The organism is Caulobacter sp. FG7, from assembly GCF_057808875.1.
On record NZ_JBMDIW010000006.1, the window covers coordinates 113,139 to 207,054 of the forward strand.

Below are 93,916 nucleotides of genomic sequence, written 5' to 3' on the forward strand. Positions count from 1 at the left end.
ACCCCGCTGTCTCGCCTGGAGGGGGTGGCGGTCGACGCCGAGGTGGTGGCCGGTCCCCGCCGCAGCGAGATCGGCGTGGGGCAGGGGCTGCTGGGTCGCGTGCTCGACGCCCATGGCGAACCGCTTGACGGCCTTGGCCCCATCAACGGACCGCTGCGGCCGTTCCCCGTCTATGGCGAGGCTCCCAATCCGCTGGCCCGCCCGCCGATCGCCCAGCCGTTCGCCACCGGGGTGCGCTGCGTCGACGCCCTGCTGACCACGGGCGAGGGCCAGCGCGTGGGCTTGTTCGCCATGGCCGGCGGCGGCAAGTCGACCCTGCTGGGCATGTTCGCCCGCCACGCCCGCAGCGACGTCAATGTCATCGCCCTGATCGGCGAGCGCGGCCGCGAGGTGCGCGAGTTCCTCGACGACTGCCTGGGGCCCGAGGGCCTGGCCCGCTCGGTGGTCATCGTCTCGACCTCCGACCGCCCGGCCATGGAGCGCGTGCGCGCCGCCCACGTCGCCACCGCCATCGCCGAGGGGTTCCGGGCCGAGGGCCGCCGCGTGATGCTGCAGATGGACAGCGTCACCCGCTTCGCCCGCGCCCTGCGCGAGATCGGCCTGTCGGTGGGCGAGCCGGCCGTGCGCCGGGGTTTTCCGCCGTCGGTCTTCGCCGAACTGCCGCGGCTCTTTGAGAGGGCGGGTTCGATCGAGGGCGGGGCGATCACCGCCTTCTACACCGTGCTGATCGAGGACGAGGAGGGCGGCGATCCGGTCGGCGAGGAGGTCCGCTCGATCCTCGACGGCCACATCTACCTGTCCCGAAAGCTCGGCCAGGCCGGGCACTATCCGGCCATCGACGTCGCCGCCAGCCTCAGCCGGGTCTATCCCCGCGTTGCTTCGCCCGAGCAGCAGGCGGCCGCCATGAAGGTGCGCGGCTGGATGGCCAAGTACGCCGAGATCGAGTTCCTGCTGCAGATCGGCGAATACAAGTCCGGCGGCGACTTGCTGGCCGACGAGGCCATCGCCCGCCGACCGCGCATCACCGATCTGCTGCGCCAGGGCGCGCACGACGCCGTCGCCTTCGGCGAGGCCCTGGCGGCGCTGGCGGAGGTCGCCGCATGACCGCCCGCGCCCAGGTCCAGGCCCTTGTTCCGGTGGTGAAGCTGCGCGAACGCCGCGTCGAAAAGGCCATGCGCGAGGCCGCCGATGCCCGCCGCGCGGTCGCTCTCGCGGTGGAGGCGCTGGAGGCTCGCGACCGGCTGATCGCCGTCCACGATGTGGCCAAGGCCCGGCTGGACGACTGGTTCGCCGGCGGCCTGTCGGGGGCTGCCCATCTGGTCGAGGTCGCCCTGGCCCGGCGCGAGGCGATCACCGTGGCCCGCGACGCCGATCAGCGCCTGCGCGACCAGGAGGCCGTGGCGCTGGACCTGGCCCGCGAGGACCTGGCCGCCGCCATCCAGGCCCTCGCCCGCGCCCAGGGCCGCTTCGACGCCATGAACGGTCGTCTCGACCACGCCCGCGCCCTGGTCGCCGCCGACCGCGAGGCCCGCGAGCAGCTCGAGATCGAGGACGCCGGCGCCTTCAGGAGTTTCCGATGACTACCATTCGCGACAACGCCGCCGCCGAGCGTCCGAACACCTCCACGCCGCGTGGCGCGAGCGAGCCGCCCACGCCCTGGCGCGGGTCCGAGTTCCAGGCCCTGTTGCAGCAGGCCGCCGAGCGCCGCGAGCCGCTCTGCCGCCAGACCGGCCGCGCCGAACGCGACAAGGAGACCGAGCGCGACGAGGATGACGGCAAGGTCGACCTCTCGGCCCTGCTGGGCCCGGCCCGCGACTTCCAGGACGTCACCGGTGACCAGGAAACGGCGGGCGTCGACGCCCTGTCGGCCCTCGCCAAGTCCGGCGGCGGGGCGGTCGAAACCCCCGTGTCGGCGCCCGGCGCGACCGCAGCCGACATCGAGGCCTTCACCGCCGCCATGGACAAGGCCTGGCTGGCGTCCGGAGGCGACCGCAAGGCCATCGCGCTTGGCCTGGCCGACAAGGCCTCGCTGCTGACCGGCCTTGGCCTGTCGCGCGCCCCCGACGGTTCGCTGTCGCTGACCCTGGCGGCGCGTCCCGACGCCACGCCCGAACTGACCAAGGCCCTGGAGGCCCTGCGCAAGCGCCTGGAAGTACGCGGCCTGGCGCTGGCGGATCTCTTCGTCGAGGCCGACGACGGCCTGGATCCGGAAAGCCTGATCCGGAGGGTGCGTTGAGCATACACTCCGTTCGACTTGGCGCGTGGACCTCGCCCTTCGACAAGTTCAGGGTGAGGTCCATTGCTGGCGTCGCAATAGAAAACCTCTTCCTGAGCTTGTCGAAGGACGAGGCTTTCGGCCCAAGGCTCTCACCGCAGCGGCAGCCCGAACCGTCCCACGCCCCGATCGGCCTCCGCCGCCCGAGCCACGGCGCGGGCGACCTCGGCGGGGGGATCGCCGGCCGCCCAGCGCTCGGCCAGCACCTCGATCAGCCGGCGGCTCTGGGCGTTGTGCAGGCCCTCGGTCGGGTCGTTGGCGTCGGCGCGCAGCTTGTCGACATAGAGCGCCGTCGCCTTGGGCGAAGCGCTGACCAGGTCCAGCAGGTAGGTCGCCGCCGTCTCGAAGGTCTGGGCGTCCAGCGGCGCGTCGGCGATGTCGCGCACCAGCCAGACGCACAGGAACTCCAGCGGCCCGACCTTGCGGCTGTTGCTGAGCAAGGGTCCGCTGCCCAGTCCGGAGAAGCCGCCCGCGCCCCAGGCCGGCACCCGTGCGGCGGGAAGGCGGGCGGTCAGCAGGGCCTGGGCCAGGGCCTCGGCGACCAGCGCCTTGACTTCCGGCTCGCCGAAATGGGCGACAGCCGCCAGCAGCTTGGCGAAGCCGGGATAGAGCGCATCGCCCAGGTCGGTGCAGACGCGCTCCAGCACGTCGACGCGGCGATCCAGCGTCGGCTGGCCCTGCAGGCCCTCGACCAGCGCCTGGGCGGCGCCGAACCAGTCGGGCTCGGATTTGAGGATGCGATCGGCGTTCACGCCGCGACGCTAACCCTAGATGAAGTTGTTGTCGCGGGTGTCGGTCAGGCGATCGGCCACGGCGCGGGACGCATCGTCCAGGTCGCGGGCGGCGCCCGAAAGGCCGATGCGGCCGTCATGGCGCGAGAAGCCGGAGAAGTCGCCGAAGGCCTGGGCGCGCGAGGGCTCGCCGGCCGGGGAAATCCCGGAAAGACCGTGGCTCCAGACGCCGGAGACGGACGGGGCGTCGATACGGCTGGTGGACATGGCGAGCTCCTTCAGTCTCTCGATACGAAAGACAACGCGCGCCCGCCAGTCGGGTTTTCCCTAGCCGGCCCGTTTTGCCCAGCCGGCCAGTGTGTCGCATGACGGGCCTGGCCGCGCTCCTGTCGCAATCGCCGGAGGCCGAGGCGCTGGAAGTCCTGGGTCTGGCCGTCGCCGCCTTCGAGGACGCCGGCGCGCCGCGCCTGGCCTGGTGCTCGCCCGCCTTCGCGCGGCTGACCCCCGACCTCCGGCCCGGCCTGACCCCGGAGGGCGGCCTGCTGGCGGCGGTCGAGGCGGCGCGGCGCGGGGAGGGCGGGCTCTTTCCGCTGGATCTCGACGGCCAGGCCTTCGAGGCCCGGGCCGCCCACGGCGACGGCCGTATCTGCCTGATCCTGTCCAGCGCCGCCGAGCGCCAGGAGGCGGAAGGCCGCCGCCTGGCCGACCGCGAACGCCTGCTACTGACATCGCGCGTCATGTCGGTGGGCGAGATGGCGACGATGATCGCCCACGAACTGAACCAGCCGATCGGCTCCATCGCCAATATCGCTCGCGGCCTGAAGGCCCGGCTGTCGCGCGGGGCGCTGTCGACGGAGGAGGGCGTCGAGGCCCTCGACCGCGCCGCCGAGCAGGCGCTTTACGCCTCGGGCGTCATCCAGCGGATGCGCTCCTTCGTCGAGCAGCGCCAGCCCCAGGTCGAGCCGCTGGACCTGCCCCGCCTGGTGCGCGCCACGCTCGACCTGCTCGACTGGGAGATCGCCCGCGACAAGGTTGTCGCCCGCAGCAACTTCGCCGCCCTGCCGCCGGTGCTGGGCGACGCGGTGATGATCCAGCAGGTGCTGGTGAACCTCGCCCGCAACGGCCTTGACGCCATGCGCGGCCGGCCCGGTCCCCGTCGCCTGACCATCGCCGCCGCGCCCATGGAGGGCAGCGATCGAATGGTCGAGCTGACCGTCGCCGACAGCGGTCCGGGCGTCGAGGCGGGGGCGGAAGGGCGGATGTTCTCGCCGTTCTTCTCGACCAAGCCAGGCGGCATGGGCGTGGGCCTTGGGATCTGCCGGTCCATCGTCGAACTGCATCGCGGGCGTCTCTGGCACGCCCCGGATCCCGAGGGGGGGACCGTATTCCACATCGCGCTGCCCGCGGCGCGCCAGGAGGAGCCATGACCACCCCCTCTATCCCGACACCAGAGCCCAGCGTGCTGGGCGCGGTCTGCCTGGTCGACGACCACGGCGAGTTTCGCCAGTCCGCCGCCTGGTGGCTGGAAAGCCTGGGCTACGCCGTCTCCACCTTCGACGGGGCCCGGGCCTTCCTCGACGCCGGCGATCCGCCGCCCGACGCCTGCCTGCTGCTCGACGTGCGCATGCCAGACATGTCGGGGCTGGAGCTGCTCGATGCGCTCAAGGCCCGGGGCTGCGAGCGGCCGGTGATCTTCATGACCGGCCACGGCGACGTGCCCTTGGCGGTCGAGGCCATGCAGAAGGGGGCGATCACCTTCCTGGAAAAGCCGTTCCAGGAAGCGGCGCTCGAAGCCGCCCTTGAGCGCGCCTTCGCCCAGGCCCGGCCGGCCCTGACCCCCGGCCAGGAGGCCTATGCCCGCCGCTTGGCCGGCCTGACCGAGCGCGAGCGCGAGGTCATGGCCCTGGTCGTGGCCGGCAAGGTCAACAAGGTCATCGCCTACGACCTGGGCATCAGTCCCAAGACCGTCGAGCTGCACCGCTCTCGGATCATGACCAAGATGGAGGCGACCAGCCTGACCCGGCTGGTGCGCATGGCCGTCACCGGCAGCGTGGACGACGACGCATGACCGCCTCCCTCGACCTCCAGGCCGGGGAGGGCGCCTCGCCCGCCGCCGCCGAGCTTTCCGATCTCGTCGCCCGGAACCACGCCCTGGCGGTGCTGGCCGCCCTGCGTGCGCCCGGCCTCGTCACCCGCGTCGCCCTCGACGCCGAGGCCGGTGTGGGTCCATGGATCCTGTTTGGCGACGATGCGCCGAACCTGCGCCTGGCGATCCGCGCGCTTTCCGGCGCGGCCTTCGTCCCGGCCGACGACGCCGAGCTGCTGATCGCTCTCGACCGGGTCGAGCCGGTCCTGGCCGCCGTCGAGGCCGCCACCACCGAGAGCCTGTCGCCCCTGGGCGTCGAGACCGAGGCTCCGGACGGTCTGCTGGCCCTGTCGATCGTCGTCGAGGCCCAGGACGGCGCGCCTTTCGCCCGCCTCGTGCTGGCCGTCGATCCCGAGGTCGCCCACGCTTGGCCGCAGCCGATCTTCGACCCCTGGGCCCCTGGCGCGCACCTGGCCGTGCCCGCCGCCGGGCCGCTGGTGCTCGACGGCCCGGAGCTGCCGGCCCAGGCCGCCGCGACCCTGCGGCCGGGCGACATCGTGCTGACCCCGCTGTCGGCCGGCCGCCCCGGCCTGGCCGCCCTGACCCTGTTCGACCGCCGCCTCGTCGGCCGGTTCGAGCTTTCTCATCGTCGCTTCACGCTCAACGCCATCGAGGAGAGCGCCATGACCCCGCCGCTCGACATCGCCGTCGCCCCGACAGAGGCCGCCCCCGACGCGGCGCCTGTCGCCCCCGCCGATCTGCCCGTGCCGCTGAAGGTGCTGCTGGGCGAGGCCAGTCTGCCGTTGTCGGAGCTGGCGGGCCTGCGTCCCGGCTCCACCGTTGTTCTGGCTGGCCCGCGCGAGGACGCCCCCGCCGTGCTGCTGGCCGGCGATCGCGCCATCGCCCGCGGCCGCCTCGTCCCCGTCGGCGAGGCCTGGGGCGTGCTGGTCGAGACCATAGGCGGCGAGGGCTGAACCCCGATGGACCTGACCCAATTCTCGCCGGGCTCGGCCCTCATCACCGTCATTCTGCTGGCGCTGGCGCCGTTCGTGGCGGTGATGGTCACCTCGTTCACCAAGATCGTCGTCACGCTCAGCCTGCTGCGCAATGCGCTGGGCCTGCAGCAGGTGCCGCCCAACATCGTGCTCAACGGCCTGGCTTTGATCCTGACCCTCTACGTCATGTATCCGGTCGGCCAGCAGATGGCGGCCGCCAACCAGGACGTGAAGCCGATCGCCGCCGTCAGCAGCGACACCCAGGCCCTGTTCACCTACGCCGACAAGGCCAAGGAGCCGCTGCGCGAGTTCCTGATCAAGCATTCGACGCCCCGCGAGCGCGCCTTCTTCCTCAAGACCGCCCAGCGCATCAACGGCCCGGAAAAGGCCCGCGCCCTGACCCAGCGCGACTTCATCGTCGTCGTCCCGGCCTTCACCGTGTCGGAGCTGGCCGCGGCCTTCCAGATCGGCTTTTTGATCTTCCTGCCGTTCCTGATCATCGACCTGGTGGTCTCCAACATCCTGCTGGCCATGGGCATGATGATGCTGTCGCCGACGACGGTGTCGCTGCCGTTCAAGCTCCTGCTGTTCGTGCTGATCGACGGCTGGGTGAAGCTCTCGCACGGCCTCGTGCTGTCCTACACGTGACGGGAGCCGCGCCATGCTGAACGCCCAGGCCATCGAGCTCGTCAACCAGGCCCTGTGGCTGGTGCTGATCCTGTCGGCCCCGCCGATCGTCGCCGCCTCGCTGGTGGGCCTCTTCGTGGCGGTCATCCAGTCGGCCACCCAGCTGCAGGAGCAGACCCTGCAATACGCGGCCAAGTTCTTCGCCATCGTGCTGACGATCTTCGTCACCGCCAGCCTGCTGGGCGGCACGCTCTATCGCTTCGGCGACCGGGTGTTCACCGAGTTCCCGGCCATGGTCCGCCGATGACGAGGGGCGCATGATCGGAGCCCCCGACTGGCTCGGGGCGATCTTCGAGAACACCCTGATCCTGGCCGTCGGCGCCACCCGGGTGGCGGCGGCCTTCATGCTGCTGCCGCTGTTGTCGCCCGAGACCGTGCCGGCCCTGGTGCGCAACTCGATCTTCCTGGCCTTCGGGATCATCGTCATCACCCTGCAGCCCCAGCTGGCCCAGATGGAGCTGCCGACGGTCCAGTGGATCATGATCTTCGCCAAGGAGGCCCTGGTGGGCCTGGTCATCGGCTTCTTCTTCGGGACCATGCTGTGGGCCCTGGAGGCGGCCGGCCAGATCATCGACGCCAAGGTCGGCGCCACCATCGCCCAGGTGGTCGACCCCTTGAGCGGCCACCAGACCTCGCTGACCGGCGAGTTCCTCAGCCGCCTGGCCAACTTCGTCTTCATGTTCTCGGGCGGCCTCCTGCTGATGGTCGGGGTGATCCTCGACAGCTACGCGGTTTGGCCGATCGGCAGCCTGACCCCGGTCCTTTCCTTACGCAGCCTGTCGCTGTTCGAGGGCGAGTTCTCGCGGCTGATGGTGATGGCGGTGATGCTGGCGACCCCGGCGCTGATCGTGCTCTATCTCGTCGATGGCGGCCTTGGCCTGATCAACCGCTACGCCCCGCAGCTGAACGTCTTCTCCCTGGGCCTGGCCATCAAGTCGTGGATCGCCACGGCCGTGGTCCTGGCCATGCTGACGGGCCTCGTCCAGCTGCTGCTCAACGAGATCGGCGCCCGGCCGACGGTGATCCTGCAGGTGCTGCGAGGGCTGGACGGGAAGGGTTGACCCCCTCAGCCGCTTCGCGACAGCTCCCCCAGAGGGGGAGCATCTAGAGCGCCAGGATCCTCCCCCTCTGGGGGAGGTGGCCCGAAGGGCCGGAGGGGGCGCGCGTAGCGCGACCTAGGGTTTTCCCTGATGGGATACGCCCCAGCTATCTGGACCGCCCCGCTTGGCGCCACCTTTCGTCGCAGGCCGCACCCGGCGGCCATCCGATCGAGCAGGGGTAGGAGCGATGACCACCATCAACAGCGCCGTCAGCACGGCGCTCAACGCGGCGATCCTCACCGGCGTGGGGGCGGGCCTGGGCCAATCGCTGAAGACCTTCAGCGCCATGCAGTTCACTCTGGGCGCGATGGTCGCCGGGCTGTTCCAGCCCGCCCCGGCCCAGCCGTCCTTCACCGCCAGCATGCCCGAGGCCGGCAAGGCCGAGATCGACATCGGCGACGGCTACACACTGTCGATCAACGAGGCCAGCTCCGAGGTCATCGTGCGCGACGCCGATGGCAACACGACCCGCATCTGGGGGGATCCCCACGTCGACTACAACGGCAAGCACATCGGCGACTTCTGGGGCACCACGACCTTTCAGCTCGAGAACGGCACGAAGATCACGATCAACACCACCACGACGCCCGGCGGCGCCATGACCTACGCAGAGCAACTGGTCATCACCCGCGGCGACCAGGCTCTGGTGGTCGACGGCGTCAGCGAGCTGACCAAGGGCGACCTGTCGGTGTCGCTCAGCACCGACGGCCGGGCGCTCGACGCCGCCCACGACGACGGCTTCGTCATCCACGAGGCCGACGGCGCTTCGTCGGGGTGGACCAGCAGCATCACGGGCGCCGCCGTCGGCCAGGCCGACTTCAACCTGACCAAGCCGGGCATGGAGCCTGTGCGCGAGGCGCTGGAAGCCTTCAACTCCAGCCTGGGCCTGATGCTGACCGGCTGGCTGCTGGGCGTCGGCGTCGCCGCCCTGGCCGAGGGCGGGACGGAAAGCTCGACCACCAACGCCAAGGCGGCCGAGCGCTTCCCGCTGCTCAGCCTCTGATCCTGACGTCGTCTTCCGGTCCTTTTCGCCGCCCGCGATTTGCCAAACGCCGCAAATCATCGTCGGTAGGCCAGAAAGGATCTGGGGGCGGACGATGCGCGCGCGAACGAAATGGCTGGCGAGCGGAATAGCGATCGCAGGCGGGCTGTTGACCCTCTTGCCTGCCCACGCGGCTCCGTCGCCGTCCGAGGCGCGCGCATCGGCCGCCTTCGACGCCGCGGCCGGCGACAAGGCCAGGCTGCGGCTCTTCCTGCAGGCCATGCCGAAGGGCGGCGACCTGCACAACCACCTGTGGGGCGCGCCCTATGCCGAGGACTTCATCGCCTGGGCGGGCGAGGGCGGCCTCTGCGTCTCCACCGCCACGCCGCCGGCCCTGACGTCCGCGCCCTGCAAGGAAGATGGGGGTGACGGCAAGGCGACCGTCCCCGCCGCCGGCCTCGCCCGCCGCGATCCGGCCCTCTACAACCGGGTGATCGACAGCCTGTCGGTGCGCAACTACGACCGCGGGGCCGACTATGCCGCCGCCTCGGGCCACGACCAGTTCTTCTCGACCTTCGAGCGTTTCGCCGCCGCCGCCGTGCCCAATATCGGGCCGATGGTCGCCGTCACCCGCGAATATGCCGCCCAGGACCGCGTCTCCTATGTCGAGAGCTCGGCCAATCCTAACGCCATGCGCGCCTTCGCCGAACGCGAGGCCGGCCGCTGGACCGGCGACTTCGCCAAGACCTACGCCGCCTTCGCGCCCGGCCTGCCGGCCATGGTCGAGGCCTCGCGCAAGGAGATGGACGCGGCCCTCGCCGAAGCCGACAAGCGCCTGGACTGCGCGCAGAACAGTGGAACCGCCGGTCCCTGCGCCGTCGAGGTGCGTTTCCAGCCCTTCGTCGAGCGCGCCCAGCCGGCCGGCTTCGTCTTCGCCCAGATGGCCGCCGCCTTCGCCCTGGTCGACGCCGACCCGCGCTTCGTCGGGGTCAACATCGTCAATCCCGAGGACCACCCGGTCTCGCTTGGCGACTACGCCCTGCACATGAAGATGATGAAGTACCTGTCGGGCCGTTACCCCAGGGTCCCGATGGCCCTGCACGCCGGCGAGCTGACCCTGGGCCTCACGCCGCCGCGCGACCTGACCTTCCACATCAATCAGGCCGTGATGGTGGCGGGCGCCAGGCGCATCGGCCATGGCGTCGACATCGCCTACGAGCACGACGCGCCGGGCCTGCTCAAGCAGATGGCCAGGGACAAGGTCGCCGTCGAGATCAACCTGACCAGCAACGACGTCATCCTGGGCGTCAAGGGCGCCGACCACCCGCTGTCGCTCTACCGCCAGGCCGGCGTGCCGGTGGTGCTGTCCACCGACGACGAGGGCGTCTCGCGCATCGACCTGACCAACGAATATGTCCGCGCCGCCACCGAGCACGGCCTGCGCTATGCCGACCTCAAGACCATCGCCCGCGACAGCCTGGAATACGCCTTCCTGCCGGGCAAGAGCCTGCGCGGCGCGGCCGAATGCGCCAAGCCCGGCACGGCTTGCGACGTGTTCCTCAGCAAGAACCTGAAGGCCGCGATGCAATGGCGGCTTGAGAAGGACTTCGAAGCCTTCGAGGCGGCGTTCTGATCCCTCTCCCATAGGGAGAAGGATCAAGGTGCGCACGCTCCCGCCGGCCGCAGAACCAGCGCGTCGAGCACCACGCCCGGATCCACCGAGGTCACCCGCATCGCGTGCTCGCCGCCGCACAGCGTAATGCCCGCGCCCACCCGCAGGCGACCATCGGTCACGCCCTGCGCCCAGGCCTTGTCGCCCACCTTGCGCGGCGCGACCACCATCGCCGGTGCGCCGCCGTCGGCGCTGACCGCCAGCCGCAGCGCCGTCTGGCCGTTCAGGGGGAAGGTCGGCAGCAGGTCGAGCTCCAGCGCCCAGGCGCCGGCCGGCAGCTTCACCGCATAGTCCAGCGTCGCACCGTCGGTGGAGGCCTCGCGCACGTCGCCGGCCGCCATCGACGCCCCGCCGCGCCCCAGCCCGTCGATCCGCCGCCAGCCCTGGCCGCGGGCCGTCTCGGCCTCGATCACGATCAGGCCTTCGTCCTCGGCAGGCGAGGGCGCCAGGCGCGGCGCGGTCGCATCCGTCGCCGGGGCCGCGAACGGTCGCTGGCGGAACGAGGTCCACGAGCCGTCGGCAGGCTCCACAGACATGATCCCGCGCCACTTGCCGCTGGCGATCTCGTCGTTGAAACGGCGGGTGAGGGCGGTGATCTGCGCATCGGCCTCCCGGGCCTTGGCCGCGCGGGCGCGGGCCTCGTCCGGCCGCTCGCCGATCAGCCGGTCGAAAGCCTCGGCGTCAAAGAAGCGGTGGTTGGCCAGGGCCGCAGCCCGCACCGGATAGTCCACCAGTTCGAACCAGGCGTCGCGCTGCTGCGCCGGAATCTTCGCGGCCTGCGCGTCCAGCTTGGCCACCAGGGCGTCGAACCGCGCCAGCCGCGCATTCGCCTGCGCGACCGACAGCGGGCTGGAGCGCGGCGTCGAGCCCTTGCCCCAGAACCATTGCAGGTGCTCGGGCTTGCGCTCGAAGTTCAGCTGGTGGTGATCGGCCAGGATCTGCGCGATCGCCTTGGCTTGCGCGGGCCCGAAGGTCTCGCGGGCGAAGGCCTGCTCATAGCCATGGGCGCCCAGAGCCCGCACGCGGTCGATGTCCCAGGCCATGTCGAGGAACAGCTGCGTGCCCAGCTCCGCCGGCTTGATGTCGCCGACGTTCACGACCCACAGCTGGCGGGCGTCGAGGTCGTAGGCCCGGCCCATCTCCTCGATCACCAGGGCCGGCGGCACGGTCGACAGCCACAGGTGCGACAGCGGCGCGCCCAGATAGGACAGGTGATAATAGACGCCCGACCCGCCGGGCCGCTTGCGCTCCTGCGCGTTCGGCAGCTGGCGGATGTAGCCGAAATTGTCGTCCGGCCAGACCAGGGTGACGTCGCCGGGGACCTTCAGGCCCGAGCGATAGATGTCGAGCACCTCCTTGTAGGCGGTGAACACCTGGGGGACGGTATCGACCTTCGGGGCGACATGCTGGCCGATCAAGCCGCGCTGGTCGGTGATGATCTTCTCCAGCAGCGCCCGCTGGCCGTCGATGTCGCCGCCGCCGACCATGCCGGAGTCGTGGATGCCCCGCATGCCCAGGGTGTAGATGCTCTCGTACTTGCCGTTCGATCTGGCCCGCTCGCGCCAGTAGTCCAGCACGCCGTCCGGATTGGCCGCGTAGTTGAACGCCTCGGCTCCGGCCTTCCACTCGCCGACATTGTTGCGCAGCATCGGTTCGGCGTGGGACGAGCCCATGACGATCGCCCAGCGGTCGGCCAGGACAGCGTTGGCCGGGTCGGCGTTGAAGGGCCTCGTCACCTCGTGCATGGCCGGCCACAGGGTGTTGGCCTTCAGCCGCAGCAGCAACTGGAACACCTTCTCATAGGTCTTGGGCCCGATGTCGCCATAGGCCGGGTCGAAGGTCTTGGCCGCCCAGGGCTGAAGACCCCAGTCCTCGTCATTGATGAAGATCCCGCGGTACTTCACCGATGGCGGGCCGAAGCGGCGGGCATCAGCGGCGACGTACAGCGCCTTCTTCCGCTGGGGTTTCACGTCCGCCCACCAGGTCCAGGGCGAGACCCCGGCCGCACGGCTCAGTTCATAGGCGCCGAAGGCCGCGCCTCGCCGGTCGCTGCCGGCGATGACCAGGGCCTTGTCGAGGCCGGGCGCGGGCTTGTCGACCACGGCGATGACGAAGCTTTCCCAGGCGCCGGAAAGGTCGCCGACGTCCAGTTTGCCGTCGCGCACCAGGTCGTCGATCAGCGGGTTCCTGCCCAGCGTCCCGACGATGATCGCGGTCCGGCCGCTCGGCTTGCCGGTGGACAGGGAAGGGGACTTGCCGAGGACCGCGCCCAGGTCGTCCCGCAGGTCGCTGGCGGCCAGGCCGACGACGGGAAAGTCGCCTTCGGCATAAAGGATCTCGGCGCCGGCGATGGGGAGGGCGCCCGGCGAGCGCTTGTCGCTGACCCAGGCGTCCTGCGCCCAAGCGGTTGTAGCCAAGACGGCGGCCGCCAGGCCGGCCAGCAGCGACGTCAGCCGCATGGGTTTCCTCCAGATCGCGAAGCTGTCAGGCAGCTTGGTCGAATTGGTCAGACCATAGAGCGATCTGGAGGATTATCCATTCATTTTGTGAGCATTGATCCCACAAAATGAAACTACTATTCGAGGTAGCGGGCCCGCAAGCTGGCCAGGTCCTTGGCGTCGACGCCCAGCACCTTGTCGAGATAGGCCTCGACCGAGCCGTACTTCTCGGTGACCGCGTCCAGCGCCGCTTCCACATAGGCCGGTTCGGTGCGCATCAGCACGCGGGTGATCTCCGGCGGCAGCTTGGCGAACATGGCGGCGTTCGGATCATCCGACTTGGCGCCGGCGGCCATGGCCCGGCGGCTGCTCTCGGTGTCGAGCAGAGTCTCGCTCATGGCGTAGTCGGCGGTCACCTGGGCGCGCGGCACGCCCAGCGCAGTGAGGATCAGGGCCGAGGCCACGCCCGTGCGGTCCTTGCCTGCCGAGCAGTGCACCAGCATCGGCGCGTCGCCCGCCAGCAGCTTCTCGAACATCGCTTTGTATTCGCCGGCATAGGCTTCCGGCATCAGCTTGTAGAAGCCGATGAAGTTGGCGCGGACGGCCTCGGCGCTGGGCGGGCCGTTGCCGAACAGCGCCCTCATGTCCATGTCCAGGCCCGCCTTGGGCGAGTTCAGGAACACCGGCACGGCCTTGCCGCCGCGCCAGACGGTGGGTTGGGTCTTGCGCTCCTGGTCGGTGCGCAGGTCGCAGACCAGCCTCACGTCCAGGTCGCCGACGGTTTTGTAGTCGGCGTCGGTCAGGGTCGACAGGCCGTTGGAGCGGAACACCTGGCCCCAGCGCACGTGCTTGCCGCCCGCCGCCGAATAGCCGCCCAGGTCACGGAAGTTGGCCGCGCCCTGCAACGGCACCACGCGGGTGGCCGTGCGGAGGCCGGTCTTCTCGCCATCGGCGACGACGTAGAAATAGGGGCGGTTCGCGCCGGCCTCGGCGGCCGTGACGCTGGCCGCGCCGTCCTTGTCGTTGTCGGCCAGCTTGCGCATGGCCTTCAGCGGCGCGCCGGGCGAGCCGGCGACATAGAGGTCGACCGGCGCGCCGGGGCGGCTGGTCTTCCAGGCCACCTGGTAGGTTCCGTCCTTCAGCACGACCGAGGCCTCTGTGACTGAAGCGGAAGCCGGGCGGGCCTGGACGGCCGGGGCGGCGAGGACGGCCGCCGCGCAGGCGGCCGTCAGCATGTTGCGGATCAGCATTTTTCTGTGTCCCGATTTTAGAAGTTGAACCGCACGCCGCCCATGAACCGGCGGCCCACGCCCTCGGCTTCGATCGGGCGGTTGGCGTGGCCCTGGTAGCGCATGCCCGTTTCGTCGGTGAGATTGCTGGCGTCGAAATAGACGGTGACGCCGTCGCGCAGCTGGTAGCGCAGCGACAGGTCAAGCTGCTCGGTGGCGGCCCAGTAGGTGTGGTCGGTGGCGTCGGCGCTCGGCTCGTCCAGCCAATCGTTGCGCCACTGGTACGACAGGCGCGCCGACAGGCCGTACTTTTCGTAGAAGATCGAGGCGTTGACGAGGGTGTCCGACAGGCCCGGGAAGGCGCTCTTGACGCCTTCGGGCGTCTTGAACTCACCGTCCAGGAAGGTGACGTTGCCCTGGAAGCCGAAGCCGCTCAGCGCGCCCGGCAGGAACCGCCACTGCTGCATGTAGGCCAGCTCCAGGCCGGCCATCTTACCGTCCGAACCGTTCAGCGTGGTGACGTAGGTGTAGTCCCTGCGGGCTGCTCCGTAGCGATCGTCGCCGACCATTCGGTGGCTGTCGAAGAGCACGTCGTCGATCCGGCGGTAGAAGGCCGAGGCCGACAGCAGGCCCGCGCCGGGCAGGTACCATTCCAGCGCCGTGTCGAAGCCGAAGGCCCGCTCGGGCTTCAGGTCCGGATTGCCGCCGCTGACCGTCTCGGCGATGTCGTCGACCGACACGCTGGTGCGGACCTCGCCGAACGAGGGGCGGGCCACGCCGCTGATCAAGGCAAAGCGCGCCTTGACGTCGTCGGTGACCTCGTAGTTGACGTGCAGGCTGGGGAACAGGTCGGTGTAGCTCTGCTTGGCCGTCATCGGCGTCTGGACGCCGCTGGCGACCGCCACGCCCCGGCTTTCCAGGTCGACGCTTTCGACACGCAGGCCGGCCAGCACCTCCCACTTGCCCAGCCGCCACTTGTTCTGGGCGTAGGCCGACAGGATGTTCTCGTCGACCGCGAAGCGGTCCTGCGGCAGGACGTTCCCCGCGGCGTTGTAGAGGCCGGCGCTTGAGGCCTTGGCCAGCAGGGCGTCCAGGTCCTGGCGCAGGCCGATGTTGTCGACATAGTTGACGCCCCAGCCCCGCGCGAAGTCGCTAGTCCACTGGGCGTTGGTGATCCGGGGGGTGACGCTCCAGGTCCCGCCGGTCTGGCCCGCCAGCTGCTGCAGGATCGGCGTCGAGCCCGGCATGCCCGAGAAGGTGTTCCCGGTCGCCTTGCGCATGTCGTACTTCACGCCGGCCTTGAAGGTGGAGCTGACGCCGAACGGGGTCCAGTCACGGGCGATGTCCACCTGGCCCGTCCAGGCGTCGGTGTCGGTGGTGTAGACGATCGGGATCAGCACGTCGGCCTGCGAGCCGGTCTGCGGCAGGGCCGACAGCGCCGTTCCCCGGCTGTAGGTCGCGCCCGAAAGGTTGGTCGTGTAGAGGTCGAGGTCCGGAATGCCCGAGGTCGCGCCGCTGTAGACGAGCGACAGGCGGCCGAAGTTCTGCCGGATCAGCGGCAGATAGGCGCCGGCGTCGGTATGGGTGTAGTTCAGCCGCCACTTGATCGAGGTGTCGGCCCAGTCATGGTCGCCGCCCAGGGTGTTGGCGAAGGTGTCGCTGTAATAGCGGCCATACTGCCAGCTGGCGGTGTAGGCCGCGCCGTCGGCGAAGCCGCTGTCGGGGCCGCGATTGGCCGCCGTCTGGGTGCGGGCGTTCCACAGCGAGAAGTCGTACTGGTTGCGCTGCTCGCGGTCGATGAATTCCGAATACAGGCTGTTGAAGAAGATCCGGCCGCCGCCGTCCGGCCGGTACTCCAGCCCCAGCTGTCCGGCGTTGTTCTCGCGCTCCAGGCGGTAGGAGCGGAAGCTGAAGGTGTCGACGGTGTCGAGGTTCTGGTCGTTGTTCCAGCCGATCTCGCGGTTGTCGGTGGTCTGGTTGCGGCGGTAGTGGGCGAGGGCGGCGACGACGCCGAACTTGTCGTTCGACCACGACCCGCGGATCGAGCCCTGGCGCTGGGGGCCATCGCCCAGTTCCATCTCGCCGTAGCCGATATCGCCCGACACGTGGAAGCCGCGGCGGTCGAAGGGTGATGCGGTGACGATGTTGATGCGGCCGGCCAGCGCCTCGGCCGGCTGGTCGGGCGTCAGGGTCTTGTTGACCTCCATGGTCTGGATGACCACGGCCGGCACGGAGTCGAAGCGGAACACCCGTTCCTCGGCGCCCAGCACGTTCATCCCGTCGACCGACACCACGGTCCAGCGCTCGGGCGCGCCGCGCAGCTGGACATAGCGCTCCTGGCCCTGGTCGCGTTCGATGGCGACGCCGGGAATGCGCGACAGGGCCGAGGCGGCCGACTGGTCGGGGAAGCGGCCGATGGCGTCGGCGGCGATCACGTTCATGATGTTGTCGGCGGCGCGCTGCTGGGCGATGGCCGCGGCCTGCGAGCCCAGGATCGGGCCGGCGGTCACGACCACGGCCTCCATCTCGGCGCTGTCGGCGTAGCTGACGGTGATCGGCGCGGCGCCGGCGCTGGCCTCGACCGAGCGGTCGGGCAGGCCAGGATAGCGCACCAGCAGGGTCTGCGCGCCGGCCGGCAGAGCCAGGCTGAAGCGGCCCTCGCGGTCGGTAGTGGTGCGCAGGCCCAGTTTCGGCGCCGACACTTCGGCGGCGACCAGATAGGCCCCGTCCGTGCCGATCACCCGGCCGGTGGCCATGGCGGCGGTCGCGACCGCGGCGGGTTGAGCCGCGTCTGCGGCGTGGGCGGCGATCGGCAGGGCGAGCGCGGCGGTGGTGAGCAGCAGGGCCTTGGCGGCGCTCCGGCGGGCGCGGATCATGATGGCTTCCCCTCGATGAAGACGAGGGGCGGATAGCAATTCGAACGAATGTACCGTGTGAAACTGTCGTGAAATTTAGGCGACGGATTGATGTATTGCGGAAATTAATGTTGAAATTATTGAAGAAAATATCCGAAGTGTGGTGGTGCCCTCGCCTGGGCTGGTTCGCAACTTGAACGCTTGTCCAGACTTGCGTTCGAACGGCTGTCCAGCCACACACGGGGCATGGCTTTCGCAGACCTGGATCCCGCCGACCAACTGGCGCAGGCGGGCTACCGCATCGCCCTGGACGAAGGGCTGGGGGCCGTCAGCGCACGCACGGCGGCGGCGCGCGCAGGCGCGGCCGCCTCGGCCGTGAACTATCATTTCGGCGATCGCGCCGGCTTCCTGCGGCGGATCCAGGCCCTGGCCCTGGAAGAGGCGGCGCGCCAGCGGGCCGCGCTGGCGGATGGCCTGTCGCGCGGACCGCGCTGGAACAGCCTGGCCGACCGCCTGACCCTGCTGGTCGCCGAACGGCTGGATGCCGGCCGCCTGGGCTTCGTGCTGCTGGGCGAGTTCGAGATCGAGGCCGAGGTCGGCGGCGACCTCGAACTGCAGGCTGCGGCCGGGCAGGGCGGCCAGGCCGAGTTCGCCTTCTGGCGCGAGACGGCGCTGGACTTGGGCGCATCCGAGATCGAGGCCGACGGCTGGGCCGGTCTCGCGGTCGGCCTCTGCACCCTGCTGCATGTCGAGCCCGACGCTGGCGAGCGCCTCCTGTGGCTGGTCCCGGCCTTCCGGCGCCTGGGCGCGCGGCTGGCCAAGGCGCCGATCGAACCCGTACCGCCCGGTCCCGCGCCCGACGAGGTCCTGCCCGAGCGCGAGCACGCCAACGACACCGCCCGCCGTATCGTCGAGGCGGCCATAGCCGGCATCGCCGATCGCGGCGTATCCCGCCTGACCCAGCGCGACGTCGCCGCCCGGGCCGGGGTGTCGCTGGCCGCCACCACCTATTTCTTCCGCACCAAGGCCGATCTCGTGGAGGCGGCGATGGTCGAGCTTCACCGCCAGGTCCGCGCCGAGGTTCTGGCCAGCGCCGACGACACCGGCGTCGCCACCGTGATGGCGCCCACAGGCGGCTTTTCGGCCCGGGTGCGGGCGCTGGGCGCCCTGCAACTGGCCGCCGCCCGCGAGCCGGCCCTGCAGCCGCTGGCCGCCGCCGTCCGCGCCACCCGCGGCGCCACCTCGATGCGGATGCTGCGCCGCCAGGGCGTCAACGACGCCGACGGTCTGGACGCCATGGTCTGGTCCACCCTGATGGGCGGCCTGATCGGCAAGCTCCGCTTCGCCGCCCCCGCCGACCGCGAAGCCGCGTTCGGCGCCATGCGGGATGCGCTGCAGGCCAGGCTGTTCGGCGCGCTCTAGAGATCCTCCCCCTCTGGGGGAGGTGTCGCCAGAGGCGACGGAGAGGGGCGTTCTCAGCTGCCGCAACGCCTGAAAGTCATGCCCCCACCGATCGCTGCCGCGATCACCCCCGCAGGGGGGAGGTTCGCCTACTTCAGCCCCAGCGCCCCGGCGATCGCCGACCACGGCACGAGCTTGAAGTTCTGGTGCTGCGGCGGGAAGACGTTGCGGCCGTCCTGAGCCACGAAGGCGCCGTCTTCCAGGCCCGCGCCCAGCGAGGCGCTGGTCACGTCCAGGCCGTCGGTCTCGGAGATGCCGTCGATGCCCTTGGCCCCGTCGGCCGTGACCGAGAAGCTGCCGACATAGGCGTTGTCGCCCTCGCGGCGATAGACGGCGTAGCTGTTGTTGCCCTGGCTGGAGACGACCAGATAGCCCTTGCCGCCCGCCTGCCGGTAAAGCCCCACGCCTTCCAGGTCGTCCTTGAGGGCCGGATTGGAAGCGACGCGGTCGATCGCCCTGGGTTCCTTGCGGTCGGTCGGCTCGGCGCCCAGCCTCCACAGGGCGACGTCTTCCTCGGCCACGTAGAGGGCGCCGGTCTCGTCGTCGGCGACGCAGCCCTCGGTCTGGGTGTCGAACTTGACGTCGCGCACCGGTACGGCGCGGACCTTGCCATTGGCCTGGGCGACCAGCTTCCATTGGCGCACCAGTCCGTCGGGATCGCCGACGAACACGTAGGTCTGCCCCTTGCGGCCGCGATACATGCAAAGGCCGTAAGGGTCCGAAAGCCCCGTGGCCTGCACGCCGTCGGCCACCGAGGTCAGCTGCCGCGTCGCCGGATCCAGCGTGTAGAGGGCGATCGACTTGTGGGTGCGGTCGCTGGCGGCGACCAGGATCGTCTCGCGGCCGGCCAGCTTGAAGCCGGCCCGCAGGTCGACATTGTTCATCTTGCCGTCGGCCAGATACTGCAGAGGCTGGCCCGACAGGTCGTAGACCAGGAGGCCGCCCTTCTTGTCGGTGGCGATGATGGCGCTCTTGGCCGGATCGGCCGGGTTGGCCCAGATCGCCGGATCGTCGGCGGCGTCGCCGTCGTGGTCGACGGGCCGGGTCTCCATGGTCGGATGGACAGTGGCGAAGCCCTTGGCCGGCTTGGAGCCGGCGGCGTCGCCGGTCGCCAGCTTCAGGCCGGCGGCGATGTCGGCCCACGAGACGACCTTCATGTTCGCATCGGCCTTGCGGTCGTCGGCCACCAGCAGGGCTCCGGCCGGCAGGCGCTCGCCGAGGGGGCCGCGCAGGGCGAACAGGCCCGAGGGGTTCTCGACCGCGTTCTGGTCGCCCGTTCCGATACGGAAGGTCCCGGCGAAGGCGTCGTCCTGGGCGCGGTCATAGACGTTGTAGCCGCCGGCGGTCGCGTTGGCGGCCACCAGGAAACGGGCGCTCGGCCCGCCGTCGACCAGGGCCAGGCCCGCGACCTCGCCGGCGATATGGCCCAGGCGGTTGGCGTCGACCAGGGTCGGCACGGCCTCGGCTTCGGGATCGGCGTCGTAGCGCCAGATCCCGACCGCCTCCTGGGCGACGTAGAGCGCGCCGCTGGCGTCGTCGCTGACGCAATACTTGGCCTCGGACGACAGGTGCAGGCGGCGCACGATGCGCCCGTCCAGCTTGCCGTCGGCGGTGGGGAACAGCAGCCACTGGTCCATCTGGCCGGCCACGCCCAGGGTAAAGGCGTAGAGCGAGCCGTCGTGGGCGCCGCGATACAGGCAGACGCCTTCGCCGGCGTAGTCCAGCGTCAACGGCTTGGCGTCGAGGCCGGCGGCCGCTCCGGTGGCGAAATCGTAGGCGGCCAGGCGCAGGCGGCCGCCCTTGCGGTCAAGCAGCGCCAGCAGCGGCTTGCCGTCCTGCTCGCGCACGTCGACGCCATAGACTTCGCCGCCGGGAATGGTGCCGACCCGCTGGCCGTCCAGGCTGTAGAGCTCCAGCCCGCCGCCTTCGCCGGTGGCGGCGATCAGGCTCTTTTCCGGCGCGGCGGGGTTGCGCAGCAGCGCCACGCCGTTGGCGCCGCCCTCGACGGTGGGGGCGGTCGAGACGACGGGCGCGACCGCCGAGCCCTGGGCAAGGGCCGATCCGGCGCCCAGCAGGAAGGCGAGCACGCCGATGGCGGCGCTGGCGCGAAGATGGGTCATGCGGCTAGTCCCCCGGAAACCTGCGCGCGAGCCCGCGACCCGCGCGCGAGGGCTTATGCGACGATTGCAAAACGGATTGATGACAGGCGAGCCTTTTCCACCGGAGGGCCGTTCCCTTGCGCCGGCGCGGCGATAGGCTGCGCCGACTCTCATCCGTCCGGAGCCCCGATGTTCGACGCCGCCCTCGAGACCGCCCCCGCGCCTGAAGCTCCGGTCTCGGAAGTCGTCGTCACCGGCGCGCGCCTGCCGCCGTCGGCCGGGGAGGGCGCCTTCGCCATCACCCGCCTGGCCGACCCGGTCTGGGCGCGCTCGACGCGGCTCGACGAGCAGCTGGCGCGGGCGCCGGGCGTCTCGCTGTTTCGCCGCACCTCCAGCCTGGCGGCCAATCCGACCACGCAAGGGTTGTCGCTGCGGGCCATCGCCCCGTCCGGGGCCGGGCGGGCGCTGGTCACGCTGGACGGCGTGCCGCAGAACGACCCGTTCGGCGGCTGGGTGATCTGGAGCGGCCTGCCGTCCGAGACCGTCCAGGATGTCCGCATCGTCCGCGGCGCCGGAGCCCAGGCCTATGGCGCAGGCGCCCTGACCGGCGTCGTCGCCCTGACCGGCCGCGACGGCGGCGCGCCGGTGCTGGAGGCCGGCGCCGAGGGCGGCGGCCAGGGTTATCGCCGTGCGGCGGTCAACGCCGGCAGCGGCGGCCTGCTGGCCAGCGTGACAGCCGAGCGCTCGGACGGCTGGACGCCGGTGCGCGCGGGGCGGGGCGCGGCCGACGAGCCCCTGGCGCTCGACGCCTGGTCGGCGGCCCTGCGCTACGACGCCCGGCTGTCGAGCGGTCCGGCCATGGCCGCCCGGCTGGCCGTCTATGACGAGAACCGCCGCTCGGGCCTGGTCGGCGCCGACTCCCGCTCGCGCGGCGCGCAAGCCAGTCTGACTCTCGCCCAGGCTCCCGCCGAGGGGCGCAACGGCTGGCGCCTGCAGGCCTGGACCCTGGTCAGCGACCTGCAGAACCGCTCGGTCGCCGTCGGCGCTGGGCGGGCCTTCACCACGCCGGCCAACGACCAGTTCGAGACGCCGGCCTACGGCTACGGCTTCAACGCCGCCCTGCGCGGCGTGCGCGGACCGCTGGAATGGGAGATCGGCGCCGACCTGCGCGCCGCCGAGGGCGAGACCCACGAGCGCTTCCGCTACATGGGCGGCCAGTTCACCCGCCTGCGCGAGGCCGGCGGCCAGACCACGACCCTGGGCGCTTATGCCGACGCCAGCTGGACCGCCGGCCCTTGGCTGGTTACCGGCGACCTGCGCCTCGACCACTGGCGGGCCTTCGACGCCCGCCGTCGCGAGTACGACGCCCAGACCGGCGCGGCGACCCTCGACGAGACGCCGGCCGGCCGCTCGGCCACCACGCCCACCGGCCGCATCGGCCTGCGCCGCGATCTTGGCCCCGGCTTCGTGCGCACCGCCGCCTATGCCGGCTTTCGTCCGCCCAGCCTCAACGAACTGCACCGGCCGTTCCGGGTCGGCAACGACGTCACCGAGGCCAATGCGGCCCTCAAGCCCGAGCGCCTCTACGGCGTCGAGGCCGGGGCGGGGCTGGAAGGGCAGGGGGCGAGCCTGACCGCCACCCTGTTCCTCAACCGGCTGGAGGATCCGGTGGCCAATGTCACGATCGGCCAGGGCCCGGCGACCTTCCCGACGGCCGGTTTCATTCCGGCCGGCGGCGTGCTGCGCCAGCGCCAGAACGTCGGCCGCATCGACGCCGTCGGCATCGAAGTGGAAGGCCGCGCCAGTCTCGGCGAGCGCCTGGTGCTGACCGGCGCGGTGATGGCCACGGACGCCGAGGTCGACGGCGGCGCGCAGGCCCCGCAACTGACCGGCAAGCGTCCGGCCCAGGCCCCGCGCGTCGCCGCTTCGGCCGGTCTGGAATGGCGCGCCAGCCAGCGCCTGGACCTGTTCCTCGCCGCCCGCCGCGAGGGCGCGCGCTTCGACGACGACCTCAACACCCGCCGGCTGCAAGCGGCCACGACCGTCAATCTCTCGGCGCGCTATGCGCTCAACGCCTCCACACGCCTGGAGCTCGACCTGCGCAATGCCCTGGACGCGGAGGTCGCCACCGGCCGCACCGGCGACGGGATCGCCAGCTACGACGCGCCGCGCAGCCTGAGGATGGGTGTCACCTACGTCCGCTGACGTAACGGCAAAAAGAAAAACAAATTTATTTATTCTATTGACGGCAACCGGGGCCCCATGGTCACCTCCATTTCAAGCCAACCGCCCGCGCCACCAAGGACGCGGCGCAGGACTTGGGGAGGCAAACATGACTTTCGGGCCCGGCCCCGACGCGCTTTCGCGTCCACCAACCGCTTTTCTCCCCGCCTGATCGACTGAGGCCCTCGTCGCCTCGCGGTCCGCTGGTTCACCCGCGCCTTTCCCAAGATTCCTGCAAGCGGGAGCCAAGGGACCGGCGGACCGTCCTTCTCTTCACCCCACATCCAGCGTGAACCCATGAAGCGCCTCGTCTCGACCCTGGCGGCCGCGTCCCTGCTGGCGGCCGCCGTTCCGGCCCTGGCCGACGATCCGCCGCCGCCTTTGCCCGACAACGGCCTGGCCCGCACGCCGCCGATGGGCTGGAACAGCTGGAACAAGTTCGCCTGCAACGTCGACGAGACCCTGATCAAGCGCATGGCCGACGCCATGGTCAGCTCGGGCATGAAGGACGCTGGCTACGAGTACGTCGTCATCGACGACTGCTGGCACGGCGAGCGTGACGCTCGCGGCGACATCCAGCCCGATCCCAAGCGCTTTCCCAGCGGCATGAAGGCTCTGGGCGACTACATCCATTCCAAGGGCCTGAAGTTCGGCATCTATTCCGACGCCGGCCTGAAGACCTGCGCCGGTCGTCCGGGCAGCCGCGTCTACGAATACCAGGACGCCCGGCAGTACGCCGCCTGGGGCGTCGACTACCTGAAATACGACTGGTGCATGGCCGGCACGCAGGACGCGCCGTCGTCCTACTACATCATGTCAGCCGCCCTGCAGGCCTCGGGCCGGGACATCGTCTTCTCGATCTGCGAGTGGGGCAATTCCAAGCCCTGGACCTGGGGCGCGTCGGTCGGAAACCTCTGGCGCACCACCGGCGACATCTACGACGCCTGGGAGGGCGTGAAGGGCTACAGCCTGGGCGTCATGAACATCCTCGACAGGCAGGTCGAGCTCCATCCGTTCGCCAGGCCCGGCCACTGGAACGATCCGGACATGCTGGAGGTCGGCAACGGCGGCATGACCACCGAGGAGTACCGCGCGCACTTCAGCCTATGGGCCATGCTGGCCGCGCCGCTGATCGCGGGTAACGACATCGGCCACATGGACGCCGACACCAAGGCGATCCTCACCAACGAGGAAGTCATCGCTATCGACCAGGATCCGCTCGGCGCCCAAGCCAGGCGGGTGTCCAAGCAGGGCGACCTGGAGGTCTGGGCGCGTCCCCTGAAAGGCGGCGGTCGCGCCGTCGTGCTGCTGAACCGCGGCCAGGCGCCGGCGGCGATCCGGGTGGACTGGGCGATGCTGGACTATCCCGAAACCTTGCCGGCCAAGGTCCGCGACCTGTGGGCGGGCAAGAACCTGGGCGTTCGCAGGGGCGGCCATGAGGCCCAGGTCGCACCGCATGGTGTGGTCATGCTGAAGGTCACGCCCTGACTTGTAGTATGAATAAATAAAAAGTCTTTTTTTATTCTGGCGCGGCTGGCGGACGCAGGGTAAGCCTCTGGCCGCTGGAGGTTGCGGCGTCCGGTAGGGATGCGTGCGGCGAGGGAGTTTCGGGTGATCCAGATCGGGGTCGATTTCGGCGGAACCAAGATCGAGGCGGCGGCCCTGTCGCCCGAGGGGCGCGTGCTCTCTACGCTCCGCGCCGCCACGCCCGGCGACTACGAAGCAGCGTTGAAGGTAGTGCGTGATCTCGTCGACCGCACCGAGCAGGCCGTCGGCGGCAAGGGATCGGTGGGCGTGGGCGCGCCGGGTTCGGTCTCGCCGCGCACCGGCCTGATCCGCAACGCCAACACCACCTATCTGAACGGTCGCCGGTTCCGCGAAGACCTGGAAGCCGCCCTGGAGCGGCCCATCCGCCTGGCCAACGACGCCAACTGCCTGGCGCTGTCGGAGGCCGTCGACGGCGCGGCCGCCGGGGCGCGGTTGACCTTCGCGGTTATTATCGGCACCGGCTGCGGCGGCGGTCTGGCGATCGACGGCAGGCTGGTCGAAGGCGCCAACGGCGTGGCCGGCGAGTGGGGCCACGTGCCTTTGCCCTGGCCCAAGCCCGAGGAAAGCCCCGGTCCGCAATGCTGGTGCGGTCGCCACGGCTGTCTTGAGACCTGGATATCCGGCACCGGCTTCCGCCGCGATTTTCGCCAGCACGGCGGCGGCGACCTCAGTGGCGCGGCGATCGTCGAGGCCGCTGCGGCGGGCGATCCGATCGCCCAGGGCGCGCTGGACCGCTATCTCGACCGGCTGGCCCGCGGGCTGGGCGTGATCGCCGATATCGTCGACCCTGACGTCTTCGTGCTGGGGGGCGGCATGTCGAACGTCGAGCTGCTGTACGAGCGCTTGCCGGCGTTGGTCGGCCCGCATGTGTTCACCGACAACTGGGAGAGCCGCATCGTCAAGGCCCGCTGGGGCGACTCCTCGGGCGTGCGCGGGGCCGCGCGCCTGTGGAACCAGGCCGATTGGGCCGGCGATGTCGCGGCCTGACGCGAGTTGAATCCATGCGGCTGGCGCGCCTGCTCATCGTCGCCGTCATGACAGCGCTGGCGGGCGTTGCCGTCGCCGACCCCGTCCGCATCTCGACGACGGCGGGGACGCTAGTCGGCGACGGGCGGATCGACGGCAGCCAGGCCTTCCTGGGCGTGCCCTTCGCCAGCCCCCCGGTCGGGGATCTGCGCTGGAAGCCGCCGCAACCCGTGGCCGCGTGGAGCGGCGAGCGGCCGGCGCTGGCGTCTGGTCCCGCCTGCCTTCAGACCTCGCGCGGCTGGAACGCGGCGGACGCGGCGCGATCCAGCGAAGACTGCCTTTACCTCGACATTCGCTCGCCCAAGCACGCGACGGGGGCGCGGCTGCCGGTCATGGTCTGGATCCACGGCGGCGCCAACCACGCCGGCTCCGGCGCGGGCACGGTGGAGTCGAGCCTGGTCGACCAGGGCGTGGTGCTGGTCAGCGTGCAGTACCGTCTCGGGGTGTTCGGTTTCCTGTCGCATCCGGCCCTGACTCGGGAGCAGGGCGGGGCGTCGGGCAACTACGCCCTGATGGACATCATCGCCGCTCTCCAGTGGGTGCAGGGCAACATCGCCGCGTTCGGCGGTGATCCGGGCAATGTCACGCTGTTCGGCCACTCGGCCGGCGGCCAGGACGCGGGCCTGGTCATGCTGTCGCCTCAAGGGCGAAACCTGATCGCCCGCGGGATCCTTCAGAGCGGCATGCCGGGCTTCGGCTTTCCGTCACGTTCGCTGAAGCAGAACGAGGCGATCGGCGAGGATCTGGCGCGGCGTTTGGGGGCCAGGTCGCTGGGCGACCTTCGGCGGACCTCCGGCAATGAACTGCTGAAAATCGCCGAGGTCCTGATGGCGCCCATCGACGACCAGGGCTTCATCTGGACGCAGGCCGTCGTCGACGGCGCGGTGCTGCCCAAGGCGCCGGAGGCGCTGCTGGCTGATCCTGGCGTGAAGCAGATGATCGTCGGCTCCAGCGCCCGCGAGATCGCCCTGTTCGGCGGCGAACCCCGGCGCGCGCGGGCCTGGATCGTCGAGGCCTTCAGGGATCGCGCGCCGCAGGTGCTGGCGGCTTATGGCCTGGATCGTGATCCGCCGTCCGCTACAGATCCGGTGCGAGGCGATGCGGTGATGCGACTGGCGACCGACCGGATGTTCCGCTGTCCGGCCGAGACGACCGCGCGCCTGCGCCACAAGGCCGGCGGCAAGGCCTGGCGCTACGAGTTGGAGGTTCCCGGGCCCGGCCAGGCGTCCGTAGGTCACGGTTCGGAGTTGTCCTTCGTCTTCGATCGACCGGGCGAGGGGCGCCCGCCGTTGCAGGCCTATTGGGCGGCCTTCGCGCGCACCGGCGAGCCGAACGCACCCGGATTGCCGCCCTGGCCGGCCGAGAGCGGCGCGGGCGAGCGGCTGGCCTTCACCGCCGCCGGACCAAGGGCGGAGCAGGGCGAAGAACCCGACTGCCGGTTCCACACCCGGCCCTAGACCATCAGCAACAAGCGGCGACCAAGCCGCGCACGGAGGAAACCAAGAGGATGAAGACCCGCTCGAAATCCGTCCTGGCTGCTGGCTGCGCCCTGGCCCTGCTGGCGCCGCTGACGGCGTCCGCCCAAGTCTGGGGGCCCTATAACGCCGAGTTCCCCGCCGGCGGCGACGGCCTGTCGCGCCCCCTGGCCGGCGCCGCGGCGGGCGAGACCCTGCCGGCCGGCGCGCCCTGGTCGCTGTCGGGCTGGGTCAGGATCTTAGAGGTGCAGCCAGGCCAGGCGCTGGCGGCTGGGATCGGCGATGTCGCCAGCGGACGCTTCCTGGCGGTCGGGCCCGATGGTTTCGCCGTCGTGACTTCGGGAATCGAGATCAAGGGCGGTGACGCGCCTCGGCCCGGCGACTGGCGGTTCGTCGCCGCCGTTTCGGACGGCGCCAAGGTCACGCTCCATGTCGACGGCAAGGCGGTGGCGCAGGGCGCAGCGCGCGCCGCCGCGACGCCGGCCACGGTCGCCCTGGGGCCACGCAAGGCCCCAGGGTTCGCGCCATTCGCCGGACAGGTGGCCGGCTTCCGCGCCGAGGCCCGCGCGCTCTCCGACGCCGAGATCAGGGCGCTTGCCGCCCGCAAGCCCGATCCGCTGACCGTTTTCGAGACCGGCAGCCCGACCTGGCCGGTGCAGGTGCGTCAGCAGGCAGGGCAGGTGACGCCGCAGGAAGCCTGGACCCGGCCGCAGGGCAAGGGTGCGATCTCGGCCCCGGTCGCCAAGCCCGCCTATGCCGGCCCGGCCCTGGTCGAAGCCGGTCCCGGCGCCTGGACATTGAAGCGCTGGAGCCTGGTCGAGGCTCCCAAGGTCGTTGGAGAGGGCGCAGCGATCTCGTCGGCCGGCTTCGACGCCAAGGGCTGGTATGCCGCCACCGTCCCCGGCACGGTTCTGACCACCCTGGTCGATCGCGGCGTCTATCCAGACCCCGACTATGGCCTCAACAACACCGCCATTCCCGAGAGCCTGAACCGGCAGGCCTACTGGTACCGCACGACCTTCGATGCGCCGGCCGCCGTCGCCGGCAAGCGTCCGCGCCTGACCTTCAAGGGCGTGAACTACGCGGCCGAGGTGTGGCTGAACGGCGAAAAGCTGGGCGACATGAAGGGCGCCTTCGTGCGCGGCCGCTTCGACGTGGCGGGCAAGCTGAAGCCGACCGGCAACGTGCTGGCCGTGAAGGTCTCGCCGCCGCCGCATCCGGGGCTGGCGCACGAGGAATCGCTGACCGCCGGCGTCGGCGAGAACGGCGGCATGATGGCCCTGGACGGCCCGACCTTCGTCGCCAGCGAGGGCTGGGACTGGATTCCCAGCGTCCGCGACCGCAATATCGGCCTCTGGCAGGACGTGGTGCTGGAGGCTTCCGGCGACGCCCGCCTGGGCGACCCGCAGGTGGTAACGACGCTCCTCAAGGCCGACAACAGCCTGGCCGAGATCGAGATCCTGGCCCCGGTCGAGAACCTGTCGGACCGTCCGGTTCAGGCCACGGTGACGGCCGCCTTCGACGGCGTCCTGATCAGCAAGACAGTCACCGTCCCGCCCGGCGCCTCGGCCGTGCGCCTGACGCCGGCCGAGTTTCCGCAACTGGCCGTGGCCAACCCCAGGCTCTGGTGGCCCAACGGCTATGGCGAGCAGGCCTTGCACGACCTGATCCTGACCGCCTCGGCCGACGGCCAGGCCTCGGACGAGAAGCGCCTGCGGTTCGGCATCCGCCAGGTGACCTACGAACTTTCGCTGATGAACCCGACCGGCCATCTGCGGCGGGTCGAGGTCGATTTCAGCAGGGCTCGGCAACTGGGCCAGGATGTCACCGACGGCAGCCACGAGGGCATCCGCAAGGTGGTCGACGGCTGGGCGACCTCGCTGACGGCGCAGGGCGAGACCTCGCCGGCCGTGCGCGACGTGCCCGAGACGGGCCTGGCGCCGCATCTGGTGCTGAAGGTCAATGGCGTGAAGATCGCCGCGCGTGGCGGCAACTGGGGCACGGACGACTGGCGCAAGCGTATCGAGCGCGAGCGTTTGGAGCCCTATTTCCGCCTGCACAAGGAGGCCGGCCTCAACACCATCCGCAACTGGGTGGGGCAGAACACCGAGGAGCCGTTCTACGACCTGGCCGACGAGTACGGCCTGCTGGTGCTCAACGATTTCTGGGCCTCGACCCAGGACTATCAGCTCGAACCCCAGGACGTGCCGCTGTTCCTGGCCAACGCCGCCGACGTCATCAAGCGCTACCGCAACCATCCCTCGATCGTGCTGTGGTTCGGGCGTAACGAGGGGGTGCCGCACCCGATCCTCAACGAGGGCCTGGAGGCGCTGGTCCACGACCTGGACGGCACGCGCTGGTACACCGGCAGTTCCAACCGCGTGAACCTGCAGAACAGCGGGCCCTACAACTACCGTGAGCCAGAGACCTATTTCACCGAGCATGCCAAGGGCTTCTCGGTCGAGGTCGGCACGCCGTCGTTCCCGACGCTGGAGGCGTTCTCGGCCGCCGTGCCCGCGCCCGATCGCTGGCCGATCAGCGACACCTGGGCCTATCACGACTGGCATCCCACCGGTAACGGCGCGACCAAGACCTTCACCGACGCCATGGCCGCCAAGCTGGGCGCGCCGACCAGCCTCGAGGACTTCGAGCGCAAGGCCCAGCTGATGAACTACGAGACGCACCGGGCGATCTTCGAGGGCATGAACCAGGAGCTCTGGAGCAAGTCGTCGGGCCGCCTGCTGTGGATGACCCAGCCGGCCTGGCCTTCGACCATGTGGCAGATCCTCAGCCATGACTACGACACCCACGGCGCCTTCTACGGAACCAAGGCCGCCGCCGAGCCCGTCCACGCGCAGATGAGCCTGGCCGACCACGCCCTGGCGGTGGTCAACAACACGACCGCGCCGATCGCCGGCGCTCGGCTGCGGACGCGGGTGCTCGACCTTTCGGGCAAGGTGCTGTCCGACCAGACCGACATGGTGGACGTCGCCGCCAACGCCGTCGTGTCCGGCCGCACGCTGGACCTTGGCCTGAAGAGCGGGGAGGCGGCCGTGGTCCGTCTCGACCTCGTCGCCTCAAGCGGCGCGGTGCTGTCGCGCAACCTCTACTGGGTCGGGGCCGATGACGCCGGCGAGCGGCGGCTGTCGCAGATGGCGGCTCAGCCCGTGACGCTGACGGCCAGGTCCGGAAGGGCCGGGAAGGATGAGGCCGTGGTCGCCGTCACCCTGGTCAATACGGGCGCTGCGCCGGCCCTGAACGCCAAGCTGACGCTGGTCGGCGCCAACGGAGCCCGGATCTTGCCGGCCTACTATTCGGACAACTACGTCTCGCTGCTGCCGGGCGAGACGCGGACGGTGGAGATCCGCTACCCGGCCGGGGCGGGCAAGGGCGCGAAGGTCGCCCTGCGCGGCTGGAACGTGACGCCGCGCATGGAGGTGGTGCGGTAAAGGCCTAGCCTTCGCCGCGCAACTGCTTGTTCAACGCCACGCTGGCTTCCATGCGGGCAAGCTGTTCGGGCGTGGCCGGCGCCTGGTGCCGGGCCTTCCACTCGGATTGGGGCATGCCGTAGATCGCCTCGCGGGCCGCGTTCTTGTCGAGCGCGCCTTCCGAAGCCTCTTCGACCCAGTCGGCCAGGCAGTTGCGGCAGAAGCCGGCCAGGCCCATCAGGTCGACGTTCTGGGCGTCGGTGCGCATGCGCAGGTGCTCGACCAGGCGGCGGAAGGCGGCGGCGGCGAGGCGGTCGTCGATCTCGACAGTCATGGTCTTCAGGTCTTCTGCAGGGCCGCCCGCGAAGGCAGCAGGCGTTCGATGATCGGCAGGATGGCCGCGCCCATGGCGGGCGCGTCGGCGGCGAGGGCCGCGCGCTGCACCGGGGCGAGGGCGGGCACGCCCGGAACGCCGGCGAGCTTGGTTTCTAGGGCGGCCGCGAGGCGGTCGACCAGGCTCTCGGGCAGGCGGCCGCCGATATAGACCGCCTGCGGATTGATCAGGCAGCTGACCGCCACCATCGGTCCGGCCAGCAGGTCGGCGGCCAGGTCGATCCAGGCCTCGACGGCGTCCAGGCCCTTCTGCGGCAAGGTCTCCAGGTCGCCGGGCGCGGCGATGGAGAAGCCGTTGTTCTCGAGGAACTGGGCGAGCGCCGACAGCGAGACGGCCTCCTGCAGGGTGGCCACGTCGATGCGCGGGGAGGTCACCGGCAGGAAGCCCAGCTCGCCGCTGCGGCCCTGGGCGCCGCGGAAATATTCGCCCTCGACCACCAGGCCGCCGCCCAGGCCCGAAGTGACCAGCACGTAGAAGAAGCTGGGCGCGTTCATGCCGTGGCCGAAGTGCAGTTCGCCCAGCGCCGCGGCGGCGGCGTCGTTCTCGACGGTCACCGGCAGGTCGTGGCGGCGCGACAGCAGTTCGCGCACGTCGGTGGTGTTCCAGGCGCCGTACTCTGCCGGGCGATGGGGCAGGTCGACCCGGGCCATGTCGTCGGGCATTGCCACGCCCACGCCGATGATCCGCTCGGCCTCGACGCCCTTGGTCTTGAGGAAGGTCTTCCAGTTGCTCTCGAAGAACTCGGCCACCGCGTCGGGGCCTGCGAAGGCCACTTCCCAGGTCGAACGCGCCCGCACCTGGCCGGCGAAGTCGAGCAGCAGGATGGTGACGTGGTCGCGGTCGATGTTGAGGCCGATCGAGAAGCAGCCGTCGGGATTGACCGCCAGGGTCATGGCCGGCTGGCCGCGACCGCCGTGCAGCTTGCCGGCCTCGACGATCAGGCCGTCGTCCAGCAGGCGTTTGGTGATGTTGGTGATGGCGGGCACGGTCAGGCCGGTCAGGGCCGCGATCTCGGGCTTGGTCTTGGCGCCGCCGATACGGATCGACTGCAGCGTGACCCGCTGGTTGTAGTCGCCGGCCCGCTCGAGATTCGTGCCGGACAGGCTCGGACCGGCTTGCGAGGTCTTGCGGGCGGGGCTTTTGGGCGACTGGCTCATCTGTGCCCTGGCTTAGCACCTGCGGCGTAGCGGGCGAAAGGTCGGCGACCGACGCGGCGCTGTGCGAAATAAAGAAAATTGATTTCTTTTATGCCTTGCGCGCGGCGAACGCCATGGCCAGGGTCGCGTCCCAGCGTTGGGAGGGGGGAATAGGAATGCACGCCGTGCGGAGATGGGCCGGGAGCCTTGCGCTGGCGTCCGCCTTGCTTGCCACGCCCGCCTTCGCCGGTTTCTCGGTGCAGGACGGCCGCCTGATCGACGCCTGCGGCGATGCTTTCGTCATGCGCGGCGTCAACCTGCCTCACGCCTGGAAGCCGCGCGCGACGGGCAGGGCCATCCGCGACACGGCGGGGCTGGGATCCAACACCGTCCGCATCGTGCTGAGCGACGGGACGCGCTGGCGGCGCACCTCGCCGCGCGCGGTGCGCAAGATCATCGCCCAGTCCCGTCGCGCCGGGCAGGTCGTGATCCTTGAGGTGCACGACACCACCGGCTACGGCCTGGAGCCGAAGGCGGCGCACATCGGCGCGGCGCTGGCCTATTGGACCAGGCTCGCACCCGTGCTGCGAGGGCAGGAGAACTACGTCCTCGTCAACATCGGCAACGAGCCAACGGCGGGGACGACGACGCCGGAGCAGTGGCTGGAGGCCCATCGCACGGCCATCGTCGCCCTGCGCGCCCTTGGGCTGCGCCACACCCTGGTGATCGACGCCCACGACTACGGCCAGGACAGTTCGGGAACCATGCGGGATAAGGCCGCCGAGCTGCTGGCCGCCGATCCGCAGCATAACCTCGTCTTCGACGTCCACATGTACGAGGCCTATGGCGAGGCGCAGGCCGTCGAGGCCTACCTGCGCGCTTTCCAGGTCGCGCGCCTGCCGCTGATCGTCGGCGAGTTCGGACCGGATCATCGCGGCCAGCCGGTGGACGAGGAGGCGATCTTCCGTCTCTCCGGCGCCATGGGCGTAGGCTATCTGGGCTGGTCGTGGTCGGGCAACGCGCCCGAGGTCGCTGACCTCGATCTCGTCGAACGCTTCGACGGGCGGCGGCTGACGCCGTGGGGCAGGCGCTTCTTCGAGGGCGGCGGCGGTGTGCGCGAGACCAGCCGGCGGTCGCGCGTCTTTTCCGGCTGCCGCTAGCTGCGCTTGGCGGCGGCGGACTCGGCCAGCACGCGTGACAGGATGGTCAGCAGTTCCCTGGCCGCGCCTTCGTCCAGATCGCCCAGGATGCCCCGCGCCTGCGCAGGCAGATGCTCGTTGGCGTCGCCCTCGGTGCGGAAGACATAGTGGTCGAACATCGCCTTCCAGGCTTGGCGGTGGGCCGGGGGCAGGGCGCGCAGGGTCAGCATGGCGTGCATGAACGCGTCGCGGGCCAGGCCCCGTCCCTGGTTGGGCGGGTTCCACCAGTAGTTCACCAGCATGTTGACCGTCTCCAGCGAGCGGACGTGGTGCCACCACAGGTACGGCACGTAGATCGCGTCGCCCGGCTCCAGTTCCGCGGTCTGGGCGACCTCCAGGGCCTGGGCGAAACGGGGGAAGGTCTCAAGGTCGGGGTCCTCAAGCGACACCAGGCTGATGGTCGCCCCGGCCGGCGTGCGCTCGAACGGACCCATGTAGAGGTTCTCGACCTGGTCGGGCGGGAACAGGGTGAAGCGGCGGCGGCCGGCGACCACGCAGGCGATGTTCTCGAACGGATCGTGGTGGGCGGCGACGATGACGCGATTGCCGATCCAGGCGCGCGGCTCGATCTCGGGGCCCAGCAGCGGCAGGGGGTTTTCCTCGGCGAAGCCGGGCAGGGCGTTCCAGGTCGGCACCGACTGGGCGGCCAGCGCCGTCTGCTCGGCGTCGCCGGCGTGCTCGGTCAGGAAGTCGAAGGTCTTCCGCAGCCGGGCCCGTCCGCCCCGGAAGTTCATGTTCGCCAGGTCGTCGGCATAGAAAAACCGCCCCCCAGCCTGCGCCGGCGCGAAGACGGTGGCGACCGACTGGCCGGCGTCGAACCGCGACAGGTAGTCGAACAGCGAAGCGTGGCCGGCGCGGCCCGCCGCGACCACCGGCCAGTGGGATACGAGGCCCCGGATCACCACCGGCTCGGCGGCGGCCGTCAGGGCGCTCAGCGCCTCCGGCGAGGTCGCCGTGGATTCGAAGATTGCCTTCACCGGCTTGCCTCCCCTCGAAGGTCGTCACCCTTCGAACGGGGCATACTGGAGGGTGATTGTGTCCGTCAGGCAACAGCGGTTGGCAAGGCTCAAGGATTAAACAAAATATTTTTATAAAATGCTGGCGTACCGACGTTTGCTACGGCTATGAAACATCAAGCGCCCGCGTCGAGACGGGTGCGACGGGAGGAAGCGCGACGCCAGGACGCCTGGCCAAGGCTTCCCGTACAATCGGCGGCACGACCGCTCATCTCCGGGCGAAAGTTCCGGACACTTGAAGGGGCCCGCGTGAGCGAGCGCGGCCTTGGGAGGGGACGACCTATGAGAACCACGCGAATCCGCATGGCCGGATGGATGGGCTGCGCTTCGGTCGCGGCCCTGCTGAGCGCGGCGCCGGCCCTGGCGCAGGAGACGGTGTCGACCGCTCCGGCCGCCTCGCAGGCCTCGCCGTCGGACGTGATCGCCGACAATCAGGTGGAGACGGTGATCGTCACCGGCCAGCGCGCGGCGCTGAAGTCGGCCCAGCAGATCAAGCGCGGCGCCGACACCATCGTCGACTCCATCACCGCCAGCGACATCGGTTCGTTCCCCGACAAGTCGGTGGCCGAGGCCCTGCAGCGCGTGCCGGGCGTGACCGTCAATCGCTACGCCTCGACCAGCGACACCACCCACTTCTCGGCCGAGCCCTCGGGCGTCATCGTCCGCGGCCTGTCGCAGGTGCGCTCGGAATTCAACGGTCGCGACACCTTCAGCGCCAACTCCTCGCGCGGCCTGTCTTGGGGCGACGTCTCGCCCGAACTGATGGGCGGGGTCGACACCTACAAGAACCAGACCGCCGAACTGATCGAGGGCGGCATCGCCGGCACGGTCGACCTGAAGACCCGCCTGCCGTTCGACAGCGCTGGCAGGGTGATCGGCATCACCACCTCGCTGAACTACGGCACCCTGTCCGAACAGGTGACGCCCGAGGTCTCGGCGATCTACGCCAATCGCTGGGAAACCGAGATCGGCGAGTTCGGCCTGATGGTGAACGGCGCCCATTCCGAGCTGAACACCATCTCGGAAAGCTCGCAGTTCGGCCGCATGGGCATCTTCAAGGATGTCACCATGTTCGGCGGCGGGACCAAATACATCCCGGCCTGGTACCGCCTGGCCCACACCGAGTTCGACCGCACCCGCAACGGTGTCGCCGCCGCCGGCCAATGGCGCGACAACGACAGGAAGTTCCTGGCCACGGTGCAGTTCAACAAGTCGAGCTACGAGAACATCTGGCACGAGCGTTCGGTGCAGGGCAGCGCCTTCAGCCTCTACAATCGCGGTCCGCACTTCGAAGTCACCAACGCCGACGCCAACACCTACGTGCTGCCGGCGCCGGGCACGACCTTCAAGTTCGACGACGAGGGGAATTTCGAGAGCGGGATCATGACCTCGCCGCTCGGCTGGGTCGGCAACACCACTTCGGCCAACAATGACTGGGCTGGCTACCTGATCGGCCAGACCTCGACGGGCCTGCCGGTCATCGATCCCTGCTACGCCTGGGCTGGGCGGACAGATTGCACCCCCGAACAGCGCGGCGGCGAACTGTCGGCCACTACGCGCTACAACTACAACAAGCAGACCACCCAGGACCTGGGCTTCAATCTGAAGTGGGATCCGACCGACCGTCTGCGCTTCAACTTCGACGTCCAGAAGGTGAAGGCCAAGCTGTCGAACTACGACGCCGACGTCGGCCTAGTCTCCTACGCCAATCTCAATATCGACGCGACGGGCGACCATCCGGTCATGACGGTGCTGCCGGGCACCAACATCAACTACGCCCCGGGGGGCCTCGCCAACCCGAACGCCTGGCGCTTCAACAACGTCAACAACCACCTCGAGCGCAGCGAAGGCGATCAGTTCGCCGCGCGGATCGACGTGCAGTACGACCTGGGCGACGGCTGGCTGGACTCGCTGAAGGTGGGCGCGCGCCATGCCGACCGCGAGCAGACGGTGCGCTGGAGCGTCTACAACTGGGGCGGCATCGCCAACGCCTGGGGCTGCGACCAGGGCGGCGGCGGCGTCAACAGCACCGACTACCTCTGGTACAATGTCGACCGCACCGCGCCGGCCGCCAACGTCAACGGCGACTGCGCCGCCGGCAATCCCACCACCACCTTCAGCGGCTGGGACCGCAACCTGCCGGACGTGCGGTCGTTCAACGACATCTTCAGCGGCGATGTCCTGAAGTCGGGCATGCTGACCTTCGCCAGCATGGACTTCGTCAAGGACCTGGAAAAATTCCAGAAGGCCTTCGGCTATTCCAACACCGGCGTCGGCTCCTCGCGCTGGGAGGCGGTCTGCTATCGCGCCGGCGAGACCAACTGCTTCCTGCCGCAGGAAATCACCGACGTCTCGGAGAAGACCAACGCCGCCTACTTCATGCTGAAGTTCGGCGGGCGCGATCACACGATCGGCGGCTTCGGGATCAGCGGTAACATCGGCCTGCGCTATGTGGAGACGAAGAACGAGAGCAGCGGCTCGCTGGTCCACGCCGACTTCGGCAAGACCGATCCGCGGGTCTGCCAGCCGCGCGGCCGTCCGCTCGGCCCCGACGGCCTGCCGGTCACCGGCGCCTACGTGCCCCAGAGCCTGTGGTGCTACCTGTCGGCCGACGACAAGGCGTTCACCGACGGCCTGGCCTCGGCCAGTACGGTTCGCCAGAAGCACCACAACGTGCTGCCGAGCTTCAACCTGAAGATCGATCTCAATGACGAGTGGCAACTGCGTCTGGCGGCGTCGCGCGCCATGTCGCGCCCCGATATCGGCTACCTGAAGAACTATGTTCAGGTGAACATGGCCGGGCCCGACATGAACAACGTCAATGATCCGCTGTGGGTCAAGGACAGCGCGGGCAACATCACCGGGGCCAATCTTCGCTACACGGCGGATTCCTACAATCCGTACCTGAAGCCGATGACGGCCGACCAGATCGACATCAGCCTCGAGCACTATTTCGCCGACGTCGGATCGTTCTCGGTGGCGGTCTTCTACAAGAAGTTCAACGACTACATCCAGTACGGCGGCTTCAACCAGGACGTCACGGTCAACGGCGTCACCCGCACCGTGCTGACGCGCGGTCCGGTCAATGGCGACGGGGCCAAGATCCGCGGCGCCGAAGTGGCCTACCAGCGTTACTTCGACTTCCTGCCGGCGCCGTTCGACGGCCTCGGGATCCAGGCCAACTTCACCTATGTCGAGAACAAGGGCATCACGAACAGCAACCTGAGCAACGCCTCGGGCGGTGGCGGTTCCAACACCAGCGGCGGCGGCCTCAGCCAGGCTGACGGAGCGGTGCAGGTCGACTCGCTCGAAGGCCTCTCGAAGTACGCCTACAACCTCGTGGGCATGTACGAGAAAGGCCGCTGGGCGGTGCGGGCGGCCTACAACTGGCGTTCGAAGTACCTGCTGACCGCCATGGACTGTTGCCTGGCCTTCCCGATCTGGCAGGACGACGCCGGCTATCTCGACGCCTCGATCCGCTATCGGGCCAGCGACAATCTCGAGATCAGCCTGCAAGGCAGCAACCTGCTGAACACCGAGTCCGTACTCAAGCAGCAGGTCAACGACGCTTCGGCCGGCGGTCTTCTGAAGGACAACGCCTGGAACCGCACCGACAAGCGTTACCTGTTGACGTTCCGCTTCAAGTATTGATCGATCTGAGGAGGGGCGGGCCGGCGGTCCGCCCCTTCGTCACAAGAATACGGGCCCGCTCGACCGGCGCCCGGAAACGGGTAGGAACGGCGGCATGGAAACAAGCGCGCCCCTGGATATCGTCATCGTCGGCGGGGGAACGGCCGGCTGGATGGTGGGAACCGCGTTGGTCAGCGGCCTGCGCCCGCATCAGGCGCGGGTGCGGCTCGTGGAGTCCGACGAGATCGCCACCGTCGGCGTCGGCGAGGCCACGATCCCGGCCATGCGCGACTATAACCGCTTCGTCGGCATCGACGAGGTCGAGATGATGCGCGAGACGAACGGCACGTTCAAACTTGGCATCGAGTTCCTCGACTGGGGCTTCAAGGGCTCGTCCTACCACCACCCGTTCGGGGTGCATGGCGCGGCCATAGGCGGCGCGGGCTTTCACCACCACTGGAACCGGGCCCGGCTGGCGGGCCACGACTTCGACATCGAGCAGTTTTCCTACGCCATCGCCGCGGCGCGTGACGACCGCTTCGAGTTCCCCAATCCTGATCCCGACAAGATCGATTCTACCTACAGCTACGCCTACCACTTCGACGCCAGCCTCTACGCCAAGTACCTGCGCAAGGTGGCCGAGGGGCGGGGGCTGAGGCGCACCGAGGGCAAGGTCGTCGACGTCACGCGCGATCCGCTGTCGGGCGACGTGGCCTCGATCATCCTGGCGTCCGGCGAGGTGATCGAGGGCGACTTCTTCGTCGACTGCACAGGCTTTCGCGGCCTGCTGATCGGCCAGACCCTCAACAGCCCCTTCGAGGAGTGGACCGACTGGCTGCCCTGCGACCGGGCCTGGGCCGTGCCCTGCGCCCGCGCCGATCGCTTCACACCCTTCACCCGCTCGACCGCGCGGGAGGCCGGCTGGCAGTGGCGCATTCCGCTGCAGCACCGCACCGGCAACGGCTACGTCTATTCCAGCCGCTACATCAGCGACGACGAGGCGGCCGCCACCCTGATGGCCAATCTCGACGGCGAAGCCCTGGCCGAGCCGCGCCAGATCCGCTTCAAGGCCGGTCGGCGCACCGCCTCGTGGACGCGCAATGTCATGGCCGCGGGCCTGGCCAGCGGCTTCCTGGAGCCGCTGGAGTCGACCAGCATCTACCTGATCCAGATCGCGGTCATGAACCTGCTCAAGCTGTTTCCCGGCAAACGGGTCGAGCCGGCCCTGGTCGACGAGTTCAACCGCCGGGTCGACATGGAATACGACCGTGTGCGCGACTTCCTGATCCTGCACTACCACGCCAACACCCGCACCGACGGCGAGCTCTGGAAGCATTGCCGGGAGATGGAAATCCCCGAGAGCCTTGCGCACAAGCTGGAGCTGTTCCGGCATCGCGGCGTGGCGCCCAACTACCATGACGGCCTGTTCGCCTTGCCGAGCTGGATCTCCGTGCTGCTGGGGCAGGGCGTCCTGCCGGGCGGCTACGACCGGATGGTCGACAACGTGCCGCTGACGCAGGCCCTGGCCGAGATGGAGCGCCAGCGTTCGGCGATCGCCAGGCGGGTTCCGTACATGCCGACGCACGCCGACTTCGTCGCCAGCCATTGCGCCATCCCCGAGCGTCCGGTCGCGGAGGCCGTGGCATGAGCCGGCCCGTACGCACCGTCGTGGTGGTCGGCGCCGGCGCGCCGCTGTGGTTGACGGCCCTGGCCTTGCGGAAGGCCTTCGGGGCAGGCGGTCTCGTGGTGCGGGCTGTCGAGACCGCGCCGCCGACGCCGGGCCTGTCCCACGCCGGCCTGCCGGCGCTCGGCAACCTGCACCAGCTGCTGGGCCTGTCGGACGTCGAGCTGGCGCGGCGCTGCGGCGCCGTTCCGTCCCTGGGTCAGCGGTTCGCCGGCTTTGCGGGCGATGGCTCGGCCTTCCTGCATCCCTACGACACCCACGGTCATTCGGTGGACTATGTCGACTTCGTCCACCACTGGGTGCTGGCGCGTCGGCGCGGGCTGAAGACCGCGCTGGAAGACTTCTCCCTGGGCGCGGCCGCCGCCAAGCAAGGGCGGATCGTCGAGGGCGATGATCCCGGCCGGCTGTCCTCGCCGGGAGTCGGCCTGCACGTTGACGCCGTGGCCTATGCCGCGCTGCTGCGCGAGCGGGCGCTGGCCGATGGCGTGAGCGTCGAGCAGGGCGCCGTGCGCGATGTCGAGCGCACGGGTGAGCGCATCGAAACGCTGCGCCTGGAAGGCGGAGCGGTGGTGGCCGGCGACCTGTTCGTCGATGTCGGCGATGGCGCGCTGATCGGCCATATGCCTGGTGCGGGCTTCGAGTCCTGGAGCGCATGGCTGCCATTCGACCGAGTAGTGCCGCTGGTTGGGCAACGCCTGAACACCTTGCCGGCCTACGCCCACATCGAAGCCGTCGAAGGCGGCTGGGTGGGGCTCTATCCGTTGCAGGACCGCACCGCGGGGCTGGCGGTGTACGGTTCCAAGGTCGCCGACGCCCAGGCGATGGTTCGTCGAGCCCAGAGCGTTTCTCCCCTGGGCTGGCGGCAGGGCGAGGCGCTGGTCCTGAAGCCGGGCATGCAGACGCGACCCTGGATCGGCAACTGCGTGGCGCTGGGCGCCGCCGCGATTGCGCTGGACCCCTCCGACGCCGCGCCGATGCACGCCCTGCAAGCGGGGCTGTCGCATCTGGTGACGCTGTTCCCGAGCGATATCGACGGCGGCCCGGAGGCGCGGGCCTACGGCGCGGCGATGGCGGCGCATGGGCGAAGCCTGCGGGACTTCCAGGCCATTCACTATCACCTGAACCGTCGAAGCGACGCGCCGTGGGAAGCCGCCCGAAGCGCCGAGCCGCCGGCCGACCTGGCCTACAAGCTGCAACTGTTCAGCGCTCGCGGCGTCGTGCCCACCCGCGAGGACGAGGCCTTCCAGCCCGCCAACTGGACGGCCTGCCTGATCGGCCATGGGGTCGTTCCGCAGGCCCATGACCCGCTGGCCGAGGGCGTCAGCGAGGCCGAGCAGATCCAGATCTTCCAGAAGATCCTGGGCCGCATCGCCGCCGACGTCGGTCGCATGCGTCCGCTGGAGGCCAGGCTGGCGGCGATGACCCAGCGGCCCGCCGCGCCGGCTGCCGCGCCCCTGCGGTTCACGTGAGCGAGGCGATCCGCAACATCGTCGTCGTCGGGGGCGGCACGGCCGGCTGGATGACCGCCGCGGCGCTGGCCCAGACGGTCGGGACGCGGCGCTATTCGATCACCCTGGTCGAGTCCGAGCAGATCGGAACCGTGGGGGTGGGCGAGGCGACCATCCCGATGATCCTGCTGTTCAACAAGGTGCTGGGCCTGGATGAGGACGTCTTCATCCGCGAGACCAACGCCACCTTCAAGCTGGGCATCGAGTTCGTCGACTGGCGGCGGCTGGGGCACAGCTACTTCCACCCGTTCGGCCTCTACGGCGCGGACATGGACGGCGTCGGTTTCCAGCACTTCTGGCTGCGCTGGGCGCGCGAGAGCGGCGACCGCGACCACGACGGCTTCAACGCCGAGACCCTGGCGGCGGCGACCGGACGGTTCATGCGCACGCCGCCGGCCCCGAACCTGCCCAAGATCAACTACGCCTTCCAATTCGACGCGGCCCTCTACGCGGCGTTCCTGCGTCGTTACGCCGAGGCCAGGGGCGTTGTCCGTATCGAGGGCAAGATCGCCGGCGTGGAACGAGCCGGGGAAAGCGGCCATGTCTCGCGGCTGGTGCTGGACGACGGCAGGACGATCGACGGCGACTTCTTCGTCGACTGCTCGGGCTTTCGCGGCCTGCTCATCGAGGAGACGATAGGCGCCGGCTATGACGACTGGAGCCGCTGGCTGCCCTGCAACCGCGCCGCCGCCATGCCCTGCGAACGGGCCGGCCAGCTGACACCCTATACGCGGGCCACGGCGCGCGAGGCCGGTTGGCAATGGCGGATCCCGCTGCAGCATCGCAGCGGCAACGGCTACGTGTTCTGCGACGCCTTCATCGGCGAGGACGAGGCCGTACGTTTGCTGGGCGAGCGGCTGGACGGCGCGGCGCTGGCCGAGGCCAAGGTCCTGAAGTTCACCGCTGGTCGCCGTCGCAAGAGCTGGATTGGCAACGTGCTGGCCATCGGCCTGTCGAGCGGCTTCCTGGAGCCGCTGGAGTCGACCAGCATCCACCTGATCCAGGCGGCTATCGCCAAGCTGCTGACGCTGTTTCCGAAAACGGGATTCGATCCCTTCGTGGTCGACAAGTTCAATCGCGAGATGGCGCTGGAATACGAGCAGGTCCGCGACTTCATCATCGCCCACTACAAGGTCGGCGAGCGCGACGACACGCCGTTCTGGCGCTGGTGCCGCGACATGGTCCCGCCCGATAGTCTGGCCCAGCGGCTGGAAGTGTTCCGCACGCGTGGCGAGGTGTTGATCGACCAGAAGGAGCTCTTCAAGGAGACCAACTGGTTCGCCATCCTGGTGGGGCAGGGCCTTGTGCCCGACGACCATCACGCCGTCGCCGACGCCATCTCGTCCGAGGAGCTGCGTTCGCGGATGAGCCGCATCCGGGCGGCGATCAACGAGCGGGTGGCCGGCATGCCGCCGCACGATCTCTATCTCGAAAAGGCCGGCCTTCTGGGCGCCGCCGCCCGCGGGAGCAGAAGCGTACCGGCCTGATTGGTCCGACCATTTGTCGAATTGGTATGACTTCTAGTTTGACAAATCGCCTCCGGGTCCGTGAATGCTAGCGGTAACAAGCGCGTAGGCGCGGGGCTCGGGAGGTTATTCGATGAGAGGTTTCGGCGCCTGGCTCGGTGCGAGCGTTGCGACGGCCGCCCTGCTGGCGGCCAGCGTGGCGGCGGCGGAGATCCCACGTCTCGAGAAGCACGGAACCTCGGCCCGGCTCGTCGTCGACGGCAAGCCGATGCTGATCCTGGGCGGGGAGTTGGGCAATTCCAGCGCCTCCAGCCGCGCCTACATGGCCAGGCACTGGCCGCGCCTGAAGGCGATGAACCTCAACACCGTGCTGGCGCCGGTCTCCTGGGAGCTGATCGAGCCGAAGGAGGGCGTCTACGACTTCTCCAGCGTCGACGACCTGCTGGCCGACGCCCGCGCCCAGGATATGAAGCTGGTCCTGCTGTGGTTCGGGGCCTGGAAGAACAGCATGTCGACCTACGTCCCGGCGTGGGTGAAGCGCGACCAGGCGCGGTTCCCGCGCGTCAGGGCGCAGGACGGTTCGACGGTCGAGATCCTGTCGGCCTTCTCCGATAACACCCGCGCCGCCGACGCCAGGGCCTATGCCGCGCTGCTGGCGCACCTGAAGAAGGTCGACGCCGAGCGAGACACCGTCCTGATGGTGCAGGTCGAGAACGAGATCGGCATGCTGCCCTCGGCCCGCGAGCATGGGGCCGCCGCCGATGCGGCCTATGCCGGCCAGGTTCCGCCGGCCCTGATCCAGAAGCTGAAGACCGGCGGTGAGGCGATCGAGCCGGAATTGCGGGATCTGTGGCTTCGCAACGGCGCGAAGGAGAAGGGGACCTGGGCCGCGGTCTTCGGCGCCGACGAGGCCGGACAGGAGGTGTTCACCGCCTGGTCCTACGCCCGCTACACCGAGGCCGTGACCGCCGCCGGCAAGGCGGTCTATCCGCTGCCCATGTACGTCAACGCCGCCCTGAACCGCACGGGCAAGAAGCCCGGCGAGTATCCCAGCGGCGGACCGCTGCCGCATCTGCTCGACGTCTGGAAGGCCGGCGCGCCGAGCCTGGATCTACTGTCGCCCGACATCTATTTTCCCAACTTCAGCGACCTGGCCGCGCGGTTCGCGCGGCCCGACAACGCGCTGTTCGTGCCCGAGGCCAACAACGCCAGCGCCCCGGAAACCCCGGCCAACGCATTCTATGCCTTCGGGAAGCTGGACGCCCTGGGCTTCTCGCCGTTCGCCATCGAGAGCGTCAACGCCGAGGAGCACAAGGCGATCGCAGACGCCTACGACGTCCTGCGCCAGCTGACGCCGGTGCTGCTGGACGCCCAAGGCAAGGGGAATATGGCCGGATTCAAGCCCAGGGTGCTGGAGGACGGGACCGTGCAGGACGCGCCGGTCAGCCAGGAGATGGGCGACTATCGCTTCGAGGTCGGGTTCATCGATCCCTGGACGCCCAAGGCCGCGCAGAAGCCCGCGACCCATGGGGGCCTGATTATCCAGACCGGTCCAGAGGAGTACCTGGTCGCCGGGCGGGGGATCATCGTCACCTTCGCCGGCGCCGGCAAGGGACCGCCGCTGGCGGGGATCGACAGGGCCGAGGAGGGGGTGTTCGACGCCCAGGGACGCTGGGTTTCCGGCCGCCTTCTGAACGGCGACCAGACCCACCAGGGCCGGCATATCCGCCTGTCGCCCGACCAGTTCCAGATCCAGCGGGTGAAGTTCTATCGCTATCGCTGATCAGGACGGGACCTCCGGATCGCTCCGGAGGTCCCGCGCCGTCAGAAGCTGTAGGTCACGCGTGCGTAGTAGTAGCCGCCGTTGATCCCGAACGGCGAGAAGCTGGGATACAGCGCCACGCCCTGGTTGCCGGCCGCGATCGAGGCGGCCGTGCCCGCCGGGTTCAGGTTTTCGGGATGGACGTCGAACAGGTTGTTGGCGCCGATCGAGGTCTTTACCGCGTCGGTGACCGCGTAGGTCAGCTCCAGGTCGGTGATCAGGTGCGACTTGATGCGGTCCTTGAAATAGGTTCCGTTGACGTTGGTGTAGGCCCAGGCCGGACCATAGAGGGTGTTGGTCAGGCTGACCGTCCAGCGGTCCTTGGCGTAGACCCCCGTCAGGTTGGCCTTGTAGCGCGGCGAGGCGTGCTCGATGAACGCGATCGCCGCCCGGTCATAGAGCACCGCGCTGCCCAGGCCCGAGGGCGGGGTGGCGATGCGGGTCACCTTGGTCTGGTTGACGTTGACGCCCAGGGTCCAGTCGATCTTTCCGAGGTCGCCGAGATCGGTCCAGGTGGTGGCCAGGATCTCGACGCCGCGCGTGCGGGTGTCCAGGCCGTTGGAGAACAGGTTGATGCCGGTGGTGCCGACAGTGGGATCGAGCACATTGCCGTTGGCGGTGATGGCGTTGGTGATGGCCGCATTGACCACCGCGCCGCCGATCTTGCCGTAGAGCGCGCCGCTGCCGACGATGCGGTCCTCGATCTTGATCTGATAGGCGTCGATGGTCAGCGAGACGCGGGGCAGGGGCTCGGCGACGATCCCGACGCTGAGATTGGTCGACTTCTCGGGATCCAGCCCGTCCAGGCCCAGCAGCCTGGCGCCGGCCGAGCCCGGCGGCAGCTGCACGAAGGCGGTGGTCGGCGAGACGTTGGTGGCCGAATAGTGGAGCTCGGCCAGGGTGGGCGCGCGGAAACCGCTGCTGACCGTGCCGCGCACCGCGAAGGTCGGCGTGAAGTCGTAGCGGCCGGTCAGCTTGGCGATGTCGGCCGAGCCGAAGTCGCTGAAATCCTCATGGCGGACGGCGAAATCGAGCTTCAGGTTCTCGACCGGCGAGGCGGCGAGGTCGGCATAGACCGCCCAGCTGTCGCGCTTGTGCTTGCCGGCGTCTGTCAGGGCGAAACCCGGATAGGACTGCGAACCGGACTTGTAGCGCGCGGCCGCGTCGCCCGCTCCGATCCGATAGGTCTCGTTGCGCTGCTCGGCCCCCAGGGCGAGCGTGAGCGGCGAGGCCCAGCCGACATCGAACTCGCGACTGAGGTCGAGATTGTTGGTCCACTGGGTCGAGACGAAGTCGCCGGCGTGGAACTCGGTCGGGGTGGCGCCGGTGTCGGCGTAGAGTTGCAGGTTGGCCGACTTGCGAACCCGCACCTCGTGGTCGTCACGGCCGTAGGTGCTGGAGAGATCGTAACGCCAGCCGCCGAGCGCCTGGCCCTTGATCCCGCCGGTCAGGGCGTAGTCGGTCTCCAGCGTCTCCAGCATCGGGCTGAAGCCCTTGGGGTAGATCGCCGGCAGGCGGTTGGGCAGGCGATAGTTCTCGTAGGCCGTGGCCTTCTTCACGCCGTAGGTGCCAAAGCCGTAGACCTCCAGCTGGTCGCTGGCCTTCCAGCCGGCCGAGGCCGTGCCGGCGGTGATCTGGTAGCGGGCGTCGCCGGCGATGCGGTTCACATATGGATAGCCGGGCAGGGCCGATGGCCAGCTCGGATTGGCCGTGACCGCCGAGGTCGCGATCACCCGGGCGTCCGGCGCGCCGCGGAAGCTGAAGTCGTGGAAGCGGTTCTCCAGCGTGACGTTGACATAGGCGCCGGGCGCCGGCGCGAAGCCGGCGTTGGCCGACAGGCTGTAGGTCTCGCCGTCGCTTTCGTAATAGGCGCCGCCGGTCGCCGAGGCGCTGCCGCCGTGGTCGTCGTCCTTGAGGATGATGTTGATGACGCCGGCGATGGCGTCGGTGCCGTACTGGGCGGCCGCGCCGTCGGTCAGCACCTCGATGCGGGCGATCGACGCCGTCGGGATGAAGTTGAGGTCGGCCGCGGCCGAGCCCTGGTAGGCGCCGGCCAGGACGGCGAGGTTGGCTGTGCCGTGGCGGCGCTTGCCGTTGATCAGCACCAGGGTCTGGTTGGCGCTGACCCCGCGCAGGCGGGCCGACAGGGTGAGGTTGGCCGCATCGCCGCCGAAGGCCTGGGCGGTGAACGACGGCACGAGGTTGCTGATGGCCAGGCGCAGGTCGGTCTGGCCGGTGCGGGCCAAGGCCTCGTCGCCGATCACCTGCACCGGCGCTGCGCTGTCGACGGCGCGAACGCCGCTCTGCCGAGTGCCGGTGACGATCACCGCCTCGACCGAGGCGACATCCGGCGCGGCGGGCTCCGGCGCCGGATCGGCGAGCGCGGCCCCGCCCCACAGGGCCGTCGTCAAGGCGAGCGCCGACGCGCCCAGAATTTGGGTTTTCATCCTATCCCCCGATGAAAGCTTCAGATTGTTGGGATGCGCGATCGGCCGGGGAAGCGGCCCCGTCGCGCGGCGGGTTCTTTGGTCGCGCGGCCCGTCAGCGGGTCTTGGCGGCGACGAATTCGATCTCGACCAGGGCGCCGGGCAGGACGAGACCCGCCACCTTCACCGTGCTGCGCGCCGGCTTGTTGGGCTGGGCGGTCGTGCCGAAGGCTTCGGCCCAGGCCTTGTTCAGGCCCGCGAAGTCGATCTCGCCGCCCTTGGCCGGATCGCCGACCAGGAAGACGGTGGCCTTGACCACGTCGCCGTGACCCAGGCCCTCGGCCTTCAGCGCCGCCTCCAGCTTGGCCAGCACCGAGCGTGTCTGGTCCTCGGTCGTGCCGGGCTTGGCCTTGTCGGCGATGGTCGGCAGCGCGCCGCTGAGGAAGACCAGTTCGGTTCCCGCCGGCACGGCGACCGACGGGGTGATGGCGATCGCGCCCGAGGACGGCGCGCGGCGGATTTCGGCCGCGCTTGCCGAGCCCGCCGCGAAAGCGGCGGTCAGAACAAGGGCGAAGGCGAGCTTGCGGATCATGGACGGGTCTCCGTTCGGGAAAGGGTGAGGCGGTCGGCGCGGACGCGCTGGGCGATCAGGCCGACCGTGCGGCGGGCGGCGGCGACGCCGCCCTCCTGCCAGCTGGGCAGTTGCGAGAGGTGGGCGCCCGACAGGAAGATCCGGCCCTGCGGCTGGTTCAGCAGGTGGTAGGCGGCCGGGTCGTTGCCGTCGCCCTCCCAGTGGATCCAGGGGCCCAGGTTGAAGGCCTGGCGGTTCCAGTCGATCACCAGCGGGGCCGAAAGATCGCGGCCCTTGCCGGGGTGCAGCTTGTCGATCGCGGCGCGGGTGAGAGCGACCTGGTCGTCGAAGCTTCGCGCCTGGAAGGTTCGCGCCGCCGCCCCGACCGTATAGGCGCCGACCAGCAGGCCGCGCGGCTGGTGGAAGCCGCCGCTCGGGTACCAGACCAGCGTCGTCTCGCCGCCCACGAAAGACAGGCCGCCGTAGATCTGCTCGGCCTCCCAGAAGCGCGGCGCGTCGAAGGCCACCTTGGTGGCGTTGTCGTAGCGGGCGCCGGCGATGGCGGCCTGGACTTCGCCCGGCAGGTCGTTGGCGACCTTGGCCAGGATCGGCAGCGGCACGGTGACGACCAGGTAGTCGGCGGTCAGCTTGCGCGAGCCGCCGCTCTTGCGGTCGCGGATGGCGACTTCGGCCGAGTGCTGGTTCTGACGGAAGGCCGTGACCTCGGCGCCGAGCAGCAGCGGTCCCTTCAGCGCCCTGGCCAGGGCCTTGGGGATGGCGTCCATGCCGCCGGCAGGCTCCAGCATGGTCGCCTGCATGAGGATGTTCTCCTCGAACAGGGCGTAGGGCAGGGTCTCGTCGGACAGCAGTTCGCGCAGGGCCAGCGGTGACCGGGCTACGCCCTTCTGGTCGGCCGCGCCGGGCGCGGTGACATAGCCCGACCGTTCCGAGCCTCTGTAGGCGCCGCCGGCGTCGAGGTCGCCGTAGGTCTTGAGGAAGGCCAGCAGTCGCTCCTTGTCGGCGGGGCTCAGTTCCTGGTCCAGGCCGCCGCCGCGCGTGGCCTTGGCCAGCAGTTCCGACAGTCCGCCGCGCAGGTCGTTGATCGCCTGGCGCTGCTGGATCGGCCTGCCCCCGAACGCCGCGTCGGATTGGAGCAGGCTGCTGCGGCTGGAATTGACCTCGACCTCCAGCGGCACGCCCAGCGCCTTGGCGTAGGACAGGACGCCCTGATGGTGGCTGGGCAGGCGCGCGGGGCCGGCGTTGAAATAGAGGCCGGGCGAGAAGGATGCGGTCTGGCCGGGACGGTCCAGCGTCTCGACGCGGTCGCCGCCGCGGATGGTCCAGTTGCGGCCGCCGACCCGGTCGCGGGCCTCGACGACGGTGACGGAGAAGCCGGCGCGCTCCAGTTCGTAGGCGGCGACCAGGCCGGCGATCCCGGCGCCCAGGACGATCGCCGAGCGTCCCTTGCCGAAATCTTTCGGCAGGTCGGGCGCTTCCTGGGCGAAGGCGGTGGATGTCAGGCCAAGGCCCTGAAGGGCGGTGTAGCCGGCGGAGAAGCCTCCAAGCGCGAAGGCGCGGGTGATGAATGATCTACGGCTGACCAAGACTTAAGAACGCCCCCGTACCAGGACCTCCCCAAGAAGCGGCCGCCGCCGAAGCGGCGGCCCGAAGTGAACGCGGGGAAGTCGCCAAAGAAGGAGAGCGGCGCGTTGCGTCGCCTCCGAGCGGTATTCGGCTGCCGCTCCGGCGGTTCGGGTATTCAGAAAAACTGCGTTCGCTTGCGGTTCGGCTTTCAGCGTTTCTGGCTGAATACCTTGTGCATTGAATTTGATGGGTATTCAGATCGTCTGAGACCGCGGCGTCGCACCGGCGCGAGCTTATGAGTAATTCTGCATGTCTTGATGAGGCGGCGGTCGTTGAGCGACCGTCATCATCACCGATCAGCGCGGCGACTACATCGCCCAACGCAGGCCCAGCCGGAACTCCCGGCCGGTGTGGTGGCGATAGGTCGGGATCAGAGTGCGATCGCTGAACTGCCGCTGGTAGGCGTCGGTCAGGTTGGCGGCCTCGGCCGTCAGCGTCAGGCGCGGCGACAGGGTCAGCCTGGCGGCGGCGTCCAGCGTGGTCAGCGGATCCACGCCGTCGACGTCGCCGCCGTTGGGCGCGGGTATGGTGGCCAGGTAGCGGCTGCGATGGCTGAGCGCGGCGCGCGCCTCCAGGCCGGGGCGCTGGTAGGCGAGGCCGATATTGGCCGCCACGCGGGGCGCGCCCAGGGCGTCCTGCATGTCGACCCAGGCGCCGTTCTGGTCGAGCAGTCGCACCATGGTGCGCGTGTAGGCGGCCGCGCCCTGGACGCTCCAGCTTTCGCCGAGCGGGGCGCGGAACGATAGCTCCGCGCCCGTCAGCCGGCCGGGCCCAGAGTTGATCGGTCGCGAGAACTGCCAGATCGGCAGGCCCGGCGAGCAGTCCGGCGCCCTGCCGCAGGCCTCGACCGCGACGCTGTCGGGCAGTCCGAACGGATTGGCCGAGAACGGGGCGGGGCGGGTGCTCGTGCCTTGAACCGTTGTGGCGATGGTCTTGCGATAGACGGCCGCCGATACCTGCACGCCCTGGCGTGGTCGCCAGTCCACCGAGAGATCAAAGGCGTCGGCGCGCGTGGGGCGCAGGTCCGGATTGCCCGACGAAACCGATTTGGCGCCGGTGGTCGAGACGCTGACGCCGGGCCGCAGGCTGATCAGGTCGGGCCGCACCATCACCCTTGCCGCGCCGACCCGCATGACGATGTCGGATGACAGGTTCCAGGCCAGGTTCAGCGACGGCAGGGTGGACCAGTAGTCGTTGGAGGCGCTGGTCCAGCGCGCGACGGCGTCGGCGCCGACGTCGAGTCCGGCCGCGTCGACCTTGGTTCGGATCACCCGCACGCCTGCTTCCCCCCAGAAAGGGCGGGAAGGAGAGCGAGGCAGGGCCAGTTGCAGGAACGCCGCGTCGGATCGTTCGGTCACGTCGTAGTTCAGGCCAGCCACGGCGCCGGGGCCCAGTTCGAAGCCTGGGCACTGGCGTGTCGCACAGGCGGCCGCGAGGGCGGCCTGGGTGTCGATCGCCAGCCAATGGGCAGGGGCGCCGACGACGCCGAAGTCGACGCCCTGACCGACGAGGTGGACATAGTCGGCCAGGGACAACGCGCGCAGGCTCGCCGGAAGCTCGGCGTTGATGTTGCCGATCCCGCCGTCCGACCGCATCCGGGCCGAACCGACGTTGCGGTAGGTCTTGGCCAGGAGGCCGACGCGCCAGTCCACCGGGCCCGAGCGGTTTTCGAGGTCCAGCGCCAGGGAGCGGTAGCTGTTGTCGACCCAGTTGGGATCGGAGCGGAACTCGCTGATCGTCCAGGCTCCGGGCGCGGCGAGGGCGGCGTCGCCAAAGCTCAGCGCTGGCCGGTCCCTGTCGGAGAAGTCATAGGCGAAGCCGTCGACGTCGAACTGCTCCAGATAGAGCGTCTGCTGCACTGGATTGCTGAAGTCCGAGCGGCTGAACCCGGCCAGAAGGCGTCCCTCCAGGCCTTCACGGAACCGGTGCGTCGCCGCCAGGGTGGTCTGACGGAAGATGGTGTTCAGTTCGTCGCGACGGGCCTCGGAGCGCACGTCGACATTGTCGAAGCGGCCGGCGATCAGCACCGGCTTGCGGCCGCCGAACAGGGCGATGTCCGCCGCCGTGACCGCCACGGCGTTGATGCCGCAGCGCGGATCGGGCGGTGCGGCGCAAGCGCCGGGCGTACGGAAGGTGAAGCTTTCCAGCAGGTTCTCGCGCCGGGGGGAGCGCAGCTCGGCATAGATCGTGTCGAGCGCGATGCGGGTGGCGTCGTCCGGCCGCCATTCCAGGGAGCCGGTCAGGCCCACGCGATCCTGGTCGATCTCCATCAGCTCGAGCCGGGGAATACGGGCGTGCAGGGCGGCGTTGACAGCGGCGAGGTCGAGCGGTGCGGCGGCGGACCCGAAGCCGGGCGCGACGGCGACGCCGGTCTCCCACTGGCCGGCGCTGGCGCCGGCCTCGACCACCGAGCGGCCCGAATAGGCGGCCGAGACCAGGACGCCCAGCCGGCCCGCGGCGTCGCGCCGGGACAGCACCGTCGAGACCCGGGGCCGGACCTCGCGCGACAGGGTCTGGTAGCCGGCTTCGACGATGAACACCGCGTGGCGGCGCGGCAGCTCCAGCGGCGAGCGGGTGCGCATGTCGATCGTCGCGCCCAGCGAGCCCTCGTCGACGTCGGCCGAGGCCGTCTTTTGCAGCCGCACCTGCTTGAACAGGTCGGCGGCGAAGATGTTGTAGTCGAAGGCCCTGCCGCGATTGGTGCCGCCGACGGCGTTGCTGGCGCCGAAGGTGGCCAGGGTCTCCATGCCGTTGACCCGCACGCGGGTGAAGCGGCCGCCCACGCCCCGGACGGCGATCTGGCGCGCCTCGCCGGTCTCGGGGCCGGCGGCCACTCCCGGCATCTGCCGCAGGGCGTCGCCCAGGCCCAGTGCGCCCGCGCCGCGAAGTTGCTCCTCCAGCAGGACGTCGACCTGGGCCGGTGCGTCTCTTGCCTGTTCGGTCACGGGCTCGGCCAGGGGGCGGGCCAGTACGCTGATCGGCGTGACCAGGGTCGGTTCATCGCCTTGGGGTGTCGAGGGGCGGGGCGAAGAAGGCGGCGCGGTCGCGATGGCCTGGGTGCGGCGCTTGAGGGTCACCACGCCGGAGGGCGAGATCGAGAAATCCAGGTCCGAGCCCGTCAGCAGCATCCGCAAGGCCTGGTTCAACGACATCGATCCCGACAGGCCCGGCGCGCGACGGCCGGCGGTCAGGGCCGAGGGCGCGGCGATTACCGCGCCGGTGCGCGCCGACACCGACAGCAGGGCCGTGGCCAGGGGCTGGGCCGGCTGGTCGAAGGCGAAGGATCGTTCGGGCGCCGCCGCCAGCACGGGGGCCGCCATGAGCCAGCCCGCCGCCATCGCCCCGATCGCGGGAGCGGCCTTCATCACGGCGCTGAGGCGGTTCCGGGGCGAACGTCGATGGTCCGCTGGCCGCCGGAGGAGCGAATGCTGACCGGGAGGATCTCGGGCAGGCTGGCGATGAACCGGTCGGCCTGGTCAAGCTGGAAGCTGGCGGTGATCCGAAGGGCGGCGGCGCGTGGCGTGACCTGCAGTCCGGCATGGCCCCTGGCCACGAGGTCGGCGACCACGTCGCCCAGGGGCGCGTCGGCATAGGCCAGGCGTCCGGCGCGCCAGGCGGCGGCTTCGGTCGGGGCCGGCAGCCGGCCGCCCTGGGCGCGGCCGTTCTCGACCAGCAGGTAGTCGCCGGCCCCCAGCTTGGCGACCTCCCTGCGCGCCTTGCCATGGTAGACGGCGACCCGGCCCTCCTCGACGGCCACGCGGACCTGACCGCTGGCGCTGGTCCGGGCGTCGAAGCGCGTGCCCAGCACCTCGACTTCCGTCTGCCCGATCTCGACCTGGAAGCGACGGCCATCGGCCTTGCGCACCGAGAAGAAAGCCTCGCCGCGCTCCAGGACATAGCGGCGGTTGTTCCAGCGCGAAGCGGGCGCCAGGCGGCTGCCCGGCGCAAGGATGGCTGTGCTGCCGTCCTTGAGGGCGACCTGGCGCGATTGAGCGCCGGTCTCAAGCACGGTGGGCGGCAAGGCTATGACCACGGCGGTGACCAGACATGCGGCCAGCGCTGTCACGCCGCCGATCCAGGCAGATGGACGGGCCTGGGGCTTGCGGTGCGATTGGGGAGCGGGGCGCGCCAGGGACGGCAGCTCGCTCAGCGCCAGCAGCACGGACTCGGCCTCTTCATAGGCGCGCGCATGCGCCGGATCGGCGTCGAGCCAGCGGCGCAGGTCGGCCGACCGCTCCGGTGGGAACGGCTCGCCCGACACCGCCAGGGCCCAGGCCCGGGCTTCCCGCCCGATCGGCGAGTCAGGATCGACGGTTGCGTTCACGCGACAGGCCCCTGTAGTCGATGACGCCGCGCGCCAGGGCGCGCTGGCAGACGGCGGTGGTTTCGTCGATAGTCTTGCGGACCAGGGCTTCGGAGACGCCCTCGCGGCGGCCGATCTCGGCGAAGCTGAGACCCTCGATCCGGTTGGCCGCGAGATAGCGGCGGTGCCGGTCCGGCAGGCCCGCCACCACCTTTTCCAGCAGCTTCAGGTCGTCGCGCGCGATGAGCGCTCGCTCGACGTCCGGCGCATCGTCCGGTTCCAGCGCCGGCGCGGAGGCGTCCAGCAGGCGGGCCGTGCGCTGGCGACGCCGACGGCCGTCGAGCGTCAGGTTGATGGCGACGCGGAAGACAAAGGCGCGAGGGCTTTCCAGCGAACGGTCAGATAGCCGCTCCCCGAGCTTGAGGAAGGCTTGCTGGGCGACGTCCTCGGGATCGGGCGGGCCCGCCCCGAACCGCGCGCGCAGGAAGGCGCACAGGTCGCCCCAGTCCTGGGCATAGGCGCGCCGATAAGCCGATCGGTCTTTCCACAGCTCGTCGTTGCGAGCTTCTGGCCGCTCCGCCGTCGACACGAGGTCTCCCCAAACATCCGGTCTCGCCGGTTGGCGCGACGATGCTGGCGAAAGTCCGCCCGATCAATGGACGACGAAAAATTATGGATCAGCGGTCGTTTTCTTGTGCGGATCGGCGCCCGCCGGACGTCGTTCAATGTCGGGAAGAAAAGCGGAGAAAATCTCCACATTTATTTAAGTTACCGGTACCTTTTTCTCTTTTCGTGTCGATTGCGACATGCTTATTTCAATCATGACACCGGTGGCTAACCGGGCGAGACGGTCGACAAGGCCGCAACATGGGAAGGGGAGGCGGTTCGATGAACAGCTCTGCGCGCGACTCGGGCGCTGCGCCGCGTGGCCTGTCTTCAGGCGACGAACGGCCCGCCGAAGAGCCCGTCCTCGACATCGCCCGGGCCTTTCAAGCTGACGTCGGCGACATGCTGACTCGCTCTCTCTGCCGCCAGATCCGTGAAGCCCTGCTCGACGGAAAGGTCGTCGACCTGCCGGGCGTCGGCCGTTTCGAGATCCGCGACAAGCGCCGCTACGGCCTCGTCAATCCCAAGAGCGGCGCCCGCGCCGACCTCGGTGGCGAACGCGCCGTCGTCTACCGGCCTGACCGCAAGCTGCTGCGCGACCTGAATTCTTCCCGAGGCGATGTTTGATGAGCGTATCCGTCCGCAGCCGTCGCTTCGGCGTGGTTTCTCTTTTGGCCTTGTCCATGGCGACTGCGCCGGCCGTGGCGATGGCGCGCGCCGACGCCTTCCATGACGTCAGCCTCTCGCCCGAGGCGCGCGCCGCCGATCTCGTCGCGCGCATGACGCTGGAGGAGAAGGCCGGCCAGCTGAAGCATGCCGCGCCGGGTGTTCCGCGCCTTGGCGTGCCCGCCTTCAACTGGTGGAGCGAGGGTTTGCACGGTGTGGCCCGCGCTGGCGAAGCGACCGTGTTTCCGCAGGCCATCGGCATGGCGGCCACCTGGGATGTCCCGCTGATCCAGGACGTGGCCGACACCATCGCCACCGAGTTCCGCGCCAAATACGTCGAGAAGCGCGGCGCTGACGGGAGCTCGGGCCAGTATCGCGGCCTGACCGTCTGGTCGCCCAACATCAACATCTTCCGCGATCCGCGCTGGGGCCGGGGTCAGGAGACCTGGGGCGAGGATCCGCACCTGACCGCCGAGTTCGGCGTGGCCTTCGTGCACGGCCTGCAGGGCGAAGATCCCAAGCACTACAAGACCGCCGCCACCGCCAAGCACTTCGCCGTGCACAGCGGTCCGGAGGCCGACCGTCACCACGACGACATCCATCCCAGCAAGCACGATCTGGCCGACACCTATCTGCCGGCTTTCGAGGCGCTGGTTAAGCGCGGCAAGGTCGAGTCCGTGATGTGCGCCTACAACGCCGTCGACGGCGTGCCGGCCTGCGCCAGCGACTTCCTGCTCAAGGACACTCTGCGCGGAAAGTGGGGCTTCAAGGGACACGTGGTCTCGGACTGCGCGGCCATCGCCGACGTCTTCCTGCCGACCTCGCACAACTACGCCAAGACCCCGGCCGAGGGCGTCGCCGTCAGCCTGAAGGCCGGCACCGACCTGATCTGCGCCGAGTTCGGGGCCAACAAGAGCTCGGAGATCGGTCCGATCGTCGACGCGGTGAAGAGCGGCTTGATGACCGAGGCTGATCTGGACCAGGCAGTCCGTCGTCTGTTCGTCGCCCGCATCAAGCTGGGTCTCTTCGATCCGCCGTCCAATGTCGCCTATTCGAAGATCACGCCGGCCGACAACGACACGCCCGCCAACCGCGCCCTGTCGCTGAAGACGGCCCAGGCCTCGATGGTGCTGCTGAAGAACGACGGCCTGCTGCCTCTGAAGGCCGCGCCCAAGCGCATCGCGGTGATCGGCCCGAACGCCGACAGCCTCGACGCCCTGGTCGGCAACTACAACGGCACGCCCTCCAAGCCGGTGACGGTGCTGGCCGGGATCCGCGCGCGCTATCCGAACGCCCAGGTGACCTTCGTCGAGGGGACAGGTCTGGTCGGCGCGCCGATGAACACCCTGTCCAATGAGGCGTTCTGCGCCGACCCGGCCTGCGCCGCCAAGGGCGTGAAGCTAGAGACCTTCCGGGGTCTGGAGCTGGCCGGCGAGGCCAAGGCCGAGAGCGCCGCCAACGTGCAGGTCAGCTGGGGCCGTCCGACGCGCGAGAAGCGCCAGGCTTCCACGCGCTGGACCGGTTTCCTGAAGCCGACCGAGACCGGCGTGCATCGCTTCACCATGCGCGGCGAGGGCGGCTATCGGGTGATCGTCGACGGCAAGGTCGTGGTCGACGCCTGGAAGCGTCCGGCCGACGCCACGCCCGAAGGCGCCGTCGCCCTGACGGCCGGGCAGGCGCACGCGATCACGGTCGAGGCGTGGCAGGACGGCGACCGGGGCGACCAGCGCCTGACCTGGAGCAAGCCCAGCCAGGGCGCCGAGGCCGCCATCGCCGCGGCCAAGGACGCCGATCTAGTGCTGTTCGTCGGCGGTCTGACCGCCAAGCTGGAAGGCGAGGAAATGTCGGTCCGCGCCCCGGGCTTCGCCGGCGGCGACCGCACCCGTATCGACCTGCCCGCGCCGCAACAAAGCCTATTGGAAGGCCTGCACGCCACCGGCAAGCCCGTGGTGCTGGTGCTGATGAACGGTTCGGCCATGGCCGTGAACTGGGCGGACGAGAAACTGCCGGCCATCGTCGAGGCCTGGTATCCGGGCGGGGAGGGCGGCCATGCCGTGGCCGGCCTGATCGCCGGCGACTACAGCCCCTCTGGCCGGCTGCCCCTGACCTTCTACCGCTCGGCCGATCAGCTGCCGCCGTTCAAGGACTACGGCATGGCCGGGCGCACCTATCGCTACTTCGGCGGCGAGGCGCTCTATCCCTTCGGCCATGGCCTGAGCTTCACCCGCTTCAAGTACGGGCAGCCGAAGCTGGCCAAGTCGGTGAAGGCCGGCGAGACGCTGAAGGTCAGCGTCGATGTCACCAATGCCGGCGCCCGCGAGGGCGACGAGGTCGCCCAGCTCTATGTCTCGCGCGGCGCGGCCGGCGCGCCGATCCGCTCGCTGAAGGGCTTCCAGCGCGTGGCCCTCAAGGCCGGCGAGACCAGGACCCTGACCTTCGAGCTCGATCCGTCGGCGCTCAGTGTCGTGGACGCCGTCGGTGTGCGCGCGGTCGAGGCGGGAGCGGTCGATCTCTGGATCGGCGGCGGCCAGCCGGTGTCGCGTCCGGGCCTGGCCAAGCCCGCCGGGGTTTCCGCCCGCTTCGCCGTCACCGGTCGGAAGGTGTTGCCGTGAAGCTGGACCGCCGTTTCTTCCTGGCCGCCGGCGGCGCGGGTATCGCCGCGACCGGCATGGTTGCGCCCGCGTCGGCCGCCGACCTGCTGGCCGTGCCCGACGAGGGCTGGAGCCTCTGGATCGACCAGGCCGCGGCCTGGAAAGACGATACGCTGCACCTGCCCAGCGCCGTCGACCTGAAGACGCTGCCGGTCAATCCGCCGACTGGCGGCTGGGGCGCGCTTGGCTCTTCCGAGGCCCTTACGGTCAGCCTGCCGACCACGGTCGAGGAGCACTTCTGGGGCAAGTTCGCCTCGCGGCCCTACGGCGCCGACGAGTACCGCTACGCCGAGGACGACGACGTGCCGCGCTACGGCGCCTACAAGGGCGTGTCCTGGTGGTCGCGGACGATCGACATTCCCGCCTCCGCCAAGGGCAAGCGTGTGCTGCTGAACCTGCGCGGCGCGCGGCTGCGGGCCGAGGTGTTCCTGAACGAGCAATTGGTCGGCTACTCGATCATGTCGGAGCTGCCGTTCGCCTGCGACCTGACGGCGGCGATGAAGCCGGGACAGGCCAGCCGGCTGTCGATCCGCATCACCAATCCCGGCGGCCGGTTCGACTGGCGCGACAGCACCACCATGGTCTGGGGCAAGGTGAAGCTGTTCGCCTCTCACGGCTTCGGCGGCCTTGATCGCGGCATGACGCTGAGCGTCAATCCGCTGGCCGCCCGCATCGACGACGCCTGGGTGCTGAACACGCCCCAGCTGCGCACGGTTACGGCCTTCATGGACGTGGTGCTGGAAAAGCCGGTCGCCGATCTCGCGAAGCTGCGGGCCAAGGCCTCCGCCGCGCTGTTCGACGACAGGGGCGCGCCGGTCGCCGCCGACATCAAGCTCGAAACCCTCGAAACCCTCGAAGGCGGTCGCCGCCTGCGGGTCCGGTTCTCGGTGACCGCGCCCAAGGCCGATCTCTGGGATCTCGATACGCCGCGCCTGCATCGCCTTCGCCTGTCGTGGGCGGAGACCAGGCGTGATGTCGACACCCGCGAAGTGCGCTTCGGCTTCCGCTGGTTCGGCGTCGAGGGCGTGGGGACCGACGCCTTGCTGCGCCTCAACGGCCGCCGCATCCGGCTCTATTCGGCGATCTCCTGGGGCTATTGGGGCTTCAACGGCCTGTGGCCGACCAAGGAACTGGCCCGCCGCGAGGTCACCGCCGCCCACGCGCTGGGCCTCAACGCGCTGCACTTCCACCGCAACGTCGGCAAGCCCGAGGTCTTCCAGGCCATGGACGAAATGGGCCTGCTGCGGGTGATGGAGCCCGGTGGCGGACGCCACGCCATCGGTCGCGACCTCAAGCCCGGCGAGAGCCTCAATCCCGCCGACGCCTTCAGCCGCCAGTTCATGGTCGAGAAGTGCCAGGCCATGGTGCGGGCCTTCCGTTCGCATCCGTCGCTGGCCCACTACACCCTGCAGAACGAAATCGGCGCGAACCTGGCCAATCCCGACGTGCAGTTCGTGCTGAAGGCCATGCACGACCTGGACCCCAGCCGGGCGGTCATCCTCAACGACGGCTTCGTCAAGCGCGGCGCGGCCCAGGCGATGTACCTGCCGTACAACGACCACTACTTCCGCTCGGACGTCGAGGAATGGGGCGGCTGGTGGGTGGAGCACCAGGGCGCCGGCGACCAGTGGTACGACAAGTTCTACGCGTCCAAGGACGATTACATCCACATGCAGAAGGGCAAGCCCTTCATCGTCGAGTTCGGCGAGATGCAGGGGTGCGCCGTGGCCGACAACCACGTGGCCATGGTCGCCGAGATCCTGGCCAAGGGCGGCAAGAGCTACGACCTGGAAGACCACAAGGTCATCGTCGAGCGCACGAACGCCTATCTGGATCGCTGGGGCTTCCGAAAGGCGTTCCCGACCACCGAGGCGCTGTTCCTGTCGGTCGGACGCAAGGCCTACGAGGCCTGGCGCAACTACCTCGAGAACATCCGCCTGGGCGAGACGGTGGACGTCGCCGCCATCTCGGGCTGGGAAAGCACTTCGATCGAAAACCACTCCGGGATCGTCGATGCCCTGCGCGGCTTCAAGGCCGACCCGAGCCTGATGAGTCAGAGCCTGCGGCCGACCCTGGCCGTGGCCAAGCCCCGCAAGCTGGCCTATGCGCCCGGCGAGGCGGCCGAGCTTGATCTCTGGCTGTTCAACGACACCGGCAAGCCGATTTCCGGCGACTTGGCGCTGAGCGTCGTCGGGCCGGACGGCGTGGCGCGGGCGGCCGGGCGCTGGCCCGTTCCCGCACATGAGGCGGACCGCATGTCGTGGCTGGTCGCCGAGCGTGTCCGTACGCCGGCCTTCGAGCGGGAAGGGCGGCACGTGATCCGCGTGGCCTTGTCCGGCTCTGGCCAGGTGGTCTCCGACCGCGAGGTCTGGGTCGCCGCGCCGCAGGGCGAGCCGCGGCGCAAGCTGAAGCTGGCTGTCTCGGGCGTCGCCAGGAGCCTGCGGGCTCAGCTGGAAAAGCAGGCTGGCGTCGCGGTCGAGGACTTCAAGGTCGGCGTCCGCTACGACGGTATCGTCGCCTCGGGCCTGAAGGCCGACGAGATCGTCCGCCGCCAGGTCGGCGAGCAGACCGGCCTGGAAGCCCAGCCGAAGAAGGGCGAGAAGGTCGAGCTGGTGCTGGGCGAACTGCCGCCCGAAGTGCTGGCCGCCATCTTCGCCGGGACGCCGCTGCTGGCCATGGTGCAGGAAGACGGCCTGGCCGAGGGCGTGGCCAGGCAACTCGCGGGTCTCGGCCTCTTTTCCTATGCCGGTCAGGTCGGGGGGCTGCGGGCCCCGTGGATGGGCAACTGGAACTATGTCCGGGCCCATTCGACCTTCGCCGGCATCCCGTCCGACATGGCCATGAGCGTGCTGCACCAGGTCGAGGGGCAGCCCTCGAACGGCCTGCTGGTCGATGGGCAGGGCGTCGAGGTGATCGCCGCCTACAGCCGCGATCACGACCGCCACAACGGCGCGGCCAGCTTCATCGCGCGCAAGGGCGCGGCGCGGGTGCTGGTCCATCGCCTTCCCGACATGGTCGCCCCGCTCCAGACGCGCTGGCTGAGCAACGCGCTGGACTGGCTGGCGGCCGATCCGATCACGAGCCCAGGAGGGTGAGCGACGATGTCTAGCGCCTAGAGCCGAGACCAAGGCGGCGGCCTGCCGCCGTCCGTGAAGACCAAGAGATCAGTGCGGGCCTTTTCGCCGCCGCGTCCCCGGCGCGGCGAACGGGAGCGCTTGCGCCAAAGCCGACGCGTCCGAAGCGACGCGATCAACAATTGGGAGGGAAATAGGGATGACCAATTACAAGACGGGAAAGGTCCCGCCGCGCACGCGGCTGATGGCCGGGATTTCGAGCCTGACGGTGGCCGCGCTGCTGACGCCGGCCGTGGCCCTGGCGCAGGCCTCGCCGCCGCCGGCCGACCAGCCGATCACCGACAACGCGGTCAGCGAGGTGGTCGTCACCGGTTATCGCGCGGCCCTGCGCAGCGCCATCGACACCAAGAAGAATTCGGACGTGATGCTCGACGCCATCAACGCCGAGGATATCGCCGACTTCCCCGACTCCAACCTGGCGGAATCGCTGCAGCGCCTGCCGGGCATCTCGATCGACCGCGACAACGGCGAGGGCCGCACCATCAGCGTGCGCGGCCTGTCGGGCGACTTCAGTCGGGTGCGGATCAACAACATGGAGGCCCTGTCGACGGGCGCCTCCAACGACTCCGGCTCCAGCCCCAACCGCTCGCGCGCCTTCGACTTCAACGCCTTCGCTTCGGAGCTGTTCAGCTCGGTGCGGGTGCGCAAGTCCTCGTCGGCCGAGGCCGATGAAGGCTCGCTGGGGGCCACGGTCGACCTGATCACCGGCAGGCCCTTCGACTACAAGAAGAGCGCCTTCGCCCTGTCGGCCGAGGACAGCTATTACGAGAACGGCAAGAAGCACAGCCCGCGCATCACCGGCCTCGTCTCCAACCGCTGGTTCGACGGGCGGGTGGGCCTTCTGATGTCGGCCGCCTACGCCAAGCGCACCTCCGAGGACGACACCTACGCCCGCGGCGGCGGCTCGTCGGACTATGTCTATCGCGGCTCGACCTGGACCGGCGACGAACTGCCAGGCCGCGCGGGCTTCGCCGCGCCGACCGGCACGGTGTTCACCGCCTTGATCCCGACCACCCTGACGGGTTCGGCACTGGACGCCTACAAGGCCAATCCGGCCAATTACTACAATCCGATCGCCAATCCGCTGGCCTATGCCGAGATGACCGGCTCTGATCCGGCCGCCTACGCCAAGCTCTATCCGAACTGCGCGGCGACCAGCGGCCAGCCGGTGGCGGGCCTGACCCCGACCTCGCCGGGCTGCAACGACAGCCAGATCCGCTTTCCGGCCCTGCCGTCGATCGCCCAGCGCGACGTCGAGACCGAGCGCCTGGGCCTGACCGGCGCCTTCCAGTTCGAGATCGGGCCGCGCACCAAGCTGACGGTCGACGGCCTCTATTCGCGGTTCGAGAGCGTCAGCACCAACTACCAGCTGTCGCCCGTCGGCCTGAACCGCAACAACACCAACGCCAGCTATCAGTACGGCGCAAACGTGCCTACGGCCACGGCCCGCAACGGCAGCGCCATGACCGACGCCCAGCGTCGCGCGCTCTATCCGGGCGGCTGCACCTTTACCGCAGAGACCGATCTGAACCCCGGCCAGGACTGCGGCCAGCAGCTGTATGGGCAGGCCCCGGTCAGCGGCTACACCTACAGCTTCAACCCCTACAACCTGGATCCGTACGAGTATTACACCAACCCGTCCTCGCCCGGTTATGCCGGCCCGGCCTCCAGCCTGCCGTTCCGTGGCGACCTGATCGGGCGCCCGTCGGTCAAGCTGCTCGACGCCGAGGTCGTGGGCCAGAACGCCGAGTATCTGAAGCTGGGCAATGTCGACTGGCGCTCGGGCGCCGACCGCGGCGCCTACACCACCGACTTCCGCCAGGTGTCGGCCGAACTGACCCACGAGTTCAGCGACCGCCTGAAGGCCACCGCCGCCTACGGCGCCTCGCGGTCAGAGAACAAGAACACCGGCACTCTGGTCGAGTTCAACTACATGGACGCCCAGGAGCCCTTCATCTTCGACGAGCGGGGCGCTTCGGGCATGCCGCGCTTCGATGCCGGGTTCGACGGGGCAGACGCGACCAAGTGGGGCATCGTCAAGGGCTTCTCGGGCATGCGCCACTACAAGCGCAACACCCTGAACACCTACAACGGCGCCAAGATCGACGTCGCCTACGAGCTGGACGACAACTGGACGATCAAGTTCGGGATCACCGGCCGCAAGTACGAGTTCTCGACCGACCAGTACGAGCGCAACAACGACCTCCTGAATCCGACCGAGAAGGAGGCCGGCGTGACCAGCGCCTCGCTGGGCCAGGTCATCGAGTTCGGCCAGGGGTTGGACGTGCCGCAGGGCTCGACCACGCGCTTCTATGCGCCGAACCTCGAGGCCTTCAGCAGCGTCTTCGGCTTCGACTGCGACTGCATCAACAAGTACGGCGACTTCCGCATCACCCGGAAGCGCAACCGCTCGGCCTCGTTCGAGGTGGCCGAGAAGAACCTCGCCTACTACGCCCAGTTCGGCTTCAACTACGAGGTCTGGGGCGGTCGTCGCCTGTTCGGCAACTTCGGCGTCCGCCAGGCCGAGACCGAGGTCGAATCCCTGGGCGAGACCACGGCTGGCCGGCCGATCCGCGGTGAGAACAAATACAGCGACACCCTGCCGTCCGGTAACCTGACCTGGGAGGCGATGGACAACCTCTATATCCGCTTCGCCGCGGCCAAGGTCATGGCTCGTCCGCTGCTGGGCAACCTGTCGCCGGCGGTCACCGGCGTCAGCATCCCCGGCGACGGCTCAGTCACCGGCGGCACGCTGACGGTCGGCAACCCGAAGCTCTCGCCGTTCCGCGGCAAGGCCTTCGACGTGGCCGCCGAGTGGTACTTCGCCAAGGGTGGCCTGATCAGCCTGGGCTACTTCCGCAAGGACATCGATTCCTATCCGCAGACGGTGTTCTACGAAGCCCCGCTGTCGGAGTTCCTCGACGCCGACGCCATCGCCCAGCTGCGCCTGCAGTTCCCGGGCGAGACCGGCGGCGACATCTTCCGCCGCGCCTATATCGACGCCGACAACGTGATGCTGGCCCGCCAGGTCCGCGATGCGCCCGGCGGCGTGCTGCAGGGCTGGGAGTTCAGCTACCAGCAGGACTTCACCTTCCTGCCCTGGTACTTCAAGAACCTCGGCGTCCAGTTCAACATGACCAAGCTGGACACCGAGCTGAAATACATCCTCGACCCGGGTGCGGTGAACGCCACCACGGGCGTGGTGACCAAGGCGCCGGTCTATGGCACGGGCCCCTGGCTGGGCGCCTCGCCCAAGGGGATCAACTTCACGGTCTATTACGAGACCAAGAAGTTCAACGCCCGCGTCTCGATGGCCCAGCGCGACGAATACTACACCAAGTATCCGATCGCCTCGGGCAACTGCGATCCGGGCCTGCAGGCCAACGGCTCGGCCTGCGATGGCCCGCTTATCAACGAGTTCGAGGGCGCAAAGTCGACCATGAACGTCGACTTCTCGATGCGCTACCAGCCGATGAAGCAGGTCAGCATCACCTTCGAGGCCCTGAACATCACCGACGAGAAGTCAGAGCGGTTCGTCTACAACGACCCGGTCATCCTCTCGTACGGCGGCAGCGGCCCCAACTACCGGATCGGCGTGCGCTACAAATACTAGCGCGCCGCGAGACTGGTCGCCGCACCCCTCCGCGTGGCGGCCAACCCCTTCGGCTTTCCCCAGGGCTCGAAGGCGGCCTCGGCGGAGGATCGACGCGGTCCTCCGCCGCTTCTTTTTCAGTTCGGCCAGGAGTTGGCGATGAAGACGGGTGACTTCGTGCTGAGGCGTCGGACGGTGCTGGCGGGCGCCGGGGCAGCCTTGCTGGCGCCGATGGCGACCTGGGCCAAGGCGCCCGACTTCGCCGCGCTGGGCTGGGCCAGCGCCAGGGGCGGGGAGGGCGGTCGCACCCTGCGGGTCACCACCCTGGCCGCCGACGGGCCAGGCTCGTTCCGCGCCGCTGTCGAGGCCTCCGGGCCGCGCAAGGTAGTGTTCGACGTCGCAGGCGTCATCGACCTTGGCCGCAGGAGCATCCGGATCCGGGAGCCGTTCCTGACCGTGGCCGGCGAGACCGCGCCGTCGCCTGGCATCACCTTCATCCGGGGCGGCATCGAGGTGCAGAGCCACGACGTCGTGCTGCGTCACTTGCGGGTGCGGGCCGGTCGCGATGGCGCTCCCGATCGCAGCGGCTGGGAGGTGGATGGGATCACCTGCTGGAAGGCCCAGGACGTCATCGTCGACCATTGCTCGATCGCCTGGGCCACCGACGAGAACCTGTCGGCCTCGGGGCCCCGTTTCGACGGCGGCGACACGGTGGAGGCCTGGCGTAAGGGGACCTCGCACCGGATCACCTTCAGCAACAACATCGTCTCCGAGGGGCTGTCGCACGCCAGCCACGTCAAGGGCGAGCACTCCAAGGGCACGCTGATCCACGACAACGCGACACAGGTGCTGATCGCCGGCAACCTCTATGCCCACAACCTGGAGCGCAACCAGCTGTTCAAGGGCGCGGTCCATGCGGTGTCGGTCAACAACCTGGTCTACGACCCCGGTACGCGGGCCATGCACTATGCGCTGAACGCCCCGGAGTGGGAGGGGCGGGCCTGGCAGGTCGGCCGGCTGGCGCTGGTGGGCAATGTGGTGCGCGGTGGCGCGTCCACCCGGCCGGACCTGCCGTTCCTGATCGTGGAGGGGCAGGGAGACCTGGAGCTCCATGCCCATGACAACCGCGCGACCTATGCCGGCGGGGCGGCGATGCCCGAGTTGCGGATCCTGCCGACCACGCCCTTGCCGCAGGTTCGGCGCCTGGCGGTCGCGCCGCTATGGCCCAAGGGCTTGAAGGCCCTGCCGGCGTCGAGCGTCGAGGCCAGCGTTCTGGCCGCGGCCGGCGCGCGGCCCTGGGACCGTGACGCGGTCGATGCCCGAATCCTTCGTCAGGTGAAGGACGGAACAGGCCGGGTGATCGACGACGAGGCCGAGGTCGGCGGCTATGCGGGCGCTGGCTGGACGAAGGCCTGACGTCCCGAGTCGACGCTTTTCGGCCACTTTTAGAAAAACATCGACCACTTGTAGGAGTTTTTATGGCTGCCTCAGGTGGCCATACCGCTCGCCCGGGCCGACGCGCCTGGGCGAGCGTTGTTCGTTGTTTCGTCGAAGGTTTTGAGCTTCCAGGCCTAATTTGCTCGACAATATGTCAACGTTGTCATCGGCAGATATGTAACAGCAGCCTTGTCGCATTGATCATAACAATAACTTGTCTGAGTATCTCGGTTATGCAACAGAGTGGTCAGGCCAAATATGGCGAGGCCTGACGGCGAAGACCGTCAGCGAGGGCGGGAGAAAACGATGATCAAGATAGCACCGGCCGGCGCATAGCGACGGCCCGGCCATATCCCTGGGGGGACGGCCGGGCGACGTCGCCAGTTGCAGCCATGAGCCTGGCGGGCGGCCAGAGACGCCCCCCGCGAGAAATAAGAAGACTTTGGGAGAGGAAGTAATGAAGCGCTTCAGCGCGCGCGGCCGCACGGCCGCGGCTGTGTCGATCATCGCCTTGAGCGCGGCCGTCTGGCCGGTTCAGCAAGCCGCCGCACAATCCGAAACCGTCAAGACGTCCGGATCTGTCGAGTCTCCGACCGAGGTCGAGGCCATCGTCGTCGGGGCCCGGGCCTCGCAGCAGTCGTCGATCGCGCGCAAGAAGCGCAGCGCGACGGCCCAGGACTCCATCGTCGCCGACGACGTCGGCTCGTTCCCCGACAGCAACGTCAACGAAGCCATGTCGCGCATCGCCGGCGTCGCCATCGAACGCAACGGCTTCGGCGAAGGCGACGGCGTGTCGATCCGCGGCAACGGCGCCGACCTGACCCGCATCGAACTGGACGGCATGGGCGTGGCCGCCTCGGGCTTCAGCCTGGCGGCCGGCGGCGGCGACGGCCGCGCGGCCGACCTGCGCGAATTCCCGGCCGAGATGATCAAGAGCCTGGACGTCATCAAGGGCCAGACGGCCGACATGACGCCGGGCGGGCTGGGCGCCACCGTCCAGATCCAGACCCGCACGGGCCTGGACTTCAAGAAGCCTTACCTGTCGATCCGGGGCGCCGCGGCCGGCAACACCCTGTCGCGCAAGGCCTCGCCCGAGATCGGCGTGGTGGCTTCGCGCAAGTTCCTCGACGATCGCCTCGGCGTCATCGGCAACATCAGCTACAGCAAGCGCCTGAACGACAGCCACGCGCTGAACAACGGCGGCTCGAACAACGCCCAGGGCTATACGCGCTTCGCCGACTTCGACAATTCGCCGGACAAGACCTTCACCTACAACCCGGCCACGGCGAACGGCGTCGGCGCCAAGGATCCGATCGCCTCGTGGGCCATGGTGGGCGGCGGCATGTTCAATGCGCCCACGCCGCTGGACGTCTACACCAAGTCGGCCGCGGCCAAGACCAAGGCGGAGTGTCTGACTGCCTTCCCGACGCTGACCGATGCGCAGCTGGGAACGATCGTGGCCGGCTCCAACGGCGCCAACCGCCAAGCCGCCCAGGCCGCCCAGATCAACGCCCAGATCAGCTGCCTCAACCAGTGGAACGACTACGCGCCCAACCTGGTGCGCGACCAGAACCTGACCCAGTACGAAGACCGGCTGTCCTGGGACCTGCGCTTCGACTACCGCGTCAATGACGACCTGACGATCTTCGCCAAGTACCAGGTCGCCGACCGCACGCAGAACGAGAACAACCGCCAACGCACCCGCGGGGGCATCACCTCGCTGTACGGCGCCTCGCAGAACCAGACGGCGACCTCGCTGGTCACCAACACCTTCTATCCGGCCGGCACGCCCAACGTGCTCTCGGCCATCCCCGGCGGCGGCTTCTACATCTACAACCCGGGCATGCCGACGGCGCCGTTCACGATCGACACGACGCCGGGCTCGGGCGTGACCAACAACTCGTTCCCGCTGATGGGCGTGGCGGCCAACATCGTGCCGGGCTCCATCCAGATGGACGGCAACCACCATCTGACCCAGTTCGACATCACCAATGCCGCCCTGGGCATCGACCAGATCCAGAACGACCAGATCTGGAAGACGAACTACATCTCGGGCGGCGCCAACTACAACCGTGGTCCGCTGACCATGGACCTGATGTTCGGCCGCAACGAGAGCGACTACTCGCGCACCGACCTGCGCTTCTCGCGCAGCTATACCTACGGCAACGCCACCATGCGGGCGCTTGAGAACGGTATCTGGACGATCGACATGCCGTCGTCCTTCGACGACACCGACATGCGCAACTACGCCCAGCTGAACGCGCCGACCGCGGTGGGCCAGCCGGCCTACTCGAACGCCTATCGCCTGGTCTTCAACCCGCGGAAGGTGGAGAGCGCCGAAGACCAGCTGAAGTTCGACGTCACCTACCTGCCCGACATGCCGCTGTTCACGCGCTTCAAGGCGGGCATTCTCTATCGCAAGGGCACGGCCAATTCGTGGGGCGGCGGCGGTTACTCGCCCGACCCCGGCGTCTTCGTGCCGACCCTGACCCTGCGCGGCGACGTGCGGGCCTGTGCGAACGTGGCTTCGACCCTGCCGGCCAACGCCTGCGCTTACGGCTACGTTCCCAACGCGACCACCGGCGTCAACTTCCTCTACGGCCTGGAGACGCTCACCCAGGCCCAGCTGATCGACATCTTCCAGAGCTCGATCGAGCATAACTCGGGCAAGTTCATGCCGGGCTACAAGGGCGTGTCGGGCCTGGAGCTGTGGGACAGCATCGACGTCAAGAAGGCCTTCTCCCAGATGGCCGGCGCCGTGAACTACAACTTCGACTGCCTCAAGGAGTGCGCGGCCAGCGACGGCAAGGTCTACAAGCAGCCGTTCAACGAGACCGAGGAGACGATGAGCTCCTGGTACTGGATGGCCGACCTGGCCCACGACCTGCCGTTCGGCATGGAGTTCCGCGGCAACCTTGGCACGCGGATGTTCAAGTCCGAGGTCGAGGGTTCGGGCTACGTGACCCTGGCCACCACCTTCAAGAACGCGGCCTTCGACCCCAACAACCCCAACGCCACCGCCGGCGTCACGACGACCAACCGGGTTCGCCCGGTGTCGATCAACAAGAGCTATACCGGCTGGCTGCCGTCGTACAACGCGGCCGTCTGGGCGATCCCCGACAAGGTCGTGCTGCGCTACTCGTGGGCCAAGACCATCGCCCCGCCGGCCATGAAATACCTGTGGCCGGGCGGCACCTGCACCTATGACGAGCGTCGCGACGGGGTGAGCGACGCCGACGGTTCCGAGCAGGACATGGCCTGCGGCACGTTCGGCAACGCCGACCTGAAGCCGTACCAGGCGACCAAGAACAACACGAGCCTGGAGTGGTATCCCAACAAGGACACCTCGTTCAGCCTGGCCTACTACCGCCAGAAGGTGCGGGTCGGCGGGCCGCTGGCCGTGCCGGTCAAGAACGTCAACATCTTCGAAGGCACCGACTTCGAGATCCCGGGCACCGGCAAGAAGTTCTCGGACTACGAGTTCGGCATGACCACCTACGAGAACGGCCCCGGCTACGTGCAGTCGGGCTGGGAATTCGTGGCGCGGACCGCCTTCACCTACCTGCCGTGGAAGCTCAGCAAGACCGGCATGGACTTCAACATCTCGACCACCAAGTCGGGCACGGCGGTCACCTACATGGACCCGCTGACCGCCGAGGGGCTCGACCCGCAAGGGCAGTCGAAATACTTCGCCAACCTGGTGTTCTGGTATGACGACGGCGTCACCAAGGCCCGCATCGCCTACCAGACCCGCGACCGGGTGCTGACCTGCATCTCGCCGTGCGGCAACACCAGCGCCTCGCCGGTGGCCAACGCACCCAACACCAACATCGGCAACTACGTGCGCTTCCCGTACAATCCGAGCGAGCCCTACTACTCGGAGCAGTACGAGTATCTCGACGCCAAGATCTCGCGGAAGATCAACAAGAACCTCGAGATCTATCTGGAAGGTCGCAACCTGCTGCAGGCCGCCCGCCTGTCGGTGGGCTCGGACGACCGCGGCTTCGAAGGCCGCGCCAACCCCTGGTCGGTCCAGTACGGCGGCTCGCGCTTCGCCCTCGGCTTCACCTACCGGAACTAGACTCTCCGTTCCGGTCGGCTCCTGGCCCTTCCCTGGAAACGGGGGAGGGCCTTTTGCTGTCTGGGGCTGGATCTGCGAACCACCTGTGGGGAGGGCGATCGCGTCAGCGATCGGTGGAGGGAGACCTTCGGGCGTTGCGGCAGCTGAAAACGGCCCCCCTCCGGCCCTCCGGGCCACCTCCCCCCAGAGGGGGAGGATCTTTTACGGCGTAACCGTTTCGGGAGGTTCGTCACCGATCCGCCGCGTAGATCGGCGGCGGCAGCGGCGGGGTCGGGGAGGCGGGGTGGTCGCCGGTGATCTTCAGGTCGTCGAAGAGCGGCATGCTGAGCGCCTTGCCGTTGGGGCCGGCCATCAGTCCGGCCATGCCGGCGGGATAGAGGGCGTCGGTCGCGGTCAGGACGGGCTTGCCGTCGACGAGCCCGGTGATCGTCTCGCCGGCGAACCGCAGTTCGAGCCGTCGCCACTGGCCTGGCGCGACGCCCGGCAGGCGGGCCTGGGCGAGCAGCTTTTCGCCGCCTTCGCCGACATCCTTGCCGGCCTTGATAAGGGCCTGCTGCTCGGCGTCGCCGATCAGCGTCTTCTTGTCGATCTTGCCGCGGACGACCACCAGTCGCGCCTCGCCGTCGGCGGAAAGCTCGAAGTAGTAACCCTTGGGGATCACGCCATAGCCCGTGCCGACCTGGGCGATGCGGCCCATGACCGCCGCGCGTTCGCCGCCGGCCAGCCGCAAGTCCACGGCGACGGCGTAGTCGCGCCAGGCGGCGTCGCCGAGGATGGTGTAGGGCTTCCAGTCCGGCGCCCAGGACAGCGGCGGGACCGGCGCGGCCTGGCGCAGGCAGGTTCCCTTGCGTCCCTGGCAGTCGGCCAGTTCGAAGGCGCCGGAGATGTCGGCCAGGTAGCGTGGTTGCCAGCCGCGGGTCTCGGGCCTGCCGTAGCCTTCGAAGGTTTCGGCATAGGGGAAGGGGAAGGCGCGCTTCTCTGGCACGGCCTCGAAACCGCCCTTGGCCTGGCCGCGTGTTGTGGTCAGGGAATAGACAGCGTTGGGTTCCAGCGTCAGCTCGAGCGCGCCGTCCTGCAGGGCCAGATCCGGCTGGCGGACGAAATGCTCGGCCTGGGTGCTGCGCCAGACGGCGAGAGGCCTGGTCGACAGGCCGCCGCCCACCAACAGGCGCAGGGCCTGCGGCTCGGCGGCGCCGCGGGTCTCGATGACGACGCTGTAGTCGTCGCCCGGCGACTTCAGGGTGACGAACGAGCCGCCGCCTGAAAGCTCGCCGCTGGCGCCGGCCAGGTAGGTCCAGCCGACCTGCGCGAACTGGCCGTAATGGGCGTAACCCCAGAGGGCGGGGTTGATCGCGTAGTGGCCGCTCCAGGGCCAGTTGGCGCGGACGGCGGCTTCCTTCTCGCCGGAATAGGGCTGGGTCTCGTAGACGCCGGCGATGCCGTACCAGTTGACGACCTTGGTGAAGCCGCTGCGGACATAGTTGTCGTTGAACGCTTCGACGAGGCCGATCAGCGCCTCGTAGCCGGGCTCGTAGACATGCTGCTCGGTGTTCCACATCGGCTTGCCCAAGGCGGCGGCCTTGGCCTGGATTTCGGCCGGAACCGCCGATTTGGGGGCGTTGTTGTGGGCGCTGACGATGTCGATCGCGTCGCGCAGCTGGGCGTCGGCCGCCATGTCGTCGACGAACTTGAATTTCCAGGGATCGGGCCAGTTGTCGAAGCCGTGCAGCCTGACCGAGGAGAATCCGGCGCCGTCGAGGGAGCGGCGGAAGCTCTTGGCGAAGTCGTAGCTGGCGCCTTTCTCGTTGCGCGGGCCGATGGCGTCGAGCGAGAGGCCGTGCACGCCGCGCAGGCCCTTCAGCCAGTCGACGTAATAGGCTTCGGTATCCTGCGAGTAGAACGGCTGGTCGAGGCGATAGTCCTGGCCGGTGCTCTGGTCGTAGACCTTGCCGGCCGAGCCGATCCAGCCGGGCGCGCTCCAGGCTGCGCCGTCGAGGGACAGACGCGGGTTGCGCTTCCTGGCCTCGACCATCTCCCACCACATGTAGCCGCGTTTGTAGTTGAGGTCGCCGCGCGCGTGGCTGTGGCTGGGGATCGACCCTTGCGTGGAATTGCCGTCGCCCGGGATCTCCACATAGAGGGCGCTGACCGAGGCGCCGAACCTGGGCTTGAACAGCAGGTCGAGGATCTGGCTGCGCTGGGGCTCGGGATAGTCCTTCAGCAGGACGCCGGTGGCGCCGCCGCCCTCGACCACGCCGATCCCGTCGAAGCGCTTGCCGCCGGCCGCGCCATAGAGGCGGACCTCGCGGATCTCGGCGGCCTGGGCGGCGCCGGCGAGGGCGGCCAAGGCGGCGCCGAGCAGCAGCTTTCGCCAGGGCGCGGCAGTTCGATGAGCCATGATCCTGAGCGCCTCCCAACGCTGCGTTATTGGTCTGACCAAGATTATGCCGCGCACCCTAGCGTCGATACGTGGGAAAGGGGAGGTGATTGGTCATATAAATAAAAAGTCGTTGCAAAATATGAGATTTGTCATTCACGGATGACAGCGCTATTAGCGCGAAAGTTGCGAAAATTGGTCAGGCCGCTGTTGCGTGGCTGGCTGTCGTTCGGTAAAAGCAAAGGGTGTTTGGCGTCTGCGAGCCGACCACAACCTTCATAGTTCCCCTCCGGCCGACCACGACGACGGGTCGGCCTTTTTTTGTGCTCACGCTCAGGATGTCATGCCCACCCTTGTGGCGGGAACCTCCACCGCTACCGACGCAGTCCCAGCGAGCGGACGCCAGCAGTGTCAGCAAGGGTGGTGAATGGACCTTGCCTCCGCCCAGACGCATGCCAAGGCCAGCTTAGGCACCACGTACTGACAATTGCAGCGCTCTCGATTTCTAGTCCGGCTGCTCGTTTATCGAGGTGGCCCGCTTAGGCCTCGTCCATCAGTGGCCAAGAACTGTCTGCATTCGGGCTCGAAGAGCCTCGGCTAAACTGGCGAGGCCCTCATTATTGTTGAGATACCGAATATGGCGGAGATGCCGAAGATCGAACGGAACATCATGTTCGCTCTGCGTAATGATGATGACCTCGCGGCCGAGTGTATGCGCAATCCCGGCCTCATAGAACACGTTTGGGTTCCGGCCGGTTAGGTCGCAAACGACGATCCGACCTCGGTCGATCAGGCTCACCACGTCTTGGATAATGCCTGGTGCTTCCCAGATTTCGTCGGCGCGCCGAGTAACAAGGTTGCAGGCGGCGCTTGCCTGCTGGATCGCCGTATATACAGGTCCGAAGCCAGCGTCGAATGGCATCATGACGGAGACGAGTTGCGGCTCGATCGCCTGATGCTCGGGTATGTTGAAGACCGAGGGCCTTTGGCGCCGAGGGGGCACGTTACGTAGCAGAAATCGATATAGATCCACATCCTTGACGGCCCAATAGTTCCGGCCCCAGTCGAAGTTGTAACGATGCCGGTCCATGTCGAGCTGATTTCTAACTGCGAACAAAGCTGCATTCTGCAGGGGTGGGACGTCAGGATCGACAGCATATTCAAACCTGACCTCGTTCCCGGTAATCCTTGCGGAAGTCACTGTCCCCACCCGACAAATTTCGTTTTGGGTGCCTTCGGGAATGAAAAGGGACGGAAGTGCGCGAAGTCGGTCCAACGCAGGGGCACCGTTGTCCATGAACCGCGCCGCTAGGCCGTCGTCGGTGAACTCGAACACCCGCGCGACCTCGATCGAACCGGTCGGATCGTTCCAGTCGTAGTGGCGCATAATGACGTTGAACATTTCGACTGCCTCCTGGCTCACCGCTTCGTCTTAGGATCAACCGGGTGCTCACTCAATCTTAGACTGCGTACAGCTACCTAAGGTAAAGTATGGAGCTCTGCGACGGTTTTTCGAATTTCCGCACTGGGTCGTGAGCCGAAGTTGGTGCGGCTGCCTGTTTCGGACGGTCAGATCGGCGTTACGAGCGAATGTCTGTTTCGGTCAACACTTGCTCTTGTGGCGGGAATGACGGGAGGAGGGGGAGTCTTTCAACGGCAGAGCGTCTTCGGGTCCACGCGCTCAAAGGTCGGCGCGGTCGTCGCCGGCAGGGAGACGCCTCGGGCCTTGGCCGTGCGTTCCATGATCCCGCCGCCGCCGGGAATGGTCGCGGCCTGCGCATAGGCCGGGTCCCTCTGGGCGTCTTCCAGCGTGACGTAGCGGGCGCCGGCGGCGTCGAGGCGGTCCATGACCTGGGGCAGCATGTGCGCCGACCAGCCGCCGATGTGGGTCAGCAGCACCTGCGGGATCATCCGGCCGTAGACCGCCTGCGAGACGGTCCGCATGTTCGCGAGCTCTTCGTCGACACCGCGCAGGTACTGGTCTTCCATCGTCCTGATGGCGGCCTGATCGTTCCGGGCCAGGCAGCGGGCGTAGGCGTCGCTGTAGCTCCAGTCGCTGAAAGAGATGGTGACGTGGGCGACCTTGTAGCCGTGCGCGGCGAGCCAGGCCGCCGCGCCCTGGTGGCGTTCGGGGCGCGTGCCGGCTGTCAGGTTGGGAAACCTCAGATACCGCCAGTCCTGGCCCTGCATCCGCTGGGCCACCGCCGGCTCGCCGGCCTCGAGATCGGCGATCCAGGCCTCCAGCGTCTCGGCCTTCTCGAGGTTGAGATGGCTGGCGGTGTGGTTGCCGAGCGGATGGCCGGCCGCGCGCCAGGCGTCGAGCACGGCGTTGCTTTCCGCGTCGGTCGCGTTGGCCGAATTGACGAAGCCGAAGGCCTCCTTCACGCCGTGGGCCTTGAAGGTCTCGATGTGCGAGCGGGCTATCGACAGGCGGGTCATGCCCGGCGGCAGGGCGCCGTGCACGGGCAGGTCGTCGACCGTGACGGCGACGTCGAAGCCCTGGGTCTGGACCTGGGCCTGGGCTGCGCCCGGCGCCAGCAGGGCCAGGACGAGAAGGGCAGCGGTCCTCACGATGCCTTGCCCGCATAGTAGCGGCGCAGGGTTTCGAAGGCGAGCTTGCGGTGGCCCTCGTTGCTGACCAGGCCCTTGCGGTTCCAGTAGTCCTGGTATCGGGCGTGCCAGCGGCGCGGCGAGCGGAAGTCCTTCAGCACCCAGGGGCTGACGCCCACGAAGCCGTCGCGGTCGAGCAGGGCCAGGGTCTCCTCGAACACCCAGGCCTGGTACTCCTCGGTCCAGCGGTTCTCCTTGGGGCCGCGCTCGCCATAGAGGGCGTCGGCGCCGAACTCGCTCATCATCATCGGCTTGTCGTGCGGGTTTGAGAAGCGGACGGTCTTGGCCTGGTCGGGCGTGCGCGGGCCATACCAGCCCTCGTACTGGTTGATGGCCACGACATCGAGGTCGGGGGCCAGCGGGTCGTCGACCACGAACTGGTTCTGGCCGGCCTTGGCGCCGCCGACGTCGATGTTCTTGTTGAGCGCGGCCGTCAGCAGACGGGTGGGGTCGAGGCGACGGATGTCGGCGACCACGTGGCGCAGGAAGGTCGTGCGGGCCTGGTGGGTGGGCGTCTCGTTGGCCACCGACCAGAAGGCGACGCTGGCGCGGTTGCGGTCGCGCACCACCATCTCGGCGGCCATGGCGCGGGCCAGGGCCAGGGTCCTGGGGCTCTCATAGGCCACGTCGTCCCAGTAGACGGGGATCTCCGACCAGACCAGGAGACCCAGCTCGTCGCAAAGACGCACGGTGCTTTCCGTATGCGGATAATGCGCCAGGCGAACCATGTCGCAGCCCAGCGCCTTGGCCTCTTCCAGGAGGGCGCGGGCCTCGGGTGGGGTCATGACCCGGCCGCCCTGGGCGCCCAGGGGTTCTTCATGCAGGGCGATCCCGCGGATGAAGCGCGGCTTGCCGTTGACCAGGATCTGCCGGCCGCGGGCCTCGAGCGTGCGGAAGCCGACGCGGTCGCGGCGGACGTCCTCGCCGGCCTTGAAGGTCACGTCGTAGAGCGTGGGCGTCTCGGGCGACCACAGCTTCAGGCCGCGCGGGGGCTTGGCCGAAAGGCGGGCGCGGCCGTCGGGACCGGTCCTGCCGGTCAGGGTCAGGTTGAGGCCGGCGATGGCGACCGAGAGCTCCAGGCCGGCGGCGGCCGGACCGTCGGCGCGCAGGTCGGCGACGATCTGGCCGGCTTCGAGGCGCAGGAAGGCGTCGCGCAGGAAGGTGGCCGGCGTCTCGACCAGCCAGACCGAGCGGGTGATGCCGCCGTAGTTCTTCCAGTCGAAATCGAGGGAGGGCAGGGTCTCGGGGCCGACCCGGTCGTCGACCCGCAGCACCACGACGTTCTCGCCGGGCTTCAGCTTGCCGGTGACCTCGAAGACGAAGGGCGTGAAGCCGCCCTCGTGGCGGCCGATCTCCTGGCCGTTCAGCCAGACGACGGCGTCGTAGTTCACCGCCTCGAAGCTCAGGAAACGGCGGCCGCCCGCATCGGCGGGGGCCTGGAAGCGGCGATGGAAATATATCGGGCCGTCGTACCATTCCAGCGACGGATCGCGGGAGTTCCAGTCGCCGGGGATCTCCATGCGCGGCGAGATGCTCCAGTCGTACTCGACGACGGGGCCGCCGGGCTTCTGCGGCTCGTCCAGCCAGAAGGCGCGGCGGGCGTTGGGCTTGCGGAAGGCGGAGTCGTTCTGGTCGAGGATGTAGGCCCACAGGCCGTCCAGCGTGGTTCGCGGGCGGTCGTGCTGGGCGAACAGCAGCAGCGGCTCGTCACTGGCGGGCAGGGGCGGGGAGGCGGCCTTTTCTTGCGCCTGGGCCTGGATGGCGAGGGCGGCGCTGGCGGTCAGGGCGGCTCCGGCGAGCAGCTGGCGACGGCTGGGCGTCATGGGCGGCATTCTCCCTAAATCGTACTTGCGACCTTCCTAGAGGGTTTGGTCAAGTTTGGCCAGGGCGCATGGTCAGGCCGCTATTGTAATCGGCCTGACCAATCGTTATGTGCACTCCCATCGGGTCGAAGAACCCTTCAAAATGTGGGAGTCAGGTATGCGGCGGTTTTTCAACACGACGGCGCTCGGCGGGATCTCGGCGGGGGTCGCCCTGGCCGCCTTCGCAGGCCTCGCCCATGCCCAGGAGACGGTCGACGACGCGGTCGTGGGCGAGATCGTCGTCACCGCCCAGAAGCGCTCGCAGAACGTCCAGGACGTGCCGATGGCCGTGCAGGTGATCGGCGGCGACCAGCTGGAAGCCGCCGCCGTGCGTGAATTCACCGACCTGACCAAGGTGGCCCCGTCGCTGATCGTGCGCCCGGCCGATAACCCGGTGAACGCCTCGGTCTCGATCCGCGGCGTGGGCACCTTCGCCTTTGGGGTGGGGGTCGAACCCAGCGTCGCCGTGGTGGTCGACGACGTGCCGATCGCCTTCCAGGCCCGGGCCTTCGCCGACCTGGCCGACGTCGAGCGGATCGAGGTTCTGCGCGGTCCGCAGAGCACGCTGTATGGCAAGTCGGCCTCGGCGGGCCTGATCAACATCGTCACGCCGGGCCCGACCCGCGAGCTGACCGGCAAGGTCAGCGCTCTCGCCACCACCGACGACGAGGTCGGCCTGGGCGCCATGATCTCGGGCCCGATCACCGACACCCTGAGATTCCGCTCGTCGAACAGCTACACCAGCTTCGAGGGCAATATCGACAACCTCTACAACGGCGAGAAGGTCAACGGCCGCGAGACCTTCGCCACCCGCAACAAGCTGGTCTGGGACCCGACCGACAAGTTCAGCGCCACCCTGGCGGTCGACTACCTGAAGGGCGACACCACGGCGGGCCGGCCGTTCATCGCCCTGTCGCCCGACGCTCGCCTGCGCGGCAACGCCGCCTGGACGCCGGCCGTGTTCGCGCCCGGCGTGAAGGTGGGTCCGAACAACGCCTCGGTGGTCAACAACGTCACCACCGGCTCGGACTACGAGGACTTCGCCCAGTCGCTGAAGCTGACCTACGACCTGGGTTTCGCGACCCTGATCTCGGTCACCGCCAACGATCGCTACAAGATGCTGGACGCCTTCGACCAGGACGAGACGGCGCTCAGCGTCAACAACTACGCCAAGGGCCTGTTCTCGGCCGACCAGTTCAACCAGGAGATCCGCCTGGTCTCGGATGGTTCGAACCGCCTGCGATACACCCTGGGCGCCTTCCACGCCGACGTGAACTATCGCCGCTACTTCTTCCGCGGCCCGGCCTTCTCGCAGGCCAACTGGGACGCGACCTCCGGCTCGAACGAGAACTCGGTCTTCGGCCAGCTGGAATATGACGTGATCGAGGGCACGACCCTGATCGGCGGCCTGCGCCTGGGTCGCGAGAAGATCGGCTACACCTTCCGCGACCTGCGCGGCGGGCCGGCCGCGGCCTGGGCCGACGGCGCCAGCGACGACTACGCCACCTACCGCCTGGGCGTTCAGCACAAGCTGGCCGATGACGTGATGGTGTTCGCCACCTTCGCCACCGGCCACAAGGGCCAGAGCTACGACCTGACCACCGGCTTCAACCAGGCTCGCGCCGACCTTGGCCCCGTGCGTCCGGAAAGCTCGGAAGACATCCAGGTGGGCGTGCGCTCACGGTTCCTGGACCGCCGCGTGACCCTGAACGCCACGCTGTTCAACACCGAATACGACGACTTCCAGGCCCAGGGCGCCGAACTGCTGCCCGACGGCACCCAGAACTTCCGCCTGACCAATGTGGGCGCGATCCGCACGCGCGGCGTCGAGCTGGAAACCACGGCTCGCCTGGTCGACGGCCTGACGCTGTCGGGCTCGGTCGCCTATCTGGACGCCGAGATCACCCAGTTCGCCGGCGCCCAGTGCTGGCCCGGCCAGACGGCCGCCCAGGGCTGCACCGGCTCGCCCGCCCGCCAGAACCTGGCCGGCGAGCGTCCGCCCCAGGCCCCGAAGTGGAAGCTGAGCGCCGGCGCCGAATACGTGCGTCCGCTGGCCGGCGACCTGGAAGGCGTGGCCAACGTGGCGGCCAACTACCAGAGCAGCGTCAACTACTCGCTGAACCAGGATCCGCTGACCGTCCAGAAGGGCTATGCCGTGGTCAACCTGTCGGTGGGCGTGCGTGACAAGGCGCGCGGCTACCAGGTGACGGCGTTCGTCAACAACCTGTTCGACGAGGGCTACTACACCAACCTCGTCAACAACTACGGCGCCTACGGCAACCAGCTGGCTGTGCAGGCTTTCCTGCCGCGCGACTTCAAGCGCTACGGCGGCGTGCGGGCGTCGATGACGTTCTGATCGGGCAGGGCGCGCGAGGGCTTGGGGCCCTCGCGCGTCGCCTATTTCGTGACGGTGAAGGCCCCGACCGTCCAGGACTTGAGCATCCACTCGCGCAGGCCCGTGTCCCAGATCCAGGTCTGGTCGCTGGCCGCGGAAGCCCGCACCTGGGGCTCGGACAGGGAGGTCCTGTCGACGCGCCCGGTCACCTTGACCGTCCGGCCGTCCACGCCCTCGATCCGATCGGGATAGAGCGATATCCGCGCCGTAGCGCTTTGGCCGGCGAGGAACTTGCCGACGTTGTTTCGACGGTAGATGTCGTCCTTGGTCACCTGTCCGTTCCAGTTCAGTTCGGCCTTGGCGTTGGTCCCGATCCAGTTGCTCCAGGCCATGGCCGGTTCGAGGTCGCGGCGCAGCTCAAGCCAGCCGCCGGTCTGGCTGGCGAATCCGGCGGCGGCGAGGGTGTCGCCGTGCAGGAGCGTGCAGGCCGCCAGACGCTCGATGTCGTTGCGATACTTGGTCGCCGACAAGGCCTCGCAGGCGGGGAACTGCTGGATGGCGAGCGTCGCCAGTTCGAAGGTGAACTTTGTCGTCAGGCCGGGGCCGCAGGCGTTTTCCGTGCGGGTCCTGACCGTGTCGGGGCCGCCTTCGCGCGTCGGCGCGTTGACGATCTCGACCGACGACACCCAGGCGTGAAGGCAGATGTTCGGCAGGTCGTCGCCTGGCTTGGCGGGCGCAAGCGGCGCCAGGGCGCGATCGGCGAACTGCGCCTCGGTCTTGACCTTGTTCCAGGCCGTCAGCGAGGCGGGCGCTTCGAGCTTGCGGCCCTGAGCGTAGACTACGGCCTTGGGCGGCTGGCCCGGCCGGCGCTCGAAGGCGATGGTCGGGCGTTCGCGGCCGTAGCCATCGACGAAGAAGGCGCGATAGGCCTCGACGCCCGCCTTGGCCTCGGCGTCGGCCGAAGCCATGCCGAGCTTGGCGACAATGCGGGCCCGGTCCTCCGGCGCGCAGCGGTCGGCGTGGTTGTCGTCCCGGCATTCCTTGGGCGGAAGGGCGGGGCCGGCCTGCAGGAGCGCGGCGGCGAAGAGCACTGAGCTGAACATGACACCCCCACTTACATCTGGGGTTGATAGTTGAGCTTCCTGCGACCGCCGTAAACAGGTTTGCGTGGCTTCCTAGGTGTAGCGGTCGCGAGCGGCGGCGATGCGGGCCTTGGCCTCTTCCATTTCCTGCACCTCGGTGGCGGCCAGCAGCGAGTTCAGCACGCGGGTGAGGTGGCGGCGCATGGCGTCGCGGGCGTCTTCGGGCGAGCGGGCGCGCAGGGCCGAGACAATGGCCGCGTGCTCGTCGATGCGCGGGATGACGCCGGCGGCGTGAGCCTTCTCGCCCATCAGCTTGGTCTGGGGCGAGCGCTCGCGAGCCTCCCACAGCATCTCGACGGCGGCGATCATGGCGCTGTTCTGGGTGGAGGCGGCGATCAGCATGTGGAAGCGCTTGTCGGCGTCTTCGGAGCGGTCGACGTCGCGGGCGTTCTCGGTCTGCATCTCGATCACCAGGGTGTCGAGCTGGTCGAGCTCCTCGTTGGTGATGCGCTTGGCGGCCATGGCGCAGGCCTCGGCCTCGATGGCGCGGCGGGCTTCCAGCAGTTCGAACGGACCGATGTCGGTGGCGCCGGCCTGGCCCTCGTTGGGGGTCTGGGCCTTTACATAGACGCCCGAGCCCAGGCGCACCTCGACCATGCCGTCCAGTTCCAGGGCGATGATCGCCTCGCGGATCGTGGGGCGTGAGACCGAATAGGTCTGGGCGAGGTCGCGCTCGGACGGCAGGCGCTGGCCGACGGCGTAGCGGCCCTCGGCGATCTGGCCGGCCAGATCCTTGGCGACGCGTTCGTACAGACGGTTCTCGCCCTTCACGGACATGCGGGGACTTCCTAAAATTGGTCTGACCAATATGGACAAGCCAGTTGTCGATAGTTATGGGTCTTCCAACTGGAAGACCACGGGAATCTCGACGTGCATACTAGCCAAACCGAGGCGTTCAAAGCAGCCGGCCTGCCGCCGATGCGAATTACCGGCGCCCGCGTGATCGTCACTTCGCCCGGCCGCAACTTCGTCACCCTGAAGATCGAGACCGACCAGGGCGTCTACGGCATCGGCGACGCCACCCTGAACGGCCGCGAAAAGTCGGTCGTCGCCTATCTGGAAGACCACGTCATCCCGGTGCTGATCGGCCGCGACGCGCGCCGCATCGAGGACATCTGGCAGTTCCTCTATCGCGGGGCCTACTGGCGTCGCGGGCCGGTGACGATGCGCGCCATCGCCGCCGTCGACGTGGCCCTGTGGGACATCAAGGCCAAGGCGCTGGGCGCGCCGCTCTACGACCTGCTGGGCGGTCGCAGCCGGGATGGCGTGCTGGTCTACGGCCATGCCAACGGCAGCGACCTGGAAGACACCGTCGAGGCCGTCGGCCGCTATATCGACGCCGGCTATAAGGCCGTGCGGGCCCAGTCGGGCGTGCCGGGCCTGGACCTGGCCTACGGCGTGGGTCGCGGCGACATGTATTACGAGCCGGCCGACGCCACCCTGCCGACCGAGACCACCTGGGACACCCGCAAGTACCTGCGCTACCTGCCGACCCTGTTCGAGGCGCTGCGGAAGGAGCACGGCTTCGACGTGGCTTTGCTGCACGACGGCCACCACCGGATGACCCCGCGCGAGGCGGCCCAGCTGGGCAAGAGCCTGGAGCCCTACGACCTGTTCTGGCTGGAGGACTCCACGCCGGCCGAGAACCAGGAGGCCTTCCGCCTGATCCGCCAGCACACCACCACGCCGCTGGCCGTGGGCGAGGTGTTCAACACGATCTGGGACGCCAAGGACCTGATCCAGGAACAGCTGATCGACTACATCCGCACGACCATCGTCGGGGCCGGCGGCCTGACCCACCTACGCCGCATCGCCGACTTCGCCTCGCTGTGGTCGGTGCGCACGGGCTGCCATGGGGCGACGGACCTGTCGCCGGTGACCATGGGGGCGGCGCTGCACTTCGACACCTGGGTGCCCAACTTCGGCATCCAGGAATACATGCGCCATTCGGAAGAGACCGACGCGGTGTTCCCGCACGACTACCGGTTCGACAAGGGCATGCTGTACGTGGGCGACACGCCGGGCCACGGCGTCGACATCGACGAGGCCCTGGCCGCCAAGTACCCCTACGAGCCGCGCCAGCTGCCGGTCGCGCGCCTGGAAGACGGGACGATGTGGAACTGGTAGGGCGGTTCTGGGAGATCAGCGTTCAACACTGATCGTCATCCCGGAAAGCGCGAAGCGCTTATCCGGGACCCAGGGGCCGGCGCACTGCGGTCGCCCCTGGGTCCCGGCTCTACGGCTCGCCTGGCGAGCCTTCGGCCGGGATGACGGCCTAAGCAGATTTGATCAGGGGGCCTTTGAAACGCCCCAAAAACAGCAGAGGCGGAACGTCAGGGACGTTCCGCCTCTTTTTTCTTCGGGTTAGCCCCGAAGGCCGTTCCTGTCAGGATCAGCCGTTGACGGCGTCCTTCAGTTGCTTGGCCGGCGTGAAGCCGACCTTCTTGCTGGCGGCGATCTCGATCGTGGCGCCGGTGGCCGGGTTGCGGCCGGTGCGGGCCGGCTTGTCCTGGACCTTGAACTTGCCGAAGCCCGGGATCGAGACTTCTTCGCCCTTCACGGCGGCGTCAGCGATGGCCTTGAAGACGCCGTCGACGATGGCCTTGGCCTGGGTCTTGGTCAGCTTGTCGTCGCTGGCGACCAGAGCTTCGGCGATATCGGCGGTGTTCATGGAGTAACTCCTTATAGAATCGGGAGAACCAGACTGACTGGTGAGATCGGCCTTGTCACGCGCCGCCATGTGACGTCAAGCGTCCGCCGCAACCGGCGGAAGGCCGAAAAAGCACTGATCCGCCTGGTTGAACCGCCTGTGTGGCGAGGATGTGGCCCGGTTTGGGCCCCGAAATGGACGGTTTCGGCTTGTTTACTCAGACAATAAGTGGGTTTCTTGATGTTGCATGTGCACGCATATCCAGATTGCCCCGTGATTGACGAGAATTGACGTCGAATATACTCCGACAAATGGTTGGCGGCTTCGCGAGGCTGCTCCAGACGCCGCTCGAGACGGCGACGAGGGAAGAAGCAACATGACGCCGAGCAAGCCTCACCGCGTATTCCTGGCCGGCCTGGCGGCGTTTCTGCTGATGGGCGGCGCTGCGCCGGGTCTGGCGGCCGAGCCTCCGCCCCGCACCTGGACCGCCGACAACGGCGACGGCACCTTCACCAATCCGCTGTTCTACGACGAGTTCTCCGACCCCGACATGATCCGGGTGGGCGAGGACTACTACCTGACAGGCACGACCATGCACACGATGCCGGGCCTGCCGATCCTGCGCTCGCGCGATCTCGTGAACTGGCGGTTCGTCGGCTACGCAGCCGACAGGCTGGACCTGGGCCCGAACTTCCGGCTGGAAGGCGGCGACGTCTACGGTCAGGGCTTCTGGGCGCCGAGCTTTCGCCATCACGACGGCGTCTTCCACATCTTCAGCAACGTCAACCGCGAGGCGACCTTCCACTTCACGGCCAAGGACCCGGCCGGGCCGTGGACGCGCACGCGGATGAAGCGCGGCTTCCACGACCTGTCGGTGCTGTTCGACGACGACGGCAAGGTCTACGTGGTCTGGGGCTATCGCGGCATCCGCATGGCGCAGCTGAACGCCGACCTCACCGACGTCGTCCCGGGCTCCGAGCGCGAGATCATCGCCCCCGAGCAGGGCATGGGCGAGGGGCTGCACTTCACCAAGGTCGGCGGCAAATACTGGATCACCAGCGCCTGGTTCGACGGGATGATGCGCCTGCCGGTGGCGCGCGCCGATCGCCCGGACGGCCCCTACGAGGTCAATCGCGAGATCAGCGTCGGCGAGGATTTCGGCCTGGCCGAGGGCAATCGCCTGGAGGCGCCCAAGCCGCCGTTCGCGATCATCCCGCCCGATCCCCGGCCGCGCGGCCGCACGGCCCTGCACCAGGGCGGCTACGTGCAGACGCCGGGCGGCGCCTGGTGGGGCTATTCGATGATGGACTACAACTCGGTGGGGCGGCTGACGGCCTTGTCGCCGGTGACCTGGAAGGACGGCTGGCCCTATTTCGGCCTGCCGGGGAACCTGGGCCGCAACCCGCGCACCTGGGTCAAGCCCGAGACCGGGGCCAGCGAGGCGCCGCACGCACCCTACGAGCGCGGCGACGACTTCTCGGGCGGCAAGCTCAAGCCGATGTGGCAGTGGAACCATGTCCCGGTCGACGGCAGGTGGTCGCTGTCCGAGCGGCCGGGGTTTCTGCGCCTGAAGACCCTGCCGGCGGCCGATTTCTGGACGGCGCGCAACACCCTGACCCAGCGCGCGATCGGCCCGGCGTCGCGGCCGCGAACGCTGCTGGACGCCTCCGGTCTGGCCGAGGGCGACGTGGCCGGCCTGGCCCTGCTCAACCTGCCCCATGCCTGGATCGGCGTGCGCAAGGTCGCCGGCGGGCTGGAGGTCGAGCAGCGCGACCAGCGTACGGGACAAAGCGTCAAGGCGAAGGTTTCGGGCACGCGGATCTGGCTGCAGGCCGACGCCGACTTCATGGCCGAGACGGCGCGGTTCTCCTATTCGGCCGACGGCAAGGCGTTCACGGCCCTGGGCGAGCCGATGGCCATGGTGTTCCAGCTGCGCACCTTCCAGGGCGTGCGCTACGGCCTGTTCGCCTACAACGAGGCCGGCCGGGACGGCGGTCACGCCGACTTCGACGCCTTCGAGGTGTTCGAGCCGCATCCGCGCGGCCTGCGCCGGCCGATCCCGGACGGTCGCAAGGTGACGCTGGCCGCGCTGGGCCAGGAGACGGCGGTGAGCGTCGAGAAGCGGCCGCTGGGGCGGGTCTTGCTAAGGGGGGAGGACGGTTATCTGACCGTCGCCGCCGACGGGACGGTCGGCGCCTCGAAGGCGCGGGACGACAAGGCCCAGGCCTTCCAGTGGATCGAGACCCCGACGGGAGAGCTGGCCCTGATGTCGCTGGTCACCAACCGCTTCCTGCGGGTGTCGTCGACTGGCGTCTGGACGGCCGACAGTCCGGGGCCGCAGTCTGACGGGCTGGATGGGGCGCGGTTCGTTTGGCGGTAGAGGCGGCCAGCGCCGGGCGGCGAAAACCTCGTCCTTCGACAGGCTCGGGATGAGGTTTTTCTATCGCTTTGACCTGCCAATGGTCCTCATCCTGAGCTTGTCGAGGGACGAGGACCACGCCGGGCGACTGACGATCTAAGCCGCGTCGAGCGCCGCCCGTTCCAGCACATCGATGCGATCCGTCAGCCCAGGCGCAGGCCAGTCCAGCGCCGCCAGGGCCAGGTCGATGACGGGCGGGCGCGGCGGCGGGGCCGCCTCGATCACGGCTTCCAGAAACTCGGCCATCGCTATTCCGCCGCCAGCTGGCCGGGCGCGCGGGTCCAGCGGTTTTCGGGAACGGGCAGGCCCAGGTGGCCGCGCAGGGTGTCGTGCTCGTACTCGGTGCGGAACAGGCCGCGGGCCTGCAGGATCGGCACGACCTCTTCGCGGAACAGGGCGAAGTCGCGCGGCCGCGTGACCCGTAGGATGAAGCCGTCGGCGGCGCGCCCCTCGAACCAGCGCTGGATCTCGTCGGCGATGGTCTGGGGCGAGCCGACGAAGTCGCTGCGCCAGGTTCCGAACCGCTCGGCCGCCTGGCGCAGGGTCAGGTCCTGCTCGCGCGAGATCCGCACGATGCGCTCGGCGTGGCCCTTGTAGCTGTTGAGGCTGAGGCCCGAGACGTCGGGGAACGGGCCGTCCAGCGGATACTGCTTGAAGTCGTGATAGCCGAAGGCGCGGCCAAGCTGGGTCAGCAGCTTGTCGATGCTGACCGATCCGCGCTGGGCCTCGGCCAGGGCGCGGGCCTCCTCGTCGGTGTCGGCGATGACGGGCGAGAGGCCCGGCAGCACGCTGATGTGGTCGGGATCGCGGCCTTGCGCGACCGCGCGGGCCTTGAGGTCGGCGTAGTATTCCTGGGCGTCCTCGAAGCCGTCGACGCCGGCGAACACGCCCTCGGCGATGCGGGCGCCCAGGTCGCGGCCCGCGCCGCTGACCCCGGCCTGGAAGATCACCGGCTGGCCCTGCTGCGAGCGGCTCAGCGCCAGCGGCCCGGCGACCTGGAAGTGCACGCCCTTGTGGTTCAGGGCGTGCTGCCTGTCCTTGTCGAGGAAGACGCCGGCGGCCTTGTCGCGGGGGAAGGCGTCGTCCTCGTAGCTGTCCCACAGGCCCTGGACGACGTCGACGAACTCGCCGGCCCGCTCGTAGCGCACGGCGTGGTCGAAGTGGGCGTCGCGGCCGTAGTTGCGGGCGGCGCCTTCCAGCCCCGTGGTCACCACGTTCCAGCCCGCGCGGCCCTTGCTGATGTGGTCCAGCGAGCCGAACTGACGGGCGACGTTGTAGGGCTCCCAGTACGAGGTGGTCAGGGTGCCCACGAGGCCGATCTTCGAGGTCGAGACCGCCAGGGCCGAGAGCAGGGTCAGCGGCTCCAGCCGGTTGAGGAAGTGCGGCGCGGTGTCGGGGGTGATGAACGGGCTGTCGACGATGAAGACCAGGTCGAACTTGGCGGCCTCGGCCAGGCGGGCGTTGTCGATGTACCAGCCGATGTCGATGCTGGCGTCGCCGGCCAGGTCGGGGTCGCGCCAGCTGGCGTGATCGGCGCCGACGCCTTCGAGGATGGCGCCGAGTTTCAGTTGGCGTTTCGCTGCCGTGGTCATGTTCGCCTCCGTGTCTTGGTCGCAGGCTTGCGACCACGCGGGGCGGGCGACAAATCAGGTGTTCTCAAGAGGCCTATTGGCGGCGTTCAACACCCTGCTTTCGCTCAGGTTTTCGAACGCCGCCGTCTGCTCGGCTGCAAGGCCGATCAGAATTACTGGGCCGGGAAGTCGGTCGAGACGCTCAAGGTCCGCCAGCGTTCCAGCTCGGCCAGCCGCCGCTGGTCGGTATCGCGGATGATGGCGACGGCGTCGCTGCCGAGCGCGATGCGCAGCGGCGGCTCGTCCATGGCGGCCACGGCGAGGATGGCCTGGGCGGCGCGGGCTGGATCGCCCGGCTGGGTTCCGTCATAGGCCGCCTGGCGCCGGGCGGTGGCCCCGACCACGGCGTCGTACTCGGAGCGGCCGGCGCTCAGCGTCGTCGAGGCCCCGGCGAAGTCGGTGCGGAAGCCGCCCGGCTCGACGATCGTCACCTTGACGCCCACCAGCGCCATCTCCAGCGCCAGGCTCTCGGAAAAGCCCTCGACGCCCCACTTGGCGGCCGAGTAGGGCGCACGGCCCGGCGCCCCGATCCGTCCGCCGACGGACGACAGCTGGATCACGTGGCCCGAGCGCTGCTCGCGCATTGCAGGGATCGCCGCCTTGGTGACGATGATCGTGCCGAACAGGTTGGTCTCGATCTGGCGGCGAAAGTCGTCGAGCGAGGTGTCCTCCACCGGGCCGACATCGCCGTAGCCGGCGTTGTTGACCACCACGTCGAGCCGGCCGAAAGCCGAGACCGCCAGGGCCACCGCCTGCTCGGCCGCGACCGGGTCGGAGACGTCGAGGGCCGCCAGCCGCACGGCGTCGCCGTGGCGCCGGGCGAGGTCTTGAAGGGCGCCGGGATCGCGGGCGGTGGCCACCAGATGGTCGCCGGCCGCCAGCACGGCTTCGGCCAGGGCCCGCCCGAGGCCGCGCGAGGCCCCGGTGATCAGCCATGTCTTGGTCATGGGCTTGTCCTTCTTCGGTTCGTTCACTGGGCCTTGGCGCCGGTCTCGATCAGGGTCGAGACCGCGTGCGGGTGCGAGATCATCACCACGTGCGAGGCGCCCGGCACGGTCACGACCTGCCTGGCATGCGCGCGCTCAGCCATGAACGCCATGGCGGTCGGCGGGATGTTGCGGTCGCCGCCGCCCCAGACCCACCACGACGGGATCGTCTTCCAGGCGGCCGAGACGGCCTTCTCGCCGCCGGCGGCGTCGGTCAGCGGGCGTTGGGCGATCGCCATCAGGCGAGCCTTGGCCAGCGGCACGTCGGCGGCGAACTGGGCGGGGAACTTGTCCTGCTGGATATAGAGGTCGTGGACGCCGCCGGGCAGGTCGATCGGCTTGTCGAGGGCGGCCGGCAGGGTCGAGCCGGGGAATTTGCCGGCCAGCTCGAAGGTGCTCTCGCCGACCTCGGGGGCGAAGGCGGCGACATAGACGAGCGCCTTGACGTTGGCCGCGCCGTCGGCGGCGGCCGAGATCACCGTGCCGCCATAGGAGTGGCCGACCAGCACGACCGGGCCGGGGATCGCGTTGATCACCGTGCGCACGGCGGCGGCGTCATTGGCCGCGCCGCGCAGCGGATTGGCGGCCGAGACCACGGGGTAGCCGTCGCGCCGCAGGTCGGCGACCACGCCGTCCCAGCTGCTGGAGTCGGCGAAGGCGCCGTGCACCAGGACCACCGTCGGCTTGGCGGCGGGCGGCGCAGCGGCCTGGGCGGCGGCGAAGCCGGTCAGGCTCAGCGCGACGGAAAAGAGGAGGGCATTCTTGGACATCGGAGGTTTCCTTGGAGGCGTGCGGAAGGGTTCGGCCGTGAGGCCGTCTGGGGGTGGCGTTGGGGGAAGGTGGCCTGGCTAGCCGAAGGTGAAGGCGTAGGCGCGGACGCCGGGATCGAGGAGCTCGATAGCAAAGCCGCGATCGGCGACGGGCCGTGTCTGGCGGACGAGCTGGTACATGCGTGGCCGGTCGATCACGCCGGTTCCGTCGCTCGCCACGTCCCAGCCGTGGTCGGGACCTGGCGGCTGGCCGTCGAGGCGGACGCGATAACGCACGGGTCGGCCGGGCTGGTCGGGGGCGAGCACCATGTGCAGGTCACGGGCGTGGAAGCGGCTGGCGATCACCGCGCCGGGCGCGAGACTGGTGGTGAACTCCTCGCCGGCCCGCCACTCGCCGGAGAGGCCCCAGCGGTTGAGGTCGAGGGCGCCGGGCGGGCGGTAGGCCTTGGCGGCGTCCTGGCGCAGACCGCCGGGCGAGGCGAAGGCGTCTGCCTTTCCCCAGCCGATATAGCTTTCGGGCGAGCCCAGCTCGGTGAAGTCGGGCGCGGCTTCGGGGCCGACGGCCTTGATCGGCGACAGGCCCTCGGCGATCGCCGGACCGGGAGTTTCGGCCAGCAGGGCCTGGATGCGGCGTTCGTGGCGGTCGTAGTCGCCTTCGCCCGCCGCATGGCCGCGCACCTTGCCGTCGGCGCCGACGAAGTAGAAGGCCGGCCAGGCGTTGTTGCCGTAGGCCCGCCAGATCCGCCAGTCGCTATCGAGCACGACCGGGAACGGAACGTCCAGGTCGACAAGGGCCTGGCGCACGTTGGCGAGGTCCTTCTCGAAGGCGAATTCGGGCGTGTGGACCCCGATCACCGCCAGGCCCCGGTCGCGATAGCGGGCGTGCCAGGCGCGCAGATAGGGCAGGACCCGCAGGCTGTTGATGCAGGAATAGGTCCAGAAGGCGACCAGCGCGACCTTGCCGGCCAGGGCCTTGGGCGTCGGCGCCGGGCCGTTCAGCCATTGCGGCGACAGGGAAAGGGCGTCCAGCGCCGACGAGGACCCCGAGGTCCAGGCTAGGGCCTTGCGGGCCGTCGGCAGGCCGATGGCGGCGGCGACCGACAGCGGCGCGAGGCCGACGGCGGCGACCTTCAGCCAGTCGCGGCGGGAGAGATGTTCGGATCGGGTCACGATGACCGCTCCTTGAAAGCGAGGCTTCAGGCCGCCCAGCGGGCGACGTCCAGGACGGCGCGGGCGAAGTCGCGCGGCGCTTCCTGGGGCAGGTTGTGGCCGACGCCGCCGCCGACATCGCGGTGCTCGTAGCGGCCCTTGAACTTGCCGGCATAGGCGGCCGGCGGCGGGTGCGGGGCGGCGTTGCCGTCGCCTTCCATGGTGATGGTCGGCACGGTGATGGCCGGGCCTTGGGCCAGCTTGGCCTCCAGCGCGTCGAAGCGGGCCTCGCCCTGCGCCAGGCCCAGGCGCCAACGGTAGTTGTGGATGGTGATGGCCACGTGGTCGGGATTGGCCAGCGAGGCGGCCGAGCGGGCGAATGTGGCGTCATCGAACGCCCACCTGGGCGAGGCCGTCTTCCAGATCAGCCGGGCGAAGACGTCGCGGTTCTGGGCGTAGCCCTTCGCGCCGCGCTCGGTGGCGAAATAGAACTGGTACCACCAGGAAAGCTCGGCCTCGGGCGGCAGGGGCGCGGCGTTGGCCGCCTGGCTGCCGATCAGGTAGCCGCTGACGCTGACCAGGGCCGAGCAGCGGTCGGGCCACAGGGCCGCGACGATGCAGGCCGTGCGCGCGCCCCAGTCGAAGCCGCCGATGACGGCCTTGTCGATGCTCAGCGCGTCCATCAGGGCGATGACGTCGACGGCCAGGGCGGCCTGCTGGCCGTTGCGTGGGGCGGCGTCCGAGACGAAGCGGGTGGTCCCATAGCCGCGCAGGTGCGGGACGATCACCCGCTTGCCGGCCGCGGCCAGGATCGGGGCGACCTCGGCGAAGGCGTGGATGTCGTATGGCCAGCCGTGCAGCAGGATCACCGGCGCGCCGTCGGCGGGGCCAGCCTCGGCATAGCCGATGACCAGGTCGGGCGTCGTGACCTGGCGCAAGGTCCAGGCGGGCGGTGGCGCGACGGCGGTGGCGGCGACGGCGCGCGAGGCCAGGCCAGCGGCGCCGGCGATGGCGACAGCCTGCAGCAGGCGGCGGCGGGGCAGGTCGAACTTCGAGGTCATGGGGCGTGCCTAGTGCTGGTGGCCGGCAGGGGCGGCCGGAACGACGAAGCGGATCGTGGCGCTGTCGAGCGGGCGATGATTGGCGTCGGCGAGCGTGATTTGAACGCTGTGCGACCCGGGCGTCAGGCCGACCAGGATGATCGGCTCGCCGCTGGCGTCGGCCCAGTGCCAGGGGGCGTCGTCGACGGTGACGTGGACGTGGCCGATGCGGGGCGTGACGGACAGGGCGGCGGAGCCGAACACCGGCTGGATGCGCAGGTTCTCGGCCCGGTACTGGATGAACACCCGGCCCAGGGACAGGGGACCCGGCAGGGGCGGATCAACCACCAGGCGCGCGGGCGGCTGGGGCGCGGCCAGAGGCGCGACACCGGCCGGGCCGAGCACGTCTGCGGCCGACAGGTTCGGCAGGCTCTGGGCGAGGGCGGGACCGGCCAGCAGGGCGGCGGCCAGGGCGAGGAAGAAGCGCTTACGCATGGCGAACCTCGCCGGCGCGGGCCACGGCGTCCTGGGCGAAGGCGGCGATCGCGCAGGCCGCGCCGCCGATGGCCGCCGAGGTCCCCAGCATCGCCAGGGTCGAGGTCGAGGGGGCGAGACCCGAATAGAAGAAGCTGGTCAGGCCCAGGAAGTAGGCCAGCGGATTGTTGATCGGTTCGACCTCGCGCAGGGACAGCACGACGATGACGACGCCGATCACGGCGACCGGCGTGGCCAGCAGGCCGAGCATAGGGGTCATGGCCCCGATCAGCAGGGCGGTTCCGGCGCCCAGGGCCAGGCCCAGCAGGTGCGAGACGGTGTTGGCCAGGCCGCCGCGCAGGTCGTCGCCCGCCAGGTTGAAGGCGGCCCAGCCCAGGAACATGGCCGGCGGCGGGAGCATGACCGAGGTCACGCCCAGGGTGGCGATCCCCGCGACGGCGGCGACGCTGAGCGAGACGGCGTGGAACTGCGCGGACTGCGGCGTGGCGAAGGCGGTGAGGGCGGACATGAGCGTTTCCTTGGGATCGGGGAGGGCGGATGGCGGCGCTGCGGCTCTAGGGCGAAGAGGGGCAGCGCCTCGGGTCTTCCTGGTCAGATCTGGCGAGCCAGATCAGGCGGATCAGATCAGGTTCAGGGTCACGCCGATGTTGCCGCGCGTGGCCTTGGAGTAGGGGCAGGTCTGGTGGGCGGCCTCGACCAGGGCGCGGGCGACGTCGGCGGGCAGGCCCGGCAGGCTGACGTTCAGGCGGGCCTGCAGCTGGTAGCCCTCGCCCGACTTGCCCAGGTCGACCTCGGCGTCGACGGCGACGTCGGCGGGCAGGGTCACGCCTTGGGCGCGGGCGGCCAGGCCCATGGCCCCGATGAAGCAGGCCGACCAGCCGGCGGCGAACAGCTGCTCGGGGTTCGTGCCGGCGCCAGCGCCGCCCGGGGGCGACAGGCGGACGTCCAGCTTGCCGTCGTCGCTGCGGGCCGCGCCGTCGCGGCCGCCGGTGACGTGGGTGCGGCCGGTATAGAGGACGGTGTCGACGGTGGTTTGAGGAGCGGTGGTCATGTCGATTTCCCTTTCAATCGGATCCGATATAATCGGTACCGACTTCATAGATCGAAGTTTCGCACATCGTCAACCTTCCGATTTGATCGGATCCGATTTATATTTGTCTCGAACCGCCGCGAACCGCCCGCGGCCCCCTGAACGCAAGGCTCCGATGACGACTTCCGACCTGCCTGTCGCCCCTTTGGGCAAAGCCCCCAGGCTCGCCGACTTCCTGTGCTTCGCCGTCTATTCGGCCAATCTGGCCTATGGCCGGGCCTACAAGCCGATCCTCGACGAACTGGGCGTGACCTACACCCAGTGGATCATCATCGTGGCGCTGTGGGAGGAGGACGGCCAGAGCGTGAAGAGCCTGGGCGACAAGCTCTTCCTCGAGAGCAACACCCTGACCCCTATCCTCAAGAAGCTGGAGAGCCTGGGCTTCCTGCAGCGCCGCCGCGATCCTGCAGACGAGCGCCAGGTTATCATCAGCCTGACGGAGGCCGGCCGCGCGCTGCGTGAGAAGGGCGGCCAGCGGACCCTGGTCAAGGCTACGGGCCTGGAGCCCGACGAGTTCCGCCAGGTGCAGAAGACCATCACCCGCGTGCGCGACAACCTGATCACTCACGTCGCCAACGACGCGTGATCGACGCGCTCCCTTAGGGGGCTGGTGGTTCGCGTCTAGATGTTGTCGGGCTGGCGTGCGGCCCTGGCCTCGGTCGGCGAGACGCCGAAGCGGCCGCGGAAGGCGCGCGAGAACTGGCCGCTGCTGGAGAAGCCGAAGTCCAGGGCGATCTCGGTGACGCTGGCGGGCTCGGCGCCGACCAGGGCGCGCCAGGCCGCGTCGAGGCGGCGGGCGCGGATGGCGCTGGCCACGCCGCCGTCCTCGGCGAACAGGCGGTAGAGATTGGCGCGCGAAACGCCGAAGCGCAGCATCAGGGTCTCGGCGTTGAGGGCGGGATCGGCGAGGCGGGAATCGATGAATTCCAGCATCCGCTCGCGGAAGCGACGGCCCAGGCGGGTGGCTCCGGCCGGGGGCGTTTCCGGCCGCCGGCGGGCCAGGGCCATGGTCAGCACCTCGATCAGGGCGGCCTCGGCGGCGTCTGAATCGTCGGCCTGCAGGCCCTGAGCGACAGCATGGACGTCGACGATGAAGTTGCGCAGCAGCCTGGCCAGCGGATCGTCGGCGCGCAGCACCAGGCCGTGCAGGCTGTGGCCGCCGGCGACGCGGTCGATCGGCTGGCGCGGGGCGATCACTGTCAGCCGCGCGCCGCTCGAGATCTCGGACGCATAGGGGCGGGCCAGGTCGAAGATGCAGATGTCGCCGCTGCTTGCCGCGATCATCGTGCCGTCGCAGTCGCCGCGCAGGTCGCCGGAGGTCAGCAGTTGCACGCAGTACCGATCGAGGCCGCCGGCGATGATCTTCCGTCGCTGAAGATCGTCGCGATGCTTGGTCGATGCGCAGTTTTTTACATCAATGTTGGTGAAGGTGCGCGGCTCCAGATAGAGCTCCCGCCAGAACACGCTTCGAGAACATGGTTCTTCGAGGTCTGTCGACAGCAGCAGGCCTTGGCGCATTAACGAAAACTCTCGATGACCAGGGCGCTATTACCTGTCTGGTCTGAAACAACTCCTAATAGCTAATCGAGATTCGCGTGTCAGTTGAGACGTATTGCAGCGTGCCGTGAGACGCCTCGCACAGCAAGTCGTTGCAGAATGTGCAAATGAACCCTCAGCGCTGAAGCCCGGAGCACGGGCCGCGCGCGACGGACTTCCAGTCCGAAAAGGCAAACCGCCGGCGACGGCGGGACGCAAAGCCTCCGGCCTCAGATCCCTGAGGTAGCGGGGCCGCCGAAGGGGAAGACGCCGTCGCCGCCCGCGCCGTCGCGTCATCCCCCTTGTTCGCAATCAGGTCCCGTGAAGGGCCGCAATGGGGTGAGTGAGCGTCATGAGCAAGGCTGTCGAGCCGGTCGGTTTCCAGGGTGAGTTCAACGCGGAGCGCGGCGTTATGTCGCGCCGCCGACGGTTGGGCACCGCGGCCTCGGGCGTGGCGCTTCTGACCGCGCTGTCGATGGCGGGGGCGATGGTCCCGGCCGTGGCCCTGGCCGACGGCGGAAGCTCGAACCGGGTCGTGGCGGGCGCGG

At 69.1% G+C, this 93,916-nt stretch carries 66 protein-coding genes and 1 riboswitch (1 of these 67 running past the window's edge); of the genes, 34 read left to right on the top strand and 32 right to left on the bottom strand.

Features of this window, described 5'->3' with window-relative positions; translation table 11 throughout:
* The 3 genes in view from ACODR1_RS06960 to ACODR1_RS06970 are tightly spaced (each overlapping or abutting the next) and all read left to right on the top strand, a layout consistent with a single transcriptional unit that may run on beyond the window.
* Nucleotides 1–1,104: the 3' portion of a FliI/YscN family ATPase gene (locus tag ACODR1_RS06960; protein WP_488879803.1), read on the top strand. 231 nt of this gene lie to the left of the window's left edge; the window shows 1,104 of its 1,335 coding nt (coding positions 232–1,335); its start codon lies beyond the left edge, outside the window; it ends in the stop codon at nt 1,102–1,104.
* Nucleotides 1,101–1,580: a hypothetical protein gene (locus tag ACODR1_RS06965; protein WP_488879804.1), complete on the top strand. Its 480-nt coding sequence runs from the start codon at nt 1,101–1,103 to the stop codon at nt 1,578–1,580. Before ACODR1_RS06960 ends, ACODR1_RS06965 begins: the two co-directional genes overlap by 4 nt.
* Nucleotides 1,577–2,236, top strand: coding sequence for a hypothetical protein (locus ACODR1_RS06970; RefSeq protein ID WP_488879805.1), 660 nt, complete (start codon nt 1,577–1,579; stop codon nt 2,234–2,236). Before ACODR1_RS06965 ends, ACODR1_RS06970 begins: the two co-directional genes overlap by 4 nt.
* 131 nt (nt 2,237–2,367) lie before the next feature.
* Here the strand turns inward: ACODR1_RS06970 and ACODR1_RS06975 are convergent, their stop codons facing one another.
* Nucleotides 2,368–3,027, bottom strand: a complete 660-nt coding sequence (locus ACODR1_RS06975; RefSeq protein WP_488879806.1) for a hypothetical protein — start codon at nt 3,025–3,027, stop codon at nt 2,368–2,370.
* Nucleotides 3,028–3,042: 15 nt separating this feature from the next.
* On the bottom strand, nt 3,043–3,273 hold the full coding sequence (locus ACODR1_RS06980; protein WP_488879807.1) for a hypothetical protein: 231 nt from the start codon (nt 3,271–3,273) through the stop codon (nt 3,043–3,045).
* Between the two features lie 98 nt (nt 3,274–3,371).
* Here ACODR1_RS06980 and ACODR1_RS06985 point away from each other — a divergent pair, with 98 nt between their 5' ends.
* The 8 genes from ACODR1_RS06985 (at nt 3,372) to ACODR1_RS07020 (ending at nt 10,489) form a co-directional block, all read left to right on the top strand.
* The gene (locus ACODR1_RS06985; protein WP_488879808.1) at nt 3,372–4,433 is read left to right on the top strand and encodes a sensor histidine kinase; all 1,062 of its coding nucleotides are present in this window, start codon (nt 3,372–3,374) and stop codon (nt 4,431–4,433) included.
* On the top strand, nt 4,430–5,074 hold the full coding sequence (locus ACODR1_RS06990; protein ID WP_488879809.1) for a response regulator transcription factor: 645 nt from the start codon (nt 4,430–4,432) through the stop codon (nt 5,072–5,074). Before ACODR1_RS06985 ends, ACODR1_RS06990 begins: the two co-directional genes overlap by 4 nt.
* A complete protein-coding gene (locus tag ACODR1_RS06995; protein WP_488879810.1) occupies nt 5,071–6,066 on the top strand; it encodes a FliM/FliN family flagellar motor switch protein in 996 nt (331 codons plus the stop codon). Before ACODR1_RS06990 ends, ACODR1_RS06995 begins: the two co-directional genes overlap by 4 nt.
* Before the next feature lie 6 nt (nt 6,067–6,072).
* On the top strand, nt 6,073–6,735 hold the full coding sequence (sctR, locus tag ACODR1_RS07000) for a type III secretion system export apparatus subunit SctR (RefSeq protein WP_058348271.1): 663 nt from the start codon (nt 6,073–6,075) through the stop codon (nt 6,733–6,735).
* Between the two features lie 13 nt (nt 6,736–6,748).
* Nucleotides 6,749–7,021 carry a type III secretion system export apparatus subunit SctS gene (sctS, locus tag ACODR1_RS07005; protein WP_058348272.1) on the top strand — a complete coding sequence of 91 codons (273 nt, stop codon included), beginning with the start codon at nt 6,749–6,751 and terminating at the stop codon, nt 7,019–7,021.
* Between the two features lie 10 nt (nt 7,022–7,031).
* A complete protein-coding gene (gene sctT / locus ACODR1_RS07010; RefSeq protein WP_488879811.1) occupies nt 7,032–7,835 on the top strand; it encodes a type III secretion system export apparatus subunit SctT in 804 nt (267 codons plus the stop codon).
* A gap of 226 nt (nt 7,836–8,061) precedes the next feature.
* Complete coding sequence (locus ACODR1_RS07015) at nt 8,062–8,877, top strand: DUF1521 domain-containing protein (protein ID WP_488879812.1); 816 nt, start codon at nt 8,062–8,064, stop codon at nt 8,875–8,877.
* Nucleotides 8,878–9,025: 148 nt separating this feature from the next.
* Nucleotides 9,026–10,489 (top strand): adenosine deaminase family protein, encoded by a 1,464-nt coding sequence (locus ACODR1_RS07020; protein ID WP_488879813.1) that lies wholly within the window; start codon nt 9,026–9,028, stop codon nt 10,487–10,489.
* A 23-nt stretch (nt 10,490–10,512) separates the two neighbouring features.
* Here the strand turns inward: ACODR1_RS07020 and ACODR1_RS07025 are convergent, their stop codons facing one another.
* The 3 genes from ACODR1_RS07025 to ACODR1_RS07035 all read right to left on the bottom strand — a co-directional run bounded on the left by ACODR1_RS07025 (nt 10,513) and on the right by ACODR1_RS07035 (nt 17,071).
* Complete coding sequence (locus ACODR1_RS07025) at nt 10,513–12,987, bottom strand: glycosyl hydrolase 115 family protein (protein WP_488879814.1); 2,475 nt, start codon at nt 12,985–12,987, stop codon at nt 10,513–10,515.
* Nucleotides 12,988–13,103: 116 nt separating this feature from the next.
* Nucleotides 13,104–14,216, bottom strand: coding sequence for a tyrosine-protein phosphatase (locus tag ACODR1_RS07030; protein WP_488879815.1), 1,113 nt, complete (start codon nt 14,214–14,216; stop codon nt 13,104–13,106).
* A 17-nt stretch (nt 14,217–14,233) separates the two neighbouring features.
* Nucleotides 14,234–17,071: a TonB-dependent receptor gene (locus ACODR1_RS07035; protein ID WP_488879816.1), complete on the bottom strand. Its 2,838-nt coding sequence runs from the start codon at nt 17,069–17,071 to the stop codon at nt 14,234–14,236.
* Nucleotides 17,072–17,296: 225 nt separating this feature from the next.
* Here ACODR1_RS07035 and ACODR1_RS07040 point away from each other — a divergent pair, with 225 nt between their 5' ends.
* Nucleotides 17,297–18,472: a TetR/AcrR family transcriptional regulator gene (locus ACODR1_RS07040; RefSeq protein WP_488879817.1), complete on the top strand. Its 1,176-nt coding sequence runs from the start codon at nt 17,297–17,299 to the stop codon at nt 18,470–18,472.
* A gap of 128 nt (nt 18,473–18,600) precedes the next feature.
* Here the strand turns inward: ACODR1_RS07040 and ACODR1_RS07045 are convergent, their stop codons facing one another.
* Nucleotides 18,601–20,631 (bottom strand): phytase, encoded by a 2,031-nt coding sequence (locus ACODR1_RS07045; protein ID WP_488879818.1) that lies wholly within the window; start codon nt 20,629–20,631, stop codon nt 18,601–18,603.
* Between the two features lie 168 nt (nt 20,632–20,799).
* Here ACODR1_RS07045 and ACODR1_RS07050 point away from each other — a divergent pair, with 168 nt between their 5' ends.
* The 5 genes from ACODR1_RS07050 (at nt 20,800) to ACODR1_RS07070 (ending at nt 30,331) form a co-directional block, all read left to right on the top strand.
* Nucleotides 20,800–22,815, top strand: a complete 2,016-nt coding sequence (locus ACODR1_RS07050; RefSeq protein ID WP_488879819.1) for a TonB-dependent receptor — start codon at nt 20,800–20,802, stop codon at nt 22,813–22,815.
* A 315-nt stretch (nt 22,816–23,130) separates the two neighbouring features.
* Nucleotides 23,131–24,321: a glycoside hydrolase family 27 protein gene (locus ACODR1_RS07055; RefSeq protein WP_488879820.1), complete on the top strand. Its 1,191-nt coding sequence runs from the start codon at nt 23,131–23,133 to the stop codon at nt 24,319–24,321.
* A gap of 123 nt (nt 24,322–24,444) precedes the next feature.
* Entirely contained in the window at nt 24,445–25,368 is a 924-nt protein-coding gene (locus ACODR1_RS07060) for an ROK family protein (protein WP_488879821.1), read from the top strand.
* A 14-nt stretch (nt 25,369–25,382) separates the two neighbouring features.
* Entirely contained in the window at nt 25,383–26,864 is a 1,482-nt protein-coding gene (locus ACODR1_RS07065; protein ID WP_488879822.1) for a carboxylesterase/lipase family protein, read from the top strand.
* 50 nt (nt 26,865–26,914) lie between these two features.
* Nucleotides 26,915–30,331 (top strand): glycosyl hydrolase 2 galactose-binding domain-containing protein, encoded by a 3,417-nt coding sequence (locus ACODR1_RS07070; protein WP_488879823.1) that lies wholly within the window; start codon nt 26,915–26,917, stop codon nt 30,329–30,331.
* 4 nt (nt 30,332–30,335) lie between these two features.
* On the opposite strand, the gene ACODR1_RS07075 is transcribed toward ACODR1_RS07070, so the two are convergent.
* Nucleotides 30,336–30,644, bottom strand: coding sequence for a DUF1244 domain-containing protein (locus tag ACODR1_RS07075; RefSeq protein WP_488879824.1), 309 nt, complete (start codon nt 30,642–30,644; stop codon nt 30,336–30,338).
* Nucleotides 30,645–30,649: 5 nt separating this feature from the next.
* The gene (locus ACODR1_RS07080; protein ID WP_488879825.1) at nt 30,650–31,861 is read right to left on the bottom strand and encodes an ROK family transcriptional regulator; all 1,212 of its coding nucleotides are present in this window, start codon (nt 31,859–31,861) and stop codon (nt 30,650–30,652) included.
* A gap of 203 nt (nt 31,862–32,064) precedes the next feature.
* On the opposite strand from ACODR1_RS07080, the gene ACODR1_RS07085 reads away from it, so the two are divergent.
* On the top strand, nt 32,065–33,000 hold the full coding sequence (locus ACODR1_RS07085; RefSeq protein WP_488879826.1) for a cellulase family glycosylhydrolase: 936 nt from the start codon (nt 32,065–32,067) through the stop codon (nt 32,998–33,000).
* Here the strand turns inward: ACODR1_RS07085 and ACODR1_RS07090 are convergent.
* Entirely contained in the window at nt 32,997–34,016 is a 1,020-nt protein-coding gene (locus tag ACODR1_RS07090) for a cupin-like domain-containing protein (RefSeq protein ID WP_488879827.1), read from the bottom strand. The genes ACODR1_RS07085 and ACODR1_RS07090 overlap by 4 nt on opposite strands.
* 321 nt (nt 34,017–34,337) lie before the next feature.
* On the opposite strand from ACODR1_RS07090, the gene ACODR1_RS07095 reads away from it, so the two are divergent.
* The 5 genes from ACODR1_RS07095 (at nt 34,338) to ACODR1_RS07115 (ending at nt 44,126) form a co-directional block, all read left to right on the top strand.
* Nucleotides 34,338–37,706: a TonB-dependent receptor gene (locus tag ACODR1_RS07095; protein WP_488879828.1), complete on the top strand. Its 3,369-nt coding sequence runs from the start codon at nt 34,338–34,340 to the stop codon at nt 37,704–37,706.
* 94 nt (nt 37,707–37,800) lie between these two features.
* Nucleotides 37,801–39,333: a tryptophan halogenase family protein gene (locus tag ACODR1_RS07100; RefSeq protein ID WP_488879829.1), complete on the top strand. Its 1,533-nt coding sequence runs from the start codon at nt 37,801–37,803 to the stop codon at nt 39,331–39,333.
* The gene (locus ACODR1_RS07105) at nt 39,330–40,838 is read left to right on the top strand and encodes a tryptophan 7-halogenase (protein WP_488879830.1); all 1,509 of its coding nucleotides are present in this window, start codon (nt 39,330–39,332) and stop codon (nt 40,836–40,838) included. The genes ACODR1_RS07100 and ACODR1_RS07105 overlap by 4 nt, the downstream gene beginning before the upstream one ends.
* Complete coding sequence (locus ACODR1_RS07110; RefSeq protein WP_488879831.1) at nt 40,835–42,364, top strand: tryptophan halogenase family protein; 1,530 nt, start codon at nt 40,835–40,837, stop codon at nt 42,362–42,364. Before ACODR1_RS07105 ends, ACODR1_RS07110 begins: the two co-directional genes overlap by 4 nt.
* Before the next feature lie 112 nt (nt 42,365–42,476).
* Nucleotides 42,477–44,126, top strand: a complete 1,650-nt coding sequence (locus ACODR1_RS07115; RefSeq protein ID WP_488879832.1) for a GH35 family beta-galactosidase — start codon at nt 42,477–42,479, stop codon at nt 44,124–44,126.
* A 41-nt stretch (nt 44,127–44,167) separates the two neighbouring features.
* Here ACODR1_RS07115 and ACODR1_RS07120 read toward each other — a convergent pair whose 3' ends face one another.
* The 6 genes from ACODR1_RS07120 to ACODR1_RS07145 all read right to left on the bottom strand — a co-directional run bounded on the left by ACODR1_RS07120 (nt 44,168) and on the right by ACODR1_RS07145 (nt 53,698).
* Nucleotides 44,168–46,612, bottom strand: a complete 2,445-nt coding sequence (locus ACODR1_RS07120; protein WP_488879833.1) for a TonB-dependent receptor plug domain-containing protein — start codon at nt 46,610–46,612, stop codon at nt 44,168–44,170.
* A gap of 94 nt (nt 46,613–46,706) precedes the next feature.
* On the bottom strand, nt 46,707–47,183 hold the full coding sequence (locus ACODR1_RS07125) for a Rid family hydrolase (protein WP_488879834.1): 477 nt from the start codon (nt 47,181–47,183) through the stop codon (nt 46,707–46,709).
* The gene (locus ACODR1_RS07130; protein ID WP_488879835.1) at nt 47,180–48,766 is read right to left on the bottom strand and encodes a flavin monoamine oxidase family protein; all 1,587 of its coding nucleotides are present in this window, start codon (nt 48,764–48,766) and stop codon (nt 47,180–47,182) included. Before ACODR1_RS07130 ends, ACODR1_RS07125 begins: the two co-directional genes overlap by 4 nt.
* A gap of 348 nt (nt 48,767–49,114) precedes the next feature.
* Nucleotides 49,115–52,171, bottom strand: a complete 3,057-nt coding sequence (locus ACODR1_RS07135; RefSeq protein ID WP_488879836.1) for a TonB-dependent receptor — start codon at nt 52,169–52,171, stop codon at nt 49,115–49,117.
* The gene (locus ACODR1_RS07140) at nt 52,171–53,130 is read right to left on the bottom strand and encodes a FecR family protein (protein WP_488879837.1); all 960 of its coding nucleotides are present in this window, start codon (nt 53,128–53,130) and stop codon (nt 52,171–52,173) included. Before ACODR1_RS07140 ends, ACODR1_RS07135 begins: the two co-directional genes overlap by 1 nt.
* Nucleotides 53,108–53,698, bottom strand: a complete 591-nt coding sequence (locus tag ACODR1_RS07145; protein WP_488879838.1) for an RNA polymerase sigma factor — start codon at nt 53,696–53,698, stop codon at nt 53,108–53,110. Before ACODR1_RS07145 ends, ACODR1_RS07140 begins: the two co-directional genes overlap by 23 nt.
* A gap of 299 nt (nt 53,699–53,997) precedes the next feature.
* On the opposite strand from ACODR1_RS07145, the gene ACODR1_RS07150 reads away from it, so the two are divergent.
* From ACODR1_RS07150 to ACODR1_RS07175, 6 genes are all read left to right on the top strand, one after another.
* Nucleotides 53,998–54,342, top strand: coding sequence for an HU family DNA-binding protein (locus ACODR1_RS07150; protein ID WP_488879839.1), 345 nt, complete (start codon nt 53,998–54,000; stop codon nt 54,340–54,342).
* Complete coding sequence (locus tag ACODR1_RS07155) at nt 54,342–56,993, top strand: glycoside hydrolase family 3 C-terminal domain-containing protein (protein ID WP_488879840.1); 2,652 nt, start codon at nt 54,342–54,344, stop codon at nt 56,991–56,993. The genes ACODR1_RS07150 and ACODR1_RS07155 overlap by 1 nt, the downstream gene beginning before the upstream one ends.
* A complete protein-coding gene (locus tag ACODR1_RS07160) occupies nt 56,990–60,127 on the top strand; it encodes a sugar-binding domain-containing protein (RefSeq protein WP_488879841.1) in 3,138 nt (1,045 codons plus the stop codon). Before ACODR1_RS07155 ends, ACODR1_RS07160 begins: the two co-directional genes overlap by 4 nt.
* Nucleotides 60,128–60,305: 178 nt before the next feature.
* Nucleotides 60,306–63,779, top strand: coding sequence for a TonB-dependent receptor domain-containing protein (locus tag ACODR1_RS07165; RefSeq protein WP_488879842.1), 3,474 nt, complete (start codon nt 60,306–60,308; stop codon nt 63,777–63,779).
* 138 nt (nt 63,780–63,917) lie between these two features.
* Nucleotides 63,918–65,174 carry a pectate lyase family protein gene (locus ACODR1_RS07170; protein WP_488879843.1) on the top strand — a complete coding sequence of 419 codons (1,257 nt, stop codon included), beginning with the start codon at nt 63,918–63,920 and terminating at the stop codon, nt 65,172–65,174.
* Nucleotides 65,175–65,652: 478 nt separating this feature from the next.
* Nucleotides 65,653–69,276, top strand: coding sequence for a TonB-dependent receptor (locus ACODR1_RS07175; protein ID WP_488879844.1), 3,624 nt, complete (start codon nt 65,653–65,655; stop codon nt 69,274–69,276).
* A 229-nt stretch (nt 69,277–69,505) separates the two neighbouring features.
* On the opposite strand, the gene ACODR1_RS07180 is transcribed toward ACODR1_RS07175, so the two are convergent.
* The 4 genes from ACODR1_RS07180 to ACODR1_RS07195 all read right to left on the bottom strand — a co-directional run bounded on the left by ACODR1_RS07180 (nt 69,506) and on the right by ACODR1_RS07195 (nt 76,086).
* The gene (locus ACODR1_RS07180; protein WP_488879845.1) at nt 69,506–71,674 is read right to left on the bottom strand and encodes a galactocerebrosidase; all 2,169 of its coding nucleotides are present in this window, start codon (nt 71,672–71,674) and stop codon (nt 69,506–69,508) included.
* Nucleotides 71,675–72,206: 532 nt separating this feature from the next.
* A complete protein-coding gene (locus ACODR1_RS07185) occupies nt 72,207–73,055 on the bottom strand; it encodes a hypothetical protein (RefSeq protein WP_488879846.1) in 849 nt (282 codons plus the stop codon).
* A 248-nt stretch (nt 73,056–73,303) separates the two neighbouring features.
* Entirely contained in the window at nt 73,304–74,224 is a 921-nt protein-coding gene (locus ACODR1_RS07190; protein WP_488879847.1) for a polysaccharide deacetylase family protein, read from the bottom strand.
* A complete protein-coding gene (locus tag ACODR1_RS07195) occupies nt 74,221–76,086 on the bottom strand; it encodes a glycoside hydrolase family 2 protein (RefSeq protein ID WP_488879848.1) in 1,866 nt (621 codons plus the stop codon). The genes ACODR1_RS07190 and ACODR1_RS07195 overlap by 4 nt, the downstream gene beginning before the upstream one ends.
* A gap of 157 nt (nt 76,087–76,243) precedes the next feature.
* Between ACODR1_RS07195 and ACODR1_RS07200 the strand changes: the two genes are divergently transcribed.
* Nucleotides 76,244–78,481 carry a TonB-dependent receptor gene (locus ACODR1_RS07200; protein ID WP_488879849.1) on the top strand — a complete coding sequence of 746 codons (2,238 nt, stop codon included), beginning with the start codon at nt 76,244–76,246 and terminating at the stop codon, nt 78,479–78,481.
* Nucleotides 78,482–78,522: 41 nt separating this feature from the next.
* On the opposite strand, the gene ACODR1_RS07205 is transcribed toward ACODR1_RS07200, so the two are convergent.
* A complete protein-coding gene (locus ACODR1_RS07205) occupies nt 78,523–79,563 on the bottom strand; it encodes a hypothetical protein (RefSeq protein WP_488879850.1) in 1,041 nt (346 codons plus the stop codon).
* 72 nt (nt 79,564–79,635) lie between these two features.
* A complete protein-coding gene (locus ACODR1_RS07210; protein ID WP_101717511.1) occupies nt 79,636–80,379 on the bottom strand; it encodes a FadR/GntR family transcriptional regulator in 744 nt (247 codons plus the stop codon).
* Between the two features lie 141 nt (nt 80,380–80,520).
* Between ACODR1_RS07210 and manD the strand changes: the two genes are divergently transcribed.
* The gene (manD, locus tag ACODR1_RS07215) at nt 80,521–81,729 is read left to right on the top strand and encodes a D-mannonate dehydratase ManD (RefSeq protein ID WP_058346316.1); all 1,209 of its coding nucleotides are present in this window, start codon (nt 80,521–80,523) and stop codon (nt 81,727–81,729) included.
* Between the two features lie 265 nt (nt 81,730–81,994).
* Here manD and ACODR1_RS07220 read toward each other — a convergent pair whose 3' ends face one another.
* A complete protein-coding gene (locus ACODR1_RS07220) occupies nt 81,995–82,273 on the bottom strand; it encodes an HU family DNA-binding protein (RefSeq protein WP_101715906.1) in 279 nt (92 codons plus the stop codon).
* 355 nt (nt 82,274–82,628) lie between these two features.
* Between ACODR1_RS07220 and ACODR1_RS07225 the strand changes: the two genes are divergently transcribed.
* A complete protein-coding gene (locus ACODR1_RS07225) occupies nt 82,629–84,632 on the top strand; it encodes a glycoside hydrolase family 43 protein (RefSeq protein WP_488879851.1) in 2,004 nt (667 codons plus the stop codon).
* A 135-nt stretch (nt 84,633–84,767) separates the two neighbouring features.
* Here the strand turns inward: ACODR1_RS07225 and ACODR1_RS07230 are convergent, their stop codons facing one another.
* The 9 genes from ACODR1_RS07230 to ACODR1_RS07270 form a co-directional block, all read right to left on the bottom strand.
* Entirely contained in the window at nt 84,768–84,917 is a 150-nt protein-coding gene (locus ACODR1_RS07230; RefSeq protein WP_488879852.1) for a hypothetical protein, read from the bottom strand.
* A 2-nt stretch (nt 84,918–84,919) separates the two neighbouring features.
* Complete coding sequence (locus ACODR1_RS07235) at nt 84,920–86,263, bottom strand: LLM class flavin-dependent oxidoreductase (protein ID WP_488879853.1); 1,344 nt, start codon at nt 86,261–86,263, stop codon at nt 84,920–84,922.
* A 152-nt stretch (nt 86,264–86,415) separates the two neighbouring features.
* Nucleotides 86,416–87,249 (bottom strand): oxidoreductase, encoded by an 834-nt coding sequence (locus tag ACODR1_RS07240; RefSeq protein WP_488879854.1) that lies wholly within the window; start codon nt 87,247–87,249, stop codon nt 86,416–86,418.
* 23 nt (nt 87,250–87,272) lie between these two features.
* The gene (locus ACODR1_RS07245) at nt 87,273–88,058 is read right to left on the bottom strand and encodes an alpha/beta fold hydrolase (RefSeq protein ID WP_488879855.1); all 786 of its coding nucleotides are present in this window, start codon (nt 88,056–88,058) and stop codon (nt 87,273–87,275) included.
* A gap of 78 nt (nt 88,059–88,136) precedes the next feature.
* Entirely contained in the window at nt 88,137–89,228 is a 1,092-nt protein-coding gene (locus ACODR1_RS07250; protein ID WP_488879856.1) for a redoxin domain-containing protein, read from the bottom strand.
* 26 nt (nt 89,229–89,254) lie between these two features.
* Nucleotides 89,255–90,268, bottom strand: a complete 1,014-nt coding sequence (locus ACODR1_RS07255; protein WP_488879857.1) for an alpha/beta fold hydrolase — start codon at nt 90,266–90,268, stop codon at nt 89,255–89,257.
* A gap of 9 nt (nt 90,269–90,277) precedes the next feature.
* Nucleotides 90,278–90,742, bottom strand: a complete 465-nt coding sequence (locus tag ACODR1_RS07260; RefSeq protein WP_488879858.1) for a DUF6130 family protein — start codon at nt 90,740–90,742, stop codon at nt 90,278–90,280.
* Entirely contained in the window at nt 90,735–91,250 is a 516-nt protein-coding gene (locus tag ACODR1_RS07265; protein WP_488879859.1) for a DUF1097 domain-containing protein, read from the bottom strand. The genes ACODR1_RS07260 and ACODR1_RS07265 overlap by 8 nt, the downstream gene beginning before the upstream one ends.
* A gap of 111 nt (nt 91,251–91,361) precedes the next feature.
* On the bottom strand, nt 91,362–91,793 hold the full coding sequence (locus ACODR1_RS07270; RefSeq protein ID WP_488879860.1) for an organic hydroperoxide resistance protein: 432 nt from the start codon (nt 91,791–91,793) through the stop codon (nt 91,362–91,364).
* Between the two features lie 154 nt (nt 91,794–91,947).
* Here ACODR1_RS07270 and ACODR1_RS07275 point away from each other — a divergent pair, with 154 nt between their 5' ends.
* Nucleotides 91,948–92,418 (top strand): MarR family winged helix-turn-helix transcriptional regulator, encoded by a 471-nt coding sequence (locus ACODR1_RS07275; protein ID WP_488879861.1) that lies wholly within the window; start codon nt 91,948–91,950, stop codon nt 92,416–92,418.
* 35 nt (nt 92,419–92,453) lie between these two features.
* Here ACODR1_RS07275 and ACODR1_RS07280 read toward each other — a convergent pair whose 3' ends face one another.
* A complete protein-coding gene (locus tag ACODR1_RS07280; protein ID WP_488879862.1) occupies nt 92,454–93,350 on the bottom strand; it encodes a helix-turn-helix domain-containing protein in 897 nt (298 codons plus the stop codon).
* A gap of 198 nt (nt 93,351–93,548) precedes the next feature.
* Nucleotides 93,549–93,628: riboswitch (cyclic di-GMP riboswitch) on the top strand.
* A gap of 92 nt (nt 93,629–93,720) precedes the next feature.
* On the opposite strand from ACODR1_RS07280, the gene ACODR1_RS07285 reads away from it, so the two are divergent.
* Nucleotides 93,721–93,916 (top strand): hypothetical protein (locus ACODR1_RS07285; protein ID WP_488879863.1); only part of this gene is annotated, 196 nt, incomplete at its 3' end.

Excerpts from the sequence above, each read along its gene's own strand:
- ACODR1_RS07100 (WP_488879829.1), top strand. The coding sequence starts at position 37,801 with ATGGAAACAAGCGCGCCCCTGGATATCGTCATCGTCGGCGGGGGAACG.
- ACODR1_RS06970 (WP_488879805.1), top strand. The coding sequence starts at position 1,577 with ATGACTACCATTCGCGACAACGCCGCCGCCGAGCGTCCGAACACCTCC.
- ACODR1_RS07245 (WP_488879855.1), bottom strand. The coding sequence starts at position 88,058 with ATGTCCAAGAATGCCCTCCTCTTTTCCGTCGCGCTGAGCCTGACCGGC.
- ACODR1_RS07030 (WP_488879815.1), bottom strand. The coding sequence starts at position 14,216 with ATGCTGATCCGCAACATGCTGACGGCCGCCTGCGCGGCGGCCGTCCTC.
- ACODR1_RS07180 (WP_488879845.1), bottom strand. The coding sequence starts at position 71,674 with ATGGCTCATCGAACTGCCGCGCCCTGGCGAAAGCTGCTGCTCGGCGCC.
- ACODR1_RS07055 (WP_488879820.1), top strand. The coding sequence starts at position 23,131 with ATGAAGCGCCTCGTCTCGACCCTGGCGGCCGCGTCCCTGCTGGCGGCC.
- ACODR1_RS06985 (WP_488879808.1), top strand. The coding sequence starts at position 3,372 with ATGACGGGCCTGGCCGCGCTCCTGTCGCAATCGCCGGAGGCCGAGGCG.
- sctS (WP_058348272.1), top strand. The coding sequence starts at position 6,749 with ATGCTGAACGCCCAGGCCATCGAGCTCGTCAACCAGGCCCTGTGGCTG.
- ACODR1_RS07260 (WP_488879858.1), bottom strand. The coding sequence starts at position 90,742 with ATGCGTAAGCGCTTCTTCCTCGCCCTGGCCGCCGCCCTGCTGGCCGGT.
- ACODR1_RS07150 (WP_488879839.1), top strand. The coding sequence starts at position 53,998 with ATGAACAGCTCTGCGCGCGACTCGGGCGCTGCGCCGCGTGGCCTGTCT.
- ACODR1_RS07270 (WP_488879860.1), bottom strand. The coding sequence starts at position 91,793 with ATGACCACCGCTCCTCAAACCACCGTCGACACCGTCCTCTATACCGGC.
- ACODR1_RS07065 (WP_488879822.1), top strand. The coding sequence starts at position 25,383 with ATGCGGCTGGCGCGCCTGCTCATCGTCGCCGTCATGACAGCGCTGGCG.
- ACODR1_RS07200 (WP_488879849.1), top strand. The coding sequence starts at position 76,244 with ATGCGGCGGTTTTTCAACACGACGGCGCTCGGCGGGATCTCGGCGGGG.
- ACODR1_RS07255 (WP_488879857.1), bottom strand. The coding sequence starts at position 90,268 with ATGACCTCGAAGTTCGACCTGCCCCGCCGCCGCCTGCTGCAGGCTGTC.
- ACODR1_RS06965 (WP_488879804.1), top strand. The coding sequence starts at position 1,101 with ATGACCGCCCGCGCCCAGGTCCAGGCCCTTGTTCCGGTGGTGAAGCTG.
- ACODR1_RS07095 (WP_488879828.1), top strand. The coding sequence starts at position 34,338 with ATGAGAACCACGCGAATCCGCATGGCCGGATGGATGGGCTGCGCTTCG.
- ACODR1_RS07040 (WP_488879817.1), top strand. The coding sequence starts at position 17,297 with ATGGCTTTCGCAGACCTGGATCCCGCCGACCAACTGGCGCAGGCGGGC.
- ACODR1_RS07170 (WP_488879843.1), top strand. The coding sequence starts at position 63,918 with ATGAAGACGGGTGACTTCGTGCTGAGGCGTCGGACGGTGCTGGCGGGC.
- manD (WP_058346316.1), top strand. The coding sequence starts at position 80,521 with ATGCGAATTACCGGCGCCCGCGTGATCGTCACTTCGCCCGGCCGCAAC.
- ACODR1_RS07165 (WP_488879842.1), top strand. The coding sequence starts at position 60,306 with ATGACCAATTACAAGACGGGAAAGGTCCCGCCGCGCACGCGGCTGATG.
- ACODR1_RS07080 (WP_488879825.1), bottom strand. The coding sequence starts at position 31,861 with ATGAGCCAGTCGCCCAAAAGCCCCGCCCGCAAGACCTCGCAAGCCGGT.
- ACODR1_RS07075 (WP_488879824.1), bottom strand. The coding sequence starts at position 30,644 with ATGACTGTCGAGATCGACGACCGCCTCGCCGCCGCCGCCTTCCGCCGC.
- ACODR1_RS07280 (WP_488879862.1), bottom strand. The coding sequence starts at position 93,350 with ATGCGCCAAGGCCTGCTGCTGTCGACAGACCTCGAAGAACCATGTTCT.
- ACODR1_RS07115 (WP_488879832.1), top strand. The coding sequence starts at position 42,477 with ATGAGAGGTTTCGGCGCCTGGCTCGGTGCGAGCGTTGCGACGGCCGCC.
- ACODR1_RS06990 (WP_488879809.1), top strand. The coding sequence starts at position 4,430 with ATGACCACCCCCTCTATCCCGACACCAGAGCCCAGCGTGCTGGGCGCG.
- ACODR1_RS07050 (WP_488879819.1), top strand. The coding sequence starts at position 20,800 with ATGTTCGACGCCGCCCTCGAGACCGCCCCCGCGCCTGAAGCTCCGGTC.
- ACODR1_RS07275 (WP_488879861.1), top strand. The coding sequence starts at position 91,948 with ATGACGACTTCCGACCTGCCTGTCGCCCCTTTGGGCAAAGCCCCCAGG.
- sctR (WP_058348271.1), top strand. The coding sequence starts at position 6,073 with ATGGACCTGACCCAATTCTCGCCGGGCTCGGCCCTCATCACCGTCATT.
- ACODR1_RS07015 (WP_488879812.1), top strand. The coding sequence starts at position 8,062 with ATGACCACCATCAACAGCGCCGTCAGCACGGCGCTCAACGCGGCGATC.
- ACODR1_RS07175 (WP_488879844.1), top strand. The coding sequence starts at position 65,653 with ATGAAGCGCTTCAGCGCGCGCGGCCGCACGGCCGCGGCTGTGTCGATC.
- ACODR1_RS07070 (WP_488879823.1), top strand. The coding sequence starts at position 26,915 with ATGAAGACCCGCTCGAAATCCGTCCTGGCTGCTGGCTGCGCCCTGGCC.
- ACODR1_RS06980 (WP_488879807.1), bottom strand. The coding sequence starts at position 3,273 with ATGTCCACCAGCCGTATCGACGCCCCGTCCGTCTCCGGCGTCTGGAGC.
- ACODR1_RS07105 (WP_488879830.1), top strand. The coding sequence starts at position 39,330 with ATGAGCCGGCCCGTACGCACCGTCGTGGTGGTCGGCGCCGGCGCGCCG.
- ACODR1_RS07035 (WP_488879816.1), bottom strand. The coding sequence starts at position 17,071 with ATGATCCGCGCCCGCCGGAGCGCCGCCAAGGCCCTGCTGCTCACCACC.
- ACODR1_RS07195 (WP_488879848.1), bottom strand. The coding sequence starts at position 76,086 with ATGACGCCCAGCCGTCGCCAGCTGCTCGCCGGAGCCGCCCTGACCGCC.
- ACODR1_RS07125 (WP_488879834.1), bottom strand. The coding sequence starts at position 47,183 with ATGATCCGCAAGCTCGCCTTCGCCCTTGTTCTGACCGCCGCTTTCGCG.
- ACODR1_RS07135 (WP_488879836.1), bottom strand. The coding sequence starts at position 52,171 with ATGAAGGCCGCTCCCGCGATCGGGGCGATGGCGGCGGGCTGGCTCATG.
- ACODR1_RS07230 (WP_488879852.1), bottom strand. The coding sequence starts at position 84,917 with ATGGCCGAGTTTCTGGAAGCCGTGATCGAGGCGGCCCCGCCGCCGCGC.
- ACODR1_RS07205 (WP_488879850.1), bottom strand. The coding sequence starts at position 79,563 with ATGTTCAGCTCAGTGCTCTTCGCCGCCGCGCTCCTGCAGGCCGGCCCC.
- ACODR1_RS07155 (WP_488879840.1), top strand. The coding sequence starts at position 54,342 with ATGAGCGTATCCGTCCGCAGCCGTCGCTTCGGCGTGGTTTCTCTTTTG.
- sctT (WP_488879811.1), top strand. The coding sequence starts at position 7,032 with ATGATCGGAGCCCCCGACTGGCTCGGGGCGATCTTCGAGAACACCCTG.
- ACODR1_RS07235 (WP_488879853.1), bottom strand. The coding sequence starts at position 86,263 with ATGACCACGGCAGCGAAACGCCAACTGAAACTCGGCGCCATCCTCGAA.
- ACODR1_RS07045 (WP_488879818.1), bottom strand. The coding sequence starts at position 20,631 with ATGACCCATCTTCGCGCCAGCGCCGCCATCGGCGTGCTCGCCTTCCTG.
- ACODR1_RS07240 (WP_488879854.1), bottom strand. The coding sequence starts at position 87,249 with ATGACCAAGACATGGCTGATCACCGGGGCCTCGCGCGGCCTCGGGCGG.
- ACODR1_RS07220 (WP_101715906.1), bottom strand. The coding sequence starts at position 82,273 with ATGAACACCGCCGATATCGCCGAAGCTCTGGTCGCCAGCGACGACAAG.
- ACODR1_RS07025 (WP_488879814.1), bottom strand. The coding sequence starts at position 12,987 with ATGCGGCTGACGTCGCTGCTGGCCGGCCTGGCGGCCGCCGTCTTGGCT.
- ACODR1_RS07120 (WP_488879833.1), bottom strand. The coding sequence starts at position 46,612 with ATGAAAACCCAAATTCTGGGCGCGTCGGCGCTCGCCTTGACGACGGCC.
- ACODR1_RS07185 (WP_488879846.1), bottom strand. The coding sequence starts at position 73,055 with ATGTTCAACGTCATTATGCGCCACTACGACTGGAACGATCCGACCGGT.
- ACODR1_RS07225 (WP_488879851.1), top strand. The coding sequence starts at position 82,629 with ATGACGCCGAGCAAGCCTCACCGCGTATTCCTGGCCGGCCTGGCGGCG.
- ACODR1_RS07265 (WP_488879859.1), bottom strand. The coding sequence starts at position 91,250 with ATGTCCGCCCTCACCGCCTTCGCCACGCCGCAGTCCGCGCAGTTCCAC.
- ACODR1_RS07210 (WP_101717511.1), bottom strand. The coding sequence starts at position 80,379 with ATGTCCGTGAAGGGCGAGAACCGTCTGTACGAACGCGTCGCCAAGGAT.
- ACODR1_RS06995 (WP_488879810.1), top strand. The coding sequence starts at position 5,071 with ATGACCGCCTCCCTCGACCTCCAGGCCGGGGAGGGCGCCTCGCCCGCC.